The sequence below is a fragment of the Streptomyces sp. CNH189 genome (genome assembly GCF_000527195.1).
Genome location: NZ_AZUS01000009.1, coordinates 114,396 through 227,353, shown reverse-complemented (window position 1 = coordinate 227,353; position 112,958 = coordinate 114,396). Strand labels below are relative to the sequence as shown.

107 protein-coding genes and 1 tRNA gene (2 of these 108 cut by a window edge) are annotated in these 112,958 nt (G+C 72.8%); 59 read left to right on the top strand and 49 right to left on the bottom strand.

Going from position 1 to position 112,958, the window contains the following annotated elements; translation table 11 throughout:
* Positions 1-234, top strand: the end of a protein-coding gene (locus B100_RS0115145) for a DNA polymerase beta superfamily protein (protein WP_024885290.1). Its footprint begins 519 nt before the window's first position; the window shows 234 of its 753 coding nt (coding positions 520-753); its start codon lies off the left edge, out of view; its stop codon occupies positions 232-234.
* On the opposite strand, the gene B100_RS0115140 is transcribed toward B100_RS0115145, so the two are convergent.
* Positions 160-903, bottom strand: coding sequence for a DNA polymerase beta superfamily protein (locus B100_RS0115140; protein ID WP_024885289.1), 744 nt, complete (start codon positions 901-903; stop codon positions 160-162). The genes B100_RS0115145 and B100_RS0115140 overlap by 75 nt on opposite strands.
* A 22-nt stretch (positions 904-925) precedes the next feature.
* Entirely contained in the window at positions 926-1,342 is a 417-nt protein-coding gene (locus B100_RS0115135) for a Rieske (2Fe-2S) protein (protein ID WP_024885288.1), read from the bottom strand.
* 191 nt (positions 1,343-1,533) lie between these two features.
* Here B100_RS0115135 and aroH point away from each other — a divergent pair, with 191 nt between their 5' ends.
* The 5 genes from aroH to der all read left to right on the top strand — a co-directional run bounded on the left by aroH (position 1,534) and on the right by der (position 5,999).
* Positions 1,534-1,896, top strand: coding sequence for a chorismate mutase (gene aroH, locus B100_RS0115130; protein ID WP_024885287.1), 363 nt, complete (start codon positions 1,534-1,536; stop codon positions 1,894-1,896).
* Positions 1,893-2,978 carry a prephenate dehydrogenase gene (locus B100_RS0115125; protein ID WP_024885286.1) on the top strand — a complete coding sequence of 362 codons (1,086 nt, stop codon included), beginning with the start codon at positions 1,893-1,895 and terminating at the stop codon, positions 2,976-2,978. Before aroH ends, B100_RS0115125 begins: the two co-directional genes overlap by 4 nt.
* A gap of 126 nt (positions 2,979-3,104) precedes the next feature.
* Positions 3,105-3,791: a (d)CMP kinase gene (gene cmk / locus B100_RS0115120; protein WP_024885285.1), complete on the top strand. Its 687-nt coding sequence runs from the start codon at positions 3,105-3,107 to the stop codon at positions 3,789-3,791.
* Positions 3,788-4,435, top strand: a complete 648-nt coding sequence (locus B100_RS0115115) for a lysophospholipid acyltransferase family protein (protein WP_024885284.1) — start codon at positions 3,788-3,790, stop codon at positions 4,433-4,435. Before cmk ends, B100_RS0115115 begins: the two co-directional genes overlap by 4 nt.
* Positions 4,436-4,508: 73 nt before the next feature.
* Positions 4,509-5,999 carry a ribosome biogenesis GTPase Der gene (gene der / locus B100_RS0115110; protein WP_024885283.1) on the top strand — a complete coding sequence of 497 codons (1,491 nt, stop codon included), beginning with the start codon at positions 4,509-4,511 and terminating at the stop codon, positions 5,997-5,999.
* Positions 6,000-6,069: 70 nt separating this feature from the next.
* Here der and B100_RS0115105 read toward each other — a convergent pair whose 3' ends face one another.
* Both B100_RS0115105 and B100_RS0115100 read right to left on the bottom strand, forming a co-directional pair.
* Positions 6,070-6,441: a hypothetical protein gene (locus B100_RS0115105; RefSeq protein WP_024885282.1), complete on the bottom strand. Its 372-nt coding sequence runs from the start codon at positions 6,439-6,441 to the stop codon at positions 6,070-6,072.
* A gap of 223 nt (positions 6,442-6,664) precedes the next feature.
* Positions 6,665-7,534, bottom strand: a complete 870-nt coding sequence (locus tag B100_RS0115100; RefSeq protein ID WP_024885281.1) for a hypothetical protein — start codon at positions 7,532-7,534, stop codon at positions 6,665-6,667.
* Positions 7,535-8,304: 770 nt separating this feature from the next.
* On the opposite strand from B100_RS0115100, the gene B100_RS0115095 reads away from it, so the two are divergent.
* On the top strand, positions 8,305-8,520 hold the full coding sequence (locus tag B100_RS0115095; RefSeq protein ID WP_024885280.1) for an I78 family peptidase inhibitor: 216 nt from the start codon (positions 8,305-8,307) through the stop codon (positions 8,518-8,520).
* 60 nt (positions 8,521-8,580) lie between these two features.
* On the opposite strand, the gene B100_RS0115090 is transcribed toward B100_RS0115095, so the two are convergent.
* Positions 8,581-9,585 (bottom strand): phosphatase PAP2 family protein, encoded by a 1,005-nt coding sequence (locus B100_RS0115090; protein WP_024885279.1) that lies wholly within the window; start codon positions 9,583-9,585, stop codon positions 8,581-8,583.
* A 229-nt stretch (positions 9,586-9,814) separates the two neighbouring features.
* Entirely contained in the window at positions 9,815-11,149 is a 1,335-nt protein-coding gene (locus B100_RS0115085; protein WP_024885278.1) for a glycosyltransferase family 39 protein, read from the bottom strand.
* A 343-nt stretch (positions 11,150-11,492) separates the two neighbouring features.
* On the opposite strand from B100_RS0115085, the gene B100_RS0115080 reads away from it, so the two are divergent.
* Together B100_RS0115080 and B100_RS0115075 are read left to right on the top strand one after the other, a co-directional pair.
* A complete protein-coding gene (locus B100_RS0115080) occupies positions 11,493-13,190 on the top strand; it encodes an MFS transporter (RefSeq protein WP_024885277.1) in 1,698 nt (565 codons plus the stop codon).
* A gap of 125 nt (positions 13,191-13,315) precedes the next feature.
* The gene (locus tag B100_RS0115075) at positions 13,316-14,506 is read left to right on the top strand and encodes an acyl-CoA dehydrogenase family protein (RefSeq protein ID WP_024885276.1); all 1,191 of its coding nucleotides are present in this window, start codon (positions 13,316-13,318) and stop codon (positions 14,504-14,506) included.
* Between the two features lie 40 nt (positions 14,507-14,546).
* On the opposite strand, the gene B100_RS0115070 is transcribed toward B100_RS0115075, so the two are convergent.
* On the bottom strand, positions 14,547-14,984 hold the full coding sequence (locus B100_RS0115070; RefSeq protein WP_024885275.1) for a cell division protein SepF: 438 nt from the start codon (positions 14,982-14,984) through the stop codon (positions 14,547-14,549).
* 291 nt (positions 14,985-15,275) lie between these two features.
* Between B100_RS0115070 and B100_RS0115065 the strand changes: the two genes are divergently transcribed.
* The 3 genes from B100_RS0115065 (at position 15,276) to B100_RS0115055 (ending at position 19,213) form a co-directional block, all read left to right on the top strand.
* On the top strand, positions 15,276-16,433 hold the full coding sequence (locus tag B100_RS0115065; protein WP_024885274.1) for a DUF5685 family protein: 1,158 nt from the start codon (positions 15,276-15,278) through the stop codon (positions 16,431-16,433).
* Between the two features lie 319 nt (positions 16,434-16,752).
* Entirely contained in the window at positions 16,753-17,658 is a 906-nt protein-coding gene (locus tag B100_RS0115060) for a S1 family peptidase (RefSeq protein WP_024885273.1), read from the top strand.
* 472 nt (positions 17,659-18,130) lie between these two features.
* Positions 18,131-19,213 (top strand): S1 family peptidase, encoded by a 1,083-nt coding sequence (locus B100_RS0115055; protein ID WP_106967003.1) that lies wholly within the window; start codon positions 18,131-18,133, stop codon positions 19,211-19,213.
* Between the two features lie 80 nt (positions 19,214-19,293).
* Here the strand turns inward: B100_RS0115055 and B100_RS0115050 are convergent, their stop codons facing one another.
* Entirely contained in the window at positions 19,294-20,352 is a 1,059-nt protein-coding gene (locus B100_RS0115050) for a membrane protein (RefSeq protein ID WP_024885271.1), read from the bottom strand.
* A 153-nt stretch (positions 20,353-20,505) separates the two neighbouring features.
* Here B100_RS0115050 and B100_RS0115045 point away from each other — a divergent pair, with 153 nt between their 5' ends.
* Positions 20,506-24,069 (top strand): DNA polymerase III subunit alpha, encoded by a 3,564-nt coding sequence (locus B100_RS0115045; protein ID WP_024885270.1) that lies wholly within the window; start codon positions 20,506-20,508, stop codon positions 24,067-24,069.
* Positions 24,066-25,034 carry a DinB/UmuC family translesion DNA polymerase gene (locus B100_RS0115040; protein WP_024885269.1) on the top strand — a complete coding sequence of 323 codons (969 nt, stop codon included), beginning with the start codon at positions 24,066-24,068 and terminating at the stop codon, positions 25,032-25,034. The genes B100_RS0115045 and B100_RS0115040 overlap by 4 nt, the downstream gene beginning before the upstream one ends.
* Positions 25,035-25,064: 30 nt before the next feature.
* Here the strand turns inward: B100_RS0115040 and B100_RS0115035 are convergent, their stop codons facing one another.
* The gene (locus B100_RS0115035) at positions 25,065-25,439 is read right to left on the bottom strand and encodes a cupin domain-containing protein (protein WP_024885268.1); all 375 of its coding nucleotides are present in this window, start codon (positions 25,437-25,439) and stop codon (positions 25,065-25,067) included.
* Positions 25,440-25,523: 84 nt separating this feature from the next.
* Between B100_RS0115035 and B100_RS0115030 the strand changes: the two genes are divergently transcribed.
* On the top strand, positions 25,524-25,970 hold the full coding sequence (locus tag B100_RS0115030; RefSeq protein WP_024885267.1) for a MarR family transcriptional regulator: 447 nt from the start codon (positions 25,524-25,526) through the stop codon (positions 25,968-25,970).
* Between the two features lie 174 nt (positions 25,971-26,144).
* Positions 26,145-27,008, top strand: coding sequence for an alpha/beta fold hydrolase (locus B100_RS0115025; protein WP_024885266.1), 864 nt, complete (start codon positions 26,145-26,147; stop codon positions 27,006-27,008).
* 74 nt (positions 27,009-27,082) lie between these two features.
* Here the strand turns inward: B100_RS0115025 and B100_RS0115020 are convergent, their stop codons facing one another.
* A complete protein-coding gene (locus B100_RS0115020; RefSeq protein WP_024885265.1) occupies positions 27,083-28,108 on the bottom strand; it encodes a lytic polysaccharide monooxygenase in 1,026 nt (341 codons plus the stop codon).
* A gap of 187 nt (positions 28,109-28,295) precedes the next feature.
* On the opposite strand from B100_RS0115020, the gene B100_RS0115015 reads away from it, so the two are divergent.
* Positions 28,296-28,772 carry a GNAT family N-acetyltransferase gene (locus B100_RS0115015; RefSeq protein WP_024885264.1) on the top strand — a complete coding sequence of 159 codons (477 nt, stop codon included), beginning with the start codon at positions 28,296-28,298 and terminating at the stop codon, positions 28,770-28,772.
* 17 nt (positions 28,773-28,789) lie between these two features.
* Here the strand turns inward: B100_RS0115015 and B100_RS37590 are convergent, their stop codons facing one another.
* Entirely contained in the window at positions 28,790-28,924 is a 135-nt protein-coding gene (locus B100_RS37590) for a hypothetical protein (protein WP_106967002.1), read from the bottom strand.
* A 138-nt stretch (positions 28,925-29,062) separates the two neighbouring features.
* On the opposite strand from B100_RS37590, the gene B100_RS0115005 reads away from it, so the two are divergent.
* A complete protein-coding gene (locus tag B100_RS0115005) occupies positions 29,063-29,683 on the top strand; it encodes a class I SAM-dependent methyltransferase (protein WP_024885263.1) in 621 nt (206 codons plus the stop codon).
* Positions 29,684-29,700: 17 nt separating this feature from the next.
* Here the strand turns inward: B100_RS0115005 and B100_RS0115000 are convergent, their stop codons facing one another.
* A complete protein-coding gene (locus B100_RS0115000; RefSeq protein ID WP_024885262.1) occupies positions 29,701-30,219 on the bottom strand; it encodes a ribonuclease FAU-1 family protein in 519 nt (172 codons plus the stop codon).
* Positions 30,200-31,132 carry a GNAT family N-acetyltransferase gene (locus B100_RS0114995; protein WP_024885261.1) on the bottom strand — a complete coding sequence of 311 codons (933 nt, stop codon included), beginning with the start codon at positions 31,130-31,132 and terminating at the stop codon, positions 30,200-30,202. The genes B100_RS0115000 and B100_RS0114995 overlap by 20 nt, the downstream gene beginning before the upstream one ends.
* A gap of 71 nt (positions 31,133-31,203) precedes the next feature.
* Here B100_RS0114995 and B100_RS0114990 point away from each other — a divergent pair, with 71 nt between their 5' ends.
* A complete protein-coding gene (locus B100_RS0114990; protein WP_024885260.1) occupies positions 31,204-31,569 on the top strand; it encodes a GntR family transcriptional regulator in 366 nt (121 codons plus the stop codon).
* A 55-nt stretch (positions 31,570-31,624) separates the two neighbouring features.
* Here the strand turns inward: B100_RS0114990 and B100_RS0114985 are convergent, their stop codons facing one another.
* Together B100_RS0114985 and B100_RS0114980 are read right to left on the bottom strand one after the other, a co-directional pair.
* Positions 31,625-32,389 carry a DUF72 domain-containing protein gene (locus tag B100_RS0114985; protein ID WP_024885259.1) on the bottom strand — a complete coding sequence of 255 codons (765 nt, stop codon included), beginning with the start codon at positions 32,387-32,389 and terminating at the stop codon, positions 31,625-31,627.
* A 16-nt stretch (positions 32,390-32,405) separates the two neighbouring features.
* Positions 32,406-33,500 (bottom strand): DUF5925 domain-containing protein, encoded by a 1,095-nt coding sequence (locus tag B100_RS0114980; protein WP_024885258.1) that lies wholly within the window; start codon positions 33,498-33,500, stop codon positions 32,406-32,408.
* Between the two features lie 169 nt (positions 33,501-33,669).
* Between B100_RS0114980 and B100_RS0114975 the strand changes: the two genes are divergently transcribed.
* Positions 33,670-34,476 carry an SGNH/GDSL hydrolase family protein gene (locus tag B100_RS0114975; RefSeq protein ID WP_024885257.1) on the top strand — a complete coding sequence of 269 codons (807 nt, stop codon included), beginning with the start codon at positions 33,670-33,672 and terminating at the stop codon, positions 34,474-34,476.
* On the opposite strand, the gene B100_RS0114970 is transcribed toward B100_RS0114975, so the two are convergent.
* The 4 genes from B100_RS0114970 to B100_RS0114955 all read right to left on the bottom strand — a co-directional run bounded on the left by B100_RS0114970 (position 34,460) and on the right by B100_RS0114955 (position 41,295).
* Positions 34,460-36,142 carry a serine/threonine-protein kinase gene (locus B100_RS0114970; protein ID WP_051489998.1) on the bottom strand — a complete coding sequence of 561 codons (1,683 nt, stop codon included), beginning with the start codon at positions 36,140-36,142 and terminating at the stop codon, positions 34,460-34,462. The genes B100_RS0114975 and B100_RS0114970 overlap by 17 nt on opposite strands.
* 78 nt (positions 36,143-36,220) lie before the next feature.
* The gene (locus tag B100_RS0114965; RefSeq protein ID WP_024885255.1) at positions 36,221-37,789 is read right to left on the bottom strand and encodes a HoxN/HupN/NixA family nickel/cobalt transporter; all 1,569 of its coding nucleotides are present in this window, start codon (positions 37,787-37,789) and stop codon (positions 36,221-36,223) included.
* Entirely contained in the window at positions 37,786-39,204 is a 1,419-nt protein-coding gene (locus tag B100_RS0114960) for a tetratricopeptide repeat protein (protein WP_037722831.1), read from the bottom strand. The genes B100_RS0114965 and B100_RS0114960 overlap by 4 nt, the downstream gene beginning before the upstream one ends.
* A 558-nt stretch (positions 39,205-39,762) precedes the next feature.
* Positions 39,763-41,295 carry a DUF4331 domain-containing protein gene (locus B100_RS0114955; RefSeq protein ID WP_078540925.1) on the bottom strand — a complete coding sequence of 511 codons (1,533 nt, stop codon included), beginning with the start codon at positions 41,293-41,295 and terminating at the stop codon, positions 39,763-39,765.
* Positions 41,296-41,538: 243 nt separating this feature from the next.
* Between B100_RS0114955 and B100_RS0114950 the strand changes: the two genes are divergently transcribed.
* The 3 genes from B100_RS0114950 to B100_RS0114940 all read left to right on the top strand — a co-directional run bounded on the left by B100_RS0114950 (position 41,539) and on the right by B100_RS0114940 (position 43,289).
* The gene (locus tag B100_RS0114950; RefSeq protein ID WP_024885252.1) at positions 41,539-42,081 is read left to right on the top strand and encodes a sigma-70 family RNA polymerase sigma factor; all 543 of its coding nucleotides are present in this window, start codon (positions 41,539-41,541) and stop codon (positions 42,079-42,081) included.
* Positions 42,078-42,890: an anti-sigma factor gene (locus B100_RS0114945; RefSeq protein WP_024885251.1), complete on the top strand. Its 813-nt coding sequence runs from the start codon at positions 42,078-42,080 to the stop codon at positions 42,888-42,890. The genes B100_RS0114950 and B100_RS0114945 overlap by 4 nt, the downstream gene beginning before the upstream one ends.
* Before the next feature lie 126 nt (positions 42,891-43,016).
* Positions 43,017-43,289 (top strand): hypothetical protein, encoded by a 273-nt coding sequence (locus B100_RS0114940; RefSeq protein WP_024885250.1) that lies wholly within the window; start codon positions 43,017-43,019, stop codon positions 43,287-43,289.
* Positions 43,290-43,570: 281 nt separating this feature from the next.
* Here B100_RS0114940 and B100_RS0114935 read toward each other — a convergent pair whose 3' ends face one another.
* On the bottom strand, positions 43,571-44,353 hold the full coding sequence (locus B100_RS0114935; RefSeq protein ID WP_024885249.1) for an ABC transporter permease: 783 nt from the start codon (positions 44,351-44,353) through the stop codon (positions 43,571-43,573).
* Positions 44,350-45,327, bottom strand: a complete 978-nt coding sequence (locus tag B100_RS0114930) for a daunorubicin resistance protein DrrA family ABC transporter ATP-binding protein (RefSeq protein ID WP_024885248.1) — start codon at positions 45,325-45,327, stop codon at positions 44,350-44,352. Before B100_RS0114930 ends, B100_RS0114935 begins: the two co-directional genes overlap by 4 nt.
* A 63-nt stretch (positions 45,328-45,390) precedes the next feature.
* Here B100_RS0114930 and B100_RS0114925 point away from each other — a divergent pair, with 63 nt between their 5' ends.
* Complete coding sequence (locus B100_RS0114925) at positions 45,391-46,104, top strand: TetR/AcrR family transcriptional regulator (protein WP_024885247.1); 714 nt, start codon at positions 45,391-45,393, stop codon at positions 46,102-46,104.
* A gap of 19 nt (positions 46,105-46,123) precedes the next feature.
* Here B100_RS0114925 and B100_RS0114920 read toward each other — a convergent pair whose 3' ends face one another.
* From B100_RS0114920 to hmgA, 4 genes are all read right to left on the bottom strand, one after another.
* Positions 46,124-47,656, bottom strand: a complete 1,533-nt coding sequence (locus B100_RS0114920) for a discoidin domain-containing protein (RefSeq protein WP_024885246.1) — start codon at positions 47,654-47,656, stop codon at positions 46,124-46,126.
* Between the two features lie 178 nt (positions 47,657-47,834).
* Positions 47,835-49,034 carry a type ISP restriction/modification enzyme gene (locus tag B100_RS0114915; protein WP_024885245.1) on the bottom strand — a complete coding sequence of 400 codons (1,200 nt, stop codon included), beginning with the start codon at positions 49,032-49,034 and terminating at the stop codon, positions 47,835-47,837.
* A gap of 26 nt (positions 49,035-49,060) precedes the next feature.
* Entirely contained in the window at positions 49,061-49,810 is a 750-nt protein-coding gene (locus B100_RS0114910) for a GntR family transcriptional regulator (protein WP_024885244.1), read from the bottom strand.
* A gap of 27 nt (positions 49,811-49,837) precedes the next feature.
* Entirely contained in the window at positions 49,838-51,190 is a 1,353-nt protein-coding gene (gene hmgA / locus B100_RS0114905; RefSeq protein WP_024885243.1) for a homogentisate 1,2-dioxygenase, read from the bottom strand.
* Positions 51,191-51,379: 189 nt separating this feature from the next.
* Between hmgA and B100_RS0114900 the strand changes: the two genes are divergently transcribed.
* The 9 genes from B100_RS0114900 (at position 51,380) to B100_RS35505 (ending at position 62,349) form a co-directional block, all read left to right on the top strand.
* On the top strand, positions 51,380-51,952 hold the full coding sequence (locus B100_RS0114900; RefSeq protein WP_024885242.1) for a hypothetical protein: 573 nt from the start codon (positions 51,380-51,382) through the stop codon (positions 51,950-51,952).
* A complete protein-coding gene (locus B100_RS0114895; protein WP_024885241.1) occupies positions 51,952-52,572 on the top strand; it encodes a TetR family transcriptional regulator in 621 nt (206 codons plus the stop codon). Before B100_RS0114900 ends, B100_RS0114895 begins: the two co-directional genes overlap by 1 nt.
* A 103-nt stretch (positions 52,573-52,675) precedes the next feature.
* Positions 52,676-54,940 (top strand): molybdopterin oxidoreductase family protein, encoded by a 2,265-nt coding sequence (locus B100_RS0114890; RefSeq protein ID WP_024885240.1) that lies wholly within the window; start codon positions 52,676-52,678, stop codon positions 54,938-54,940.
* A gap of 133 nt (positions 54,941-55,073) precedes the next feature.
* Positions 55,074-56,540, top strand: a complete 1,467-nt coding sequence (locus B100_RS0114885; RefSeq protein ID WP_024885239.1) for a citrate:proton symporter — start codon at positions 55,074-55,076, stop codon at positions 56,538-56,540.
* A 44-nt stretch (positions 56,541-56,584) separates the two neighbouring features.
* Positions 56,585-57,823 (top strand): MFS transporter, encoded by a 1,239-nt coding sequence (locus B100_RS0114880; RefSeq protein ID WP_024885238.1) that lies wholly within the window; start codon positions 56,585-56,587, stop codon positions 57,821-57,823.
* A 374-nt stretch (positions 57,824-58,197) separates the two neighbouring features.
* Entirely contained in the window at positions 58,198-59,553 is a 1,356-nt protein-coding gene (locus B100_RS0114875; RefSeq protein WP_024885237.1) for an ABC transporter ATP-binding protein, read from the top strand.
* Positions 59,554-59,645: 92 nt separating this feature from the next.
* Positions 59,646-61,034 (top strand): aldehyde dehydrogenase family protein, encoded by a 1,389-nt coding sequence (locus B100_RS0114870; protein WP_024885236.1) that lies wholly within the window; start codon positions 59,646-59,648, stop codon positions 61,032-61,034.
* Between the two features lie 14 nt (positions 61,035-61,048).
* Positions 61,049-62,134: a Zn-dependent alcohol dehydrogenase gene (locus tag B100_RS0114865; RefSeq protein ID WP_024885235.1), complete on the top strand. Its 1,086-nt coding sequence runs from the start codon at positions 61,049-61,051 to the stop codon at positions 62,132-62,134.
* An 80-nt stretch (positions 62,135-62,214) separates the two neighbouring features.
* Entirely contained in the window at positions 62,215-62,349 is a 135-nt protein-coding gene (locus B100_RS35505; protein WP_486585646.1) for a hypothetical protein, read from the top strand.
* Between the two features lie 219 nt (positions 62,350-62,568).
* Here the strand turns inward: B100_RS35505 and B100_RS0114855 are convergent, their stop codons facing one another.
* Both B100_RS0114855 and B100_RS0114850 read right to left on the bottom strand, forming a co-directional pair.
* On the bottom strand, positions 62,569-63,279 hold the full coding sequence (locus tag B100_RS0114855) for a helix-turn-helix domain-containing protein (RefSeq protein ID WP_037722846.1): 711 nt from the start codon (positions 63,277-63,279) through the stop codon (positions 62,569-62,571).
* 75 nt (positions 63,280-63,354) lie between these two features.
* Positions 63,355-63,996, bottom strand: a complete 642-nt coding sequence (locus B100_RS0114850; RefSeq protein ID WP_024885233.1) for a TetR/AcrR family transcriptional regulator — start codon at positions 63,994-63,996, stop codon at positions 63,355-63,357.
* A 100-nt stretch (positions 63,997-64,096) separates the two neighbouring features.
* On the opposite strand from B100_RS0114850, the gene B100_RS0114845 reads away from it, so the two are divergent.
* The 4 genes from B100_RS0114845 to B100_RS0114830 all read left to right on the top strand — a co-directional run bounded on the left by B100_RS0114845 (position 64,097) and on the right by B100_RS0114830 (position 67,809).
* A complete protein-coding gene (locus B100_RS0114845) occupies positions 64,097-65,248 on the top strand; it encodes an acyl-CoA dehydrogenase family protein (RefSeq protein ID WP_024885232.1) in 1,152 nt (383 codons plus the stop codon).
* A 73-nt stretch (positions 65,249-65,321) separates the two neighbouring features.
* Complete coding sequence (locus B100_RS0114840) at positions 65,322-65,609, top strand: YiaA/YiaB family inner membrane protein (protein ID WP_024885231.1); 288 nt, start codon at positions 65,322-65,324, stop codon at positions 65,607-65,609.
* Between the two features lie 199 nt (positions 65,610-65,808).
* Positions 65,809-67,152 carry a serine hydrolase domain-containing protein gene (locus tag B100_RS33955; protein WP_024885230.1) on the top strand — a complete coding sequence of 448 codons (1,344 nt, stop codon included), beginning with the start codon at positions 65,809-65,811 and terminating at the stop codon, positions 67,150-67,152.
* 12 nt (positions 67,153-67,164) lie between these two features.
* Entirely contained in the window at positions 67,165-67,809 is a 645-nt protein-coding gene (locus tag B100_RS0114830; protein ID WP_024885229.1) for a TetR-type transcription factor C-terminal domain-containing protein, read from the top strand.
* On the opposite strand, the gene B100_RS0114825 is transcribed toward B100_RS0114830, so the two are convergent.
* Positions 67,800-68,261, bottom strand: a complete 462-nt coding sequence (locus B100_RS0114825) for a MaoC/PaaZ C-terminal domain-containing protein (protein WP_024885228.1) — start codon at positions 68,259-68,261, stop codon at positions 67,800-67,802. The two genes, B100_RS0114830 and B100_RS0114825, sit on opposite strands and share 10 nt — an antisense overlap.
* 131 nt (positions 68,262-68,392) lie before the next feature.
* Here B100_RS0114825 and soxR point away from each other — a divergent pair, with 131 nt between their 5' ends.
* Positions 68,393-68,869 carry a redox-sensitive transcriptional activator SoxR gene (gene soxR, locus B100_RS0114820; protein ID WP_024885227.1) on the top strand — a complete coding sequence of 159 codons (477 nt, stop codon included), beginning with the start codon at positions 68,393-68,395 and terminating at the stop codon, positions 68,867-68,869.
* Between the two features lie 29 nt (positions 68,870-68,898).
* Here the strand turns inward: soxR and B100_RS0114815 are convergent, their stop codons facing one another.
* The 3 genes from B100_RS0114815 to B100_RS0114805 form a co-directional block, all read right to left on the bottom strand.
* Positions 68,899-69,966 (bottom strand): RNA ligase (ATP), encoded by a 1,068-nt coding sequence (locus B100_RS0114815; protein WP_024885226.1) that lies wholly within the window; start codon positions 69,964-69,966, stop codon positions 68,899-68,901.
* A 199-nt stretch (positions 69,967-70,165) separates the two neighbouring features.
* On the bottom strand, positions 70,166-70,768 hold the full coding sequence (locus B100_RS0114810; RefSeq protein ID WP_024885225.1) for a hypothetical protein: 603 nt from the start codon (positions 70,766-70,768) through the stop codon (positions 70,166-70,168).
* A 477-nt stretch (positions 70,769-71,245) separates the two neighbouring features.
* Entirely contained in the window at positions 71,246-72,502 is a 1,257-nt protein-coding gene (locus B100_RS0114805; RefSeq protein WP_024885224.1) for a DUF1343 domain-containing protein, read from the bottom strand.
* Positions 72,503-72,671: 169 nt separating this feature from the next.
* On the opposite strand from B100_RS0114805, the gene B100_RS0114800 reads away from it, so the two are divergent.
* On the top strand, positions 72,672-73,445 hold the full coding sequence (locus tag B100_RS0114800) for an SDR family oxidoreductase (protein WP_024885223.1): 774 nt from the start codon (positions 72,672-72,674) through the stop codon (positions 73,443-73,445).
* Positions 73,446-73,645: 200 nt separating this feature from the next.
* Entirely contained in the window at positions 73,646-74,239 is a 594-nt protein-coding gene (locus B100_RS0114795; protein ID WP_024885222.1) for a TetR-type transcription factor C-terminal domain-containing protein, read from the top strand.
* A 116-nt stretch (positions 74,240-74,355) separates the two neighbouring features.
* Here the strand turns inward: B100_RS0114795 and B100_RS0114790 are convergent, their stop codons facing one another.
* Both B100_RS0114790 and B100_RS0114785 read right to left on the bottom strand, forming a co-directional pair.
* Positions 74,356-75,570: an acyl-CoA dehydrogenase family protein gene (locus B100_RS0114790; protein ID WP_024885221.1), complete on the bottom strand. Its 1,215-nt coding sequence runs from the start codon at positions 75,568-75,570 to the stop codon at positions 74,356-74,358.
* 6 nt (positions 75,571-75,576) lie between these two features.
* A complete protein-coding gene (locus B100_RS0114785) occupies positions 75,577-76,599 on the bottom strand; it encodes a phosphotransferase family protein (protein ID WP_024885220.1) in 1,023 nt (340 codons plus the stop codon).
* Positions 76,600-76,807: 208 nt separating this feature from the next.
* Between B100_RS0114785 and B100_RS0114780 the strand changes: the two genes are divergently transcribed.
* Entirely contained in the window at positions 76,808-77,737 is a 930-nt protein-coding gene (locus B100_RS0114780; protein ID WP_024885219.1) for an NADP-dependent oxidoreductase, read from the top strand.
* A gap of 159 nt (positions 77,738-77,896) precedes the next feature.
* Here the strand turns inward: B100_RS0114780 and B100_RS0114775 are convergent, their stop codons facing one another.
* The 3 genes from B100_RS0114775 to B100_RS0114765 are packed head-to-tail and all read right to left on the bottom strand — an operon-like array spanning position 77,897 to position 79,230.
* Positions 77,897-78,205, bottom strand: a complete 309-nt coding sequence (locus B100_RS0114775; RefSeq protein WP_486585645.1) for a DUF202 domain-containing protein — start codon at positions 78,203-78,205, stop codon at positions 77,897-77,899.
* 29 nt (positions 78,206-78,234) lie between these two features.
* Entirely contained in the window at positions 78,235-78,627 is a 393-nt protein-coding gene (locus tag B100_RS0114770) for a DUF202 domain-containing protein (RefSeq protein WP_024885217.1), read from the bottom strand.
* 27 nt (positions 78,628-78,654) lie between these two features.
* Positions 78,655-79,230: an NUDIX domain-containing protein gene (locus B100_RS0114765; protein ID WP_024885216.1), complete on the bottom strand. Its 576-nt coding sequence runs from the start codon at positions 79,228-79,230 to the stop codon at positions 78,655-78,657.
* A 250-nt stretch (positions 79,231-79,480) separates the two neighbouring features.
* On the opposite strand from B100_RS0114765, the gene B100_RS0114760 reads away from it, so the two are divergent.
* The 4 genes from B100_RS0114760 (at position 79,481) to B100_RS0114745 (ending at position 83,490) form a co-directional block, all read left to right on the top strand.
* Positions 79,481-80,431: a hypothetical protein gene (locus B100_RS0114760; RefSeq protein ID WP_024885215.1), complete on the top strand. Its 951-nt coding sequence runs from the start codon at positions 79,481-79,483 to the stop codon at positions 80,429-80,431.
* 53 nt (positions 80,432-80,484) lie between these two features.
* Positions 80,485-82,026, top strand: a complete 1,542-nt coding sequence (locus B100_RS0114755; RefSeq protein WP_024885214.1) for an APC family permease — start codon at positions 80,485-80,487, stop codon at positions 82,024-82,026.
* An 83-nt stretch (positions 82,027-82,109) separates the two neighbouring features.
* A complete protein-coding gene (locus B100_RS0114750) occupies positions 82,110-82,883 on the top strand; it encodes a molybdopterin-dependent oxidoreductase (RefSeq protein ID WP_024885213.1) in 774 nt (257 codons plus the stop codon).
* Positions 82,867-83,490, top strand: coding sequence for a cytochrome b/b6 domain-containing protein (locus tag B100_RS0114745; protein ID WP_024885212.1), 624 nt, complete (start codon positions 82,867-82,869; stop codon positions 83,488-83,490). The genes B100_RS0114750 and B100_RS0114745 overlap by 17 nt, the downstream gene beginning before the upstream one ends.
* Positions 83,491-83,554: 64 nt before the next feature.
* On the opposite strand, the gene B100_RS0114740 is transcribed toward B100_RS0114745, so the two are convergent.
* Positions 83,555-84,952, bottom strand: a complete 1,398-nt coding sequence (locus tag B100_RS0114740; protein WP_024885211.1) for a GntT/GntP/DsdX family permease — start codon at positions 84,950-84,952, stop codon at positions 83,555-83,557.
* A 67-nt stretch (positions 84,953-85,019) separates the two neighbouring features.
* Positions 85,020-85,538 carry a gluconokinase gene (locus B100_RS0114735; protein ID WP_024885210.1) on the bottom strand — a complete coding sequence of 173 codons (519 nt, stop codon included), beginning with the start codon at positions 85,536-85,538 and terminating at the stop codon, positions 85,020-85,022.
* Between the two features lie 137 nt (positions 85,539-85,675).
* Here B100_RS0114735 and B100_RS0114730 point away from each other — a divergent pair, with 137 nt between their 5' ends.
* Positions 85,676-86,377 (top strand): FCD domain-containing protein, encoded by a 702-nt coding sequence (locus tag B100_RS0114730; RefSeq protein WP_024885209.1) that lies wholly within the window; start codon positions 85,676-85,678, stop codon positions 86,375-86,377.
* 16 nt (positions 86,378-86,393) lie between these two features.
* Here B100_RS0114730 and B100_RS0114725 read toward each other — a convergent pair whose 3' ends face one another.
* Both B100_RS0114725 and B100_RS0114720 read right to left on the bottom strand, forming a co-directional pair.
* Positions 86,394-86,771, bottom strand: coding sequence for a YchJ family metal-binding protein (locus B100_RS0114725; protein WP_024885208.1), 378 nt, complete (start codon positions 86,769-86,771; stop codon positions 86,394-86,396).
* A gap of 63 nt (positions 86,772-86,834) precedes the next feature.
* Positions 86,835-86,919 (bottom strand) — tRNA-Leu (locus B100_RS0114720).
* A 200-nt stretch (positions 86,920-87,119) separates the two neighbouring features.
* On the opposite strand from B100_RS0114720, the gene B100_RS0114715 reads away from it, so the two are divergent.
* The 3 genes from B100_RS0114715 (at position 87,120) to B100_RS33950 (ending at position 89,833) form a co-directional block, all read left to right on the top strand.
* On the top strand, positions 87,120-88,445 hold the full coding sequence (locus B100_RS0114715; protein ID WP_024885207.1) for a M20/M25/M40 family metallo-hydrolase: 1,326 nt from the start codon (positions 87,120-87,122) through the stop codon (positions 88,443-88,445).
* A 162-nt stretch (positions 88,446-88,607) separates the two neighbouring features.
* Positions 88,608-88,841 (top strand): chaplin ChpH, encoded by a 234-nt coding sequence (gene chpH, locus B100_RS0114710; RefSeq protein WP_006135972.1) that lies wholly within the window; start codon positions 88,608-88,610, stop codon positions 88,839-88,841.
* A gap of 167 nt (positions 88,842-89,008) precedes the next feature.
* Positions 89,009-89,833, top strand: a complete 825-nt coding sequence (locus B100_RS33950) for a chaplin (protein ID WP_037722822.1) — start codon at positions 89,009-89,011, stop codon at positions 89,831-89,833.
* A 78-nt stretch (positions 89,834-89,911) separates the two neighbouring features.
* Here the strand turns inward: B100_RS33950 and B100_RS0114695 are convergent, their stop codons facing one another.
* Positions 89,912-90,100 (bottom strand): DUF5703 family protein, encoded by a 189-nt coding sequence (locus B100_RS0114695; RefSeq protein ID WP_004933366.1) that lies wholly within the window; start codon positions 90,098-90,100, stop codon positions 89,912-89,914.
* A gap of 47 nt (positions 90,101-90,147) precedes the next feature.
* On the opposite strand from B100_RS0114695, the gene B100_RS0114690 reads away from it, so the two are divergent.
* Complete coding sequence (locus tag B100_RS0114690; protein WP_024885205.1) at positions 90,148-90,831, top strand: hypothetical protein; 684 nt, start codon at positions 90,148-90,150, stop codon at positions 90,829-90,831.
* 276 nt (positions 90,832-91,107) lie between these two features.
* Here B100_RS0114690 and B100_RS0114685 read toward each other — a convergent pair whose 3' ends face one another.
* Both B100_RS0114685 and B100_RS0114680 read right to left on the bottom strand, forming a co-directional pair.
* Positions 91,108-93,180 (bottom strand): helix-hairpin-helix domain-containing protein, encoded by a 2,073-nt coding sequence (locus tag B100_RS0114685; protein ID WP_024885204.1) that lies wholly within the window; start codon positions 93,178-93,180, stop codon positions 91,108-91,110.
* The gene (locus B100_RS0114680) at positions 93,177-94,163 is read right to left on the bottom strand and encodes an aldo/keto reductase (RefSeq protein WP_037722818.1); all 987 of its coding nucleotides are present in this window, start codon (positions 94,161-94,163) and stop codon (positions 93,177-93,179) included. Before B100_RS0114680 ends, B100_RS0114685 begins: the two co-directional genes overlap by 4 nt.
* A gap of 189 nt (positions 94,164-94,352) precedes the next feature.
* Between B100_RS0114680 and B100_RS0114675 the strand changes: the two genes are divergently transcribed.
* A complete protein-coding gene (locus tag B100_RS0114675) occupies positions 94,353-95,408 on the top strand; it encodes an LLM class F420-dependent oxidoreductase (protein ID WP_024885202.1) in 1,056 nt (351 codons plus the stop codon).
* Between the two features lie 373 nt (positions 95,409-95,781).
* Complete coding sequence (locus tag B100_RS0114670) at positions 95,782-96,570, top strand: ferritin-like domain-containing protein (protein WP_024885201.1); 789 nt, start codon at positions 95,782-95,784, stop codon at positions 96,568-96,570.
* Between the two features lie 6 nt (positions 96,571-96,576).
* On the opposite strand, the gene corA is transcribed toward B100_RS0114670, so the two are convergent.
* Complete coding sequence (corA, locus tag B100_RS0114665) at positions 96,577-97,572, bottom strand: magnesium/cobalt transporter CorA (protein WP_024885200.1); 996 nt, start codon at positions 97,570-97,572, stop codon at positions 96,577-96,579.
* A 122-nt stretch (positions 97,573-97,694) separates the two neighbouring features.
* Between corA and B100_RS0114660 the strand changes: the two genes are divergently transcribed.
* The 4 genes from B100_RS0114660 (at position 97,695) to mshC (ending at position 101,207) form a co-directional block, all read left to right on the top strand.
* Positions 97,695-98,381 carry a histidine phosphatase family protein gene (locus B100_RS0114660; RefSeq protein ID WP_024885199.1) on the top strand — a complete coding sequence of 229 codons (687 nt, stop codon included), beginning with the start codon at positions 97,695-97,697 and terminating at the stop codon, positions 98,379-98,381.
* A gap of 86 nt (positions 98,382-98,467) precedes the next feature.
* Positions 98,468-99,058, top strand: a complete 591-nt coding sequence (locus B100_RS0114655; protein ID WP_024885198.1) for a DUF3090 domain-containing protein — start codon at positions 98,468-98,470, stop codon at positions 99,056-99,058.
* Positions 99,022-99,855, top strand: coding sequence for an SCO1664 family protein (locus B100_RS0114650; RefSeq protein ID WP_486585644.1), 834 nt, complete (start codon positions 99,022-99,024; stop codon positions 99,853-99,855). The genes B100_RS0114655 and B100_RS0114650 overlap by 37 nt, the downstream gene beginning before the upstream one ends.
* Before the next feature lie 122 nt (positions 99,856-99,977).
* Positions 99,978-101,207: a cysteine--1-D-myo-inosityl 2-amino-2-deoxy-alpha-D-glucopyranoside ligase gene (gene mshC / locus B100_RS0114645; protein ID WP_024885196.1), complete on the top strand. Its 1,230-nt coding sequence runs from the start codon at positions 99,978-99,980 to the stop codon at positions 101,205-101,207.
* A 149-nt stretch (positions 101,208-101,356) separates the two neighbouring features.
* On the opposite strand, the gene B100_RS0114640 is transcribed toward mshC, so the two are convergent.
* The 5 genes from B100_RS0114640 to B100_RS0114620 form a co-directional block, all read right to left on the bottom strand.
* A complete protein-coding gene (locus B100_RS0114640; RefSeq protein WP_024885195.1) occupies positions 101,357-102,334 on the bottom strand; it encodes a PAC2 family protein in 978 nt (325 codons plus the stop codon).
* Positions 102,335-102,558: 224 nt separating this feature from the next.
* Entirely contained in the window at positions 102,559-104,175 is a 1,617-nt protein-coding gene (locus tag B100_RS0114635; RefSeq protein WP_024885194.1) for a glycerol-3-phosphate dehydrogenase/oxidase, read from the bottom strand.
* 7 nt (positions 104,176-104,182) lie between these two features.
* Entirely contained in the window at positions 104,183-105,721 is a 1,539-nt protein-coding gene (gene glpK, locus B100_RS0114630) for a glycerol kinase GlpK (protein ID WP_024885193.1), read from the bottom strand.
* 83 nt (positions 105,722-105,804) lie between these two features.
* On the bottom strand, positions 105,805-106,599 hold the full coding sequence (locus B100_RS0114625; RefSeq protein WP_024885192.1) for an MIP/aquaporin family protein: 795 nt from the start codon (positions 106,597-106,599) through the stop codon (positions 105,805-105,807).
* Positions 106,600-107,053: 454 nt separating this feature from the next.
* Positions 107,054-107,818 carry an IclR family transcriptional regulator gene (locus B100_RS0114620; protein ID WP_024885191.1) on the bottom strand — a complete coding sequence of 255 codons (765 nt, stop codon included), beginning with the start codon at positions 107,816-107,818 and terminating at the stop codon, positions 107,054-107,056.
* Positions 107,819-108,117: 299 nt separating this feature from the next.
* On the opposite strand from B100_RS0114620, the gene metH reads away from it, so the two are divergent.
* The 3 genes from metH to B100_RS0114605 form a co-directional block, all read left to right on the top strand.
* A complete protein-coding gene (metH, locus tag B100_RS0114615; RefSeq protein WP_024885190.1) occupies positions 108,118-111,630 on the top strand; it encodes a methionine synthase in 3,513 nt (1,170 codons plus the stop codon).
* A 129-nt stretch (positions 111,631-111,759) separates the two neighbouring features.
* Positions 111,760-112,461 carry an HAD family hydrolase gene (locus B100_RS0114610; protein WP_024885189.1) on the top strand — a complete coding sequence of 234 codons (702 nt, stop codon included), beginning with the start codon at positions 111,760-111,762 and terminating at the stop codon, positions 112,459-112,461.
* A 447-nt stretch (positions 112,462-112,908) separates the two neighbouring features.
* Positions 112,909-112,958 carry the beginning of an ABC transporter substrate-binding protein gene (locus B100_RS0114605; RefSeq protein WP_024885188.1) on the top strand. It continues 1,558 nt past the right edge of the window, so only the first 50 of its 1,608 coding nucleotides appear in the window; its start codon is at positions 112,909-112,911; its stop codon lies off the right edge, out of view.

The following is a 112,958-nucleotide window of genomic DNA, read 5'->3' as shown; positions in this document are numbered from 1 at the left end:
CCCACGCTGACCGGGGAGGTGCCGGAAGCACCGGCGTACCTGCCGGAGCTGATCGACGCCAAGTCGGAGCGGGAGCACGGGGGCGCCGACGTCGACCGGGACCGGGTGCGGCAGGACGTGGAGCGGCTGCACGGGGTGCTGGACGCGGCACAGGCCGCGTCAGGTCTGCCCGACGCGCCCAGGGGACACGACGCCCTGCACGACCTGCTCGTCCGGGTACGGCTGGAGGGCTGACGCGCGGCGGGTGCGGACGAGGAAGTCCTCCACCCGCCGGCGGTCCGGCTCCTCGGGCAGGGGACCGCGTGCGGCGGCGTCCTCGGCCTCCCGCGTCAGGCGGTTCATCCGGGCCTCCACCTCGGGCCACGGCACCTCGCCGCGCTTCACCTCGAGCAGTTCCTCGCGGCGGTCGCCCACGTCGACCGTGAGGACACCCGTGCGGAGCAGGTCGCGGGCGGTCATCAGCAGGCGGAGCAGGTGCATGGCGTGCTTCCAGCGCGGGGCGCCGTGGGTGCGGACGTCGGCGTCCAGCTTGCGACGCTGGCCGTGGGCGTACCGGACGAACGTCTCGTGGACCCTGCGGGAGAGGAACGCGTCACGCAGCGACAGCAGCTCACGGCCGGTGGCGTCGGCGTACTCCACCAGCGGGGAGTGCAGGCACTCCAGGATGTTGGGGTTGCCACGCAGCGCCAGCTCGCAGAAGCGCTCCAGCTCCCAGCTGAACTGCTCCTCGGCCGGTCCCTCGACATGCGTGGGCGGCTTCTCGAAGCCCCAGAACAGGGGAGTGGGCGCCAGGAACACGCCCCGGAGGTCGGTGTCACTGGCCTCCGTGGCCAGACCGAAGGCACGCGAGCCCATGACGCAGGCGTAGATCGTGTGGTTCGTCACCAGGCTCTCGGGGCGCATGCGGGGGAGCGTACGCGGAGGATCACGCCCGGCGGACCGTATTTCCGTCCACCGTGATCCGCTCCTCGGGCAGCGGCCGGGTCGCCGGGCCCCGCTCCACCGAGCCGTCGGCGATACGGAAGCGGCTGCCGTGACACGGGCAGTTGATCGTGCCGTCCGAGACGTCGGAGACCAGGCACCGCTGATGGGTGCAGATCGCCGAGAACGCCTTGAACTCACCCTCCTCGGGCTGGGTGACCACGATCTCCTCCGCCCCGAGGACCCTGCCCCCGCCCACCGGCACGTCCGCCACCGGCAGCAGCTCCTGCCCGGGCGTCCCCTCACCTTCCGCGGTGTCCGAGGGTGTACCGGCCCCGCCGTCCTCCGTCCCACAGCCCACGGTCAGCGCCGCCGCGCCCGATGCGAGCAGAACGGTGCGCCGCGTCGCCCGTGTCGTCATGTCGTCACTCCCCAGATCGCCTCGCCGCATCCTGACACCGAATACGGCGCAGGAGAAGCAAAAACGGCACAACGTCACCCACCGCGCATATCGCCCGTCTCAGCGGGCGGGCGCCCCGCACCGGTCCGGCCCGCTCCTGACTACGCTGGACGACCGAACAGCCTTTACGCACGTCAGCAAGGAGCATCGTCGTGGCGGTACGCGCGGTCCGGGGGGCCGTCCAGTTGGAGCGGGACGAGGCCGGACACATGGAGGAGCAGGTCGGCGCCCTGCTCACCGCCGTGCTGGAGCGCAACGAGCTGCACACGGACGACCTGATCAGCATCTGGTTCACGGCCACGCCCGACCTGCACTGCGACTTCCCGGCCGCCGCCGCCCGCAAGCTGGGCATCGCCGACGTCCCTCTGATCTGCGCCCAGGAACTCGACATCGAGGGCGCCATGCCCCGCGTCGTCCGCCTCCTCGCGCACATCGAGTCCGACCGGCCCCGCGCCGACATCGCCCACGTGTACCTCGGTGCCGCGGCCGCCCTGCGCAAGGACATCGCCCAGTGAGAACCGCCCTCGTCATCGGCACCGGACTGATCGGCACGTCCGCCGCCCTCGCCCTGTCCCAGCGGGGCGTCGCCGTCCACCTCGCCGACCACGACCCCGAGCAGGCCCGCACCGCCGCCGCCCTCGGCGCCGGCACCGACGAGGCGCCCGACGGCCCCGTGGACCTCGCGATCGTCGCCGCCCCGCCCGCGCACGTCGCCGACGTGCTCGCGGACGTCATGCGGCGCGGTCTGGCGCGCGGTTACATCGACGTCGCCAGCGTCAAGGGCGGTCCGCGCCGCGAGCTCCAGGCACGCGGACTCGACCTGACCCCGTACCTCGGCACCCACCCCATGTCCGGCCGGGAGAAGTCCGGCCCGCTGGCCGCCACCGGCGACCTCTTCGAGGGCCGCCCCTGGGTGCTCACCCCCACCCGTGACACCGACACGGAGGTCCTCAACCTCGCCCTGGAGCTGGTCTCCCACTGCCGTGCCGTGCCGGTCGTCATGGACGCCGACGCCCACGACCGCGCCGTGGCCCTCGTCTCCCACATGCCGCACCTGGTGTCCAGCATGGTCGCCGCCCGCCTGGAGCACGCCGACGAGGCCGCCGTACGACTGTGCGGCCAGGGCATCCGGGACGTGACCCGGATCGCCGCCTCCGACCCGCGGATGTGGATCGACATCCTCTCCGCCAACCCCGGCCCGGTCGCCGACCTGCTCACCGACGTCGCCGCCGACCTGGAGGAGACCGTCCGCGCCCTGCGCGCCCTGGAGTCCTCCGACGAGGACAAGCGCCACGAGGGCACCACGGGCATCGAGCACATGCTGCGCCGCGGCAACGCCGGCCAGGTCCGCGTCCCCGGCAAGCACGGCTCCGCGCCGCGCGTCTACGAGATCGTCGCCGTGCTCATCGACGACCAGCCGGGCCAGCTCGCCCGCATCTTCGCCGACGCCGAGCGCGCCGGCGTCAACATCGAGGACGTCCGCATCGAGCACGCCACCGGACAGCAGGCCGGTCTCATCCAGCTCATGGTGGAGCCCAAGGCGGCCCCGGTCCTCAGCGCCGCCCTGCGGGAGCGGGGCTGGGCGATCCGGCAGTGACCACCGCCTCCCCGGGCAGGGGAGGACGTCCGCATGTCGGAGGGGTTCCCGGGAGCCAGTAATCTGGTGCGGGGCGTGTCCACGCCCCGCACACCCCACCCCAGCGCACCAGGAAGGTGTTCCTCCGTGGAAAACGGCGCCGCCAAGCCCGTGATCGTCGCCATCGACGGTCCCTCCGGCACGGGCAAGTCGAGCACGTCGAAGGCCGTGGCGGCGCAGCTCGGGCTGAGCTACCTGGACACCGGCGCCCAGTACCGGGCGATCACCTGGTGGATGGTGACCAACGGCATCGACATAGCGGACCCGTCCGCGATCGCCGCCACGGCCGGCAAGCCCGAGATCCTCTCCGGCACCGACCCCACGGGCCCGACGATCACGGTCGACGGGGTGGACGTGGCCGGCCCGATCCGCGAGCAGGACGTCACCTCCAAGGTCAGCGCGGTCAGCGCGGTGCCCGAGGTGCGCGCCCGGATCACCGAGCTGCAGCGTGCCATCGCCGCCTCCGCCGTCACCGGCATCGTCGTCGAGGGCCGCGACATCGGCACCACGGTGCTGCCCGACGCCGACCTGAAGATCTTCCTGACCGCCTCGGCGGAGGCCCGCGCCGCCCGCCGCAGCGGCGAGCTCAAGGGCGCCGACCTGCACACCACCCGTGAGGCCCTGATCAAGCGGGACGCGGCCGACTCCAGCCGCAAGACCTCCCCGCTCGCCAAGGCCGACGACGCCGTCGAGGTGGACACCACCGACCTGACCCTGCAGCAGGTCATCGAGTGTGTCGTCACCCTCGTCGAGGAGAAGCGGGCCGGAAAGTGACCGACGTTCCCTCGATGCGGGGCGCCGAGGTCGGGCGGCGCATCGGCGTCGGCCTGATGTTCGGGCTGTGGAAGCCGCGTGTGCTGGGCTCCTGGCGGGTCCCCGCGTCCGGCCCGGTGATCTTCGCCGTGAACCACTCGCACAACATCGACGGCCCCATGGTCATGGGCGTGGCGCCCCGGCCGACGCACTTCCTGATCAAGAAGGAGGCGTTCGTCGGCCCGCTCGACCCGTTCCTGACCGGCATCGGCCAGCTGAAGGTCGACCGGCACTCCACCGACCGCACGGCCATCGCCCGGGCGCTGGGCGTGCTGGAGCAGGGCGGCGTCCTCGGCATCTTCCCCGAGGGCACCCGCGGCGAGGGCGACTTCGCCTCGATACGCGCCGGCCTCGCGTACTTCGCGGTGCGCAGCGGGGCGCCGATCGTGCCGGTCGCCGTCCTGGGAAGTTCCGACCGGCCCGGCCGGTTGATAAAGGCGCTGCCCCCGCTGCGCTCCCGCGTCGACGTCGTCTTCGGCGACCCGTTCGAGGCGGGCGACAGCAGCGGGAGGCGCACGCGCAAGGCACTGGACGAGGCCACCGCACGCATCCAGAAGCAGCTCACGGCCCACCTGGAAAACGCCAGGCGTCTCACCGGCCGCTGAGCGACACTTGAGTAGTGGATCTCCGTCACCACGGGGTTCCACCGATCACCACGATGAACGAGGTACCGACTTCATGAACGACCACATCGAGCCCGGCGGCTCGGACGCGCACGACGCTGCGCACGAGCACGATCACGGGGCGCTGGGCGATGCCGAGTTCGCGGAGTTCATGGAGCTCGCCGCGGAGGAGGGCTTCGACCTCGAGGACGTCGAGGGCGCCATCGAGGAGGCGGGCCACGGCCCGCTGCCGGTGCTCGCCGTCGTCGGCCGCCCCAACGTCGGCAAGTCGACCCTGGTGAACCGCATCATCGGCCGCCGCGAGGCGGTCGTCGAGGACAAGCCGGGCGTCACCCGCGACCGCGTCACCTACGAGGCCGAGTGGGCGGGCCGCCGCTTCAAGGTCGTCGACACCGGCGGCTGGGAGCAGGACGTCCTCGGCATCGACGCCTCCGTCGCCGCCCAGGCCGAGTACGCCATCGAGGCGGCCGACGCGGTCGTCTTCGTGGTGGACGCCAAGGTCGGCGCCACCGACACCGACGAGGCCGTGGTCCGCCTGCTGCGCAAGGCGGGCAAGCCGGTCGTGCTGTGCGCCAACAAGGTGGACGGCCCGAGCGGCGAGGCGGACGCGTCCTACCTGTGGTCGCTGGGCCTCGGCGAGCCGCACCCCGTCTCCGCCCTGCACGGCCGCGGCACCGGCGACATGCTGGACAAGGTCCTGGAGGCGCTGCCGGAGGCCCCGGCGCAGAGGTTCGGCGCCGCCCTCGGCGGTCCGCGCCGGATCGCCCTGATCGGCCGGCCCAACGTCGGCAAGTCCTCGCTGCTGAACAAGGTCGCGGGCGAGGAGCGGGTCGTCGTCAACGAACTCGCCGGCACCACCCGTGACCCGGTCGACGAGATCATCGAACTCGGCGGCAAGACCTGGAAGTTCGTCGACACGGCGGGCATCCGCAAGCGGGTCCACCTCCAGCAGGGCGCCGACTACTACGCCTCGCTGCGCACCGCCGCCGCCGTCGAGAAGGCCGAGGTGGCGGTCGTCCTGATCGACGGCTCCGAGTCCATCTCGGTGCAGGACCAGCGCATCGTCACCATGGCCGTCGAGGCGGGCCGCGCGCTCGTCCTGGCGTACAACAAGTGGGACACCCTCGACGAGGAGCGCCGCTACTACCTGGAGCGGGAGATCGAGACCGAGCTCGGCCAGGTCGCCTGGGCGCCCCGGGTGAACGTCTCGGCCCTCACCGGCCGCCACATGGAGAAGCTCGTCCCGGCGATCGAGACGGCCCTGGCGGGCTGGGAGACCCGGGTCCCGACGGGCCGCCTCAACGCCTTCCTGGGCGAGCTGGTCGCCGCCCACCCGCACCCGGTGCGAGGCGGCAAGCAGCCGCGCATCCTGTTCGGAACCCAGGCGGGCACCAAGCCGCCGCGGTTCGTGCTGTTCGCCTCCGGCTTCATCGAGGCGGGGTACCGGCGCTTCATCGAACGCCGGCTGCGCGAGGAGTTCGGCTTCGAGGGCACCCCGATCCACATCTCGGTGCGGGTGCGCGAGAAGCGCGGCAAGAAGAAGTAGCCCTCGGCCGGGCACGGCGAAGGGGCGGTCCCGATAACGGGACCGCCCCTTCGTCCGTCTGCTGTGCTCCTCAGACGCCGCTGCGGGGGGCCGGGGGCAGTCCGGCCGGCACGTGGTGCATCTCGGAGCCGCCCCGGCCGACCGCGCCCACGCGCTGCCACTGCGGGGGCTCGGCGGCGTGCCGGGCGAGGGACGCGGTGAAGGACCCGGGACTGTGATCCCGGTACCCGCCCGTACTCGGGATGTTCCCGAAGGCGGTGAACCCCCAGTCCTCCTCGCCGCTGCGGTCGCCCGGCAGCGTACGGAAGGACTTGACGTACTCGGTGTAGAGAGCGTCGTAGATCGGCGTGGCCGAGTGGCCGCTCCGGGAGTCCCGCGCCGGGCGCACGGGGGCGGGAACCGAGGCGAGGGACTGGCGGCGGGGAGCGTCATATGCGTGCACGTATGTCCAAACGACCCCGTGCCACAAGGGATGCGGCCCCCCACAAGTTTTCGCAGGCTGCGCCCCTGAGGGGCGCGGGGAACCGCGCGCCCAGCCCTCACCGTCGGGCCACCCGAGACCGCACCCCAGCCACCCCTCAGGGGCGCGGGGAACTGCGCGCCCAGCCTCCACCGGCCGCCGGCCGAAGAAACACGCCCCCGCGCCGGGCCCACGCTCGCCGGGATCAGATCCCGGCGAGCGGCAGCGCGGACGCCACCAGCTTCCCGTTGGCCGCGGCCTTGTCCAGCGCGTCCCGCAGTAGATCCTCCCGCGGCTGACGCCCGATGGAGCCGACCGGAGCGGCGAACATCAGCACCTGCTGGTGCTTGTTCGCGGCCGCCCGCCACCCGTCGGTGACCTGGAGCGGCTGGTGGGCCTGCCACCAGGCCACCGGACGCCCGCCGTTGGGGCTCGGCTGGAGCACGGCGTGCAGCTGTCCCGCGGCGAGCAGCACCGACCAGCCGTGCAGCACCGGCGGTACGCCCGCCAGCTCGGTCAGCGGCATGAACCCCTGCTCGATCAGCAGCGGCAGGAAGTCGTCGCCGGAGCCGAGCGACCCGGGCCGGGCGACCGGAGCGGTCGGCTCGACCACCAGGGCCGGGTGCAACTCGCCCTGGAGCAGCACCAGTCCGCTGGTCACCCCGAGAACGGCCTGCTCGGGCACGAGGTTCGCGGCCGGCTGCTGCTGCGGCGGCTGCTGCACAGCCTCGTACTGCTGCTGCTGCAGCGGCGGCTGCTGAGGCTGTGGCGACTGGTACTGCTGCTGCGGCTCCGCCCCCGTGCCGCCGATGGCCCGCACAGCGCCCTGGAGCTGCTCCTCGGTGACCTGGACGACCTGCGAGGGCAGGCAGGTGGCGTGGGCGAAGGCGAGCACGGCGGTCTCGTCCCCGATGAACAGGACGGTGCTGGTGCGCTCCTGCGCCGAGTCGCCCTGAGTGCGGCAGGAGGTGCAGTCGTAACTGCCCGGGGCGGACTCTCCGGCGAGCAGACGGGCTGCTTCTTCGTCGCCGATCTCGGCGCGTACCTCGTCGCTGACGTCGAGCATGCGCGGCACGGGTGGCTCCTCGGGATGCGGTGCGTGGCGAGGCCGGGTGGCTCCCGGCCCGTGGTCCGGGTGGGTCCCCGGCTCATGAAGAAGACAACGGGCGATCTGTGGCGGGAGTAACGCCCTACGGCGAACGGAATCGAACCATCCAGCGCACGGGTTCACGGTCGGTGCGGAATGCGGCACTTACCGTCAACCCCCCTTACGTGCGCGGGCGTTGAAGGGGTGGAGTGGCTCTCGGCGGAAGCGGGCTCCTGGTCGACAAATCCGGAAATCAGCGAATGAAGGGGGTGGCTGAAAATCGCCGCTGCTCCCGGGTGTCGCCGTCGTGTGCACCGAGCGCCGCTCGGGTGCGTCCCGCCCGGGGGGAGCCCGGGCCCTCGGGACGGACCCCCTCGCCCGGGTGTACGGACCTCACCGGCCTGCCGGAGGGGCCCGTGGATGTCCGCGCCCTCGACCCGGGCAGGCCATGTGACGGAATTGCGCATGTCTTGTGCGCATCGGTTGTGCGAGCCGGCCGGGTGCGACGGCGAATTCATCCCGAGGTGCACGCAATACCGTCGCGTCGCTTTCCTTACGGAGTTTGCCGGGGTGATGGCACGGCGCGCGGGAATTACACCCGAATGGTTCCGGGAGTGGCAGGGAACCGCTCATTCGAGTGACGGCCGTCCGTACGCCGCTGTCGTGATCCTGTGACACAAGTGTGACCGCGCGCCCTCCGGCCCCTCGGCTTCCGGTGCGGACTTCCGTGCTCGCGGAGCAGGGCATAGCGTGGCCGCATGGCACCCATTCCGACACCCCCCGCGGAACCTCAGGACAGTCCGGACGCCTATGTCGGCCTCACCGCCGACCGGGCCGAACATCTCGCGCGCGAGCGCGGCTGGTCCGCGGTGCGGGCACTGGCGCCGGGAACTGTGATCACCATGGAGTACCGCGTGGGCCGGCTGAACTTCGAGGTGAAGGACGGCCGGGTGGCGCGGGCCTGGAAGGGCTGAGAGACGGCGAAGGCCCCGGTCCGTGAGGGGACCGAGGCCTTCGCCGTGCTCGTCGGACCGTCAGGGGCGCGGTGCCGGTGTCGTACCGCGCGGGTGCCGCTCCGTGTGCTGTGGGCGCCGGCTGCCCGCGGGCGTCACCGGGGAGCGCTCGGCGCGACTGGTGTGCGGACCGGGCGCCAGGTAGACGGGCGACCGGGCCGCGCGGCCGGCCGGGACCGTCTCGTGCGCCGTCGTCCCGGCGCGCTCGGCGAGCGGCCTGAGCACGACGGGCCGGCCCGCGGGGGCGGGCACCTTGGCCGGGGTGCGGCGGCGGTCACGCAGACGGTCGCGCACGGCGAGGATGCGGGCCTCGGCCCAGGTGATCACCGGCTCGAACCACGGCAGCGCCAGCAGGATCAGCAGGCCCGCCGCCCAGCCCAGTACCACGTCGCTCAGCCAGTGGGTCCCGATGTAGACGGTGGACATGCCGACGCCGAGGGAGGTCACCGCGGACAGCGCGGACAGCCAGCGGCGGGCCCGCGGAGTCGAGGCCAGATAGGCCAGAATGCCCCAGGTCACCACGGCGTTCGCAGTGTGACCGCTGGGAAATATATCGCCGCCGAGCCACATCTCGTTCGAGCCGATCTCGGTCGCGTAGTGCGGTCCGAGTCTTCCCATGCCGTACTTGGCGGCACCCACGGTGATGTTGAGCAGCAGCAGGGAGACGCCGAGGGCGAGCAGCGGGCGCAGCGTGTGCTGCCGCCAGGAGCGCCAGCCCAGCCAGGCGGCGACCATCACGGCGGTGGGGCCGCGCTGGCCGAGCACCACGTAGTAGTCGACGAAGGCGTGCAGCTCCGGCCACTGCTGGTAGGGGCGGAAGAACATCACCTGCCAGTCCAGGCGGACCAGCCAGGAGGTGACCACCACGGCCCACACGATCGCCCCGTAGAAGGCCAGGGTGGCGCCGAGGAGCACCATCCGGTGCCGGCTCATTCGCGGCATGCCGACGTGAGCCGGTCGCTCCGGCTCACGGTCCAGCCTCGCGAACACCCGGTCCAGACGGGTGTGACTCCGTTCGGTACGCACCCAATCGACGTTACAGCGAGTGAGTGCGGAACCCTGACGAATCAGCGGCTTTGTGATGACGATGTGATGTGGCATTCCTCTCAGCCGCGCCTTTATTTCAGGCGAATCCGAACCCCCGCACGTAATTGTTTTGCTCATGTCGTGCGCCCGGATTATCGGGCTTATGAATTGGTTCACCGGGGGCTCGTGCGGAATTTCCGTGGTGCTCACCGCCCGGCCGCACGGCGGGTCAGGGCGGCCCGGACCCGTTCAGCCAGAAGGCGCCGTACACCGCCGAGGCCGCCGCGACCGCCCCCACGACCCGCACCAGGCGGGGCGTGCGCGCCCGCGCCAGGAGCAGGGCGAGCGGCAGCAGCAGGGGGAAGGCGGGCATCAGCAGCCGCGGTTTGGAGCCGAAGTAGCTCGACGCGCACAGGGCCAGCGCGGTGACCACACCGGCGTACACCAGCAGCGGGAGCGGCTGCCGCTGCCGCACGCAGAGCACGTAGAGCCACACCACCAGGCCCACGCCGGCCAGCAGTGCCACACCGGCGAGCGCCGACGGGAAGGACGTGAACCGGGCGGCGACGAAGTGGGCGAAGGCGTAGCCGCCGTCGAAGCCGTTGCGCCAGCCCGCCTGCACGTCGAGATAGCCCAGGGGGCCGTTCCCGGTCCGGTGGCCGACCCACAGGACGTAACCGGCGGCTCCGAGGGGCGCGAGCAGCATCCCGGTCCCCCGGCGCAGGCGGACACCGGGGGCGCCCGGCCCGTCCGGCGCGCCGCCGGAAGCGCCCGTGCGCGGGCCGGCCGTCGGCGTACCGGCGCGACCGCCCTCGCGCGCGCCGTCCCCCGGCAGCGCACTGCCACCCCCCACGAAGGAGGTGCCGTCCGACGCCGGCCCGCCGCGCTCCCGTACGAAGACGCCGTCCGACTCCGGCCCGCCGCGCTCCCGTACGAACGCGACGACGCCCGCCGCCCACACCGCCGCGACCACCGCGAGTCCCACCGGCCGGGTCAGCCCCGCCAGCCCCGCCAGCACACCCGCCGTCACCCAGCGCCCGGTCAGCACCGCGTACAGCGCCCAGGCCGCGAGCGCCGTGAACAGGGACTCGCTGTACGCCATCGACTGCACGATCCCGACCGGCAGCACCGCCCACAGCAACACCGCGCACACCCCGGCCCGCCGCCCGTACACGTGGTCGGCCACCGCGAAGATCCCCCACGCCGCGGCCAGTGAGGCGAGCAGGCTCACCACGAAGCCGCCGTCGGCGTACGACAGCGGGGACACCGCCGCCGCCAGCCGCTCCAGCCACGGCAGCAGCGGGAAGAACGCCAGGTTGGAGTGCACGTCGCCGCCTGGGAGCCGCACCTCGTAGCCGTACCCCAGTTCGGCGACCCGGGTGTACCAGAGGGAGTCCCAGCGGGCGGTCAGCAAGGTGTACGCGCTCTTGCCGCGCGCCTCGCTCCACACGGCCAGGACGACCAGGCCCAGGGCGCGCACGGCGGCGTACCCGAGGAGAGCCGGGGCGGCCCGGCGCAGTGCTCCGCGGCGGGCCACGGCGGCGCGCGTCTCGAGATCGTTCACGCGCCGATTATCGACCCGGCCCGCAACCGGACCGCCCACGGCGGCGTGCGGACCGGACGAGCGGTGTGCGGACCGGACGAGCGGTGTGCGGACCGGACGAGCGGTGTGCGGACCGGACGAGCGGTGTGCGGACCGGACGAGAGGAGTGGTGTACGCCACACCGATCCGCCACGAGGTTGAGAGGCTCACCACTCGACCTCAGCGTTCCCTCGCGTACTCTGACGTGTCACTCGCCGTTCGCTGCGCGGGCCGGGGACGACCGCTCCTCTCCGGCCGCGTCACGGGGGAGTCCCCCACCCCGTGAGCCCGCCGTACCGCGAGGGAACATCTGGGAGGTACGTACATGTCCGGGACGACCACGGCCGCCGCGCTGCGCCGTAGGGCGGCCGGGGCCGGTGCCAACCGCTGGGTGGTGCTCGTCGTCCTCTGCGTCAGCCTGCTGCTGGTCGCCGTCGACGCCACCGTGCTGCACGTGGCGGTCCCCGCCGTCACGGAGGACCTCAAGCCCGGCGCCGTGGAACTGCTCTGGATCGTCGACGCCTATCCGCTGGTCTGCGCCTCGCTGCTGATCCTGTTCGGCACCCTGGGCGACCGGGTCGGCCGCAGACGCGTCCTCCTCCTCGGCTACACCCTGTTCGGCGTGGCCTCGGCCCTGGCGGCCTTCGCGGGCAACGCCGAGCTGCTGATCGCCGCGCGGGCGCTGCTCGGTGTCGGCGGCGCGATGATCATGCCGGCCACGCTGTCGATCCTGCGCCAGGTCTTCCCCGACCGACGCGAGCGGGCGCTCGCCATCGGCATCTGGAGCGCCGTCGCCGCCGTGGGCGCCGCGGTCGGTCCGCTGCTCGGCGGCTTTCTGCTGGAGCACTTCTGGTGGGGCTCGGTCTTCCTGGTCAACATCCCGCTGATGCTGGTCAGCCTCCCCGTCGGGCGGATCCTGCTGCCCGAGTCGAAGGGCGACGGCAACGGCCCCTGGGACGTGGTCGGCGCGCTCACGGCCGCCGTCGGCCTCTTCGCGGTGGTCCTCGGCGTGAAGCAGCTCGGCGGCGGTGAGACCGGCCCGGGCACCTTCCTGCCGCTGGTCGCCGGAGTGGCCCTGCTGGTGGTGTTCGTACGCCGGCAGCGCCGACGTGCGCACCCCCTGATCGACCTGCGGATGTTCGCCCGGCCCGCGTTCAGCACCTCGGTGTGCTGCATCGTCCTGGCGATGCTCGCCCTGGTCGGTCTGGAGCTGATCGCGGCGCAGTACCTCCAGCTCGTGCTGGGACTGTCCCCGCTGGAGACCGGGCTGCGGCTGCTGCCGCTCACCGTCGCAGCGATGGCGGCGGGACTGGCCGGGGCGCGGGCGCTGCGCCGGTTCGGCCCGCGCCGCATGGTCTCCTTCGGCTTCTGCCTCACGGCCGGTGCGGTGGTGATGCTGACCGCGATGGGCGGCCAGGACAACGCCCCGCTGCTGCTCGGCGGCTTCGTCCTGCTCGGCTTCGGCCTGGAGACCACCCTGTTCGGCGCCTACGAGTCGATGCTCAGCGAGGCGCCGCAGGAGCAGGCCGGCGGGGCGGCGGCGATCGGCGAGACCTCCTACCAGCTCGGCGCCGGCATCGGCATCGCGCTGCTCGGCAGCGTGATGAACGGGGCGTACGCGCCCGGCCTCGCCCAGGTCCCCGGGGTGCCCGCCCCGGCGTCCGACGCGGCGGCGCACTCGCTGGGCGAGGCGTACGAGGTGGCGGCACGGCTCGGCGGCCCCGCGGGGGAGGCGCTGCGGCTCGCGGCGCGCCACTCCTTCGTGCACGGGCTGCATGTGACGCTGCTGGTCAGTGCGGGTCTGCTGCTGGCCGGGGCGGCGATGGCACTGCGGCTGCCGCGGGTGATGCAGTGCGAGACCACACCCGGGACGACCCCCGGAGCCGTTTCCGGGACCACCCCCACGACCGGTCCCGGGGCCGCCCCGGAGACCACCGCGCAGGCCGGCCCGGGTGGCGGCCCCGCGCCGATGCCCGCACCCCGGAAGGCCGCGGAATCCCGCGGGCCCGGCCTGAAGGTGTGAGCCACGCCCGAACCGCCCGGGGTGGACGCCGGAGGGACGGCGACGTAACGTCGCCCCGAGCCTGACTAGCAGTGCTAGTCGTGCACGTCGACGTCCCGGCCGACCAGCCCTCGGAGGGTGCCCCCATGTCCGCGTCCGCGAAGCCGCCCGCGTTCGATCCTGCCGACCCCCTCGGCCTCGACGACCTGCTGGAGCCGGAGGACCTGGCGATCCGGGACACGGTGCGCGGCTGGGCGGCGGACCGCGTGCTGCCGTACGTCGCCGACTGGTACGAGAAGGGCGAACTGCCCGGCATCCGGGACCTGGCCCGGGAGCTCGGCGGGATCGGCGCGCTCGGCATGTCCCTCGACGGCTACGGGTGCGCGGGCGCGAGCGCCGTGCAGTACGGGCTGGCCTGTCTGGAGCTGGAGGCGGCCGACTCCGGGATCCGCTCCCTGGTCTCCGTGCAGGGATCGCTCGCCATGTACGCCATCCACCGCTTCGGCAGCGAGGAGCAGAAGCAGCAGTGGCTGCCCCGGATGGCGGCCGGCGAGGTCATCGGCTGCTTCGGGCTCACCGAACCCGACCACGGCTCCGACCCGGGCTCGATGCGCACCTACGCCAAGAAGGACGGCACCGACTGGGTGCTCAACGGCCGCAAGATGTGGATCACCAACGGGTCCGTCGCCGGGGTCGCCGTGGTGTGGGCGCAGACCGACGACGGCATCCGCGGCTTCGCCGTGCCGACCGACGCCCCGGGCTTCTCGGCCCCGGAGATCAAGCACAAGTGGTCCCTGCGCGCCTCCGTCACCAGCGAACTCGTCATGGACGACGTACGGCTGCCCGCCGACGCGGTGCTGCCGGAGGTGACCGGGCTGAAGGGGCCGCTGAGCTGTCTGTCGCACGCCCGGTACGGGATCGTGTGGGGCTCGATGGGCGCCGCGCGGAGCTCCTTCGAGGCGGCGGTCGACTACGCCAAGTCACGGGAGCAGTTCGGGCGGCCCATCGGCGGTTTCCAGCTCACCCAGGCCAAGCTCGCCGACATGGCGGTGGAACTGCACAAGGGGATCCTGCTCGCCCACCATCTGGGGCGGCGGATGGACGCCGGCCGCCTGCGTCCCGAGCAGATCAGCTTCGGCAAGCTCAACAATGTGCGTGAGGCCATCGACATCTGCCGCACGGCCCGGACGATCCTCGGGGCCAACGGGATCTCGCTCGAATACCCGGTGATGCGGCACGCGACGAACCTGGAGTCGGTGCTCACCTACGAGGGCACCGTCGAGATGCACCAGCTCGTGCTGGGCAAGGCGCTCACCGGAATCGACGCGTTCCGGTAGGACCACGCCTGCGGGGGCGGGGCCGGCGAGCGGCCCCGCCTCAGCTCTGGTTGAAGAAACCGTCGGTGCGGTGCGCGGCCGGTTCGCCGCTGACCACCTCGGTGTCGGCCGGGCTGAGCAGGAAGACCCGGTTGGAGACCCGCTCGATCGAGCCGCGCAGACCGAAGATCAGGCCCGCCGCGAAGTCGACGACGCGCTTGGCGTCGGTGGCGTCCATGGCCGTGAGGTTCATGATGACCGGCACGCCCTCGCGGAACAGCTCACCGATGGCGCGGGCGTCCCGGAAGCTGTCCGGGGTGATCGTGCCGATCCGGCGGCCCCGCTCCTCGGCGGCGTCCGCGGCCACCTTGACCCGCGGATCGGTGACCCATGCCTCCCCGGGCTCGGTCCCGTCGGAGTAGTCGTCGTCGTAGTAACGCTCGTCTTCGTTGTCGTCGACGAGGCCAAGCCAGGCACTCGCCTTGCGTACCGATCCCATGGACGCCTCCTCTCACAGCGGTCTTTCGTGCTTTCCGCATCCCTATGGTCGTCCATGATGCGGAGGGTGCGCCAAGTGGATAGACGCCGCGCGGGGGGTTTGTGACGGTACTGGTGCACAGCGAATCCGTCGAGAGTCCTGGTTTCCCAAGGGCCCTGACGTAAACGGCTGCTGACTGTGAGTGAAATATGATTCTACGCGGCGTACGGGTGATGAAGGGCGCATACGGGTGAACGCCGTGACCGATACGATGCCGCCGCTGAACGTCGCACGCATGCACGGGGGAACGTCGTGTTCGGAATCGTCAGGCCCTGCCGTCACCGGCTGGGCGAGAAGCTCACCGCCCAGTGGACGGCCCATCTCTGCGGTCTGTGTCTGGCACTGCGCGGGGACCACGGACAGCTCGCGCGGATCGTCACCAACTACGACGGACTGCTGGTCTCCGTCCTGACGGAGGCTCAGTCGGACGCCGGTGGCGCGAAACGGCGCACCGCGGGCCCCTGTCCGCTGCGCGGCATGCGCACCGCGTCCGTCGCCCACGGTGAGGGCGCGCGGCTGGCCGCGGCCGTCTCCCTCGTCCTGGCTTCCGCCAAGGTGCGCGACCATGTCGCCGACGGGGACGGGCTGCTGGCCCGCCGTCCGGTGGCGGTCGCCGCCCGCCGGCTCGCGGCGAGCTGGGACCGGGCCGGCGCCCGGACCGGCTCCGACCTCGGCTTCGACACCGCGGTCCTCGTCGACGCGGTGGACCGGCAGACCGGCATCGAGACCCTGGCCGGATTCGGCACCCCGATCCTCACCGTCACCGAGCCGACCGAGACCGCGACCGCGGCGGCCTTCGCGCACACCGCGGTGCTGGCCGGACGGTCCGGCAACGCGGCGCCGCTCGCGGAGGCGGGGCGGCTCTTCGGGCGCCTCGCACATCTGCTGGACGCCGTGGAGGACCGGGAGGCCGACGCCGCCTCCGGCGCCTGGAACCCGCTCACCGCCACCGGCACCCCGCTGGAGGAGGCCCGGCGGCTCGCCGACGACGCGGTGCACGGCATCCGTCTCGCCCTGCGCGAGGTCGAGTTCACGGACGGGGGTCTCGCCCACCGGCTTCTCGTGCATGAACTCCCCGACTCCGTCCGACGTGCCTTCGGTACGCCCTCCTGTGCCCACGGTTCGCACCCTTACGCCCCTCCTGGTGCTCCTGGTGCTCCGGGCGCCCCGACGCCCCCCGAGCCGCCGCGCCGCGACCGGCGCGGGCTGCTGGCGGGGTGCGCCGTGTGGCTGGGACTCGCCTGTACGTGCCAGATGTGCTGCGGGACCTACGAGGATCCGTGGACGCGGGAGCGCAAGGAAGGCTGTGCCAACAACTGCGACTGTGACTGCTGCGAGTGCTGTGACTGCTGCAGCTGCTGTGGGGAGGACGGCGGGTGCGGCGGGTGCGACTGCGGGTGCGACTGCTGAGCGGGAGGCGGGTGTCGCCGGGCGGGTGCCGTGCGGCACTGAGCGGAATCCAGCCATCCTGTTCCTTGTTCGACCGGTCGACACCGGGGTGTGACGACCGGTAACGCGATGTCGGGCGGGGAGCAACTCGACTACTCGTCCCTAAAGCACAGGCCAAAAGGCACCCTTGCGCCGAACGGTCGGGCGGCCGAATACTCGCCGCAGCGCTTGTCAGGGGCACGTCGGGTTCGGAATCCGAACGCGTCGGGTCTCCTGACTGCGCCTCACGGGCCCACAAACCCCACGAGGGCCCCCTACTTCCTTTGTGGAGGAACGAAAAGTGAGGATCAAGCGCACCACCCCTCGCAGCGGCATCACGAGACGGACTCGGCTGATCGCCGTCTCCACCGGCCTCGTGGCCGCCGCCGCAATCGCGATCCCCAGCGCGAACGCGGCCGACACCCCCACCACCTTCAGCTCCTCCGCGCTCAAGAGCGCGAGCAGCTCGGTGCTGAAGGCCGACATCCCGGGCACCGCCTGGGCCGTCGACAGCAAGACCAACCGGGTCGTCGTGACCGTCGACAGCACCGTCTCCCAGGCCGAGATCAACAAGATCAAGCAGCAGGCCGGGGACAACGCCGAGGCGATCACCGTCAAGCGCACCCCGGGTCAGTTCACCAAGCTCATCCAGGGCGGCGACGCCATCTACGCGAGCAGCTGGCGCTGCTCCCTCGGCTTCAACGTCCGCAGCAGCAGCGGGGTCGAGTACTTCCTGACCGCCGGTCACTGCACCGACGGTGCGGGCACCTGGTACTCCAACTCCGCGCGCACCACGGCCATCGGTACGACGGCCGGATCCAGCTTCCCGGGCAACGACTACGGCATCGTCCGGTACACCGGCTCCGTCAGCCGGCCCGGCACCGCGAACGGCGTGGACATCACCCGCGCGGCCACCCCGAGCGTGGGCACCACGGTCATCCGTGACGGCTCCACCACCGGTACGCACAGCGGCCGGGTCACCGCGCTCAACGCGACCGTCAACTACGGCGGCGGCGACATCGTCTCCGGTCTCATCCAGACCACGGTCTGCGCCGAGCCCGGCGACTCCGGCGGCGCGCTCTACGGCAGCAACGGCACCGCGTACGGTCTGACCTCTGGCGGCAGCGGCAACTGCTCCTCCGGCGGTACGACCTTCTTCCAGCCGGTGACCGAGGCCCTGAGCGCCTACGGGGTCAGCGTCTACTAGGACGCCCACCGGCGACGCCGGTCCCCGAGGCTCCGTCAGGAGCCGGCAGCCCGACGAGCCCCCGCACGCGATCCGCGTGCGGGGGCTCGTCCCTGTCCGGGGCCGGCGTCGCAACCGGTGCGGACGCAACGCCCGCTCGCCACGCCCCGGCCGGATCCCGACCGCGAGGGGGGTGATTTTCGGCCACACCACGAACGGGTGTACCGTACCGGGAGTTACGCCGGTGTGTCGTTTGCAGTGCGAACCGCCGCCCGTGTCCATGAACTGTCAGGACATAGAGGGCGCACGCCTCTTGTCGTACGCGCGTCCTGAAGTCGACCTTGTGTGCTCCCTGTGAGGTTCGGAAGAGTAGGCGCCGTTCAACCGGCACGGGCGTGGCTTTTGTTGTGCGTCACCCCCGTGGCCGTACGCCTTCCGGTCCGGTGGGGTCCCCACAACCACCCCGGGCCGTCCCCCCACAGGAGGACGTAAGTTGAAGCACCGACGCATACCCAGGCGCCGTGCCGTCATGGCGGGTGCGGGCATCGCCGCACTGGCCGCGGGCGCGGTCACCTTCCAGACTGCGAACGCCAGCGAGGTCCCGGCCGGCGCCGCGCCCCGCACCCTCTCGGTCCAGGCGGCCGGAAATCTCGCCTCGACGCTGCTCCAGGACCTGGGCACCGACGCGGCGGGAACGTACTACGACGCGAAGACCAAGAGCCTCGTGGTGAACGTGCTCGACGAGACCGCGGCCGAGGCCGTCACGTCGGCCGGGGCGCAGGCGAGAGTCGTGGCGAACTCCCTCGCCGATCTCAAGAGCGCGCGCACCACCCTCCAGCAGGACGCCACGATCCCGGGCACCTCCTGGGTGACCGACCCGGTCTCCAACAGGGTCGTCGTCACGGCGGACCGCACGGTCTCCAAGGCCGAGTGGGCCAAGCTCACCCAGGTCGTCGAAGGGCTCGGCGCCAAGGCCGAACTCAAGCGCACCAAGGGCGAGTACAAGCCCTTCATCGCGGGCGGCGACGCCATCACCGGCAACGGCGGGCGCTGCTCGCTCGGCTTCAACGTGACCAAGGGCGGCGAGCCGCACTTCCTCACCGCGGGCCACTGCACCGAGGGAATCTCGACGTGGTCGGACTCCTCGGGCAACGTGATCGGTGAGAACGCCGCGTCCAGCTTCCCGGGCGACGACTACGGCCTGGTCAAGTACACGGCCGACGTGGCCCACCCGAGCGAGGTGAACCTCTACAACGGCTCCTCGCAGTCCATCGGCGGCGCCGCCGAGGCCACCGTCGGCATGCAGGTGACCCGCAGCGGCTCCACCACCCAGGTGCACTCCGGCACGATCACCGGCCTGGACGCCACCGTGAACTACGGCAACGGCGACATCGTCAACGGTCTGATCCAGACCGACGTCTGCGCCGAGCCCGGCGACAGCGGCGGCTCGCTCTTCTCGGGCAACAGCGCGGTCGGCCTCACCTCCGGAGGCAGCGGCGACTGCTCCTCGGGCGGCGAGACCTTCTTCCAGCCCGTGACGGAGGCGCTGTCGGCCACCGGTACGCAGATCGGCTGAGCCCGCTCCGGCAGTACGACGTCCCGTCCCTCCACCGCGGAGGGGCGGGACGTCGGCGTGCGCGGCGGACGCCGTCTGCCTCAGTGTGCGGCCGGACGTCCTGGTTCCGGTGCCGGCCGTCTCCGCATGGCCGACATCAGCAGGGTGACGGCGGTTCCCGCCACCGCCCAGGCGGACAGCACCAGCAGCGAGACGGTCACGTCGTTGCCCCGGAAGTACACGATCGAGCGGGCGGCCCAGGTGCCGGCGCCCGGGGGCAGCGCCGGTCCGATGGCCGCCCAGAACGGCGGCAGCAGCGGTGGCGGCAGCGCGCCGCCCGAGCTGGGGTTGCCCAGGATCACCACGATCAGGATCGCCACGCCGATCCCGAGGACCCCGAAGACGGCCTGGAACGCGAGCGTGGCGGCGCCCACCGCGAAGATGATCAGCGCGCCCAGCCCCCACAGCCCCGCGAAACCGTCCGGCAGCGCGTCCAGGGCGGGCCCGACGATGAGGGCGCCGCCGAGTCCGCCGACGACCGCGACCAGCGCCATGGTGCCGAGCCGGATCGTCGCCCGGCGCAGGGTGGACGCCCGGGCGCCCGCGCTGATCGCCAGGATCGACGCGCACAGGTAGCCGCCCACGCACCAGCCCACCACCACGTAGAAGGACGAGAGCCCGTTGGCGTCCTGGGCGGACGCCGGGGCGACGTCCTCGACCCGCAGGGTGCGCCGCTCGTCCTGCTCCACCTCGGCGAAGAGCCGTTCCAGGGCGGTGGCCAGTGAGGTGCCGCCGCCGGTGGCGACCAGCAGGGTGTCGGTGGTCCCCTCCGGGTCGACGAGCAGCGCGCCGTCGATGTCCCGGTCCTCGATCCGCTCGCGGGCGGTGCCCGCGTCGGCCACCGTCCGCGGGTCCAGCGGTGAGCCGGGCAGCTCCTTCAGTCGGGTGACCGTCTGCTCGGCCACGGACGCCGGCGCCACGACCCCGAAGGGCGTCTCCCGCAGCTTCGGGTGGTGCAGGGCGCCCACGTACGAGGTGACGAACAGCAGCATGAGCGCGATCACGCCGAGCATGAGCAGGGTGGCCCGGGGGGTGACGGCGTCGCGCACCTCGCCGAGGAACGAGCGTGGGCGGGTCCCGGGGCCGGTGCTCTGTGTCATGTCCCCACGGTCCTGGGAAGCGGGTGTTTGCGCAGGTGGGACGGGGCCGGACGGATGTCGCACACTCATTCGAAAATTGGTCTATGGTGGGGGTGAGGTGACTGGGAACAGTTGTTCGATAGGCGGTCGGGACTCAGAGTGCGGGAGGTGCGTGTGCCGGGTTTCACGCATCTGCACACCGTCTCCGGGTTCTCCCTGCGCTACGGCGCCTCGCACCCGGAGCGGCTGGCCGAGCGGGCCTCGGAGCGGGGCATGGACGCCCTCGCCCTCACCGATCGCGACACCCTCGCCGGGTCCGTCCGCTTCGCCAAGGCCTGCGCGAAGGCCGGCGTCCGTCCGCTGTTCGGCGCGGAGCTGGCGGTGACCGCCCCGACGGCCGCCCCCGCCCCCGGGGACGTCTCCGTCCGGCGGGACCGGCGCCGCACCCCGGTACGCGGCGGTGCCTTCATCGACGAGTCGACACCGCGCGTCACCTTCCTCGCCCGGGACGGCGCCCGAGGCTGGGCCGACCTGTGCCGGCTGGTCTCCGCCGCCCACACGGCGGACGGCCTCCCGCGGCTGTCGTGGGAGGACAACCACGCCGACGGCCTGACCGTCCTGCTCGGCCCCGACTCCGACGTCGGCCGCGCCCTCGCCGCCGGCCGCCCCGACCGTGCCGCCCGGCTTCTCGCCCCCTGGCGGGAGGTGTACGGCGACGCCCTGCGCCTGGAGACCGTCTGGCACGGCCGTACCGGCACCGGGCCCGGCTCGCTGCGGCTGGCCGCCCGCACCCTGGGCTTCGCCGCCGAGCAGCACGTACGGCCCGTGCTCAGCAACGCCGTCCGTTACGCCGACCCCGGCCTCGGTCCGGTCGCCGACGTGCTGGACGCCGCCCGCCGGCTGGTCCCCGTCGACCCGGACCAAGGGCTGGACCCGGGGGAGGCCTGGCTCAAGGACGAGGGCGCCATGCTGCGGGCCGCCGAGCGGATCGTCGAGGCCGCCGGCTTCCGGCGCGAGGCCGCCCTGCGGCTGCTCGACCAGACCCAGGCGACGGCCGCCGCGTGCCTGGTCGACCCCGAGGACGACCTCGGCATGGGCAGCGTCCACTTCCCCGAGCCGCACCTGGTCGGCGCGGGCCGCCGCACCGCCCAGCGGGCGCTGGCCTCCCGCGCGAGCGCGGGCATGGTGCTGCGCGGCTACGACGGCCGCCGGGAGTACTGGGAGCGGATGCACCGTGAGCTGGACATCATCGCCCACCACGGCTTCGCCTCCTACTTCCTCACCGTCTCCCAGGTCGTCGACGACGTACGGGACATGGGGATCCGGGTCGCCGCGCGGGGCTCCGGCGCCGGCTCCCTGGTCAACCACCTGCTCGGCATCGCGCACGCCGACCCGGTCGAGCACGGGCTGCTGATGGAGCGCTTCCTGTCCAAGGAACGGGTGGTGCTGCCGGACATCGACATCGACGTGGAGTCGGCGCGGCGGCTGGAGGTCTACCGCGCGATCATCGGCCGGTTCGGCACCGAGCGGGTCGCCACGGTCGCCATGCCGGAGACCTACCGCGTACGCCACGCCATCCGGGACGTCGGCGCCGCGCTGTCCATGGACCCGGCCGAGATCGACCGGGTGGCCAAGTCCTTCCCGCACATCCGCGCCCGGGACGCCCGCGCGGCGCTCGAGGAACTGCCCGAACTGAGGCAGCTGGCGGGGGAGAAGGAGAAGTACGGCAGGCTGTGGGAGCTGGTCGAGGCCCTCGACGCGCTCCCGCGCGGCATCGCCATGCACCCCTGCGGGGTGCTGCTGTCCGACGCCTCCCTGCTGTCCCGCACACCGGTCATGCCGACCAGCGGCGAGGGCTTCCCGATGGCCCAGTTCGACAAGGACGACGTGGAGGACCTCGGGCTGCTCAAGCTGGACGTGCTGGGCGTGCGGATGCAGTCGGCGATGGCGCACGCGGTCACCGAGGTGGAGCGGGCGACGGGGGAGCGGATCGACCTGGACGCGGTGCCGGAGGACGATCCGGCGACGTACGGGCTGATCCGGTCCACCGAGACACTCGGCTGCTTCCAGATCGAGTCCCCCGGACAGCGGGACCTGGTCGGGCGGCTCCAGCCGTCCACCTTCCACGACCTGGTCGTGGACATCTCGCTGTTCCGGCCCGGGCCGGTCGCCGCCGACATGGTGCGGCCGTTCATCGAGGCGCGGCACGGGCGGGCCCCGGTGCGCTACCCGCACCCGGACCTGGAGGAGGCGCTGAAGGGGACGTACGGCGTCGTGGTCTTCCACGAGCAGGTCATCGACATCGTCTCGGTGCTGACCGGCTGCGGGCGCGGCGAGGCGGACCGGGTACGGCGCGGGCTGTCCGACCCGGAGTCGCAGGGGCGGATCAAGGTGTGGTTCGCGCAGCACGCGGCGGCCCGCGGCTACGACGCGGAAACGATTCAGCGCACCTGGGAGATCGTCGAGGCCTTCGGCTCCTACGGCTTCTGCAAGGCGCACGCGGTCGCCTTCGCCGTGCCGACGTACCAGTCGACGTGGCTGAAAGCGCACCATCCGGCCGCCTTCTACGCCGGGCTGCTCACCCATGACCCCGGGATGTACCCCAAGCGGCTGCTGCTGGCGGACGCGCGGAGGCGGGGGGTGCCGGTGCTGCCGCTGGACGTGAACAAGTCAGGGGTCACCCATAGGATCGAACTGGTGTCTGAATCGGGGGATGTGAAGGGGGCGTCGAAGGGCGACCCGAAGGGCGGGAAGCGGGTCTGGGGGCTGCGTCTGGCGCTCTCCGACGTGCACGGCATCAGCGAGGCCGAGGCGGAGCGGATCGCCGAGGGACAGCCGTACGCCTCACTGCTCGACTTCTGGGAGCGGGCCCGGCCCAGCCGCCCGCTCGCCGGGCGGCTCGCCCAGGTCGGCGCGCTGGACGCGTTCGGCGCCAACCGCCGCGACCTGCAACTGCACCTGACCGAACTGCACCGCGGCGCCCGCGGCGGACGTGGCGACCAGCTCCCGCTGTCCGGCGGCCGGCGGACCGCCTCCGCCGGGCTGCCCGACCTCACCGAGCCGGAGAAGCTCAGCGCCGAACTCGGCGTGCTGTCCATGGACGCCTCCCGCCATCTGATGGACGACCACGGCACCTTCCTCAAGGAGCTGGGCGTGGTCTCCGCGCGGCGGCTGCGCGAGCTGCGGCACGGGGAGACGGTGCTGGTCGCGGGCGCCAAGGCGGCCACCCAGACCCCGCCCGTCCGCTCCGGGCGGCGGGTCATCTTCTCCACCCTGGACGACGGCACGGGCCTGGTCGACCTCGCCTTCTTCGACGACTCGCACGACGCCTGCGCCCACACCGTCTTCCACTCCTGGCTGCTGCTGGTGCGCGGGGTGGTGCAGCGGCGCGGCCCGCGCAGCTTCAGCGTGGTCGGCTCCGCCGCCTGGAACCTCGCCGACCTGCTGGAGATCCGCCGGGAGGAGGGACTGGAAGGGGTCGCCGCGCGGCTCGCCGCCCCGGCCGGCAACGGCTCCGGGGCCGCCGACGACGAGGGCGCCCCGGCCCGCAGGCGGCTGGCCGGTTCGGACGGACTGCCCGCGCCGGCCGGTTCGGCGGCCCGGGATCCGATGGAGGAGCGGACGATCCGCATGCCCACGGGGTACGAGATGCACCCCTGGGCCGATCTGCGCCCCGCGGGCGAAGGGCCCGCGGTGGGAAGGAAGTTGTGGCACCAGAGTCCGGGGAGTGCGGGATGACCATTCTCTGCGTACGTTTCCAGCTGCCGCCGGTGGACGAGGCGGCCCTGCCGGGGCTGCTCGGCCTGCTGGAGGAGTTCACCCCCGTCGTGCAGGCCCTGCCGCCGGACGGCGCGCTGGCCGATCTGCGCGGCGCCGAACGGTACTTCGGGCGCACCGCGGTGGAACTGGCCTCGGTGATCCGGGTGCGAGCCCTCGCCCTGCACGGCGTCGACTGCGTGATCGGCGCCGGTCCCGGCCCGATGCTGGCCCGCATGGCGCTGCGGGAGGCCCGGCCGGGGCTGACCCGCGCGGTGGCCGAGGACGAGGTGCGGGAGTTCCTCGCCGGGCAGCCCGTCGTGGCGCTGCCCGGCGTCGGCACCAAGACCGCCCGCACCCTGTGCGAGTACGGCCTGGACAGCCTGGGCCGGGTCGCCGCCGCCCCGCTGTCCACGCTCCAGCGGCTGGTGGGCGCCCGCGCCGGACGCGAGCTGCACGAGAAGGCGAACGGCGTCGACCGCGGCCGGGTCGTGCCCGACGCCGTCTCCCGGTCACTGGCCACCGAACGCCCCTTCACCCGCGACGAACTGGACCCCGGCCGGCACCGCCGCGCCCTGCTCTCGGCCGCCGAGGAGCTGGGCGCCCGGCTGCGCGCGCTGGACCAGGTCTGCCGCGGCCTCACCCTCACCGTCCGCTACGCCGACCGGTCGGCGACCACCCGCACCCGCACGCTCCCCGAGCCGACCGCGCACTCGCCCGCGCTCACCAGGGCGGCGTACGGCCTGTACGAGGCGCTCGGTCTGCAGCGCGCCCGGGTGCGCGCGGTGGTGCTGCGCGCGGAGGGTCTCGACTCCGCCGAACAGGCCTCCCACCAGCTCACCTTCGATCCGGTGGACGAGAAGGTGCGCAGGATCGAGGAGGTCGCGGACCGGGTCCGGGCGAAGTTCGGCCCCCACGCGGTGATCCCGGGCACGCTGGCCGCCTGACCTGACCTGACCTGACCTGACGGGGCGGGCTCAGTTGGCCCACGGCGGCGCGATGCGTGTGCCGTCGGTCAGCGTCGCCTCCAGTCCCTGGGAGGTGGTCACCCAGGAGACGGCGGCCTCGGTGGCAGGGTTCTCCACGGCGAGCGTCGCGCCGGCGTTGACGATCACGGTGTCGCCGGCGGTGATCCGGTGCGGGGTGCCGTCGAGGGTGATCAGCAGTTCGCCGGCGAGCAGATGGAAGATCTCCTCGCGGCTGACGGTGTGCGCGGGCGCCCGGGTGCCGGCGGGGATCTCGCCCCGCCAGGCGCACAGCTCCCTGCTGCCGGTCGCGGGGGTGGCGTACGAGACGAAGCGGGCGCCGTGCATCTCGTGGACGACGGCATCGGACGGGCGGACGACAGGCATGCGGAACCTCCTGATAATGGTCAAGGAGCTTGACTATATGGTCAAGCACCTTGACTGTTTCGTCAAGGTGCTTGAATGTTCCCCGTGCAGAACTCCGAGGCCATGGCCCTGTCCGCCACCCTGCTCGCCGTCGCCGGAGACCTCACCCGGCGCATCCATGACGGCGTGGTCGCGCGCGGGTTCGAGGGCCTGCGGCCCGCCCACGGGTTCGCCTTCGCCCGGCTCGCCCCGGACGGCGCGACGGTCACCGATCTCGCGGTCCACCTCGGGGTGACCAAGCAGGCCGCGAGTCAGCTCGTCGACGAGCTGGTGCGCAAGGGGTACGCCGAGCGCCGCCCTCATCCCGTGGACGCGCGGGCGCGGCTGGTGGTGCTGACCGAGGCGGGGCGGGCCTGCACCCGGGCGGCCGAGGAGGCGGCGGCGGAGGTGGTGCGAGCCTGGAGCGAGGTGCTGGGGGAGCCGGAACTGTCCACTCTCTGCATGCAGTTGACGCGTATCGCACCCGACGGGGCGATTCGTCCCGCTTGGTGACGCCTTATCAGGCGGTGGCGGGTGATCGTGCGGTGACGGGGAGAGTTTTTACCGACCCGTAACTTCCCGGTCTTCCTACTCGCCCGTAACTTGATGAGTGAACAGCATCCCGTGATCCGGATCACAGGGCGTAGGACCCCACCCTTCCCCCTTGAGCCGCAAGGAGATCACACGATGCTGCCCTGGAAGCGGGTGATCAGACCGCTGGCCGCGTTCCTGCTGGCCGCGGCCGCCGTCACCGTCCCCACCGCGGCGAGCGCACAGGCCGCCGCCGCGCCCAGCTCCGGCTGGAACGACTTCACGTGCAAGCCCTCCGCCGCCCACCCCCGTCCCGTCGTCCTGGTCCACGGCACCTTCGGCAACTCCGTCGACAACTGGCTGGGCCTCGCGCCCTATCTGAAGAACCGTGGCTACTGCGTCTTCTCCCTCGACTACGGCCAGCTCCCCGGCGTCCCCTTCTTCCACGGCCTCGGCCCCGTCGAGAAGTCCGCCGAACAGCTCGACGCCTACGTCGACCGGGTGCTCGCCGCGACCGGCGCCGCGAAGGCCGACATCGTGGGCCACTCCCAGGGCGGCATGATGCCCCGCCACTACCTCAAGTTCCTCGGCGGCGCCGCCGAGGTGAACGCCCTCGTCGGCATCGCGCCCAGCAACCACGGCACCACCCTCGGCGGCCTCACCGCGCTCCTGCCGTACTTCCCCGGCGCCGAGGACCTGCTGAGCGAGGCCACCCCCGCCCTCGCCGACCAGGTCGCCGGCTCCGCCTTCCTCACCAAGCTCAACGCCGGCGGCGACACCGTGCCCGGCGTCCGCTACACCGTCATCGCCACCAGGTACGACCAGGTCGTCACCCCGTACCGCAGTGCCTTCCTGACCGGGCCGAACGTGCGGAACGTGGTGCTTCAGGACCTCTGTCCGGTCGACCTGTCCGAGCATCTGGCGATCGGGCTGCTCGACCGGATCGCCTTCCACGAGGTGGCGAACGCCCTCGACCCGGCCCACGCGAAACGGACCACCTGCGCCTCCGTGTTCAGCTGACACGTGTCATCGGTACGTCACGAACGGCGGGTCCCTGTCCGGCCTGAGCCGCCGGACAGGGACCCGCCGCCGGTTCAGCGGCCGTGCCGCCCGGTCGCCGTGCGCCGCCGCGCCGAGGCGAACAGCGCAGCCGAGCCGAGCGCCAGCGCCGCGGCCCCGCCGATCATCAGATACGGCGTCCCCGCGTCACCGCCGGTCTCCGCCAGGTTCTGCCCGCCGCCGGCCGCCTTCAGCTCGTTGCCCGTGCCGGCGTCCGCCGCGACCGGGTCGGCCGTGGTGGCGGGGTCGTCGTCACCGTGCCCGTGGTTCTCGACCGTCGACTTCTCCGCACCGGCCTCGATCTGCTCCTCGGACGGGGCGGAGGCCGCCGGTGCCGGGGCGGGCGCCTCCTTCGGAGTGTCCGCCTCCGCGGGCGCCTCTCCGCCGTCCGCCTCACCGCCGCCGGTCCCGCCCCCACCGGCCTGCGCGCCGCCGAAGGTGACGTCGGAGCAGGAGTAGAACGCCTCCGGGCTGTCCGAGCGCTGCCACACCGCGTACAGCAGCTGCTTGCCGGAGCGCTCGGGCAAGGTGCCGGAGAAGGTGTAGAAGCCGCCCGACGCGGCCGGGTCGGTGGACGTCGCCACCGGGTTCGCCAGGTCCAGGTCGTCCCAGGCCAGCGGCTGCGACGGGTCGTAACCGGGCTTGGTGACGTACACCGTGAAGGTCCCCTTGTGCGGGGCCGTCACCCGGTACTTGAAGGTGTACGGGCCGCTGGACACGCTCGTCGCAGGCCACTCGGCGCGGGTCAGATCGAGCCCCTTGAACGCCTCGTTGCCGGCGCTGCACAGCTTGCCGTCCGGGATGAGCTCCTGGTGGCGTCCGCCCGCGTCGCCGATGCGGACGCCGTTCCAGTCGTACAGCGCCTGGGTGCCGCCGGCCGTGACGGCCGCCTTGCATGCCTCGGACGTCGGACTCTCCGGCCCCTCGCCGAAGCACTGGAAGACCCGGCTGGCCGGGTCGCCCATCGAACCGTGGGCGGCGGCCGGCGCGGCGGCCAGGCCGGTGAGGGCGAGCGGGGCGAGACCGACGGCGGCGACAGCGGCCTTGCGGCGTGCGGACATGGGGCAGCAACTCCTCGACACGACGAACGACGGATCTCTGGGGGTGAACCCCGGGGGATCCCGTGGGGGTGGCTCAGAACGTAGCCCCGCGGAACCCGGAAATCGCCCGGTGAGGGCGGTGCGCGGAGATCCTTAATGTCGCTTTAAGGGAGCGTTCGGACTGGGATCAGGTAGGTACGGTGCGGGCATGACGAACGCGCGGATCCGGCCGGCCGTCGCCGCCGACGTACCGGCCGTGCGGGCGGTGGTCGACGCGGCCTTCCGGCCCTACATCGCCCGGATCGGAGTCGTACCGGTGCCCATGGAGGCGGACCACGCGGCGAACGTGGCCGCGGGGCGGGTGTTCGTCGCGGAGATCCCGGACGAGGGTGGGGGCGGGCCCGTACGGGTGGCTGGGCTGGTCGTCCTGGAGCCGCGCCCGGACCACCTGTACCTGGACGTCGTCGCCGTCCGCCCCGACGCCCGGGGTACCGGGCTGGGGCGGCTGCTGCTGGAGTTCGCGGAGGACCGGGCACGGGCGCTCGGACTGCCCGAGATCAGGCTCTTCACGAACGCCATGATGTGGGAGAACCAGAGGATCTACCCGAGATTCGGCTACGAGGCCGTCGAGCGCGGGACGACCGGGCCGTACGACCGGATCCACTACCGCAAGCGGCTGCGCTGAACCCCGCGGCGGCGCGCTCAGCCGTCGGGCCACCAGGTGCGGGCGACGTCCTCGCGGACCTCGGGCCGTCCCGTGGGACGCTCCTCGGTCTCCTCGCGGACCCGGCGGCTGTCCGTCTTCCTCGGGGGCTTCTGCACGGTGACTCGGCGCATGGCTGCCTCCTCGCGGGTCCACCGGGTTCCGTGTTCTCACGGCGGCGAACCTTTCGGGGGAGAGTTCCTCATCCGTCCCGTCGTGTCTGTGGCACCGGTCACGAATCGAGTGTCAGTGGCAGGTGTCACGCTGATGCCATGACCTTGCATCACGGTGACGGTACGGACGCGGACGGTGTCGACTGGGACGCGCGGGCGGCCTCATTCGACGAGGAGCCGGACCACGGGCTGCGCGACCCGGGGGTGCGTGCCGCCTGGGCCGCGCGGCTGAAGGACTGGCTGCCGGGCCGGCCCGGCGACGTCCTCGACCTCGGCTGCGGCACCGGCAGCCTCTCCCTCCTCGCGGCCGAACAGGGACACCGCGTCACCGGCGTGGACCGGTCCCCGGCGATGGTCGAGCTGGCCCGGCAGAAGCTCGCCGGGCGGCACGCGGTGTTCCTCACCGGCGACGCGGCAGCCCCTCCCGTCGACGACGAGCGGTACGACGCCGTCCTCGTCCGGCACGTGCTGTGGACGCTGCCCGAGCCGGACCGGGCCCTGCGGCGCTGGCACGACCTGCTGCGGCCGGGCGGACGGCTCGTGCTGGTCGAGGGGGTGTGGGGGACCGTGAGCCCGGTCGGGATACCCGCGGACCGGCTCACCGCCCTCCTCGCCCCGCTCGCCGCGCGGGCGCGCGTGGAGCGGCTGTCCGGGGACCCGGCGCTGTGGGGGCGCGCGGTCGACGACGAGCGGTACGCGGTGGTCGCCCTGCGGGACTGAACCGGCCCGGCGGTCTCTCAGCCGATCAGGGTCGCGAGGCCCGCCCCCCGGGCCAGGGCGTCCAGCTCGTCGAGGGCGGCCACCGCCGCCGCCGCGGCGGCCGGGTCCGTCGTGGACAGACCGCTCGCCGCGAACTCGTCCTCGTCCAGCCGCCGTACGTCCGTGCCGTCCGCGGACACCCACAGGTCCAGGTCGAGGTCCTCGACGACCAGGCGCCCGGCGGACACCTCGGCGGGACGGGTGACGTCGCAGTAGTGGCCCTTGAGGGTCCCCGCGGAGGTGCGCACCTCCTTCACGGAGTACCAGCGGTCGCGCCAGTAGTGCTCCGTGAAGACGTCCCCGGGCTCGAACCGGACGAAGCCGAAGTCGCGCACACCCTCGCCCGCCCACGGGGCGCGCACACTGACCCGGGTGCCGTCGTCGGCGAGCAGGGCCGCCGGGTACCGGATCTTCGTGCGGCCCGCCTTGACGAGGACCACCTCCACCGTGGCCGGACCGTCGGCCGAGAGGGCCGGGTCAGCCGAGTTCGCGGACATACCGCACCTCCGTGGCGCAGACTTCGTAGCCGAACCACTTGTTGATCGCGATCATCGGGCCGTTCCCGGTGTCGTTGCCGGTGAAGGCCTCCGTGAGCCCGGCGGCGCGGGCGCGGTGCAGCGAGTCGTTCTTGGCGAGCTTGGCCAGGCCCTGACCGCGGTGGGCGCGGGCCGTCCCCGTCATGACCGTGCCGTACCGGGTGCCGCCGTCCGTGCGGGCCGCGGAGAACGCGGCGGGACGGCCGTCGACCAGGGCCACCGTGGTCAGCTCGGGGCTGAACAGCGGGTGCTGCCAGGTCTCCCTGAGCCACGCCTCGTAGTCGGTGAACTCGGTGTCCACGTCGCTCGGTTCGTCCGCCGTGGTCTCCGCGTCCAGTGCGAACAGCGGGCGGGGGTCGTCGGCGTAGTCCGAGCCCGGACGCAGCTCCACGCCGGGCGGCGGGTCCTGGAGCGGGGGCAGCGTGCCGTGTGCGAGGTCCAGACGCAGGAAGTGCGCGGCGCGGCTCGCCCGGTAGCCGTGCGTCTCGGCGAACGCGCGGTTGCCGGGCTCGTCCAGCACCCAGGCGAACAGCTTGGCCGCCCCGTGCGCGGCCAGGTGCTCCTCGGCGGCGCGCACCAGCACCGTCCCCGCGCCCCGGCGGGTGTGCCGGGGGTGCACGTAGACGTTGAGGTTGGCCTGGCCCCGCACGGTGCTGTCGTGGGTCAGGTGCACCTGGGCCGTGCCGATCACCTCACCCTCGTCGTCCACGGCCACGAGGGGGCGGTAGTGGGCGTCGGGGTGCAGATGGGTGAGGTCGTGGGCGAGGGACTCCGGGGTGACGAGGACGAACGGCAGGGCGGCCTGCCGTACGCGGGCGAAGCCCTCCAGGTCTGCCCGGGCTTCGGGGCGGAGATCGCGGACGGTCACAGTCATGTGGGGGGACGCTACGAGGAAGTGAGGTGGGGGTGCCTCCCATTTTTCCGGGGGTGCGCGAGAATCGCGGCGTGAGTGTGCAGATCCATATCGAAGACGGGGCGCCGCCGTACGAGCAGGTGCGGGCGCAGATCTCCGAGCAGGCACGGTCGGGGGCGCTGCCCGTGGGGTACCGGCTGCCGACGGTGCGGGGGCTGGCCGAGACGCTCGGCCTCGCGGCGAACACGGTGGCGAAGGCGTACCGGGCGCTCGAGGCGGACGGGGTGATCGAGACGCGGGGGCGTAACGGGACGGTGATCGCTGCGGCGGGGCCGGCGGCGGAGCGGGAGGTTGCCGCCGCGGCGGAGGTTTTCGCCGAGCGGGTGCGGCGGTTGGGGGTGGGGGAGGAGGTGGCGCTGGCCGCTGTGAGGGATGCGTTGCGGGCGGTTTCTGAGTGAGGTCGCGCGCCGGCTGCGGGTGCGTTGGGCGTGAGCGCGCAGTTCCCCGCGCCCCTTAGGGGGGCGGGGGTTGAGTGCGCCGTTGCCCGAGGGCCTTCGAGGGCGTCATGTCGATCAACGTTCTGGCGTTGTGGACCGCTGCCGCGTTGGGGTCGTTGTTGAAGTAGGTGTGGACGTCCGCGGTCGCGGGCCAGGTGGTGGTGATGCGGTCCAGCCAGGTGCGCAGGGCCTGGCGGCCGTAGTGGGGCCAGGGGTGGGCGCGGCCCTGGTGGAAGCGCACGTAACCCCAGTCCGTGGTGCGCCAGAGCGGGGTGACGGGGCGGGACAGCACGTCGGCCCAGCACAGCGCGGCGCCCCGGGATTCCAGCACCGCCCGCACCTGCGGTGCCCACCACGACGGATGGCGCGGCTCGACCGCCACCCGCGTCGACGCGGGGAAACGGCGCAGGCAGGCGTCCAGCAGCGCGGGGTCGGCCTGGAGCGTCGGCGGGAGCTGGAGGAGGACGGGGCCCAGCCGGTCGCCGAGGCCGGCGGCCCGGTCCATCAGGCGCTCCACCGGCTCCTCGGGGTCCCGCAGCCGCTTGATGTGCGTCAGGTAGCGGCTGGCCTTGAGGGCGACGACGAAGCCCGGCGGGGTGCGCTCCCGCCAGGACTCGAAGGTCTCCCGGGACGGCAGCCGGTAGAAGGCGTTGTTGACCTCGACGGTGGCGAAGGCGGCCGCGTACTCCTCCAGCCACAGCCGTACCGGCAGACCGGGCGGGTACAGCACCCCGCGCCAGTCCTTGTACTGCCATCCCGAGGTCCCGACCAGCAGCGGCATGCGGCCCTCCCGGCTGCTACAGGTACAGGCCCGCGTCCGCGTCGCCGCGCGGTTCCGGCAGGGAGGTCGGGGAGGTGCCCCGGCGCAGGGCGTACAGCTCGGCGAGGCTCGCCCCCTCGCGTCCGACGCCCTCCTCGCGGCCCAGCCAGTCCACCGCCTCCGTGCGGGTCAGTTGGCCCACCTCGATCCGCGCCAGGCAGCGGCCCGGACGCACCACGGCCGGGTGCAGGCGCTCCAGGTCCTCGTTGGTGGTGACGCCCACCAGCACGTTGCGGCCCTGGCCGAGCAGACCGTCGGTCAGGTTCAGCAGCCGGGACAGCGCCTGACCCGCCGTGTGCTTGGCCTCGCCCCGGATCAGCTCGTCGCAGTCCTCCAGGAGCAGCAGCCGCCAGCGGTTCTTGCCGGACGCGTCCTCCTCGCCGATCGCGATGTCCATGAGGTAGCCGACGTCGGAGAAGAGCCGCTCGGGGTCCAGGACGCAGTCCACCTGGCACCAGTCCCGCCAGGACCGGGCCAGGGTGCGCAGCGCGGAGGTCTTGCCGGTGCCCGGCGGACCGTGCAGCAGGAGCAGCCGGCCCGAGATGTCCTCGGGGGTGGTCTTCATCAGACGGTCCATCGCGTCCGCGACCGGAGCCGTGTAGTTGGGCCGGATCTCCTCCCAGGTGCCGGCCGCGATCTGCCGGGTGGTGCGGTGCGGGCCGCGGCGCGGGGAGACGTACCAGAACCCCATGGTGACGTTCTCCGGCTGCGGTTCGGGTTCGTCCGCCGCGCCCTCGGTCGCCTCGTCCAGGACCTTGGCCGCCAGTTCGGCGCTGGTCGCGGTCACCGTGACGTCGGCGCCCCGGCTCCAGCGGGAGATCAGCAGCGTCCAGCCGTCCCCCTCGGCCAGGGTGGCGCTGCGGTCGTCGTCCTTGGCGAGCCGCAGCACCCGGGCGTGCGGGGGCAGCAGGGTCGCCCCGGAGCGCACCCGGTCGATGGAGACGGCGTGCGAGAAGGGCTGCTCGCCCGTCGCGAAACGGCCGAGGAACAGCGCGTCGACGACGTCGGACGGGGAGTCGTTGTCGTCGACGTTGAGCCGGATCGGCAGTGCGTCGTGCGGGTGGGAGGACATGTCGCCATGATCGGTCACGCGCGGGCCCCGTGCACCCGATTTGCCGGGTGCGCCGGTGCGCGGGTGTTCGTCCGGTACTCAACGGTAATAGTTTTGGCATGAACACTTCCACTCAACACGCGTAGGCGGTACGACGGTTGAGGCAGAGATCCTGCTAAAGGGAGGTTCCATGAGACGTTCCCGACTTGTTCTCTTCCTCGGCACTCTCCTCCTCGCCGTCACCACCGCCCTCACAGGGGCGGCCGCGGCGCACGCGTCACCACAGACGGCCCCCGGGCCGTACGTGGCCCTCGGCGACTCCTACTCCTCCGGTGTCGGCGCCGGCAGCTACATCTCCTCCAGCGGCGACTGCAAGCGCAGCACGAAGGCCCACCCCTACCTCTGGGCGGCCGCCAACTCACCCTCGTCCTTCTCCTTCACCGCCTGCTCGGGCGCCCGAACGGGTGATGTCCTCTCCGGGCAGCTCGGCCCGCTCTCCGCGAGCACCGCCCTCGTCTCGATCAGCATCGGCGGCAACGACGCCGGTTTCGCCGACGTCATGACGACCTGTGTGCTCCAGTCCGACAGCTCCTGCCTCTCCCGCATCGCCACCGCCCGTGCCTTCGTCGACTCGACGCTGCCCGGCAGGCTCGACGGCGTCTACACGGCCATCCGCGACCGCGCACCCAACGCCCACGTCGTGGTGCTCGGTTACCCCCGCTTCTACCGGCTCGGCGCCACCTGCATCGGCCTCTCCGAGACCAAGCGGAAGGCGATCAACGACGCCTCCGACCACCTCAACACCGCCATCGCCCAGCGCTCCCGGGCGTACGGCTTCACCTTCGGTGACGTCCGCACCACGTTCACCGGCCACGAGATCTGCTCCGGCGACTCCTGGCTGCACAGCGTGGACTGGCTGAACATCGGCAACTCGTACCACCCGAAGGCCTCCGGACAGTCCGGCGGCTACCTCCCCGTGCTCAACTCGGCGGCCTGACCCCGCGGGCCCAATACCCGCCGCCGTCCGCACCGGACGCCGAGGCGGAGGCCCCGTCCGGCGGGGTCTCCGTCTCGCACACCACCGAGAACGGCACGGTCTTCGACGTCGCCCGCACCGGCTGGCGCACCTCGACCCCGATCCGGCTGTGGAACGTGCCGCTCTCCGCGTACGTCCGCACCACCACGGTGTCCTGCCGCGTCCTCCCGCCGTCCGCGGGGAACGACAGGGTCCGCCAGCCGTGGTCCACCACCGAACCGTCCTCGGCCGCCCAGCGGTAGGAGACCTCGGCGGGCAGCCGGTTCACCGTGAACGTCGCCGTGAACGCGGGCGCCCCGTCCTCCGGTGGCGGACAGGCCCCGGAGTACTCCGTGTGCGCGCCGGTCACCGTGACGGACACGGTGAGCGCCGAGGGAGTGGTCTCCCCTTCGTGCCCCTCGCCGCCACCGTCCCCGTCGTCCCCGTCGTCCCCGTCGTCCGCCGAGGACGAGTTGGTGGCCGGGTCATCCGTGCGCCCCGTCCCGCCGGCGCCCTCGTCGTCGGTGCCGCCGCTCCGGGCGGGCGAACTGGCCCCGCCGGCGCCGGCCTCCGGTCCACCGTCGTCCCGGTTCAGCAGCGCGTACGACAGCCCCGCCAGCGCGAGCGCCAGCAGCACCACTCCCGCGACCAGCAGCACGGCACTCCGGCGACCGCGCCCGGGCGGGGCGGCGGGCGCCGTGGCGGTCGTCGGCGTCCCCGTCACGGGCGTCCCCGCGACCGGCGCCGCGGAGGCCGACGCCGCTGCCCCGGAGTACGGCGGCAGCGGAAGCGCCGCCACCGTCGGGGCGTACGACGAGGCCGTACGCCCCGTGTCCGCGTCCGGCGAGCCCCCGGCGCCGACGACCCGCAGATCCCGCAACGCCTGGTCGGCCGGCAGCCGTCCGGCGGGATCCTTGCGCAGCAGTCCCTCGATCACCGGCCCGAGCGGACCCGCCCGGCGCGGCGGCGGCAGCTCCTCGTCGACGATCGCCCGCAGCGTGCTCAGCGGGGTGTCCTGCCGGAACGGGGACTGGCCCTCGACCGCCGCGTACAACAGCACACCGAGCGACCACAGGTCCGACTCCGGGCCCGGGGTGCGGCCCAACGCCCGCTCCGGCGCCAGGAACTCCGGCGACCCGACGACCTCGCCGGTCATCGTCAGCGCGGAGCTGCCCTCGACCATGGCGATCCCGAAGTCGGTGAGCACCACCCGGCCGTCGTTCGCGATCAGCACGTTGGCGGGCTTCACGTCCCGGTGCAGCACTCCCGCCGCGTGCGCGGCGCGCAGCGCGGCCAGCACCTCCGCGCCGATGTGCGCCGCCCGCCGAGGCGACAGCGGGCCCTCGGCGTCCAGCACCTCCGCCAGCGACAGACCGCGCACCAGCTCCATGACGATCCACGGCCGTCCGTCCTCCGTCGCCACGTCGTACACGGTGACCACGTTGCGGTCGGTGATCCGGGCCGCCGCCCACGCCTCCCGTTCCAGACGCGCGTACATCCGCTCCACGTCGGACGCCGGCAACCCGGCCGGGGCGCGCACCTCCTTCACCGCGACCTCGCGGTGCAGCACCTCGTCGCGGGCCCGCCACACGGTGCCCATGCCGCCCTCGCCCAGCGGCGACAGCAGCCGGTAGCGGCCGGCGATCATCCGCTCACTGCCCGGTTCTTCGGACACGGCGCCCCCATTCGCGTCCGGGCGAATTCACCCTTTCCTCATGAAAGTAGCTCAGCCGAGTGCGGATGCCGCCCCCCTGAACACCAATCCGGCCCCCAGGACGAGGACGACGCACGCCGAAGCGAGGGGCGCGCTCCGGCGCACCAGCGCCGCCCACGGCGCGCTCGTCCAGCGCGGGCGCCGGGCCAGCAGCCGGGACACGCCCCCGCCCGCCCGCACCACCACGTAGCCGGCGGCGGTGAGGGTGAGGGCCAGGCCGACGCCGTACGCGACGACGAGCAGCAGCCCGAACCAGGCGTGGCCGAGGGCGGCGGCGCCGACCAGCACGACGACGGCGGACGGGCTCGGCACCAGCCCGCCGGCGAAGCCGAGCAGGATCGTGCCGCGGAGGGTGGGCGCGGTGGGGTGGGTGTGCGTCCGGCCGCCGTGGGTGTGCGTGAGGGGGGTGTGGGCGTGCGCGTCGCCGTGGGGGAGGTCGTGGCCGTGGGGGTGGTCGTGTGCGTGGGCGCTGTCGTGCCCGTGCCCGTGCCCGTGCCCGTGGGTATGCGTGTGCCCGTGGGCCTGGTTCCGGTGGTGGCGCAGGGCGCGGCGTACCAACTGGGCGCCGGCCAGGGTGACCAGGGTGCCGCTGGCGACGCCCAGCCAGGCGACCACCGAGGGCGCGGCGGCGGAGCCGGCCGTCACCAGCAGGCCCAGGGCGACCACACCGAGGGTGTGGGTGACCGTCACGGAGGCGGCCATCGGCAGCACGTCACGGAGCCGGGCCCCGCTCCCGCGGGCCGCCGCGGTCGCGGCCATCAGGGTCTTGCCGTGGCCCGGGGCGAGCGCGTGCATCGCGCCGAGGACCACCGCGAGCAGCAGGGCCAGCGCCGCGAGGCCGGCGGTCAGGTCGCGCCGGGCGACGAGGCCGTCCAGCGCACGGGTCCAGCGGTCGGCGCCCCGGGGCAGCACGGCGGCTGCCGGCGCGTCCGCCTCGCTCGTCCCGCCGGTCCCGTCCGCCGCCGGTGCCGGGCCGCCCGGCCGGACGCGCAGGGTCGCGGTCCGGGTGTCGGGCGGGGACGTGAGCCGCCGATCCGGGTAGCGGGTCAGCCGGGCGGAGAGGGAGTCCTCGGGTACGTCCGAGGCGGTGAGCGTCGTACGGTCGCCCCGCGCCGTGATCTCCCGCCAGCCGGGGCCGGACTCCCCGCCCGCCGCGCGGAAGCCGACGGCCACCGTGCGGTCCCGGGGGAGGGGCGCGGTCAGCCGGCACTCCACGCGCAGGGTGTCCAGGCCCGCCTGACCGGGGTTCACCCGCACGTGGGCGGAGCGCACCGTGAGCTCTGCAGGACGCCCGTCGGCGCGTACCGCGCTGTCCCGCGCGGCCGTCGCGCACCGCTGCCGGGCCCAGGCGTCCCGGCCCAGCCGGGTGAGGTCAGGACCGGCCTGGGTGGCGGGGATCTCGGCGAGGTCCTCGACGTGGTGCACGCGCAGTTCGGCGGGCGCCGCCACCAGTCCGTCGTAGCGGTTGACGGTGAAGTTGCCGAGCGGGTGCGCGCTCGCCTCGGCGGCCGGGAGCAGGGCGAGCGCCCCGGCGGCGGTGAGGACCGCGGCGCCGGCGGCGGCGGAGCGGAGCGGGGTCACCGGGCCGCCTCCCGTTCCGTCAGTTCCCTCAGTTCGTTCAGCGCGGTGCGCGCCGCACGGGCGCCGAGCGGGGAGAAGCCCGGGTTCAGCTCCAGGGCGGCGGTGAGGGAGGTGCGGGCGGCGCGGTGGTGGCCGGCGGCCCGCTCGATCATGCCCCGGTGGTAGAGGAAGGCGGCGTCGCGGTAGCCGGTGGCGGTGGCGCGACGGGTGAGGGGAAGGGCCTGTGCGGAGCGGCCGGACCGGTGCAGGGCCCAGGCGAGTGCGTCCGCCGTGTGCACGGTGTGCCGGCGGCCCCACTCGGCGCGGGCCGCGCGCAGCGCCTCGGCGGTGTCCCCGTGGTCGGCGGCGGCGAGCGCGGTGTCCAGGTCGGCGTCGACGCCCCCGGCCCGGGCCAGCGCGGTCCAGGCGTCGACCAGGGCGTACTGCTCGCGCGCCCTCGCGCGGTCACCGGGGCCGCCGCGGGCCTCGTACAGCTCACCGAGGGCGACCAGCGGTCCGGGCAGCGGGGAGCGGGCGACGACCTGCTCCAGCGTGCGGACGGCGCTCGCGCGGTCGCCGCCCGCCGCCTGGGCGCGCGCCCGGCCCTCCAGGGCGGGGAGGTGGGTGTCGTCCGCCGCGAGGGCCCGCGCGTAGTGGTGAAGGGCCGCCGGGTACCGGCCCTGGCCGCGTTCCAGGTTGCCCAGCGCGGTCGCGACGTACGCCACGTCCGCGGCGGAGGCGGCGCCGTCGAGCGCGCGGTGCAGCACCCGCCGGGCGGTGGTCACGTCACCGCGCAGCTCCCGCACGTAGGCGTACCGCGTGAACACGGGTACGCCCGGACGCCTGCGGTCGGCGACCCGCGCGGCCCGCTCGGCCTCCTCGTACCGGCCGAGTTCCACCAGGGCGTCGATCCGGGAGCACAGGGCGCGCTCGCTGTACGGGTTTCGTGCCAGGGCGCGGTCGGCGTGCTCCAGGGCGCCGGGGAAGTCGTGGCGTGCGGCGGCGAGGGCGGCCAGACCGGCGAGCGCCTGGTCGTTGCCGGGACGCTGGGCGAGGGAACGGTCGAGGGCCTCTTCGGCGCGGGCGTAGTGGGTGGGGTCCCCGTCGGTGCGCGCCCGCTCGACCTGGGCGAGGCCCAGGGTGGCCCAGGCGCCGAAGTCCCTGGGCTGGACGCGCAGATGGACCCGCAACGAGCGGATCGCCGCGTCGAGGTCACCCCCGGCGAGCGTCCCGGCGGTCACCGTGCCGGCCGCCGGCGCCGCCGCCCGGGCCGTGTCCCGCCCCTCGTCCCCCACGGCGACGGCTCCGGCGGTCATCGCCACCGCGAGCAGCACGGCACACGAGATCAGATGCAGCCCCCGCCCCCGCCGCGCGGCAGCGGCGAACCGCCGCAAGGCGACCACCCGCTCGCCCCCACCACCGCCCGCGGCCGACACCTCCGCTTCGCCACCGGGTCGCGGCGCGGCGGCAGCGGCCCGACGCCGCCCCGCGAGTGCGCGACCGGCCCCCGGCGCCTGTCGGAACGCGGTCGCCCGGCCCTTCACGGTCGGATCCAGGCTGTCCGGTGCGCTGGCACCTCCGGTGGGCGAGGGACTGCCGCTCGGCGTCCTGCCGCTCCCGTCGGCCGGTCGCGGGACAGCGGGGTGTCCGTGGACGTCCGACGGCACGCCCTCGGCGGGCGGGCACGACGCGGGCCGGTGCTCCACTGCCGGGCGTGGACTGTCCGGCTCGCCCTCGCCCCCGGCACCCGGGTGCGGACCGTCCGGTGCTCCCATGCCCCCCACGCCCGGGCGTGGAACGTCCTGCGCCGGTTCGCCCCGGGGGGCCGGGGCGGCGGCGGGTCGGCCGCTTTCGCGGGCCGGGTCGTTCGTGCGCGGGGGCATGGCTCTCCTCGGTGGTCGGCGGCGCGGCCCTGACGTGGGGGGACGGGAGGGCCGCGCCTGTCGGTGGGGGCGGCCGGAAGTGCCGGCCGCCCGGGGGATCCGGGGCGGCGGTCAGTACGCCCGGCGGCGCATCCGGCGCCACCACATCAGCGCCACGCCGATCAGCAGCAGTCCGCCCGCTCCCGCGCCCGCGGAGGCGGCGACGAGGGCGGTGTCGCTCGTGCCGTCCGTCCCGGCGGGCCGCAGCGCGTCACCCAGCTGGTTGCGCACGTCGTTGCCGCTGTCGACGCCCTTGGCGAGCGGGCCGCGCGACCCCTCCGTGGGGTTCGCCAGGTAGGGGAAGGACGTGCCGAACTCCTTGTCGTTGGCGTCGACCGCGTCCCCCAGGTCGTTCTTCGCCCCGACCAGTTCCCCCTCGACGACCTGGAGCGCGGCGTCGACGACGTCGTCCGTCAGCCGGCGCCCGTTGGGGAAGCCGGCGGTGTCGCCGTCCAGGACGCCCAGCCGCTTCGGCTCGGCGGCCGGTTCGATCGACGTGTTGAGGCGCAGCATCTCCGAAGGGCGCACGTGCGGTGGCTGGTTGAGGCCCTCGACGCCCTTGAGGAACACGTCGACCAGATCCTCGCGCGGCTCCTTCGGTGCCGGGATCTTGTAGATCGCCTCGATCAGCTTCGGCAGCTCCGGCTCGGTGACGTTCTTCAGGAACCGTGCGTCGTCCCACGGCGCGGACGCGTTGAAGGTGTCCTTGTCCCCGATCGGGTTGACGACCTCGTTCACCAGTGGGCTGCCCAGCCGGGACACCTGCACGAAGTGCCCCTCGGCGTTCTCCCGCTGGGTGGTGGACCAGATGCCGACCACCGGTTGGTCCGCCGACTCGGTGATCAGGTGCGTCGGCACCTGCAGCGCGACCGAGTTGACGTTGTAGCCCTTGAGGGTGTCGTTGCCGACCTCGGAGAGGTTCCCGCCGTACAGCAGGTCGAAGACCCGCAGGTCCAGGAAGAACGGGTCGTCGGCCTGCCCGGCGAACGTGGTGGTGCCGCCCGCCAGTTCACGCACCGCCTGCTCGCGCAGGGTGTCGTAGTCCGGCATGGACGCCTTGCCGACGTTCGACGGCGCCACCGGCACGTCGTGCGCGATCGTCGTGCGGGACACGGCGTGCTGGTTCTTCAGCTTCAGCAGCTCGACGTCGTAGGTCTGGGTGATGTTGAGGTCCGGGTCGTCCAGGGCGGTGACCGGCCCGGTGTTGTAGAGGAACGTCTTCCCGTTCTTCACGTGGGTCTTGAAGGTGTAGCGGAACAGCAGCTCGCCCTGGGCGTCACCGTTGTTGTCGATGTGGATGTCGTACTGCGCGTCCTCCGCGAACGTGAAGAAGTTCGGCCCCCCGGCCGGCTCCTCGAACGGGATCCAGTTCGCGATGATCGTCGTCGTGTCCGGCTTGTCGGGACTGACGAACGCGTACAGGTCCGTGTTGTCGTACTGCGGGGTGCCCGAGATCAGCGGGGCCTCCCGGTGGGAGGAGGCGGAGGCCGCCTCGGGTTCCAGCGCGGACACGCCGGCGGCCGCGAGCCCCCCGGCGGCCAGCGCACCACAGATCAGGGTCGCGAGGCCCCTGCGCCCCGCAGCGGTCCTGGAGTTAGGTGTCATGCCGTCCGTCCTCAGTGCCGACTTGCCTTGACGCACTGGGATTCGGAGCCCCGGGCGGCCCGGATTGGCCGGACCGTGAACTTGTTCCCGCACCCCTCCCCGACGGCCGCCGCGCCCGTAGCATTTCTCCCCGCCGACCCGCGTTTTCGGCCCCGTGATCCGTACTTCCCATCCGGAGGCGCGCTCGCTGCGTATGCCTTGTGCGACCGGACGGTCCGACGGGCCGGGAGAGGGGGAGGGGCGTTGGAGGCGGATCAGCTGCTGATCCAGGTGGCCGGCGGCGACCAGAAGGCGTTCGAGGATCTCTACGGGCTGGTCTCCGGACCGGTGTACGGGCTGGTGCGGCGCGTGGTGCGCGACCCGGCCCAGTCCGAGGAGGTGGCCCAGGAGGTGCTGCTCGAACTCTGGCGCTCCGCCGCGCGGTTCGACCCCGGCCGGGGCAGCGCGCTGTCCTGGGTGCTCACCCTGGCCCACCGCCGCGCCGTCGACCGGGTGCGCAGCGTCCGCGCGGCGGGCGAGCGCGAGCAGCGCGAGGCCCGGCGTGGCCACGGACCCGCCTTCGACCAGGTCGCCGAGGAGGTCGAGGCCGGACTCGAACGCGAGTGGGTGCGCCGCTGTCTGGACCGGCTCACCGCACTGCAGCGCCAGTCGGTGACCCTCGCCTACTACGACGGCTACACCTACCGGGAGGTGGCCGAGCGGCTCAAACTGCCGCTGGGCACCGTCAAGACCCGTATGCGGGACGGGCTCGCCCGCCTGCGGAACTGCCTGGGAGGCGCGGCATGAGTCCGTTCGGCCGGCTGTTCTCCCGGGAGGACCTGCACTCGCTCGCCGCCCCCTACGCCCTCGACGCCCTGGAACCCGCCGAGCGGGTCCGCTTCGAGAAGCACCTGAAGTCCTGCGCCCGGTGCGCCGCCGAGGTGCGCGACCTTGCCGAGGACGCCGTCAGGCTGGCCTGGTCCACGGCCGCGCCCGCGCCGCCCGCCCTGCGGGACCGGGTCCTCGCCGCCGTGCGCACCACCGCCCAGGAACCCGCGCCGCAGGGGAAGCCGCGCGCGCGTGAACCGCAGCTGCCGCCCCACGTCTGGGGCGCGGCACCCCCGCCGCGCGTCCGGGAACGCCGGCCGCTGTTCGTGCCGTTCGCCACGGCCACCGCCGCCGCGGCACTTGTCGTCGCCGCGCTGTTCGGAGTGCAGGCGAACCGCACCCAGGACGAACTGAACGCCGCACGCGACCGGACACGTGAGATCGCCCACGTTCTCGCGGCCCCCGATGCCCGCGCGAGCAGCGGCCGGGACGCACGCGGCCGCACGATCGGAGTGATCGCTTCCGTATCGGCTCGCGGTGCCGTCGTCACTCTGGGCGGATACGGCGACCCTCCGAACGGACGTGTGCGCCAGCTCTGGCTCATGGACCAGGACGGCCGGCCCCGCTCCCTGGGCCTCTTCGAGGGCGACACGCCCTTGGTCGCGTCCGGTCTCGACACCTCGGCGACGTCACTCGCGGTAACCGTCGAACCGGACGGCGGCTCTCCGCAACCCACCGGCCAGCCCATCGTCCAACTCGCCCTGAAAACGGTCGGATTCGGAGAGTAATCGTCGAGTGTTCGTCAACACCCTTACGGGGAAGGTGAATCCTGTGGCCTCGATACACGGGTGCCCGTATGGGGCGATAGGGTTACCCTGCCCGGGCCGGGTGGAGTCGTACGGGTGGGGAGTGACATGGAACAGATAACAGTGCGCAGCAGGGCCAGGGTCCCTGCGATCACCTGCGGCAGCAGCGCGAGCAGTTCGCGCCTCGACCGCCATCTCTCGGTCCTCGCGGGGCCGGCGGTCCCGCAGCGGGAGACGGCCGAGGCGACGTCGCTCATGCGTGAGCTGACCGCGCGTGACAGCGCGCACCACGGCACCAGGGGCGCGCGGGCCCGCACAAGCCGCGTCTCGCTCTTCGCCCCGCTGCGCCGACTGCGCCGCTCCCTGTTCGGCAGCCGGTAGCGTCCGCGCCGGACGGTCCAGCCGTCCCGGCGCGGCGCGCCCGCCCGCTCGCCGTCCCCACGGCACACGGCCCCCACTCCGCCGGTCCACACACCCCCGGCACCTCACCCTGCCGACGCCACCGATCCCACCCGGCCGCGACCGCAGGGCCCCATTTCAGTGACCCTCCCGCCCGCACACCCACCGCGGACCCTGGGGCTGCCGTCGCCCCCACGCGCGCACCCGGCGTGACCAAGGGCCCCCTGTCGCCCCTCCCACGCGCGCACCCGGCGCCTCTTCCGTCACCGCTCCCCGTGCGCGTACCGCCGTACCGCGAGCGGAACGAACACCGCGAGCAGCACCGCACACCAGGCCAGTGACCCCGCGACCGGGTGCGCCATCGGCCAGGCCGAGTCCTGAGGTACCGGCGCGTTGCCGAACAGATCCCGCAGCGCCGTCGCCACCGCGCTGATCGGATTCCACTCCGCCACCGTGCGTAGTCCGTCCGGCAGCCCCGCCGTCGGGATGTAGGCGCTCGACAGCAGCGGCAGCAGGAAGGTCGCGCCACCCAGCTGACCGGCCGCCTCCTCGTTCCGCGTCAGCAGGCCCAGGTAGATCCCGGCCCACACGCACGCGAACCGGAACAGCAGCAGCAGACCGATGGCGCCCGCCGCCTCCGGCGCGCCGCCCTCCACCCGCCAGCCCACCGCGAGCCCCACCAGCAGGAACGGCACCGTCCCGGCCGCCGTGACGAGGACGTCGGCGACCGCCTGGCCCGCCGGCACGGCCGCCCGGCTCATCGGCAGCGTCCGGAACCGGTCCGTCACCCCGCGATGGACGTCCTGCGCCGACTGGAACATGCCGGTCATCACACCGCCCGCCGCCGTCGCGACCAGCAGCCCCGGCACCAGGAAGGACCGGTACCCGGCGCCCGGCACGGCGAGCGCGCTGCCGAAGACGTAGCCGAAGAACAGCAGCATGCTCACCGGCATCGTCTGGGTGAGGATCAGCAGTCCCGGGTTGTTCCGCATCCGCCGCAGCTGCCGGCCGAGCATCGCGGTGCCGTCGTACGCCAACGTGCTCATGCGGCACGCTCCTTGTCGCCACAGGGGAGGTCCGCCGGGTCGGCCGGCGGCTCGGTCAGCCGCAGGAACACGTCGTCGAGGGTCGGCGGTCTGAGGCTCGCGTCGACCAGCGGCACGCCGGCCGCGTCCAGCGTGCGCACCAGGTGCGGCAGGGTGAGCGTGGGGTCCCGGGTGACCGCGCCGACCGCGTGCCGTTCGCGGTCCAGCGAGGGCCGCGACCCGGTGAGCCGGTCCAGCACCCCGGCCGCCGCCTCCAGTGTGTGGCCGTCCGCCACCACCACCTCGGCATGCGTCCCCACCAGGGCCTTCAGTTCGGCCGGTGAGCCGGTGTGCGCGACCCGGCCCCGGTCGACGAGCGCGATGTCGTCGGCCAGCTGGTCGGCCTCCTCCAGGTACTGGGTGGTCAGCAGCACCGTCGTCCCCGCGCCGGTCAGCTCCCGGACCACCTCCCAGATCAGGTTGCGGCCGGCCGGGTCGAGCCCGGTCGTCGGCTCGTCCAGGAACAGCACCTCGGGCCGCCGGACCAGGCTCACCGCGAGGTCCAGCCGCCGCCGCATGCCCCCCGACCAGGTGGAGGCGGGACGGTCGGCCGCCTCCGTCAGCCCGAAGCGGGCGAGCAGTTCGTCGGCGCGGGCGGCCGCGCCCCGCGCCCGGTGCAGCCGTGCGAACAGCCGCAGGTTCTGGCGGCCGGTGAGGTCCCCGTCGATCGATGTGTCCTGCCCGGTGACGCCGATCCGGCGCCGTACGGCGGCCGCCTCGCGCAGCAGGTCGTGGCCGGCGACCCGCGCGGACCCCGCGTCGGGGCGCAGCAGCGTGGTCAGCAGCCGGACCGCCGTCGTCTTGCCCGCGCCGTTGGGGCCGAGCAGCCCGCACACCGTGCCCTCGGCCACCGCCAGATCCAGCCCGCGCAGGGCACGCACGGCACCGAAGCGCTTCTCCAACCCCTCACTAAGTACAGCGTACGTAGTAGTCATGGGGTGACCATAGCGCACTACGTACGGTGTACGTAACTACGATGGTGAGCGAGGTGATGACCGATGGCGGGCCGAGCGGCCGAACCCGAAGTGATCTGGGCGCGCCCCGAGCGCAGCGGCCGTGGGCCCCGGCCGGCGTACAGCCGCGCCGACATCGCGGCTGCCGCTGTGCGGGTCGCCGACGCCGAGGGCCTGGACGCGGTGTCCATGCGCCGCGTCGCCGCCGAGCTGGGCTGCGGCACCATGTCGCTGTACAACTACGTCCCCCGCAAGGAGGACCTGCACGAGCTGATGGTCGACGCGGTCGCCGGCGAGCATGAACTGTGGGAGCCGAGCGGTGACTGGCGTGCCGACATGGTGCGGGTCGCCCACCAGAGCCGCGCGCTGATGCACCGCCACCCGTGGCTGCCGCGGCTGATGTCACCGGTGTACGGCTTCAGCCCCAACTCACTGCGCTACCTGGAGCACTGCCTGGCGTGCCTGGACCCGATGCCCGGCCCGCAGGGCACCAAGCTGGAGCTGATCGCGATGCTGAACGGCGTCGTGACGACGTACGTCTCCAACGAGCTGGCCACCGCCGAACGCACCCGCTCGCTGCCCTGGTCGCAGGAGCGGGAGGACGCGGTCCGCAGCGCCTATCTGATGTCCCGCGTCGCGAGCGGCGCGTATCCGAGGATGGCGGCGGCCTTCGCCGAGGACCCGGGCCCGATCGACCTGGAGGCGGTCTTCGAACGCGCCCTCACCCGAGTCCTGGACGGCTTCGACCCCCGCCACTGAGCCCCGCGCGGGCTCGGTGTCAGTGCTTGCGCAGTCGTGCCGCCAGGGCGGCGAGCGTCTGTGCCGTCTCGGCGAGGCTCGCCACGGCGCTCTCCAGGTCCGAGGCGACGAGGGACGCGGCGGCGGGGAGATCGGTGGGGGACGGGACGGCGACGACGGGGGTGCCGCGGTAGCCGATGGGGCCCTCGTTGTGGCGTTGGTAGTAGCCGGTGAAGCCCTGACCGGCGGGACCCTCGAGGAAGCGGACCTGGGCGAGCTGGGTCTCGTGCGCGCCGCCGTTGCGGGTGATCTCCAGACGGAGGTGGCGGTGGGCCTTGGGCGCGCCGCGCAGGGAGAACTCCCGTGCCTTATACCGCCGGTCGAACGTCTCACCCGTGCGGGAGTCCAGCGGTGTCCAGGTGTGGCCGTCGTCGGAGCCGTGGAGGGTCCAGTCCTGGGGGTCGCGGTCGGGGAAGTCGTTCGCCGACACGAGGACGTACGAGGTGACGGTGGCCGGGCGGGCCAGTGCGAAGTCGAGCAGCGCGGTGTCGTCGCCCGCCAGCCACTTGCCGCGGGAGTCGTCGAGGAGGTTGTGGGCGACCTCGCCCGCCGCGACGTGCTCGTCGCTCGTCTCGACCTCGGTCACCTCGGCCTCGTCCTCCAGGGTGTGCAGCACGACCACACCGGAGTTGCCCCGCTGGTCCCGCCAGGTCATCCGCTCCGGGGCGGCCCCGCCGTCGTCCACCAGCAGCCGCAGTTCGTGGGAGCGGTGCCAGCCGCCGCCCCACCCCTCCTCGGTGCGGAAGCGGTGCAGGGACTCGGCCGGTACCTGGTCGACGCCCTCCGGGTAGGCCCAGCGGCCGACGACGCGTCCCCGGTACTCGTGGACCGCGCCGTCCGCGTCACGGCGGCAGCCGTGGAAGTCGGACATGTTCGACTGGAAGCTGATGGCGGTCTCGGCGCCGTCGGTGCCGCGCCAGCCGAGCTGTGCCGGCAGCGCGTGCTCGCCCCGGTCGACGTGGAACAGCAGCCGGGGCGCCGACTGCCAGTGCGCGGAGGAGGAGTGGGCGGGCCGCAGTTCCGTACGGTAGGCGAACACCGAGTCGCGAGCGGCCGCCTCCGTCCGGGCACGCTCCGAACGGCCGCGCTCCCCTACGGGGTCGAGCGTGACCCGGTAGAGCCAGAGCATGGTGCGCGCCTCGGCCGAGGAGCGTATCTCCAGGGTGTTGGTGCCCCGCTTCAGCAGATGCCCGGGTACGGCGAAGACGTTGTCCTGCGGAAGGTCCCCGCCCCCGGGCACGGTCAGGTTCACGGCCACCGGCTCACCCTGCAGTACCACGTCCATCGGGGCGTACCCCAGCGACCTGCCGGCCTTGGACACCAGCGCGGTGACGGTCAGGGTCACCTGCGGAACGTCCTCCGGGTCCGCCACCTCGAACTCCAAGGTCACGCTCCCGCCCGCGCCCAGCGTCAGGTGCGACCCGGCGAACCGGGCCCCGCGCAGCCTGACGTCGGCGTTGGCCAGTCGGGCCGGGTCGGCGGAGAAGTCCGCGTAGGTCGCCTCGAATCCCATGGGTGCAGCAGCTCCTGATGTCCGGTCGGCAGGGCGGCCGTCCGTGCGACGACCGTGATCGGACCCTAGTGCGCCGAACTGACAACGCCGTCGGAGAGCGCCGCGACCGTACGGGGCACCGACGGTCACCAGGCCCTCGCCCCGGTGCCGCGCGTCGCCGCCGTGCACCGGCGCCCTCTCAGATCAGCGCGAGCTGTCCCTCTGGACCCTCTTCGCGGGCGTCCAGGACCGAGGCGGGGCGGCGGGCGGCGGGCGGTACGGGAAGGACGCCCGCCGTGCGCAGGTCGGCCGCGGTGACCGGGGAGGTGACGGGGTGACCCGTCAACTCCTCGCGTAGCGGCCGGAGTTCGGCGAGAAGGGCGAGGACCGTGACCAGTTCCAGCAGCTCCGACGTCCAGCCCTGCGGCCAGTCGGCAGGCCGGATCGCCGCCAGGGTGCCCGGCTCGGCAGGCAGGGTGCGGACCGCGAACCACTCCTCCAGCACCCGCACGCCTCCGGCCGCGAAGTCCCAGGCCTCCCGCGGCACGGGGGAGATCCTGCCCTCGCCCAGGAGCAGCGCCTCCTCGTCCCCGTCGTAGGCGAGAGCGGTCGGCCGGACCGGCAGCGGGGCGCGCACGTACGGGCGGCGGCCGCCCGGCAGCTTGGGGCGCTCCCCGTCGCGGCGCATCAGCCACAGCAGCCGGCGGCCCAGTGACACCCCGCGCCGCCAGGTGTCCGGGTCGGCGGTGAGCGGCACGGCGAGACCGTTCGGGGCCGGGCGGGACACCGCCGTCGCCCAGGCGAGGACGTCGACGGGGGAGACCTCCAGCCCCAGCCGCCCGGCGAGGTGCTCCGTCAGCTCCGGCGCCAGATTGGGCTCGGCGGCGCCCGGCCGGCGGTACAGCGGACGGATCCGGCCCGTGCGCGGGACCGGGAGGAGGGACGTGGCGAGCAGCGGAGGGCCGCCGGGCGTGCCCGGGCCCGAGGCGCGGGGGGCGGCCGTCTCGACGGCGAACACCTGATGCGCGTCCGCCACCCGCCACAGCTCGGGGCGGGGCGCGTCGATCAGCCGCTGGTCCGGGATCAGCCACTGCTCGTCGAACGGGCCGCGCAGCACCCGCACCGGCTCCGGGCACGGTCCCGTGGCACGGGCCAGCCGCTCCGTGCCGCCGTCCTGCCCGGGCAGTTGGCCGACCGCCGTGTGCGGGGTGCGGGAGCGCGTCGGCTGGAACAGGGCCTCTTGGTCCGGTCCCGCGGCCTTCACCAGGGCGTCCCAGCGGGCCTTCAGGGACGCCGCGTCGGGGGCCGCCGGCCACCCCCGGCCGAGCCGCGGCGGTGCGACGGACCACGGCATGAGGTCCGCCAGCAGCGGAGCGTCGTCGTGCGTCACGCTGGGCATCGTACGACCTGACGGCGCCGGGCGGATCAGGTGGCGTCCAGGGTCACCGTGAAGGAGAAGCGGTCGCCCCGGTAGTGGATGACGGCGACGTCCAGGGGCCGTCCGCCGGAGTCGTAGGTGACGCCGGTGTAGTGCAGGATCGGGCTGAGCAGCGGGACCCGCAGCAGCCGGGCCGTCTCCGGGTCCGCGAGCCGCGCCTCCACCGTGTCCGTGATGCGGCCGATGTCCGCGCCGACGGTGTCCCGCAGCACCTTCGTCATCGGCCACCGGACCAGATCCTGCGGATCGATCCGCGCGGCCAGTTCGGGACGCACGTAGTTGCGGGCGTGGTTGGTCGGCTCGCCGGTCTTCTCGTCGCAGCGCAGCCGGTGGTAGCGGGCCGTCTCCGACAGGCCCGGGAAGTGCTCGGCGAACTCCGCCGGCACCGGCGCAGGACCGTGCTCCAGCAGCTCGGTCGTCATGCCGGACTGCTGGGCCACGATCGCGTCGACCGAGCCCAGCAGCCGCACCGGCGCGCCCCGCAGGGCGTCCGGCTCGATGAACGTGCCGCGCCGGCGGTGGCGCGTGATCAGTCCCTCGTCCTCCAGCTCCTTCAGTGCCTGCCGCATGGTCAGCACGCTCACCCCGTAGTGCCCGGCCAGCTGTTCCTCGGTGGGCAGGCGCAGCGGGTCGTGGGGCGAGCGGCCGAGGATCGAGGCGCGCAGCGACTGCGACACCTGATACCAGAGCGGCAACTTGCGGTTCAGGACGATCGAGTCCGGGGCGAAGGAGGTCACGCGCTATCCGTACCGGTCGGAGAACGGTCAGTGCAATGGCCGGAAGTGACGCTCCAGGCCCTGCCACACGTCGTCGTAACCCTGCTGCAGGTGCTCCGCCCGCGCCGCCTGGGGGGTGAGGGACACCGGCCAGCGGGTCTCGAACATGAAGGCGAGACCGTCGTCGATCTTCTGCGGACGCAGCTCCGCCGCGCTCGCGCGGTCGAACGTCTCCCGGTCGGGGCCGTGCGCCGACATCATGTTGTGCAGCGAGCCGCCGCCCGGCACGAACCCCTCCGCCTTCGCGTCGTACGCGCCCTCGATCAGGCCCATGTACTCGCTCATCACGTTCCGGTGGAAGTACGGCGGACGGAAGGTGTCCTCGCCGACCAGCCAGCGCGGGGCGAACACCACGAAGTCCACCCCGGCCAGTCCGGGGGTGTCGCTCGGGGACGTCAGCACGGTGAAGATCGACGGGTCCGGATGGTCGTACGAGATGGTGCCCATCACATTGAAACGGCGCAGGTCGTAGGCGTACGGCACATGGTTGCCGTGCCAGGCGACGACATCCAGCGGGGAGTGGTCGTACGTGGCCGTCCAGAGGTTGCCGCAGTACTTGTTCACCACCTCCACCGGGCCCTCGACGTCCTCGTACGCGGCCACCGGTGCCCGGAAGTCCCGGGCGTTGGCGAGCCCGTTGGCGCCGATCGGGCCGAGGTCGGGCAGTCGGAACGGCGCCCCATAGTTCTCGCATACATAACCGCGCGCGGACTCGTCCAGCAGCTCCACACGGAACCGCACTCCACGAGGGATCAGCGCGATGTGTCCGGGCTCCACATGCAGCAGCCCGAACTCCGTGCGCAGCAGCAGTCCGCCGTGCTCCGGGACGATCAGCAGCTCACCGTCGGCGTCGCTGAACACCCGCTCCATCGAGGCGTTGGCGTGGTACAGGTGCACCGCCATGCCGCTGCGCTGGGTGACGTCGCCGTTGCCGCCCAGCGTCCACAGGCCGGCCAGGAAGTCCGTGCCCCCCGCCGGCTCGGGCAGCGGGTTCCAGCGCAGGCGATTGGGGTCGGGCACCGTCTGGGTGAAGGGCGCCGTGCGCAGGCCGCCGTTGGCGGTGCGGGTGAACGCCGGGTGGGCGGCCGACGGACGGATCCGGTACAGCCAGGAGCGGCGGTTCTCCGCCCGCGGCTCGGTGAAGGCCGAACCGCTCAACTGCTCCGCGTACAGCCCGAGCGGCGCGCGCTGCGGGGAGTTGCGCCCCACGGGCAGGGCGCCCGGGACCGCCTCCGAGCTGTGCTCGTTGCCGAAGCCGGAGAGATGCTCCAGCCCTTCGGCGATCTTGCGCGCCTCCTCGCGATCCGCTGTGCTCACGCGGGCGGTGGCCCCGTCGCTCATGTCCGCTGCTCCCTTGCCGAGCCGATTCCTATGGAACACCGTAGGATTGCGGTTTCACCGGCGCAAGGGTGCCGCGCGATCTCGGCCCCCGGGCCCGCCCTCCCCTCCGACCCGTCCCCTCCACGGAGTACACGGAACCCGACTCCAGGGGGATTCGCGCGTTCGGACCGCTGTTCTACGCTCCCGGACATGACGTGGACGCGGAAGCCGATCATCCTCGCGCTCGCGGTCTGTGTCGCGCTGCTGGCCGGGACCGCGGGCTGCGACACCGGGGCCGGCCAGGGGCCGGACGAGGTGTCGCCCTCACCCGTGGGCCGGCTCCTCGACGAGCGTGACACGGACGGCCGCCCCTACCGCGAGGTGGACGAGGAGGGCGCGCCCCGGGTCACCGTGGAGGTCGCCCCCGACGCCGAGGGCGGCTGGGACGTCCGGCTGCGGGTGCGCAACTTCCGCTTCTCGCCCGACGGGACCGGCCGGCGCGCGGAGGCCGGCCGGGGCCTGGCGCACCTGGAGGTGAACGGCCGCCGCGTCGCCCTGCTGCGCACCCCCGAGTACCACCTCGCCCCCGGCACCGTGTCGCGCGGCACCCACCACGTCACCGCCCGGCTGTACGCCGACGACGGCTCGGTGTGGGCCGTCGACGGCGAGCCGGTGGAGAGCACCGCCGACATCACGGTGTCGGGGCAGGAACCGACCGTGGAACCGAGCGTGGAACCGATCGCCGCGGGCCCCGGTTCACCCGGCGGCCCCGGGCAGGCATGATGACACCCGTGTCCCACCCGACATCGCTCCGCCGGGCGCCCGTGCAGCGGCGCAGCGCCGAACGGCTGGCCAGGATCCTCGACGCCTGCGCAAGCCTCCTCGACGCGGTCGGATACGACGACCTGAGCACCCGCGCGGTCGCCGAGCGCGCCGGGGTGCCCATCGGCTCCGTCTACCGCTTCTTCGGCAACAAACGCCAGATGGCCGACGCGCTCGCCCAGCGCAACCTGGAGCGCTTCACCGAGCGCGTCACCGAGCGGCTCTCCGTCACCGGCGACCGCGGCTGGCGGCACGCCACGGACGTCGTGCTCGACACCTACCTGGACATGAAGCGCACCGCCCCCGGCTTCTCCCTCGTCGACTTCGGCAACCAGATCCCGGTCGGCGCGCGCGGTGCCGAACCCAACCACCGGGTCGCCGGCCGGCTCGCCGCGCTGCTCGCCGGCTACCTGGGCCGCGCCGCCGACGACGAGGACTTGCGCCGCACCTTCCTGGTCGCCGTCGAGACCGCCGACGCCCTGGTCGACCTGGCCTTCCGGGTGGCGCCCGAAGGGGACGAGAAGGTGATCGGCGAGCTGCGCGCGATGCTCCGGGCGTATCTGGCCCGGGTGCTCGACTGACGCGGATCCAGCCCCGTTCCCCGCGCGCCCTCCCCTCCATGCGTACCGGTCGGTATGCTCGGCCCGTCCGTGCGTCACCGACGCCGCCGTACCGGGAGGACCCGTGTCCCGCACCGCCCTTCGTATCTGCCCCCTGTGCGAGGCCACCTGCGGCCTGGTCCTCACCGTCGACGACGGCAAGGTCACCGGCGCCCGCGGGGACCGCGACGACGTGTTCAGCAAGGGGTTCATCTGCCCCAAGGGCGCCGCCTTCGGCGAGGTGGACTCCGACCCCGACCGGCTGCGCACCCCGCTCGTCCGCGTCGACGGCGAACTGCGCGAGGCCACCTGGGAGGAGGCGTTCGACGCCGTCGCCGCCGGACTGCGCGGGGTCGTCGAGCGGCACGGACCGCACGCCGTCGGCGTCGTCCTCGGCAACCCCAACGTCCACACCATGGCCGGCGCCCTCTACCCGCCGCTGCTCATCGGCGGACTCGGCACCCACAGCGTGTTCACCGCCTCCACCGTCGACCAGATGCCCAAGCACGTCTCCAGCGGGCTCCTCTTCGGCGACGCCAACCGCATCCCCGTGCCCGACCTCGACCGCACCGACCACCTGCTGCTCATCGGCGCCAACCCGCTGGAGTCCAACGGCAGTCTGTGCACAGCCCCCGACTTCCCGGGCCGCCTCAAGGCGCTCAAGGCGCGCGGCGGCACCCTCACCGTCGTCGACCCGCGCCGCACCCGCACCGCCCGCCTCGCCGACCGGCACCTCGCGGTCCGCCCCGGCACCGACGCGCTGCTCCTCGCCGCGATCGCCCACATTCTGTTCGACGAGGACCTCGTCGATCTCGGCGCCGCCGCGCCGCACCTCGACGGCGTCGACGAACTGGCCCCCGCACTCGCGGACTTCACCCCCGAAGCGGTCGCCGGCGCCTGTGACGTCGACGCCGCCACCATCCGCGTCCTCGCCCGGGAACTCGCCGCCGCCCCCACCGCCGCCGTCTACGCCCGCATCGGCAGCTGCACCGTCCCGCACGGCACCCTCGCCAGCTGGCTCGTCGACGTCCTCAACGTCCTCACCGGCAACCTGGACCGGCCGGGCGGCGCGCTCTTCCCGCAGGCCGCCACCGACAGGGCCCCGCGCCCCGCCGGCCCCGGTCACGGCTTCGCCCTCGGCCGCTGGCACTCCCGGGTGAGCCGCCACCCCGAGGCCAAGGGCGAACTGCCGCTGTCCGCCCTCGCCGAGGAGATCGACACCCCCACCGACAAGGGCGCGCCGGTCCGCGCCGTCGTCGCCGTCGGCGCCAACCCCGTGCTCTCCGCCCCCGACGGCGACCGGCTCGACAAGGCGCTCGCCGCCCTCGACTTCATGGTGAGCGTCGACCCGTACCTCAACGAGACCTCCCGCCACGCGCACGTCGTGCTGCCGCCGCCCCCGCCGGCCCAGAGCCCGCACCACGACTTCGCGTTCAACACCCTCGCCGTGCGCAACCAGGTCCGCTACACCCGCCCCGCCGTCCCCCTCGAACCCGGCCGCATGGCCGAGACCGAGATCCTCGCCCGGCTCGTCCTCGCCGCGACCGGCATGCACGGCGCCGACCCCTCCGCCGTGGACGACCTGGTGATCCGGCAGACCCTCGGCAAGACCGTCGGCGAACCGCACTCCCCGGTGCACGGCCGCGACCCGAAGGAACTCACCGGCCTGCTCACCGGCGTCAACGGCCCCGAACGGCGGCTTGACATGATGCTCCGTCTCGGCCCCTACGGTGACGGCTTCGGCGCCGACCCGGACGGGCTGACCCTGGAGAAGCTGCTCGCGCACCCGCACGGCATCGACCTCGGACCGCTGCGCCCCCGGCTGCCGCAGCCGCTGAAGACCCGCAGCGGCAAGGTCGAACTGCTGCCCGCACCGATCGCCGCCGACCTTCCCCGGCTGCGGGCCGCCCTGCGTGAACGCCCCGCCGGTCTCGTCCTCGTCGGGCGCCGCCATCTGCGCTCCAACAACAGCTGGCTGCACAACGTGCCCGCCCTCACCGGCGGCTCCAACCGCTGCACCCTGCACCTCCACCCCGACGACGCCGAACGCCTCGGCGTACGGGACGGACAGCCGGTGCGGATCAAGGGGGCCGGGGGAGAGGTGACCGCCCCCGCCGAGGTCACCGACGCCGTGCGCCGGGGCGTGGTGAGCCTGCCGCACGGCTGGGGCCACGACCGGCCCGGCACCCGTACCCGCCACGCCTCCGTGAGCCCCGGCGTCAACGTCAACCAGCTGCTCGACGGCAGCCTCCTGGACCCGCTGTCGGGCAACGCCGTGCTCAACGGCATCCCCGTCGAGGTGGCCCCCGAGACCGCTGACGCACCCGCGGCGCTCACCGCCCTGACCTGAGCAAAGGCGTGACCTGGGGTTTTGCGCTTATTGCTCGCGGTCCCACGTCTTGTTGACGCCGCTTCGCGGTACCTAACGTCGTCACACCGCCGGCCCTGGCGGGAGTTCAAGGGCGAACGTTAGGTGTCCATTCATGCTGACCATCCTCGGCTTCGTCATGATCGCGACCTTCCTGGTCCTGATCATGACGAAGAAGATGTCGCCGATCGCGGCGCTCGTGCTGATCCCCGCACTGTTCTGTGTGGCCGTCGGCAAGGGCGCCCACCTCGGTGACTACGTCATCGACGGGGTGTCGAGCCTCGCCCCGACCGCGGCGATGCTGATGTTCGCGATCGTCTACTTCGGCGTGATGATCGACGTCGGGCTCTTCGACCCGGTGGTCCGCGCGATCCTCCGCTTCTGCAAGGCGGACCCGATGCGGATCGTGGTGGGCACGGCCGTGCTCGCCGCGATCGTGTCGCTCGACGGCGACGGCTCCACCACCTTCATGATCACCGTCTCGGCGATGTACCCCCTGTACAAGCGGCTGGGGATGAGCCTGGTCGTGATGACCGGCGTCGCCGCCATGGCCAACGGCGTGATGAACACCGTCCCCTGGGGCGGCCCCACGGCCCGCGCGGCCACCGCGCTGAAGCTCGACGCCGCCGACATCTTCGTCCCGATGATCCCCGCGCTGCTGGTGGGACTGCTGGGCGTCCTCGGCCTCGCGTACGTGCTGGGACTGCGGGAGCGGCGGCGTCTGGGGGCGCTGCTGCCCGACGAGGTGCTCGTCGACACGAAGGAGACCGTCCTGGTGGGCGCGGGCGGCGGCGACGGGGCCGGCCGTCCGGTGCGGCCGGGCGGCACGGCGGGCGGCGGCACGGACGCGGGTGCCGGGGACCACGCCGGGGACGGCGCCGAGGACGACGACCTCAAGAGGGCCGAGGACGACGACCTCAAGAGGGCCGAGGACGACGACCTCAAGGGGCTCGACCCGGACCGCCCCACCCTGCGGCCGCGCCTGTACTGGTTCAACGCGCTGCTCACGGGCGTCCTCGTCACCGCCATGATCATGGAGTGGCTGCCCATCCCCGTGCTGTTCCTGCTCGGCGCCGCGCTCGCGCTCTCCGTCAACTACCCCCGCCTGCCCGACCAGAAGGCCCGCATCGCCGCCCACGCCGACAACGTCCTCAACGTCTCCGGCATGGTCTTCGCCGCCGCCGTGTTCACCGGCGTCCTCCAGGGCACCGGGATGGTCGACCACATGGCCGGGTGGCTGGTGGACACCGTCCCCGACGGGCTGGGCCCGCACATGGCCCTGGTCACCGGGGTGCTGAGCCTGCCGCTCACCTACTTCATGTCCAACGACGGCTTCTACTTCGGCGTCCTGCCCGTGCTCACCGAGGCCGGGGCGGCGCACGGCGTCACCCCGCTGGAGATGGCCCGCGCCTCCCTCGTCGGCCAGCCGCTGCACATGTCCAGCCCGCTCGTCCCGGCCGTCTACGTCCTCGTCGGCATGGCCAAGGTGGAGTTCGGCGACCACACCCGGTTCGTCGTCAAGTGGGCCGCCCTCACCTGCCTGTTGATCCTCGCGGCCGGAATCCTCTTCGGCACGGTCTGACCGCCTGACCTCGGATTCCCCCTGTCTCAGGAAGGACTTTCGTCATGACGCCCGGTGGGAACCGCGGCTGGCTGCTCCGGCTCGTGATCGCCTTCTCCTTCGCGCAGGGGGCGGTGTCCATGGCCCGGCCCGCCGTCTCCTACCGGGCGCTGGCCCTCGGCGCGGACGAGCGGGCGGTCGGCGTGATCGCCGGCGTCTACGCGCTGCTGCCGCTGTTCGCCGCCGTACCGCTCGGCCGGCGCACCGACCACGGGCGCTGCGCCCCGCTGCTGCCGATCGGCGTGGTCCTGATCTCCGCCGGGTGCGCGCTGAGCGGCGTCGCCGGGTCGCTGTGGGCGATGGCCCTGTGGGGCGGGGTGATGGGCCTCGGGCACCTGTGCTTCGTGATCGGCGCGCAGTCGCTCGTCGCCCGCCGGTCGGCGCCGCACGAACAGGACCGTAACTTCGGCCACTTCACCATCGGCGCGTCACTGGGCCAACTGGCCGGACCGGTCGCAGCGGGGGCGCTGATCGGCGCGGACATGGCCCGCACCAGCGCACTCGCCCTGATCGCGGCGGGAGCGGGCGGCGCCGTCGCGCTCACCTCGCTGTGGCGCATCGAGCAACCGGGGGCGGTGCGACCCCGTACGGCACCGGGCGAGCGGGTGCCGGTGCGAGGCATCCTGCGTGCCCGGGGCGTCCCCGCGGGCATGCTGATCAGCCTGGCGGTGCTCTCGGCGACCGACATCCTCACCGCCTACCTCCCGGTGGTCGGCGAGCACCGGGGGATCGACCCGGTCGTCGTCGGCCTGCTGCTCAGCCTGCGCGCGGCGGCCACGATCGCCTGCCGACTGGTCCTCACCCCACTGCTCCGGCTGCTCGGCCGTACGACGCTGCTCACGGTCACCTGCCTGCTCGCGGCGCTGCTGTGCGCGGCCGTCGCGCTGCCGGTGCCGGTGGGGGTGCTGGCGCCGGTCCTCGCCGCCCTCGGCTTCTGCCTGGGCGTCGGCCAGCCGCTGTCCATGACGACGGTCGTCCAGGCAGCGCCCGCCGCCGCCCGCTCCACCGCGCTCGCCCTGCGCCTGACCGGCAACCGGCTGGGCCAGGTCGCCGCCCCCGCGGCGGCGGGCCTGGTCGCCGGGGTCGCGGGCGTGGCCGCGCCGTTCGTGATGCTGGGCGCCCTGCTGCTGGCGTCCGCGGGGGTCGCCCTCCGCACCCCGTCCGGTCCCGCACCGGACCCCGCCTCGACGGCCCGGCGCGACAGGGACGAACGGGGGCGCCGCACGGCTCGCCGGTCCCCGTGACCCGGATGCCGTGACCTCGAACCGACGGCCTACGGACCCGAACCGACGGCCTACGGACCCGAACCGACGGCCCACGGGACCCGACCGACGGCCCACGGACCCGAACCGACGGCCCACGGACCCGTACCGACGGCCCACGGACCGGGACGCCCGGCACCCGGACCCGCCGCACCGGCACGGCATCCGCGGAGGCCACACCCCGCATACATGCGTCCGCTTTCTCAGTCGGCGGACAGAGCTCCCCGATCGCGTCCGCCGTCTTCCCCGGCCGCCTACTTTCCGTTAGCTTCCGTGACTCACACGCCCCGTACGACCCGCACGAGGCGTCCGACCGCGGAGCAGCAGCGCCCTGATGAGCCCCCGGGGGCACCTTCATGACACGCGCCATCACCCTGCACGACGTGAGCAAGTCCTACGCGCGAGGTGTGCGCGTGGTCGACCGGCTGTCCCTGGCCATCACCCCCGGCGAGTTCCTCGTGCTGCTCGGCCCGTCCGGCTGCGGCAAGTCCACCGTGCTCAGGATGATCGCGGGCCTGGAGGAGATCGACGAGGGCGCCCTCTTCCTCGACGGCGAGTACGCCAACGAACTGCCCCCCTCCGACCGGGACATGGCGATGGTGTTCCAGAACTTCGCCCTGTACCCGAGCATGACCAGCCGGGACAACATCGGCTTCCCCCTGCGCATCGAGGCGCCCGGCGACGACCCGGCGCCCAAGGTGGACGCCACCGCCCGCATGCTGGGCATCCAGGACCTCCTCGACCGCTTCCCCGCCCAGCTCTCCGGCGGTGAACGCCAACGGGTCGCGATGGGCCGGGCCATCGCCCGCCGCCCCTCGGCGTTCCTCATGGACGAGCCGCTGTCCAACCTCGACGCCAAGCTCCGCAACCATGTGCGGGCCGAGATCGCCCAGCTCACCCGGCAGTTGGGGGTCACCACCGTCTACGTCACCCACGACCAGTCCGAGGCGATGTCGCTCGGTGACCGGGTCGCCGTCCTGCGCGGCGGAGTCCTCCAGCAGGTCGGCACGCCGCGCGCGGTGTACTCCCTGCCCGACAACGTCTTCGTCGCCGCGTTCATCGGCACCCCGCGGATCAACCTGCTGCGCGGGCTGATCCGCGCCCCGCTGGGCGGGGCGATGACGATCAGCCTCGGCAAGCAGTTCCTGCGACTGCCCGAACCACTGTCCCTGGACCATCAGTTGCTACGGGTGCAGCAGGGCCGCGAGGTGATCGTGGGCCTCAGGTCCGAGGCCGTGCGGATCGCCAAGCCGTCCGTCGCGCGCCCCGGTGAGGTGGCCCTCACCGGCCTGGTGGAACACCTGGAATTCCAGGGTCACGAGGTGCTGGTGCACTTCAACACCGGCTCCCGCCCCGCCGTCGTCCCCGAACTGGAGGCCCCGCGGCCGGGCCCCGACCGCCCGGCCCGGCGTCGCCGGCGCCAGGGCGGCACGGTGCTGGAACGCCTGCGGGAGCGTGCGGGCGCCCTGCGCACCGGAGCCGTGGCCACCCTGGACGGGAACGAGCGCCCGGAGTCCGCCGGCGACCCCGCCCCCGCCCCCGCCGAACCGCGCGTGCCCGGTGACCTCATCGTCCGCACCACCCCCGACATCAGGCTGCGGTACGGCATGCAGGTCCCGCTGCTGGTCGATCTCGCCCACCTCTTCGTCTTCGACCAGCACGGTCAGCGGATCTGCCCGAACCCGGACCGGCTGCCCGATCTGGAGGAGTGAGCGGAGGCACGCGGCCGACCCCCTGGCGCGGAAAAACTAACATCGCTAGTTTAGGTGTCCGCACAGGACGCCCCCGCCCCGGAGGAAGCGCGATGAAGGCATACGACGGCATGTACATCGACGGCGCCTGGCGCCCCGCCGCCGGCCCGGACGTGATCGAGGTGGTGAACCCGGCCGACGAGCAGGTGATCGCCACCGTCCCGGCGGGCACCGTGGAGGACGTCGACGCCGCCGTACGCGCCGCCCGCGCCGCTCTCCCCGGCTGGGCCGCCACCCCGCCCGCCGAGCGCGCGGCCCGCCTCACCGCCCTGCGGGACCAGCTCCACGCCCGCCGCGACGAGATCGCCGCGACGGTCACCGCGGAACTCGGCGCGCCCGAGAAGGTGTCGCAGGCCGTCCACGCCGGTGTGCCCGTCGCGGTCGCCGGCTCGTACGCCGAGCTGGCCTCGACGTACTCCTTCGAGGAGAAGATCGGCAACTCGACCGTGTTCCATGAACCCGTCGGCGTGGTCGGCGCCATCACCCCGTGGAACTACCCGCTGCACCAGATCGTCGCCAAGGCCGCGCCCGCCCTCGCCGCCGGCTGCACCCTGGTCGTCAAGCCCGCCGAGGACACCCCGCTGGTCGCCCGCGTCTTCGCCGAGTGCGTCCACGAGGCCGGCGTCCCGGCGGGAGTGTTCAACCTGGTCACCGGCCTGGGCCCGGTGGCAGGCCAGGCGCTCGCCGAGCACCCGGGCGTCGACCTGCTCTCCTTCACCGGCTCGACCGCCGTCGGCCGCCGGATCGGCGCGATCGCCACCGGCATGGTGAAGAAGGTCGCCCTGGAACTCGGCGGCAAGTCCGCCAACGTCATCCTGCCCGGCGCCGACCTGGCCCGCGCCGTCAACGTCGGCGTCGCCAACGTGATGTCCAACTCCGGGCAGACGTGCAGCGCCTGGACCCGCATGCTGGTTCACCGCGACCGGTACGACGAGGCCGTGGAGCTCGCCGCGGCCGCCGCCGCCAAGTACGCCGACCGCATCGGCCCTCTGGTCAGCGCCCGGCAGCGGGACCGGGTGCGCGGCTACATCGAGAAGGGCGTCGCCGAGGGCGCCCGCCTGGTCGCGGGCGGCCCCGAGTCCCCGCACCCGCACGGCTTCCACGTCAGCCCCACGGTCTTCGCCGACGTCACCCCGGAGATGACCATCGCCCAGGAGGAGATCTTCGGCCCCGTGCTGTCGGTGCTGCGCTACGAGGACGAGGAGGACGCCCTGCGCATCGCCAACGGCACCGTGTACGGCCTGGCCGGCGCCGTCTGGGCCGGTGACGAGTCCGAGGCGGTGGCCTTCGCCCGCCGCATGGACACCGGACAGGTGGACATCAACGGCGGCCGCTTCAACCCGCTCGCGCCGTTCGGCGGTTACAAGCAGTCCGGCGTGGGGCGTGAACTCGGTCCCCACGGCCTGGCCGAGTACCTGCAGACCAAGTCCCTCCAGTTCTAGGAGTCGAGACCATCATGGCCGTACGTGCCGCCGTCCTGCCCGCCGTCGGTGCCCCGCTGGAGGTCACCGGCATCGACCTGCCCGAACCCGGACCCGGCGAGGTCCGTGTCCGGCTCGCCGCCGCCGGGGTCTGCCACTCCGACCTGTCCCTGTCCGACGGCACCATGCGCGTGCCCGTCCCGGCCGTCCTCGGCCACGAGGGCGCCGGCACGGTCGTCGCCGTCGGCGAGGACGTCACCCATGTCACCCCCGGCGACGCGGTCGTCCTCAACTGGGCGCCCTCCTGCGGCAGCTGCCCCGCCTGCGCCCGCGGCGAGGTCTGGCTCTGCGCCCACGCCCTGGACGGCGCCGCCCGGGTACACGCCCGCCGTGCCGACGACGGCACCGAACTGCACCCCGGCCTCAACGTGGCCGCGTTCGCCGAGGAGACCGTGGTGCCCGGGGCCTGTGTGCTGCCCGCCCCGGACGGCGTCCCCCTCGCCGACGCGGCCCTGCTGGGCTGCGCCGTGCTCACCGGCTACGGCGCGGTCCACCACTCCGCCCGCGTCCGCGCCGGTGAGACCGTCGCCGTGTTCGGCGTCGGGGGAGTGGGCCTCGCCGCGCTCCAGTCGGCGAGGATCGCGGGCGCTTCCACGATCGTCGCCGTGGACGTCTCCCCGGAGAAGGACGAGCTGGCCCGCGCCGCGGGCGCCACCGAGTACGTGGTCGCCTCCGACACCACCGCCCGGGAGATCCGCGCCCTCACCGGCAAGCAGGGTGTGGACGTGGCCGTGGAGTGCGTCGGCCGGGCCCGTACCATCCGCACCGCCTGGGAGTCCACCCGGCGCGGCGGACGCACCACGGTCGTCGGCATCGGCGGCAAGGACGAGCAGGTCACCTTCAACGCCCTGGAGATCTTCCACTGGGGCCGCACCCTCTCCGGGTGCGTCTACGGCAACTCCGACCCCGCCCGCGATCTCCCGGTCCTCGCGGGGCACATCCGCTCCGGTGCCTTCGACCTGGGCGCCCTGGTCACCGAACGGATCACCCTGGACGGCATCCCGGCGGCCTTCGACACCATGCTCGCCGGCAAGGGGGGCCGCGCCCTCGTCGTCTTCTGAGCCACGCTGCTTCCCGCACCCCGAGGGGCGCGGGGAACTGCGCGATCAACCACGAGGGCGCCGCACCCGCCCTCGCACCGATGGCCGTCGCGCCCGGCCGGCAGCTGCTCAGCCGGATGGCCGGCGCGATGGTGCCGGCGCGGGCCGTGCGGCGCGTCGAGCCGGAGCTGTCCGACGAGTTTGCGCGGATCTGCCGGGTTCACGCCCTGGACTGACCGGGGCGCGCGGCTCGGGGCGCGGTGTTGGCTGGGGGCGTGGTGCCGCTCGGGCGGCGGTGCTGCTCGGTCGTGGTGCTGTCCTCCGGGTCGTGGGGTACTGCGCCGCTCCGGGGCGTGGTGCCCCTCCGAGTCGTGGGGTGCCGCTGCGGGGCGTGGTGCCCCTCCGGCGCGTGGGTGTCGCTTCGGGTGCGGCGCCGCGGCGTGGAGGCGGATCGCTCAGCGGAGCGTGGTCCCGTCGAGTCCCAGGTGGGTGGCGAGGGCGTGTTCGCCGGTGGTGGTCAGCTTCACCGCGCGCTCGGAGCCGATGCGTACGCACCAGCCCTCGTCCAGGGCGTGCCGGCACAGGGCCGCGCCCGCCGTTCCGGCGAGGTGGGGGCGGCGTTCGGTCCAGTCCAGGCAGGCGCGGGCCAGCGGGCGCCGGCCCCGGTGGTCGAGGCCGATGCCCAGTGCGCCGAACCAGCTCAGCCCCGCGTCGGTGAGGGCGAAGCCGGTGTCCTGGCGCAGCAGGCCCCGCGCGGTGAGGGCGTCGGTGACGGCGATGCCGAGCCGCCCGGCGAGGTGGTCGTAGCAGGTGCGGCCGCGCGCCATCGCGGAGCCGGCGCCCGACTGCCGCAGCCCGCGCGGGGGTTCGGCGGCGCCCGGCGCGATCTGCGCGGTCAGGTCCTCCAGGAGCTGCGCGACCCGGGCGTCCGCGAGCCGCACGTACCGGTGCCGCCCCTGCCGTTCCTCGGCCAGCAGCCCGCCGCCGACCAGCTTGCCCAAATGCTCGCTGAGCGTGGACGCGGCGACCTCGCAGTGCCGGGCCAGTTCGCCCGCCGTCCAGGCCCGCCCGTCCAGCAGCGCCAGCAGGCACGCGGCGCGGGTCTCGTCGGCGATCAGCGCGGCGAGGCGGGCCAGCGCGGCTGCCCGGGGATCCTTCGAAGTCATGCCCACCAGCATGCGGCAGGAACAGTTCGGTGCGCACCGAAGTGTCCGGGCGGCCGGTGACGCCGTCGCGCGCGCTCAGGTGTGCTGCCGTACCTGCTCGTACTGCAGGGCCAGGCCGTCCAGCAGGGCGGTGAGGCCGGTCTCGAAGGCCCGTTCGTCGATCTTCTCCTGCTGCTCGGCCAGCAGGTGCGCCTGACCGAGGTGCGGGTAGTCGGCGGGGTCGTAGGCGCTCGCGTCGTCCACGAAGCCGCCGGCGAACGAACCGAGCGCCGAGCCCATGATGAAGTACCGCATCAGCGCGCCGATGGAGGTCGCCTGGGCGGGCGGCCAGCCCGCCTCGACCATCGCGCCGTAGGCCGCGTCGGCCAGCCTCAGCGCCGCGGGACGCCGCCCGGGGCCACGGGCCAGTACGGGGACGATGTTCGGGTGGTCGCGCAGCGCCCCGCGGTAGGAGACCGCCCAGTCGTGCAGCGCCGTCCGCCAGTCCCGGCCGTCCTCGAACATCGACAGGTCGACCTGCGCGCTCACCGAGTCGGCCACCGCCTCCAGGATCTCGTCCTTGGTGCGGAAGTGGTTGTACAGCGACGGCCCGCTCACCCCTAGCTCGGCGGCCAGCCGGCGGGTGGACACCGCGGCCAGCCCCTCCGTGTCCACCAGCGCACGCGCCGTCTCGACGATCCGGTCGGTGCTGAGCAAGGGCTTGCGCGGTCGGGCCATGGCGCACATAGTAGGGCTGCGGCACTAAACTAGCAGTGCTAATTTATTCGTGCACGAACCACGACCACGACCACGCGCGTCTCACATGGGGTGACTCGGGATGAACCTGGAGCTGAGTGACGAGCAGGAGGCCGTACGCCGGCTCGCCCAGGACTTCGTGCGGCGCGAGGTCGTGCCGCACGCCACCGCCTGGGACCGTGCGGAGGAGGTCGACCGGGGCATCGTGAAGAAGCTCGGCGAGGTCGGCTTCCTCGGGCTGACGATCGACGAGGAGTACGGCGGCTCGGGCGGCGACCACCTCGCGTACTGCCTGGTCACCGAGGAGCTGGGGCGCGGGGACTCCTCCGTGCGCGGCATCGTGTCCGTCTCCCTCGGCCTGGTGGCCAAGACGATCGCGGCGTACGGCGACGAGGAGCAGAAGCGGACCTGGCTGCCGGGGCTGACCTCCGGTGAGTACGTCGGCTGCTTCGGTCTGACCGAGCCGGGCACCGGTTCCGACGCGGGGAATCTCGCCACGCGTGCGGTGCGGGACGGCGACGAGTACGTCATCGACGGCGCCAAGATGTTCATCACCAACGGGACGTGGGCGGACGTGGTGCTGCTGTTCGCGCGGTCCACCGACGCGCCGGGGCACAAGGGCGTGTCCGCGTTCCTGGTGCCCACGGACAGCCCTGGGCTGAGTCGTCGTTCCGTGCACGGGAAGCTGGGGCTGCGGGGGCAGGCCACGGCCGAGTTGGTGTTCGACGGGGTGCGGGTGCCCGCGTCCGCGATGCTCGGTGAGGAGGGGCGCGGTTTCTCGGTCGCCATGTCCGCCCTGGCCAAGGGGCGGATGTCGGTCGCGGCCGGGTGTGTCGGCATCGCGCAGGCCGCGCTGGACGCGGCGGTGGGATACGCGGGGGAGCGGGAGCAGTTCGGCAAGCCGATCGCCGGGCACCAGCTGGTGCAGGAGCTGATCAGTGACATCGCCGTCGACGTGGACGCGGCGCGGCTGCTGACCTGGCGGGTCGCCGATCTGATCGACCGGGGGAAGCCGTTCGCCGTGGAGTCCTCCAAGGCGAAGCTGTTCGCGTCGGAGGCGGCTGTGCGTGCCGCGAACAACGCGCTGCAGGTGTTCGGCGGTTACGGCTACATCGACGAGTACCCGGCGGGCAAACTGCTGCGGGACGCGCGGGTGATGACGCTGTACGAGGGCACCAGTCAGATCCAGAAGCTGGTCATCGGGCGCGCGTTGACGGGGGTTTCGGCGTTCTGAGGAGCGGAGGATGAGTACCGGCTGAGTATCCGTGCGGATGTGGCCGGCGCCGCGTCGGCCGATTCTGTTCCCCATGAGTGACACACCGGTCAAGCAGCAGAGTACGGCGGCCTTCTACGGTCAGGCCGTGGCGTCCTTCGGAGTGGCCATCGGGGCCACCGCGGTCGGCATCTTCAACCTGGAGACCGACGCCTGGGTCCGCGCGTTCCTCGGAATCGCGGTCCTGTACCTCGTCACCTCCGCCTTCACACTGGCCAAGGTCATCCGTGACCGGCAGGAGGCGGGGCAGATCGTGAACCGGGTCGACCAGGCACGCCTGGAGAAGATGCTGGCCGACTACGACCCGCTGCAGAAGCTCTGAAGTGCGCGTGGCGTGGGGTGGGGGCCTGGACAGCAAGCACCTCTGCGTGACGGACCGGCGTCGGCTTCGCCGGGGCCGTTCGCCACTCCGATGGGCGTGACCTGGATGCGCACCTCCGTCCCACCCGTGACGCTGGCGAGAAGCCCGGACTTCTCGCTCGCCGGGGACCGGGGAGATCAACACACGGAGCCGTGGACCCATGGGCCGGTACAGAGGACGCTCGCTCGGTGCCCTGATCCTGCTCGGAGTCCTGGCAGTGCCGGCCTGCCAGTCGCCGCACGCCGGCACTGCGGTGTCGAACGGCGGGGTCAGTGACGGGGCCGCCCTCGACGCTCCGACCGAAGCCAAGGTCAAGCAGATCGTCCGCCGGTTCAAGGACACGAACCGAACTCCGGGGGTCCTGGTCGGCGTCTGGAGCCCGCAGGGAAACTTCGTCAGTGCCACTGGCGTCGCCGACCTCGCGACGGGGGCGCCGCTCCGTACGGACATGCAGTTCAAGATCGCGAGTCAGACCAAGACGTTCACGGCCAACCTCGTCCTGCAGCTGGTGGGCGAGGGGAAAGTCGCCTTGGAGGACCACATCTCCAAGTGGGTGGCAGGAGTCCCCAACGGGGACCGGATCACGATCCGCCAGCTCCTCAACCACACCAGCGGCCTCGCCGACGGGTTCACCTCGCCCACCGTCCAGGGGAAGATCCCCGTCGGCTGCACCGTCGAGGAGCTCCTCGACGTGGAGGCGAAGGTCCCGCCCGTCGCGGCTCCCGGCGCCAAGTGGTCGTACAGCAACTACGGTTACAACCTGCTCGGCCGCGTCGTGGAGCTGGCCGGCGGCCAGGATCTGAGCACCGCGGTACAGCAGCGCATCGCCCGGCCGCTCGGACTCCACCGCACCCTGCTCCCGACGTCGGGCAATGGCCTCACCCCACCCTTCACCCACGGCTACGGACTGGGCGACGTGGGCCCCACCCAGGCACCCACCGCCGCCGACGACGCGACGGCCGTCCCGGCGTCGTGCCTCTGGGCCCACGGAGCCATGGTCTCGACGCTCTCGGACATGCGGATCTGGTCCCGTGCCCTGGCGACCGGTGCACTGCTCAAGCCGGCGGTCTGGGCCGAAGCGACCAGGAACACGGTCCCCTTCGTCTTCACAGGGAACTACAACGGGCCCGGCACGTGGCGCTACGGACTGGGTTTCGTCGAGTCCGGCGGGTTCATCGGCGGAGAAGGCAGCTTCGCCGGCTACGAGTCCACCACCATGTACTCACCCACGCTCCAGACATCGATCGAGGTCGTCTCCACCAAGAACCCCAACGGCATCACGCCGCCCCCGATGTTCCAGGCCCTCGCCATGGCGGTCCACGGCACCAGTCTCGACTTCGGCCTTACGCCCGAACAGGCACTCACGCCCTCGTTCGCGGGAGCGGCGGGTCAGCCGGACGCCGCAGGTCCACGGTGCCGGCACACCCCCCGGAAGGACACGTCCGCCGGACGTGCCCTAAGCGCTCGCTCACCCTTGCCGGTAGGATGTCGTCCCTGCCAGTGAATGGGGTGAGCGATGAGTACGGCGGAGGAGACGGCCGGCGGTGAGGCGCAGCCGTGGGGTGAGGTCACGCCCGACGCGGCCCGGCGGCTGCTGCTCGCCGCCGTGGAGGCCTTCGCGGAGCGCGGCTACCACGCCACGACGACCCGCGACATCGCGGGCCGCGTCGGCATGAGCCCGGCCGCGCTCTACATCCACTACAAGACCAAGGAAGAGCTGCTCCACCGCATCAGCCGGATCGGGCACGAGAAGGCGCTGGACATCCTGCGCACCGCCGCCCGTGGGGAGGGCACCGCGACCGAGCGGCTCGCCGAGGCGGTCAGTTCCTTCGTCCGCTGGCACGCACGCGGGCGCACCACCGCCCGCGTGGTGCAGTACGAACTCGACTCGCTCGGCCCCGACGCCCGCGCCGAGATCGTGGGCCTGCGCCGCCAGGTCGACGCCGAGGTGCGCGGCATCATCGAGGACGGGGTGCGCTCCGGCGAGTTCGACGTCCCCGACGTGCCGGGCACCACCCTCGCCGCGCTCTCCCTGTGCATCGACGTGGCCCGCTGGTTCAACGTCAACGGGCCCCGCACCCCCGAGGAGGTCGGCGCGCTCTACGCCGACCTCGTGCTCCGGATGGTGGGGGCCAAGGGCACCGGGTCCGCTCAGAGGTAGTAGCGGGCCACCGACTCGGCGACGCACACCGGCTTGTCGCCGCCCTCGCGCTCGACGGTGAAGGCGGTGGCCACCTGGACGCCCCCCGGCACCTCGTCGACCGCGCTGATCCTCGCCGTGGCGCGCAGCCGCGAGCCGACCGGCACGGGGGCGGGGAAGCGCACCTTGTTGGTGCCGTAGTTGACGCCCATCTTCACGCCCTCGACGGACAGCAGCTGCGGGCCGAACAGCGGCAGCAGCGACAGCGTCAGGTAGCCGTGCGCGATGGTCGTGCCGAACGGCCCCGCGGCGGCCTTCTCCGGGTCGACGTGGATCCACTGGTGGTCCCCGGTGGCCTCGGCGAACAGGTCGATCCGCTTCTGGTCGACCTCCAGCCAGTCGGTGTACCCCAGCTGCTCGCCCACCGCCGCCTTCAGGTCGTCGACGGACGTGAAGATCCTCGGCTCTGCCATGTCCCGGCCTCTCGCGTCACGAAGTCGCAGGCGCATCCGCGTGCGCATGCCTAAGCAACTGCTTAGCATGGTCGGCCGAAGGGCCCCTGTCAACGGACCGTCCGCCGTACGGGGTCGGTAGGCTTCGGGGAGTGCACCGGATTCCAGAGAAGATCCACGAGCTCACGGTCGGGCAGCTGTCCGCCCGCAGCGGCGCCGCCGTGTCGGCCCTGCACTTCTACGAGTCCAAGGGGCTGATCAGCAGTCGGCGCACCTCCGGGAACCAGCGCCGGTACACCCGCGACACCCTGCGCCGGGTCGCCTTCATCCGCGCCGCGCAGCGCGTCGGCATCCCGCTCGCCACGATCCGCGAGGCGCTCGCCGAACTGCCCGAGGAGCGCACCCCGACCCGTGACGACTGGGCGCGGCTCTCCGAGGCCTGGCGCTCCGAGTTGGACGAACGCATCCGGCAGCTGAACCGGCTGCGCGACCACCTCACCGACTGCATCGGCTGCGGCTGCCTGTCGCTGGAGGGCTGCGTGCTGTCCAACCCCGACGACGTCTTCGGCGAGCGTCTCACCGGCTCCAGCCTGCTGACGGAGAGCCGCAGGAAGGGGTCCGGCGGCTGAGGGCGGATTCCGCCCCCGGCCGCCGTCGCTCACTCGTACTCCGTGCCGCCCTTACGGGTCAGGTACGCCGGGCTCACGGCCTTGGCTATGGCGCGGCCGCCCGTCACCGGGCTGTGGCGCTCGACCGCCGGCCGGATGACCACGCCCTCCCGCAGGTGCAGCCGCCGGCCGGACACCGTCTCGCGGCCACTGGCGAACTCCAGCACCCGCTCGCTGTCGTACGGGCCGGTGTACAGCCGGGGCACCAGCGGCAGGCGGCCGTCGAGCAGGTCCGCCGCGTCCAGCCAGCGCACCTCGCCGTCGATCTCCGCCGAGACGTCGAACACGGCGTACCCGAGCGTGTCGCGCCGCCCGTCGGCCCCGTACGACAGGTCCTGCACGCCCTCGCCGTACACCTCGCCGAAGATGCCGACCCGCTTGGCGCCCAGCCGGCCGGCGAGGTCGGCTGCGGCCTCGGCGACGCCGTGACCGCGCATCGCGCGCCAGTACAGGTTGCGCGGGTCCTCCTTCAGCGCGAGGGACTTGGCGCCGAATCCCTTGGAGGAGACGTACACCCGGTCCTGCTCCACGCAGTAGGTCAGCAGGCAGGCCGTGCCGTGCAGCTTCTCGGTGAGCACCACGGGCTCGCCGGGGGCGAAGATGCCGGGGTAACGCTGCACGTTCTCGATGTCGACCCACGGCAGCAGGTCCGGCGCCGGCTCCACCTCGCCGCTCATCGTCGGAGGGACCGGCGGCACCCACTTGGTGACGCCGAGCAGCTCCGCGAAGTCGGTGCCGTCCGCGGCGGCCCGCACCAGGTCGACGTCCGCGAGCGCCTTCGGCCGGCACACGATGCCCTGCGACAGCTCACCGCGCAGCCGGACCGCCTTGACCCGGTCATGGTTGCCGCCCGCCAGGCGACCGGTCAGTCCCAGCTCCTCGATCAGCGCGGTGGGCAGCACGGACTGCTCGGGGATGTACACCGCGGCGTCGCCCGTGCGGTAGGCGCCCTTGGCGACGACGGCCCGGTACAGGCCCACCTGCGCCAGTTCGAGGGCGTCGGCGTTCGGGTGTTCGTGGACGGTCAGGATCTCGGCGGTGACGCGCAGCGTCGACATGGGACAGCTCCTAGGGCCATCGGGTGCGATTCATCGCCCCAACTGTCCGCGGAACAAAACCATGGAACGAACGAATTACCAGCTGCTACCGTCCCCGGAGCCCAGGGGGTGCGGCATCCCCGGCGCACCCCCGTGACCCCGACGCCTCCGTCGTCCTCGCTGTCCCCCGTCGCTCATCTCGCTTCCGCCGCCCCGGCTCTCAGGCCGAGACCAGCAGCCTCGCCCGGCGGGCCTCCGCCAGTGCCGCCGTGGTCAGCACGGGGCGCGGCACCAGGATCCCGCAGTCCGTGCACACCGGGCCCGTCGAGGGTTCGTGGTCCAGGTCGTGCCGCCACATGAGCCGTTCCCCCTGGCACACGGGGCAGGACGCGCCCGGCTCACGCTCCAGGGCGTCGATCAGCCGCCGCAGCACCTCCGCCAGGGGCTCGCGTGGGTGCACCCGCGGGTCGTCGCACCAGGCCACCCCGAAACCGCCCCAGGTCATCCGGTGCCAGTCGTCCACACTGCCCGGCCTGCGCAGACCGTCGTGCTTCTCCTTCCTGCGGCGCTCGGCGAACTCCACCTCGTAGGCCAGCCAGACCGCCCGGGCCTCCTCCAGTTCGTCCAGTGCGGCCACGAGCCGCGCCGGGTCGACGGAGCGGTCCTCGGGATCGAACCCGGCCCGCGAGCACAGATGGTCCCAGGTCGCCCGGTGCCCGTACGGGGCGAACCGCTCCAGGCACTTGCGCAGCGAGTAGCGCCGCAGCGCCAGATCGCACCGGGGATCTCGGACCTGTCTCGCCAGACTCCGGAAACCGGCCATCGTCCTGCACCTCCGTCACACCTGCACCTGTAATCCGGTCACTTCGGCGTCGTCGAACGGACGTCGCCGAATAGACGCGCCGGCACGCGATTCGGCTCCATCCTTCTTCCGATGGCCCCCCTCAGCCGGCCGCGGGGGCGTCTCGCCAACTCCCTTGGCCCATGCTTCAGTTGTCGTCGTCCGCGGGGATACCGGCGGTAACGAACTCCGCGCCCTCCCGGCGGGGGAGGAACACTCCCCGACGCTCTGAGAACTCCCCGCGACTTCCACGGGTTCCTGAACACCCCGCCGATATGCACGCCGATCACGGGCCGGCCGGACGAGGGGTCCTGCGTGATACCGGGTGCGGCTGCGAAACCGCAGGTCAAGGCGATGGCGAGGCGGGTTCCGTGAGTGCGGACGGGATGGCGGCGGGCGCGAACGGGACGGCGGCGGGTCGCCGCCCGCGACCCGCCGCCGTCCTGTGCCCGTCCGCGCTCAGCGGTACAGCAGGTGATTCCGCCGCTTCCGGCGGAACGCCGCCAGCTCCTGCTGCCAGCCGCCCACCACCTCGTCCGTGTCCGCGCCCGCGTCGATCATCGTGCGCACCTGGGTGGAGCCGGTGAGCTTGTCGATCCAGTTGTCCGAGCGCCAGGCGAAGCCGCTCCACGACCGCTTCGCCGTGATCAGCAGGCCGATGCCCGTGCGCACCGGGTCGAACGCCTCCCGGCCGTGCACATGCAGCTGCACGCCCCCGATGGTCTTCCCCTGGAACTTGGAGAAGGTCGGCGCGAAGTACGCCTCACGGAAGCGCACGCCCGCCAGACCCAGCTCGTTCGCCGCGGCCGCCCAACGCCCGTCGACGCCCTCCGCGCCCAGCAGCTCGAACGGCCGGGTGGTGCCGCGTCCCTCGGAGAGGTTCGTACCCTCGAACAGGCAGGTGCCCGAGTACACCAGTGCCGTCTCCGGCGTCGGCATGTTCGGGCTCGGCGGCACCCACGGCATTCCGGACGCGTCGTAGAAGTCCGACCGCTTCCACCCCGACATCTTCACGGTCTCCAGGGCGACGGGCGCCGTCAGGAACTCCTCGTTGAACAGCAGCGCCAGCTCCGCCACCGTCATCCCGTGCGCCTGTGAGATCGGCTGCCGTCCGACGAAGGTCGCGAACTCCTTGTGCAGCACCGGACCCAGCGCCGCCCGCCCGGTCACCGGGTTCGGCCGGTCCAGGACCACGAACGACAGACCCGCGAGCTGCGCCGCCTCCATGCAGTCGAACAGCGTCCAGATGTACGTGTAGAAACGGGCGCCGGCGTCCTGGATGTCGAAGACGACCGTGTCCACGCCGGACGCGGTGAAGATGTCGGCGAGCTCCTGACCGCTCTTCAGGTACGTGTCGTACACGGGCAGGCCGGTCGCCGGGTCGTCGTACCGGCCCTCCGAGCCGCCCGCCTGCGCGGTGCCCCGGAAGCCGTGCTCGGGGCCGAAGACCGCGGCCAGGTCCACCCGGCCGTCGGCGTGCATGACGTCCACGATGTGCCGCACGTCGCGGGTGATGCCGGTGGGGTTGGTGACCACGCCGACGCGGCGGCCGTCGAGCAGCGCGTAACCGTCCGCCGCGAGCCGTTCGAACCCGGTGCGCAGTGTCCGGCCGCCGCCGTGTCCTGGCCCCGGCCCGGGAGCGGCGACGGCCGGAGCGGCGGAGGCCGCGACCGCGGCCGTGGTGGTGGCGAGCAGGCTCCGTCGGGACAGCCTCATGCGGTGACCTCCGTGATCGCGGTACATGTCATGCCCACGCACGCTAGCGTGCCGGACCGCCCCGGGGAACGCGTCGGACCCGCGCCACGCGGAAGGCCCCTTCCACCCGGCATACCGACCGGTTAGTCTGACGCGGACAACCGTTGGGGAGCCGCGTCGAAGGAGACCGATGGTGCAAGCCGTGCAGGGTGCGAAGGTGGTCGTCACGGGAGCCGGGGGTGGCATCGGGGCGGCGCTGGCCCGCCGGTTCGCCGAGCAGGGGGCGCGGGTCGTGGTCAACGACCTGGACGCCGGCCGCGCCAAGTCCGTGGCCGAGGAGATCGGTGGTCTGGCGGTGGCGGGTGACGCCTCCGCGATCGTCGCGGAGGCCCGGGACGCGCTCGGCGGGACGATCGACGTCTGGTGTGCCAACGCCGGGGTCGGCCGTGACGGCGGGGAGCCGGGTGACTCCCTGCGCGAGGAGGACTGGGCCCTGTCCTGGGACGTCAACGTGATGGCCCACGTCCGCGCGGCCCACGCGCTGCTCCCCGAGTGGCTGGAGCGGGGCAGCGGGCGTTTCGTCTCCACCGTCTCCGCCGCCGGGCTGCTCACCATGATCGGCACCGCCCCGTACAGCGTCACCAAGCACGGCGCCTACGCCTTCGCCGAGTGGCTGTCACTGACGTACCGGCACCGCGGGGTGAAAGTGCACGCGATCTGCCCGCAGGGCGTGCGCACCGACATGCTCGACGCGAGCGGCAGCGCCGGCGAGCTGGTGCTGAAGCCGACCGCGATCGAGCCGGAGGACGTGGCCGACGCCCTGTTCGAGGGCATCGAGCGGGACCGTTTCCTGATCCTGCCGCACCCGGAGGTCGCCGACTACTACCGCGCCCGCGCCACCGACCCCGACCGCTGGCTCTCCGGCATGAACCGCGTCCAGCAGCAGTGGGAAGCCACCCGCTGACCCGCTCCGCGACAGCCGCCCGCCCGCACCGGGCGGGCTCCCGCACGGACCCGCCCGCACCCGTCGCCGCGCCGGGGGAGAAACTGGGCGGGGAGGTGTGCCTCCGGAGGCGGATCCGTGAAGTGGGAAGATCCTCCGTCGGGGATGGCGTTTCCTGACGCACGACGACCGACAGCAACACGGAAAGGCGGGTGGCGGCAGTGCCCAGAACGACGGACGGTGACGGGACCCCCGTGCCGCAGCGGCTCCTGGCCGCCGCCACCCGGCTCTTCGCCGAGCAGGGCTACGACCGCACCTCGGTGCAGGAGATCGTCGAGGCGGCCGGCGTCACCAAGGGGGCGCTCTACCACTACTTCGGGTCCAAGGACGACCTGCTGCACGAGGTGTACGCGCGCGTGCTGCGCCTCCAGCAGGAGCGCCTGGACCAGTTCGCCGACGCCGACGAGCCCATCGAGAAGCGGCTGCGCGGCGCCGCGGCCGACGTGGTCGTCACCACCATCGAGAACCTCGACGACGCGTCGATCTTCTTCCGCTCCATGCACCACCTCAGCCCGGAGAAGAACAAGCAGGTCCGCTCCGAGCGCCGCCGCTACCACGAGCGGTTCCGCGCGCTGATCGAGGAGGGCCAGCGCGCGGGCGTGTTCTCCACGGCGACCCCGGCCGACCTCGTGGTCGACTACCACTTCGGCTCGGTGCACCACCTGTCCACCTGGTACCGCCCCGACGGCCCGCTCAGCCCCCAGGAGGTCGCCGACCACCTGGCCGACCTGCTGCTGCGCGCGCTGCGCGCCTGAGCCGCCCCGGCACTCTGGCGCCGCCCCCCGGGCGCCGACCGCCCCGCCGGTGCCGACCACCCCGCCGGTGCCGACCGCCCCGCCGGTGCCGACCGCCCCGGCGGGGCGGCCCGTGCCTAGAGGTGCTTCTTGATCTCCCGGCGGGCCAGCGACCGCTGGTGCACCTCGTCCGGGCCGTCCGCGATCATCAGCGTGCGCGCGCCCGCGTACAGCTCGGCCAGCGGGAAGTCCTGGCTCACCCCGCCCGCGCCGTAGAGCTGGATCGCCCGGTCGAGGATGCCGACGACCGTGCGCGGCGTGGCGATCTTGATGGCCTGGATCTCGGTGTGGGCGTCCCGGTTGCCGACGGTGTCCATCATCCAGGCCGTCTTCAGCACCAGCAGCCGCAGCTGCTCGACCGCGACGCGCGCGTCCGCGATCCAGTTCTGCACCACGCCCTGCTGGGCGAGCGCCTTGCCGAAGGCGTCCCGGGACACCGCGCGCCGGCACATCAGCTCGATGGCCCGCTCGGCCATGCCGATCAGCCGCATGCAGTGGTGGATCCGGCCCGGACCGAGCCGCGCCTGGGCGATGGCGAAGCCGCCGCCCTCCTCACCGATCAGGTTCGACACCGGCACCCGCGCCTCGTCGAAGACCACCTCGGCGTGACCGCCGTGGTAGTGGTCCTCGTAGCCGAAGACCCGCATCGCCCGCTTCACGGTGACACCCGGGGTGTCCCGCGGGACCAGGACCATGGACTGCTGGCGGCGGATGTCCGCCCCGTCCGGGTCGGTCTTGCCCATCACGATGAAGATCTTGCAGTCCGGGTGCATCGCCCCGGAGATGTACCACTTGCGCCCCGAGACGACGTACTCGTCGCCCTCCCGCCGGATGTGCGTGGTGATGTTGGTGGCGTCGGAGGAGGCCACGTCCGGCTCGGTCATCGCGAACGCCGAGCGGATCTCGCCCGAGAGCAGCGGTTCCAGCCACTGCTTCTTCTGCCGCTCGTCGCCGAACTGCGCCAGCACCTCCATGTTCCCGGTGTCGGGCGCCGCGCAGTTGGTCGCGGTCGGGGCGAGCTGCGGGGACCGGCCGGTGATCTCGGCGAGCGGGGCGTACTGCAGGTTGGTGAGTCCCGCGCCGTGCTCGGCGTCGGGCAGGAACAGGTTCCACAGGCCCTGCCTGCGGGCCTCCGCCTTCAGCTCCTCCACCACCGGCGGGTTCTCCCACGGCGAGGCCAGCCGCTCGCGCTGCTCGTGCGCGACCTGCTCGGCGGGGTACACGTGCTCGTCCATGAAGGCGAGGAGCCGGGCACGCAGTTCCTCGGTGCGCGCGTCGAACGCGAAGTCCATGTCGGGTCAGCCTTCCTGAAGGGTGGTCAGACCGTGCTCGATGAAGACCGGGACCAGATCGCCGATCCGGTCGAAACCGGCCCCGACGGTCTGGCCCAGCGTGTACCGGTAGTGGATGCCCTCCAGGATCACCGCGAGCTTGAACCAGGCGAACGCGGTGTACCAGGACACCGCCGACACGTCCCGGCCGGACCGCGCGGCGTAGCGCTCGATCAGCTCGGCGGGCGTGGGGTGGCCGGGGGCCTCGGCGGTCGTGGAGACGGGGGAGTCCGGCATGCCCAGCGGCATGCTGTACATCACCAGCAGCCCCAGGTCGGTCAGCGGGTCGCCCAGGGTGGACATCTCCCAGTCCAGGACGGCGCGGACCGACTCGTCGTCGCTGATCAGCGCGTTGTCGAGGCGGTAGTCGCCGTGCACCACGGTGGGCGAGGGGGACGAGGGCAGCTCACCGCCGAGCGCGGCGTGCAGCTCGTCGATGCCGGCCAGCTCCCGGTTGCGGGAGGCGTCCAGCTGCTTGCCCCAGCGCCTCAGCTGCCGGTCCAGGAACCCCTCGGGGCGGCCGAAGTCCGCGAGCCCGGCCTCGGCGGGATCGACCGCGTGCAGCTCGACGAGCGTGTCCACCAGGTTCAGTACGGCCGTGCGGGTGCGCTCGGGGCCCAGCGGCGCCAGCTGGTCGGCGGTGCGGTAGGGGGTGCCCTCGACGTACTCCATGACGTAGAACGGCGCGCCCAGCACCTCCTCGTCCTCGCACAGCAGCACCGGACGCGGCACCGGCACCTTCGTCGGGTGCAGCGCGCTGATCACCCGGTGCTCGCGCTTCATGTCGTGCGCGGTGGCCAGGACATGGCCGAGCGGCGGCCGCCGCACCACCCAGGTCCCGGAGCCGTCGGTGACCGTGTAGGTCAGGTTCGACCTGCCGCCCTCGATCAGCCGGCCGGTGAGCGGGCCGGCCAGCAGTCCGGGCCGTTCCCGTTCGAGCAGCTCGCGCAGCCGGTCGAGATCCAGTCCGGGCGGGTGATCGGGGCTCATCGTCGCTCCTGTGGGCAGGCGGACACGTACCCACCCATGATGCCGACCGGTCGGTATGCCGTCCAGACCGGGGGGCCAACGTGATCGGGCCCACGATAGGCGGATCACGTGCCCGGCGTCGGCCCTGCCGAGGCCCGCCGGTGACGCGAATGGCGTACATCGGGCCATTCGGCTTGCACGGCGTGGGCGGACCCCGGAGGGTCGACGCATGAAGGCGATCAGCTACGCACGGTACGGCGGCCCCGAGGTCCTCGAGTACGGCGACGTGGACGACCCCAAGGTCGGCCCCGACACGGTGCTCGTCAGGGTGCGGGCGGCGTCCGTCAACCCGGTCGACTGGAAGGCCCGCCAGGGCCACCTCGACGCGATCCTCCCGACCGTCTTCCCGGTCGTCCCCGGCTGGGACGTCGCGGGCGTGGTCGTCCGGCCCGGACCCGCCGTCCCGGAGTTCGCCGAAGGCGACGAGGTGATCGGCTACGTGCGCCAGGACGTCCTCTCGGGAGGCACCTTCGCCGAGTACGTGGCGGCCCCCGTGCGCACCCTCGCGCCCAAGCCGCGCGCCCTCACCTTCGAGCAGGCGGCCGGCATCCCCCTCGCCGGACTCACCGCGTACCAGGTGCTGCACCGCGTCCTCGGGGTGCGCCGGGGCGAGACCGTCCTGGTGCACGCGGCGGCCGGCGGGGTCGGATCCGTCGCCGTCCAGCTCGCCGCCCATGTCGGTGCCCGGGTCATCGGCACGGCGAGCGAACGCAACCACGACTTCGTGCGCGGCCTCGGCGCCGAGCCGGTGAGCTACGGCGAGGGTCTGGCCGAACGGGTCCGGGGGCTCGCACCCGAGGGTGTGGACGCGGTGTTCGACACGGTCGGCGGGGACGCCCTGAAGACCTCCGCGAACCTCCTCGTGCCGGAAGGCCGCCTGGCGTCGATCATCGACCCCGGCGTGGTCGAGTACGGCGGCGACTACTGGTTCGTCCGGCCGGACCCGCAGGACCTGCGCAAGCTGTCGGAACTGGCGGATCAGGGGGTCCTGGCCATCCACGTCGAGGAGACCTTCCCCCTGGAGCGCGCGGCGGACGCCCACCGCCGCAGCGAGGAAGGCCACGTACGCGGCAAGATCGCGATCACGGTGCCCGAGTGACACCCCCCGGGGCTCCGCCCCGGGCCCCGCTCCTCATGCGCCGGAGGGGGCTGATTCGCAGCCCGTCCGGCGTTTGAGGACAGGCCCGAAGGGCCGAAAGGGGGTCTGGGGCGCGGCCCCAGGATCGGGAAGCGAAAGGGCGGCGGGGGCGAGAAACCCCTACCACAGCACGACCCCCACCCCACCCCCCACCGTCGCCAGCACGCACACCACAATCCTTACCGCATAGCGAAGCGAGAGCCGCTCAGGCTCCCCACCCCCCGCCAACCCCCGAATCCGCCGATGGGCGACCACCAACACCCCCGCCCACCCCGCACAGCACACGGCCCCCGCAGCGAGCACACCCGCCGACGCCCCGCCCGCCAGCCCCGCCTTCCCCGCCAGCACGGCCACCACCGTGGCCGCGAGCGTCGTCCGCCGCCACGCCAGCCGCGTCCGCTCGGGCTGCAGCCCCGGATCCCGGTCCACCCGCCCCGCCCCCGCAGCCGCCCCGGGCGTCACTGCTCCCACCCCACCAGCACCACCACGACCATCACCACGGCGACCCCCGCCACCACCACCCCCAGCAGCGCCGGGAACCGCGACACGGGCAGGTCCTCCCCGCGCCGCATGGCCCGCTCGCACCGCACCCAGTGGTTGACCGCCCGGAACGCGCACAGCGCACCGGCCGCCAGCAGCGCGAGGGCCAGCCCGACCCGCCAGCCCCAGCGCAGGTCGGGCAGGAACTGGTCCACCGCGAACCCGCCGCCGATGAGCGCGAGCGCGGTCCGCAGCCAGGCGAGGAACGTCCGCTCGTTCGCCAGGGAGAAGCGGTAGTCGGGCGTCTCCCCGTCCTCCCGCACCTCGGCGGGGGAGAACCACAACCGGACGTTCCGTACAAACTCGATCACGTCGGCGACCCTACCGGTCGCCTCCGATCAGCCGGTCCCGTGCCCGCGTGCGCCCGCCCGGTACGCCCGCAGCCGTTCGTACGCCGCCAGCCCGTCCGGCACCCACTCCCACTCGCCGAGCCGCCGCTCGACCTCCTCCTCCGGCAGGAAGTCGTACCAGGCCACCTCCTCGGCCTGCGGCCGCACCGGCAGGTCGCAGCGCACCTCGTACACCGCCGACCACCAGGTCCGGTCCGCGCCGTCGTCGTACAGGAAGGTGAAGAGGTGCGAGGGGCGCGGAAGGCCGCTCACGCCGAGTTCCTCCTCGGCCTCCCGCAGGGCCGCCTCGTCGTACTCCTCGCCCGCGCCGACGACCCCGCCGACGAACATGTCGTACAGCGAGGGGAAGACCAGCTTGTCCGGCGTGCGGCGGTGGACGAAGACCCGGCCCGCGCCGTCCCTGGCCAGGACGAAGACGCACCGGTGGCGCAGCCCCCGCGCGTACGCCTCCCCGCGCCGGACCTGCCCCACCACCCGGTCCCGCTCGTCGACGACGTCGATGATCTCGTCCGCACTCCGACCGCTCCCGCTCGTTCCACTGCCACACGTGCCGCTCTCACTCATACCGCCATCAAAGCAGCGAGCCCGCCTCACGTCCCGCACGGCACCCGCGGTGCGCGCCCGCCTCTCGACGCCACAAGTTGCCCGTTCGTGACCGCAGTTGACGCGTGTAACACCCTCTGCGCCCTTGACGTGATCCGTTGGCGGACGGTTTGCTGTCCGTGATCAGCTCATGGCAGGCGGCAGCCGACCACTGCCACCGACCACCCGCCGTGAGCCGTATGACAAGAGAAGCGCGTGAGGAAGTTCCGCGGTGTCCCCACCCCCGCCTCCCCTCGGCCGTGCCCGCAAACGAGCGGCACAGGCCCATGACGAGGCCCTCGACGACGCCGAACTCGTCGCCGCGCGGGCCGCACTGGCACAGGGGCGGTGGCAGAGCACCCGCTCGCTGCTGGTCCGGACGGGGGACGACTGGGACCGCCGCGGGCACCGGATCGCGGTGCTCGCCGGCGAGCCGTACTGCGCCCCGTGGGCCCGTGAGTGGCTGCTCGCCGAGCCCGACTCCGGCGACGCGACCGTGCTGCTCGCCCTGGCCCAGGTGCGGCGCGGGCTGCGCGGCAAGGAAAAGCCCGCCCGGGTCCGCGACGCCTGCCAGAAGGCCGCCACGCTGCTGCCGGACGACCCGACGCCCTGGCTCGGGTCACTGATGCTGGAGTGCTCGCTGGGCGCGGAGGGCGACGTGGTCCGCGTCTTCGAGCAGGTCCGCACCCGCTACGCCGACCACCACCACGCCCACCACCTGGTGGTCGGCTGGCTCGCGGAGCGCCGCGTGGAGGCGGGCCCGGACCCGCTGCACGAGGTGTACGACTTCGCCAACTGGGCCGCCGAACAGGCCCCCGCCGACTCGCCGCTCGCCATCCTGCCGGTCATCGCGCACGCCGAGCGCTACCGCACCCTGGCCGCCGCCGGACACGAACCCCCCGACCCGGTCGCCTCCGGGCACTGGGTCGGACGCCGCGCCCGGCAGGTGATGAAGGCGGCCTTCGACTGGTGGCTGGAGTGGGAGCACGAGGACCACCCCCGCCGCCTGGTCGACCTGAACTTCCTCGCCCACGCCAAGGTCTGCGAGGGCCGGGGCGCCGAGGCCGCCGCGCTGTTCCACCGCATCGGCGAGCACGCCACCCCCGCCCCCTGGTCCTATCCCGACCGGGACGGCGTCACCGCCTTCCGTACCGCCCGCGCCGCCGCCCTGGGCACGGCCTGACCCCCACCCCGACGCCCCCCCGCACCCACCACCGACCCAAGGACGGTCTCGAGATGACGACGGACAGTTCGAGCACCAACAGAGCCCCGGCCGAAGGGATCAGCACCTTCAAGGGGCAGGACCGCGCCCTGCGGGCCGACCGCCTCGGCACGGGGGGCCTGCTGCTCTCCGTCCTGGCCGCGACCGCCCCCCTCATGGTGGTCGCCGGTGTCATGCCCACCACATTCGCGGTGATGGGGATCGTCGGCCAGCCTCTGCTCTTCGTGGTCCTGGGTGCCGTACTGGTGCTGTTCAGCCTCGGATACGCGGAGATGAGCCGGCACGTCCACAACGCCGGTGCCTTCTACGCCTACATCTCCCGCGGGCTCGGCGGCACCGCCGGCGCGGGCGCCGCCCTGGTCGCTCTGGTCGCCTACAACGCCCTCCAGGTCGGCATCTACGGCATCTTCGGCTTCGAGGTCTCCGGCCTCTTCGCCACCTACGCCGACCTCGAGGTCGCCTGGTGGATACCCTCCCTCGTCGCCGTGCTGGCCGTCGGCGCGCTGGGCTGGCTGAAGATCGACGTCAACGCGAAGGTGCTCGGCGTCCTGCTGGTCATCGAGGTGGTCCTGGTCGTCGTCTTCGACATCGCCGCCGTCGCCGACCCCGGCAAGGAGGGCCTGTCGCTGCACGCCTTCAACCCGGACACCCTCACCGGCGCAGGCGTCGGCACCGCCCTGTGCTTCTGCATCGCGGCCTTCCTCGGCTTCGAGCAGGCCCCGGTGTACGCCGAGGAGACCAGCAGGCCGCACGTGCTGGTGCCGCGCGTGATGTTCCTCGCCGTCACCGGCGTCGCCGTCTTCTTCGCCATCAGCAGCTGGGCGCTCACCGTCGCCACCGGCCCCTCCGCCATCGTCGGCACCTCCCAGGAGCAGAGTGCGGGCCTGCTGTTCTTCCTCACCGAGGACCGGCTCGGCTCCACCTTCACGGACGTCCTGCACATCCTGTTCGTGACCGGCATGTTCGCGGCCATGCTCAGCTTCCACAACGTCGTCGCCCGCTACGCCTTCGCCATGGGCCGCGAGGGCCTGCTGCCCGCCACCTTCGGCCGCACCACCGGCACCAGCGGCGCCCCCGGCACCGGCTCCCTGCTGCAGACCGGCATCGCGGCGGTGCTGGTGCTGACCTTCGCGCTCACCGACGACAAGCCGGCCGGCGACCCGACCGCGCCCGTCCTGCACCTGTTCACCTGGGGCGGCAACATCGGCGCGCTCGGCGTGATCGTGCTGATGGCCATCGCCTCGCTGTCCGTCGTCGTCTTCTTCGTACGGCGCGGCGCCGCGAGCGCGCAGGCCTGGCGGCTGGTCACCTCGACCGTCGCCGGCCTCGCCCTGGTGGTGATCGCGGTCTACACGGTGAAGGACTTCGACGTGCTGGTCGGCACCGGCCCGGACTCCGCGCTGCGCTGGATCCTGCCGGGCGTCATCGGCCTCGCCCTCGTGATCGGGCTGGTCCAGGGCGCGATCCTGCGCGCCCGCGCCCCCGAGACACACGCCCGCATCGGCCTGGGCAACGAGGCCTTCCAGCTGGAGAAGGAGGCCGAGCGCACCCCGTAGGACACCCGCACCCGTCTTACGGAAGTCTGACGAGCACCCGCGTTCCCTGGCCCGGCCCGGGGCGCGGGTGCTCGAATGTCGGGGTGAACCCCGAACAGCCCCCGCGCGACCCGGACGCCCCCCGCACGAGAGCCGAGGCGGACGACCCGGACGCGCGCGGCAAGCCCGTCGGCCGCCGCGTCCTGCTCGGCACCCTCGGCCTCGGCGCGCTCGGCCTGGCTGCCGCGCCCGCCCTCCAGCGCGGCCTGGAATCCTTCCTCGCCGGCGCCTCCGAACGCGACCCCACCGGCCTGACCGGACTGCTCCCGAACGGCGGCGGCTTCCGCTACTACTCGGTCACCGCGTCCGTCCCCCGCAAGGACGAACGCACCTACCGCCTCACCGTCGACGGCCTCGTCGACCGCCCCGCCACCTACACGCTCGCCGACCTGAAGGCCCTGCCGCAGACCCGTACGGTCCGCGACGTCCAGTGCGTCACCGGCTGGCGGGTGCCGCACACGCCGTTCGAAGGGGTGCCGCTGTCCCGGCTCCTCGACGCGGCCGGCGTGCGCCCCACCGCCCGCGCGGTGCGCTTCACCTGCTTCGACGGCGCCTACTCCGAGAGCCTCACCCTCGACCAAGCCCGCCGCTCCGACGTCCTGGTCGCCCTGCGCATGCGGGACGAGGACATCGGCCACGGCCACGGCGGCCCGGTACGCCTCTACGTGGCACCCATGTACTTCTACAAGTCCGCCAAGTGGCTCTCCGGCATCACCGTCACCGAGGACGTCGAACCGGGCTACTGGGAGGTGCGCGGCTACGACGTCGACGCCTGGGTCGGCCGCTCGAACGGACGCGACGATGCACCCACGACCTGACGCCCCGCCCGCCGCCACGACCGTACGGCGCTTCGGTCCCGCCCAGCGGCGGGCGCACCGCGCCACGGCCGTACTGATGGGCGTCTGCGTGGCCACCGCCGCCTGCCTCTACGTCCCCCAGCTCGCCCAGCTGGTGGGCCGCCGCGCCCTGGTCGTCACGCTCCACCAGTGGTCGGGCCTGCTGGTGCCCGTCCCCGCGCTCGCCGCCCTCGTCTCCCGCGCGTTCCGCGCCGACCTCGGCCGGCTCAACCGCTTCGGCCCGCACGACCGGGCCTGGCTGCGGGCCGCCCTGCGCCGCGACCGCCGCCCCGCCTCCCGCCCGGCCGGGAAGTTCAACGCCGGACAGAAGCTCTACGCGGCCTGGATCGCCGGGGCCACCCTGGTGATGCTCGGCACCGGGCTGCTGATGTGGTTCACCCACCTCACCCCGCTGGTCTGGCGGACCGCCGCGACCTTCGTCCACGACTGGCTGGCGCTGACCCTCGGCATCGTCCTCGCCGGGCACATCGGCATGGCCCTCGCCGACCCGGAGGCCCGCCGGGGCCTGCGCACCGGCTCGGTCGGCCGGGAATGGGCGGAGCGCGAACACCCCCTGTGGCGCCCCTGACACGACGGAGGCCCGTCCGCCCTCCTGGTGAAGGGCGGACGGGCCTCCGTGAGCCCGGACCCGGCTAGATGATCAAGGACAGCAGGAGCACCAGCGCCCCCGCGACCACCGAGATGATCGTCTCCATCACCGACCAGGTCTTGATCGTCTGGCCGACGTTCAGACCGAAGTACTCCTTCACCAGCCAGAAGCCGGCGTCGTTCACGTGACTGAAGAACAGCGAGCCGGCGCCGATGGCCAGCACCAGCAGCGCGGTGTGCGCGGTCGACATGTCGGCCGCGAGCGGCGCGACCAGACCGGCCGCCGAGACGGTCGCCACGGTCGCCGAACCCGTCGCCAGCCGGATCGCCACCGCGATCAGCCAGGCCAGCAGCAGCGCCGGGATGGACCAGTCCTCGGAAATGTCCAGGATCATCCGGCCCACACCGGTGTCGATCAGCGTCTGCTTGAAGCCGCCGCCCGCGCCGACGATCAGCAGGATGCCCGCGATCGGCGCCAGGCCCTTGTCCACCAGGGAGGAGATCCGCTCCCGGCTGAAGCCGGCGGGCCTGCCGAGCGTGAAGATGCCGACCAGCACGGCCGCGAGCAGCGCGATCAGCGGGGAGCCGATCACGTCGAAGACGCGCTGCACCTGGTGCTCGGGGTCGTCGATCACGATGTCGACCAGAGCCTTGGCGAGCATCAGCACGACCGGCAGCAGGATCGTGGCCAGCGTCGCGCCGAACCCGGGGCGCCGCTCCAGATCCTCCGACGGCCGCTGCGGGACCATCCGCTCCGGGGCCGGGACGTCCACCCAGCGGGCGGCGTACCTGGAGAACAGCGGACCGGCGATGACCACGGTCGGGATCGCGACCAGCACACCGAGCGCCAGCGTCACGCCCAGGTTGGCGTCGACCGCGTCGATGGCGACCAGCGGGCCGGGGTGCGGCGGGACCAGACCGTGCATCACGGACAGACCGGCCAGCGCGGGGATGCCGATGCGCATGAGCGAGTAGTTGCCGCGCTTGGCGACCATCAGCACCACCGGGATCAGCAGCACCACGCCGACCTCGAAGAACAGCGGCAGGCCGATCACCGAGGCGATCAGCACCATCGCCCACGGCATGGAACGGCCGCTCGCCCTGGCGAGGATGGTGTCGACGATCTGGTCCGCGCCGCCGGAGTCGGCGAGCATCTTGCCGAGGATCGCGCCGAGGGCGATCAGCACGCCCACACCGGCGACGGTGGAGCCCAGTCCGGCGGTGAAGCTGGTGATCACCTTGTCCAGCGGCGCCCCGGCGAAGGCACCGAGGGCCAGTGACCCGATGGTCAGCGACAGGAAGGCGTGAAGTTTGAACTTGGTGATGAGCAGGACGATGACGGCTATGCCCGCCAGGACGGCGATGCCCAGCTGAGCGTGGCCGGCCGAGGTGATCGGCTCGGGTGCGTCCGCTGCCAGCATCTCGACGCTGAGTCTGGTCACGGTGGATCCCTAGGGTGTACGGGGGTTGAGGGGGGAGTGGCCGGCCCCGGGGGGGCCGGTGGGGGACCTACGGGGTGGGCTCGGGGAGCGCCGTCAGGGCGGTGGCCGCCCGTTCGGTGATCTCCTCGGGGCTGCCCGTCACGTCCACGGCGACCCCGGCCTCGTCCTGCCCCAGCGGCTGGAGCGTGGCGAACTGGGAGTCGAGCAGTGCCGTGGGCATGAAGTGCCCCTTACGGTGCGACATCCGGTCCTCCACGAGCGCGCGGTCACCGGTGAGGTGCACGAAGACCACGCCCGGTGCGGCGGCCCGCAGCCGGTCACGGTACGACCGCTTCAGCGCCGAGCAGCTCACCACGCCGCCCAGACCCGCACGCTGCTGCGCCCAGTCGCCGATGGCGTCCAGCCAGGGCCACCGGTCGTCGTCGGTGAGCGGGGTGCCGGCCGACATCTTGGCGATGTTGCTCTGCGGGTGGAAGTCGTCGCCCTCGGCGTACGGAACGCCGAAGCGGGCCGCGAGCAGAGGACCGATGGTGGTCTTGCCCGTCCCGGCGACGCCCATGACCACGACGACGTGGGGGGTGTTCATCGCTGCCTCACTGTCTGCTGTCTTCGTCGACACCTGATGTCGACGGCAACTGAAACTCATAAGTACGACGACTTCAAGAGTCTGTGACGAATAAGTCTGACCTTTTCTTCGGGTGACCCGACCCGTACTCTGAGTGCATGAGCACCATGGGCCGGGGGCTGCACGGCCGCGTACTGGACACCCTCGGCCCCGAGATCACCGCCGGCGAGTACCCGCCCGGCAGTGTCCTGCGTACCGACGAGCTCGCCCAGCGTTTCGACGTGTCGCGCTCCGTGATGCGCGAGGTGGTCCGCGTCCTGGAGTCCATGCACCTGGTGGAGTCGCGGCGCCGCGTCGGCGTGACCGTCCTGCCGGCCCGCGAATGGAACGTGTACGACCCCCAGGTCATCCGCTGGCGCCTGGCCGGCGCCGACCGCCCCCGCCAGCTGCGCTCCCTCACCGTGCTGCGTTCCGCGATCGAACCGGTCGCGGCGGGGCTGGCCGCGCGCAACGCCACGGCCGAGCAGTGCGCCGAACTCACCGAGTGCGCCCTCGGAATGGTCGCCCACTCACGCGGACACAAGCTGGAGGGCTACCTCTTCCACGACGTGGCGTTCCACCGCGTGATCCTGACCGCCTCCGGCAACGAGATGTTCGCCCGCCTCGGCGACGTCGTCGCGGAGGTGCTGGCCGGACGCACCCACCACGACGTCATGTTCGAGGACCCCGACCCTGCGGCGGTCACCCTCCACGTCCAGCTCGCGGAGGCCGTCCGCGCCCGCGACGCGGCCCGCGCGGAGGAACTCACCCGGGAGATCACCGAGGGCGCCCTCCAGGAACTGGACGTCCTGGCGCCGTAGCGCCGCCAAATCCGGACTACTCCAGGAAGTCGCCGTCGACGTACGCCCAGGCGCCGTCGACGCGTTCGAAGCGGCTGCGTTCGTGCAGGGAGCCGCCTCGGTAGGAGGCACGGAAGGTCACCGTGCCGGTGGTGTGGAAGGCGGAGCCGGCCTCCGTCGCCAGGATCTCCAGCCCGGTCCAGCGCATCCCCGGGTCGAGGTCCAGCCGGGCAGGCCGCGTCCGCGGGTGCCAGGTCCGCAGCAGATACGCCCCGTCCTGCCGCACGAACGCGCAGTACCGCGACCGCATCAGCCGCTCGGCGGTGGGCGCGGCGGCGGCTCCGCCGTGGAAGCGGCCGCAGCACTCCTCGTAGGTCTCGGGGAGGCCGCAGGGGCAGGGCGTGCGAGACGTCATGAGGCACCTTCCGTACAACGACCGAGGGCCGCGACCTCGCGGTCGCGGCCCTCGTGTTCCAAGTGTCCGAGGGGGGACTTGAACCCCCACGCCCGATAAAGGGCACTAGCACCTCAAGCTAGCGCGTCTGCCATTCCGCCACCCGGACAAGGTGTCTGTCGCGCGGGTTTCCCCCCGCGGCGACGACGTAAACATTACCAGGTGTTCAGGGGTGGCCGATCACCCCCGCCCGCCGCGCCGTCGCGTGAACGGCGCGTGGCGGGCCGGGCCTGGTCTTGGGGCGGGCCCGCCGGCGAGGGAGGATGAGGGGGACCCACCAGCGGGAACACCAGCAGCGGGAGGAAGCACGTGAGCCAGACGGACCCGGCCAAGGGCGTCACCGGTGAGGACGAGGTCGTGGACCTCTGCCGCGAGCTGATCCGGATCGACACCAGCAACTACGGCGACCACTCCGGCCCCGGCGAGCGCAAGGCGGCCGAGTACGTCGCCGAGAAGCTCGCCGAAGTGGGCCTGGAGCCGCAGATCTTCGAGTCCCACCCGGGACGCGCCTCCACGGTCGCCCGGATCGAGGGCGAGGACCCGTCGCGGCCCGCCCTGCTCATCCACGGCCACACCGACGTCGTCCCCGCCAACGCGGACGACTGGACCCACCACCCCTTCTCCGGCGAGATCGCCGACGGATGCGTGTGGGGACGCGGGGCCGTCGACATGAAGGACATGGACGCGATGACCCTCGCGGTCGTCCGCGAGCGCATGCGCAGCGGCCGCAAGCCTCCGCGGGACGTCGTCCTCGCCTTCCTCGCCGACGAGGAGGCCGGCGGCACCTACGGCGCCAAGCACCTGGTGCACAAGCACCCCGAGCTGTTCGACGGCGTCAGCGAGGCGATCGGCGAGGTCGGCGGCTTCTCCTTCACCGTCAACGAGAAGCTGCGCCTCTACCTCGTGGAGACCGCCGAGAAGGGCATGCACTGGATGCGGCTCACCGTCGACGGCACGGCCGGCCACGGCTCGATGACCAACGACGACAACGCCATCACCGAGCTGTGCGAGGCCGTGGCGCGGCTCGGCCGCCACAAGTGGCCGGTCAGGGTCACCAAGACCGTCCGCGCCTTCCTGGACGAGCTCTCCGACGCGCTCGGCACCGAGCTCGACCCGGAGAACATGGACGAGACCCTCGCCAAGCTCGGCGGCATCGCCCGCATGATCGGCACGACGCTGCGCAACTCGGCGGCGCCCACCCAGCTCGGCGCCGGCTACAAGGTCAACGTCATCCCCGGCCAGGCCACCGCGCACGTCGACGGCCGCTTCCTGCCCGGCTACGAGGAGGAGTTCCTCGCCGACCTCGACCGGATCCTCGGCCCGCGCGTGCGGCGCGAGGACGTGCACTCCGACAAGGCCCTGGAGACCGACTTCGACGGCCGGCTGGTCGACGCCATGCAGATCGCGCTCAGCGCCGAGGACCCCATCGCGCGCGCCGTGCCGTACATGCTCTCCGGCGGCACCGACGCCAAGTCCTTCGACGACCTGGGCATCCGCTGCTTCGGCTTCGCGCCGCTGAAGCTGCCCCCGGAGCTGGACTTCGCGGGCATGTTCCACGGTGTCGACGAGCGGGTGCCGGTGGACGGCCTCACGTTCGGCGTCCGTGTGCTCGACCGATTCCTCGACGCGTCCTGAGGTGTGTTCCGGCGAGCGCCGGTGATCCCAAGAATCGGGCAGACGTACGGAGTTGACCGGGAAGAGTGAATGCGACCATAAGCTCGTAGCCTCATTACTTCCTCCTCGTTACCCGTGATGTGATCCGCGACTTTGGATCACATTGCCAACTAGGAGGAATACATGCTGAAGAAGGTCGTCGCCGTCGCGGCCGCCACCGGTGGTCTGGTTCTCGCGGGCGCGGGCATGGCCGCTGCCGACTCGGGTGCCCAGGGTGCCGCCGTGCACTCCCCGGGCGTCCTGTCCGGCAACGTCGTGCAGGTGCCGGTTCACGTCCCCGTGAACGTCTGCGGCAACACGATCTCCGTGATCGGGCTGCTGAACCCCGCCTTCGGCAACACCTGCGTCAACGCGTGATGTCGTGTCTCGCCCTCTAGGGAACACCCGCTGAGGGTTCGAGCCCGTCGGCCCCGGAGCGCGCGCCATGCGCTCCGGGGCCGACCGGTTCCCCCCATACGTCGAGAATCCGGGACGCGGCGGACGCCGCCTCCCGGCAGCAGGTCCGAGGACAGGGAATTCAGCAAATGCGACAGGTCACCCGCAAGGGCTTGATGACCATGGCCGCCGCCACCGGTGTGCTCGCCGCCGCGGGCGGGGCCGCCGCCCACGCCGACTCCGGGGCGACCGGCGGGGCCAGCGGCTCGCCGGGCGTGCTCTCCGGCAACGTGGTGCAGGCCCCGGTGCACGTGCCGGTGAACGTCTGCGGCAACACGGTCAACGTCGTCGGGATCCTCAACCCGGCGGTGGGCAACGCCTGCGCCAACACGGGCGGCTCCGGCGGCCACGGCGGCTCGCACGCCCACGGCAAGGCGAAGGGTTCGCCCGGCGTGGCCTCGGGCAACGTGGTGCAGGTTCCGGTGCACGTGCCGGTGAACGTCTGCGGCAACAGCGTCGACATCATCGGTGTGGGCAACGGCACGGGCGACAACGGCTGCGCCAACACGGGGCACGACGGCGGGGAGCCGGGGGAGCCGGGGGAGCCGGGTAATCCGGGGGAGCCCGGCAACCCTGGTGAGCCGGGTAACCCGGGGGAGCCCGGTGAGCCTGGCAATCCCGGTGAGCCTGGCAACCCGGGTGAGCCTGGCAACCCAGGTGAGCCCGGTAACCCCGGCAACCCTGGAGAGCCGGGCAACCCCGGTGAGCCCGGTAACCCGGGTGAGCCCGGGACCCCCGGCACCCCGGGCGGCCCCTCGTCCGGCAACCAGCCGGGCGCCCAGTCCGGCCCGCAGGGCGACGCGGAACTCGCCCAGACCGGCAGCGAGCTGCCGATGGGCCTCGTGCTGCCCGTCGGCGCGGGTGCGCTGCTCGCCGGCGCGGTCCTCTACCGCAAGGCGCGCGCCGCGGCGTGATCTCGGACACACGGAGCGGACCCCGCGACAGAACGCGGGGTCCGCTCCACCTGTTGACTCCGGTCGGGCGCGCTCAGCTCACCAGGTGGCGCGCACCTGGCGGATGATCCGCCGCCGCAGCCGCACCCTGCGGCTGCCGTCACGCATCAGCGTCAGGCGGTACAACTCCCAGTGACCGTACTCGGCATGGTCCGTCAGCAGACGCGCCGTCTCCTTGCGGGACACCCCGCGCGGCACGTACACGTCGACAAATTCGTATTCCGGCATCGCATCTATTGTGCGGGCCGGCCCCCGGTACGGATAGCGTCTGCACTATGTCTGATGCTGCGCAGCCCACCGCTGCCGAGGTACGTGCCGCCGCCGAGGCGGTGAAGACCGCGATCGACCGCCACCTGGCCGCGGTCGAGAGCCGGTCGGGGGACGACGACCCGGCCGTCTACGAGGCCTTCAACCAGCTGGCCGCGGCCGCGGAGACGTACGACGAACTGCTCTACGACCGCTACGACGAGGTCACCCCCTTCGAGATCCCGAGTGCGGAGGAAGCCCTTCCGCCGTACGCCGGGCCCGAGGAACCGAACGCCGTCAGCGTGCTGATCCGTCGCGACTACGCCGTCGCCGAACCGCAGCGGCTGCTGGCCCACGCCCAGCGGATCGAGGAGGCGGACGACGAGAGTCCGGAGGCCTCCGGCACCGTTCACGGGGCGCTCGGCCTGCTGTTCGGCGAGTACGAACCGGACGAGATCGCCTCCCGGCACAAGGAGTTCGGCCTGGAGGAGGGCGACTCCACGCTCTGGGTCACGGCATCGGACGAGATCCCGGACCCGGGGGAGTGGCTCGAGGCGCCCTTCGAGCAGGTGGACCCGGAGACGGTGGTCTGCCGCTTCGACGTCAGCGCGGTCTTCGACGACGACGATGACGGCGACGACGAGAGCGACGACGACATCGAGGCGGTCCTGGCCCCGGACGAGGAGCTGGAACCACTCGACGCGGACCGCTGACCCCATTCGCGGTACAGCGCCGACGGCGGCGGCACTCCGGTGCCGCCGCCGTCCTGCGTCTCCGGCCGGCGCGGACCCGCGCCGGGCGCCTGCGTCGTCCCGGTGGCCCGCCGACCGTCAACGGCTGGCAGCTTGCCCAGCCGACCGCCGGTCCCCTGGCCTCCCGGCCGGCGGCAGCCGGCTCAGCCACATCCGGGGCCCCCGGCAGGCGCGGGCCCGCGTCGGGCGGCTGCGCCGTCGAGGTGCGTTGCCGGCTCCAGGTCGGCAACGGCTCGCTCAGGCGGGCGGCGTCGGCAGTTGTGGGGCCAGCAGCACCGGCAGCCGGGTCGTCCGCGGCTTCGCCGTAACCTCGGCCACGGCGCGGGGCAGGGCCTGGTCGACGCCGTGGACCACCGACAGGTGGCGGTCGGCGCGGCTGAACGCCGTGTAGATCCAAGGGCGGCTCAGCGCGGGCACCGCGTCGCCGGGCAGCACCACGACGGCCGCCGGCCACCGGGAGCCCACCGCCTGGTGCGCGGTCAGCGCCCAGCCGTGCCGTACCGACTGCTCCACGCGCTCCCTCGGCACCACGATCCGCTCGCCCCCGCAGTCCAGGCGCAGGCCCTCGCCGTCCGCCCCGACCACGCGGCCCGGCAGCGTGCGCCCCGGGGCGGGGGAGTACGCCACCCGGTCGCCGGGGTCGAAGCCGCCGAAGCGGCCCGGTCCCGGGTTGAGCCGCTCCTTCAGTGCCGCGTTCAGCACGCGCGTCCCGACCGCGCCGCCGTGCCCCGGCGTGATGACCTGCGTCTCCTCCGCGGGAACCCCGATGGCCCGCGGCACCGAGTCCACCACCAGCTGCACGGTCCGGTGCACCGCCTCGCCCGCGTCCCGCACGGGCACGATGACGACCTCCTTGCCGGGCGCCTCCACCTGGAGCAGCTCACCGACGCCGATGCCCGAGACCAGCTCGCCGAGCGGCCCCGGGTCCGGCCGCCGGGAGGCGATCTGCGGACAGGCCCGCACCGCCAGCAGGTCCGCGAACACCCGCCCGGGGCCCACCGACCACAGCACCCCGGGGTCACCGGACAGCACGAGGCGCGCCCCGTCCGGCAGCGACTCCGTGAGCAGCGCGCCCGTCTCCACGTCCAGCTGCGGTGCGTCCAGCACCACCAGCAGGTCCAGGGCCAGCGCGCCCTCCGGGTCCCGCCCGGGCCCCTCGGCGCCGGACAGCGTCCCGGCGACCGTGGCGACGCCGGGGCCGTCCACCCGGTCGGCGAACCGGGCCCGCCCGACCGGGCCGTGCGTGGCGGCCCAGGCGCGCAGCCCCATGGCGTGCGCCGCGTCCAGGAGGGCGGCCGGCTCGGCCAGCGCCGCCTCCCCGCCGGTGTGCAGCACCAGCCCGTGCCCCGCGACCGCGCGGATCAGCTCGCCCGCGGAGCCCTCCGCCGCGGCGGCCGCGCGCTCCCAGTCCTCGCCCGCCCCGTCCTGCTTGGGCACCGAGTTGATCAGCCGGGCCAGGCCGTCGGTGAGGCTCTCCTCGGCCAGTGCGCAGCGCTCCAGACCCACCAGGACCTGGACCGGCTGTTCCTCGGCCTCGCCCTCCGCGGCCTCGCCCTCGCCCCCGTCCTCCGCGGCGTCGTCGACCAGGCCGTCCTGGAAGACCAGGACGTCGCCCTCGGCGATGGCGTCGCGCACCGCGTCCTCAGGGGCGGGCACCCCCTGCCGGCCCAGCGCCTCGGTGAGCGCGGCCATCTCCAGCACCGTGTGCCCGGCCGGGGCGGCCTGCTCCAGCAGCCAGACGGTGACGGCCCGCCCCCGCCGCTCGTCGGCGGGCCCGGCCTCCCCGCCGAGCAGTGCCCGCGCGAACCCGTCCGCCTGCTCCGGCCGCACCCCCGGCACCCGCAGCAACTGCCAGGGATCGTCACGCAGCACGCGCGCGGCACCTTCCCCGAGCACGGAGGCGGCCGGGGCGGCGAGAGCGGCGGGCGCACCGCCCTGCGCCAGCACCTCCCGGACCTCCCCGACGGTGCCCTCGGCGGGGGCCGCGGGCCCCTGGCTCACCACCGGAGCCCGCCGCACCGGCTCGGGCGCGGGACGCCGGGGCGCCGGCCCTGCCTCCTCGAACACGGTGGCGGGCGGCTTCTCGCCGCTCTCCACGGCCCGTACGGCGGCGAGCAGGTCCGCGGCCGTGCCGCTCAGCGCGGTCCCGGCGGCGATCGGGCCCTGACGCTCCGCCTTCCGCCGCTCGATCCGCTCCCGCTCCAGGCGCTGCGCGGCCAGCTCGGCCTCGGCCTCGGACACCTGCGCGCCCTCGGCGGGCGCGTCGTCCGCCGAGCTCTTCGGCTCCTCCGGGGTCTCGGGCGTGCTCACAGCGTGCTCCAGTCGTGATCGGGATAGCGGTGCACGGGAGCCGACACGTCGTCGAGCGCCCGGCAGATCTCGTCAGGAAGACTAAGCGCCTCCACTGACAACGCAGCCGACAGCTGCTGCGCCGTGCGGGCGCCCACGACGGGCGCGGTCACCCCGGGCCGGTCGCGGACCCAGGCGAGCGCCACCTGCAGCGCGGTCACGGCGAGCCCGTCGGCCGCGGTCGTCACGGCGTCCACGATCCGGCTCGCCGTGTCGTCCAGGTAGGGGGCGACGAACGGCGCGAGGTGCTCCGAGGCGCCGCGCGAGTCCACCGGGGTGGCGTCGTTGCGGTACTTGCCGGTGAGCACGCCCCGTCCGAGCGGGGAGGAGGGCAGCATGCCGATGCCCAGGTCGATCGCGGCGGGCAGCACCTCCCGCTCCACCCCGCGCTGCAGCAGGGAGTACTCCATCTGGGTGCTCGCCAGGCGGGTGTGTGCGCCGGGCGCGGCCAGCTGCCAGGTCGCCGCCTTGGCGAGCTGCCAGCCGCAGTAGTTGGAGACGCCCGCGTAGCGCGCCCGGCCGCTGGAGACGGCGATGTCCAGCGCCTGGAGCGTCTCCTCCAGCGGGGTGGCGGGGTCGTAGGCGTGGACGTGCCACACGTCGACGTAGTCGGTACCGAGGCGGGCCAGGGAGGCGTCCAGGGCGGACAGGAGATGCCCGCGTGAGCCGTCGAACCGGCGGTCGGGGTCGGGCACGCTGCCGGCCTTCGTGGAGATCACCAGGTCCCGGCGCGGCACCAGCCCGTCCATCAGCCGTCCGAGCAGGTACTCGGCGTCCCCGTCGCCGTACACGTCGGCCGTGTCGACCAGCGTCCCGCCGGCGTCCCAGAACGTCTTCAAGAGCTCTGCCGCGTCGTGCTCGTCGGTGTCACGGCCCCAGGTGAGCGTACCGAGCCCGATACGGGACACACGCAGGCCGGTACGGCCGAGATGCCTCTGCTCCATGAACGCCGAGATTACTGGCCAGAGCGTTGCGTGTGGGGGCCTGTGGACAACCGTTTTCCGGGCGCCCCGCGACGGCGGCGGCCGCCGGTCGGGACCGCGTCGGCGGCCCCGCGGGAACCCCACCCGCGACCACCGGAGGTATAAGGTCGGCGCACACATCACGTTACTGATCGGTAAGGGGAGACGGCCATGCAGCTAGGGATCAACCTCGGCTACTGGGGCGCCGGAATGGACGCGGACAACCTCGCCGTGGCCCAGGAGGCCGACCGGCTCGGCTACGCGGTCTGCTGGGCCGCCGAGGCCTACGGCTCCGACGCCGCCACCGTCCTCGCCTTTGTCGCCGCCCGCACCGAGCGCATCGACGTCGGCTCCGCCATCTTCCAGATCCCGGCCCGCCAGCCGGCCATGACCGCGATGACCGCGGCCACGCTGGACTCCCTCTCCGGCGGCCGCTTCCGCCTCGGCCTCGGCGTCTCCGGCCCGCAGGTCTCCGAGGGCTGGTACGGCGTCACGTTCGACAAGCCGCTCGCCCGCACCCGCGAGTACGTCGAGATCATCCGCAGGGCGATGACCCGCGAGCGCCTCTCCTTCGACGGCGAGCACTGGACCCTGCCCCTCCCCGGCGGCCCGGGCAAGCCCCTGAAGCTCACCGTGCACCCGCAGCGCGAGCACATCCCGCTGTACATCGCCGCGATCGGCCCGAAGAACCTGGAGCAGACCGGCGAGATCGCCGACGGCGCCCTGCTGATCTTCCCGTCCGCCGAGCACCTGGAGGACACCGCCGTCCGCCACCTGCGCGCAGGCCGCGAGAAGGCCGGCAAGACCCTCGACGGCTTCGACATCTGCCCCACGCTCCCGCTCGCCGTGGGCGACGACAAGGACCTCGCCACGCTCGCCGACACCTTCCGCCCCTACACGGCGCTGTACGTCGGCGGCATGGGCAGCCGCAAGCAGAACTTCTACAACCAGCTCGCCCGGCGCATGGGCTACGAGCAGGAGGCCGCCGAGATCCAGGACAAGTACCTGTCCGGCGACAAGCAGGGCGCTGCCGCCGCCGTCCCGCACGACCTGATCGACGGCACCACCCTGCTCGGCTCGGTCGACCGCATCGCCGACCGCATGAAGGCCTATGCCGCCGCCGGGGTCACCACCCTCACCCTCGCCCCGGCCGGCTTCACCCTCGACGAGCGGCTCTCCTCGCTGCGCGCCGGCGTCGAGGCGCTGGAGCGCGCGGGCCTCGCCTGACCCGGCCGTACGGCCGCCGCCGCCGCGTCCCGCGCGGCGGCGGCCGGGGTTCCGCGGCCGTGGTGGGGGCTCGGGGGTCGACCCCGCCACGGCCGTCATCCACCTCAACGCCCGCCGGCCCCCGGGGTTACGCGCCCCCGCACCTCCACGTACCACCCCCGCGCCCCTCACCGCCTCCCGTCCGCCCGCGCGTACGCGTCCGCACACCCCTCCCGCGCTTCGGTTCGCCCCCTCTTCACCCCGCACGTACTCCAATTGGCGGAGTTGTCCGCCGCACCTGTTGCCGCACCCCCACCGGCGCACTTGACTCCAACTTTGCGGAACTGTGGACGTGCGGACCGCGGACCTGCGGACGCCGTGGAGAGGTGGCCTCATGCTGTCGGCGAAGAGCCTGTTCCAGGAGATCCTCGACAACGACGAGTCGTTCGCGCTGTTCTGTTCGATCGCCGCGAGCGGCGAATCCCAGGGCGGCTGGGAGAACGCCCGTATCGCCGCGCTCGTGCCCGAGACCCAGCGGGGCCTCGCCCCCAAGATCACCCGGCACGGCGCCGACGAGGACAAGCACGGCCGGATCTTCAACGCCCTGCTCAAGAAGCGCGGCCTGGAGCCCGTCCCGGTCCCGCCGGAGACCGACTACACGATGCTGCTGGAGCGCAACGGCATCGGCCTGGCGCACGACCAGCTCAACCGTGACGAGCCGCTCACCGTGCAGGACATCGTCACCTACCTCGCCCACAGCCGGGTCACCGAGCAGCGCGCCTCCGAGCAGATGGAACTGCTCCGCAAGCACTTCGCCGACCACCCCGACCTCGGCCGCGCGGTGCGGATGATCTCCAACGACGAGGACAACCACCTGGCCTACTGCCACGAGGAACTGCTGCGCTTCGCCTACGCGGGACACGGCCGCGCCATCCAGCGCACCCTGCGTGAGTGCGCGCTCGCCGAGATCCGCGTCTACCGCGACGTCAGCCTCGCGGTGATGGCGCACATGGGCCGCGTCCTGGGCTGGCCGAAGCCCAAGGCGGCGCTCCTCGCCTTCGGTATCCACGCCATGTATCTGTACGAACGCCTGGGCGGCTGGCGTCGCATGGTCTCGCTGCGGATGCCCGAACGCCGCGACGCGCTGGGCGGCCCGGCGACCCCGGAACCGGAAGCGGCCTGACCGGCCCTACAGCCACCCCCGGCGCTTGAAGGTGCGGAACAACAGCACCTCCAGGGCGGCCATCGCCGCGATCACCACGGGATACGACCACCTCCAGTGCAGCTCGGGCATGTGCTCGAAGTTCATCCCGTAGATCCCCGCGATCATCGTGGGGACCACGGCCATGGCCGCCCACGCGGAGATCTTCCGCATGTCGTCGTTCTGCTGCACACCCACCTGCGCCAGGTGCGCCGACAGGACGTCCGACACCAGCCGGTCCAGGCCCTCCACCGACTCGTTCACCCGCGTGAGGTGGTCGTGGACGTCACGGAAGTACGGCCGCGCCCCGTCCTCCACGAACGGCACCCGCGCACCGGACGTGCCGGCCCCCGCGAGCCGGGCCATGGGCGCCGTGAGCGGCACGGTGGCACGGCGGAACTCCAGGATCTGCCGCTTGAAGCCGTAGATCCGGGACGCGGTCTTGCGCGAACCGCCCGCGTCGGGCGTGAAGACCTCCGTCTCCAGCTCCTCCAGGTCGGTCTGCAGCTCGGTCGCCACCTCCAGGTAGTGGTCGACCACGGCGTCGGCGACCGCGTACAGCACCGCCGTCGCACCCTCGCCCAGCAGCTCCGGCTCCCGCTCCAGCCGGTCCCGCACCGCGTCCAGAGGGGCACCCTCCCCGTGCCGTACGCTCACCGCGAACGAATCGCCCAGGAACATCATGATCTCGCCGGAGGAGACGGTGTCCCCGTCCGGCTCGTACACCACCGGCTTGAGGACCACGAACACCGAGTCGTCGTAGACCTCCAGCTTGGGCCGCTGGTGCGCCTTGAGGGCGTCCTCCACCGCCAGCGGATGCAGCCCGAACTCCCGTGCGACCAGGTCGAACTCCTCCGCCGTCGGCTCGTGCAGCCCGATCCAGACGAAACCTCCCGCCGACCGTGCCTCGTCCAGCGCGTCGGAGAAGTCCTTGGGGCCCTCCGACCGGTGCCCCTCCCGGTAGACGCCACAGTCGACGATCACGAAACGTGTCCTCCCTTCCCGGCAGGTCCCCTGCCGTCCTGTCCTGCTCCCATGCCCGGCGGCCGCCCGGTTCCCCTCCCGCGCCGAACCCCGCGCGCGCCGGTGCGCCTACCCTGGGCCGCATGCCCACGTTGCTCCTGGTCCGGCACGGACGATCCACCGCCAACACCGAGGGACTGCTCGCCGGCTGGACGCCCGGCGTCCACCTCGACGACCGCGGCACCGCGCAGGCCGCCGCACTGCCCGGACGGCTCGCCCCGGTGCCCCTGGCCGAGGTCGTCACCAGCCCGCTCGACCGGTGCCGGGAGACCGTCGGCCCGCTGCTCGAGGCCCGTCCCGGCCTCACCCACCACACCGACGACCGCATCGGCGAGTGCCACTACGGCGACTGGACGGGCCGCAAACTCGCCGAACTCAAGGACGAACCGCTGATGGACGTGGTGCAGGCGCACCCGTCGGCCGCGGCCTTCCCCGGCGGGGAGTCCATGCGCGCGATGCAGACGCGCGCCGCCGAGGCGGTGCGCGAGTGGAACGCGCGCGTGGAGCGCGACCACGGCGCCGACGCCGTGTATCTGATGTGCTCGCACGGCGACATCATCAAGTCTCTGGTGGCGGACGCCCTCGGACTTCATCTCGACCTCTTCCAGCGGATCTCCGTCGAACCGTGTTCCATCACCGCGATCCGTTACACCCGGCTGCGGCCGTTCCTCCTGCGCCTCGGTGACACCGGCGACTTCGCGTCCCTGGCGCCGCGCGAGGAGCCGCCGGCCGGCGACGCCACCGTGGGGGGCGACGCGGGCGCACCGTGATCGTTCCCCGCAGTAGGGTGAAGCGACCGCAGAGTTGCGTACCGATCCACCCTCGCCCGTTCCCCGACTTTCAATGGAGACAGGACGTGTCCCGTCAGGTGTTCCTCTACGACCAACCGGAACGTTTCGTGGCCGGCACGGTCGGACTGCCAGGGCGCCGTACGTTCTTCCTCCAGGCCATCGCCGGCTCCCGGGTGACCAGCGTGGCCCTGGAGAAGACGCAGGTCGCGGCGCTCGCCGAGCGGATGGACGAACTGCTCGACGAGGTCGTACGGCGCAGCGGCGGCAGCGCGTCGGTGCCCGCCATGGCACCGACCGAGATCACCGACACAGCCCCGCTGGACACCCCCGTCGAGGAGGAGTTCCGCGTCGGCACCATGGCGCTCGCCTGGGACGGCGAGGAGCAGCGGATGATCGTGGAGGCGCAGGCCCTCGTCGAACTGGACGCCGAATCCGAGGAGGACCTCGCCGAGGCGGAGGAGCGGCTGCTCCAGGACGAGGAGAACGGCCCCCCGATGCTCCGCGTCCGCCTCACCGGGGCGCAGGCGCGGGCCTTCGCCAAGCGCGCCCTGGACGTCGTCAACGCGGGCCGTCCGCCGTGCCCTCTGTGCAGTCTCCCGCTCGACCCGGAAGGACACGTATGTCCGCGCCAGAACGGATACCGCCGCGGAGCGTGACCGCCACCGACCCGGCCGCGGCCGAGCTGCTCGCCCGCGGCGAGCTGACCGTGCGCGGACGCATCCGTGAGGCGTCGAACGCCGCGCTGTACTGCACCGTCACCCACGGGGGCCGCGAGGCCGCCTGCGTCTACAAGCCGGTCGCGGGGGAGCGGCCGCTGTGGGACTTCCCCGACGGCACCCTCGCCGGGCGCGAGGTCGCCGCGTACGAGGTCTCCCGGGCGACCGGCTGGGACCTGGTGCCGCCCACCGTGCTGCGCGACGGCCCGTACGGCGAGGGCATGTGCCAGCTGTGGATCGAGACCGCGCCGGGCGACGAGCTGCTCGCCCTGGTCGACGGCGAGGAACCGGGACCGGGCTGGAAGGCGGTCGGCCTCGCCGAGGTCGGCGAGGGCCGCACCGCGCTGCTCGTGCACGCCGACGACGACCGGCTGCGCCGTCTCTCCGTGCTCGACGCGGTGATCAACAACGCCGACCGCAAGGGCGGGCACCTGCTGCCCACGGCGGAGGGCCCGCTGTACGGCATCGACCACGGGGTCACCTTCAACACCGGGAACAAGCTGCGCACGCTGCTGTGGGGCTGGGCGGGGGAGCCGCTGACCGAGGAGGCCCTGGACGTCCTCAAGGCCCTGAGGGAGGCCCTCGCCGCCTCCGGCCCCCTCACCACCGTCCTGACCTCGCTGATCACCCCCGCGGAGATCGAGGCGACCCGCGTCCGCGTCGAGGCCCTGCTCACCACCGGGACCCATCCGGAACCGGGCACCGAGTGGCCGGCCATCCCCTGGCCCCCGGTCTGACGGCCCCGCCGCCGTCCCCGGCCGGGCCAGGCACGGCGCGCGGTGCCGCGCAAGACCGCCTTCCCGGCCATACAGCCCGTTCCGGTTCGTATCTGGAACTCGGGTCCGGTTAGGCTCATGACATGCATGCCTGGCCCGCTTCCGAAGTCCCCGCCCTGCCCGGTCAGGGCCGCGACCTGAGGATCCACGACACCGCGACCGGCGGTCCGGTCGCCCTCGACCCCGGTCCCGTCGCCCGTCTCTACGTCTGCGGCATCACGCCCTACGACGCCACGCACATCGGACACGCGGCTACGTACAACGCGTTCGACCTCGTGCAGCGCGTGTGGCTCGACAACAAGCGGCAGGTCCACTACGTCCAGAACGTCACCGACGTCGACGACCCGCTGCTGGAGCGGGCCGAGCGCGACGGCGTCGACTGGACCGCGCTCGCCGAGCAGGAGACCGCCCTGTTCCGCGAGGACATGACGGCCCTGCGGATGCTGCCGCCCCGGCAGTACATAGGCGCGGTCGAGGCCATACCCGGCATCGTCCCGATCGTCGAGCGGCTCCGTGAGCTCGGCGCGACCTACGAGATCGACGGCGACACCTACTTCTCCGTCGAGTCCGACCGGCACTTCGGCCAGGTCTCGCACCTGGACGCCGCCGCCATGCGGCTGCTGTCCGCCGAACGCGGCGGCGACCCGGACCGCCCGGGCAAGAAGAACCCCGTCGACCCGATGCTCTGGATGGCCGCCCGCGAGGGCGAGCCGAGCTGGGACGGCGGCTCGCTCGGCCGGGGCCGCCCCGGCTGGCACATCGAGTGCGTGGCCATCGCCCTCGACCACCTGGGCATGACCTTCGACATCCAGGGCGGCGGCTCCGACCTGGTCTTCCCGCATCACGAGATGGGCGCCTCGCACGCCCAGGTGCTCACCGGCGAGTACCCCATGGCCAAGGCGTACGTGCACGCCGGCATGGTCGCCCTGCACGGCGAGAAGATGTCCAAGTCCAAGGGCAACCTGGTCTTCGTCTCCCGGCTGCGGCGCGAGGGCGTGGACCCGGCGGCGATCCGGCTGGCGCTGCTCGCCCACCACTACCGCTCCGACTGGGAGTGGACCGACCAGGTCCTCCAGGACGCCCTGACCCGGCTCGACCACTGGCGGGCCGCCGTCTCCCGTCCCGACGGACCGCCCGCCGAGGCGCTCGTCGAGGAGATCCGCGACGCCCTCGCGGACGACCTGAACGCACCGGCCGCGCTCGCCGCCGTCGACCGCTGGACCGTGCTCCAGGAAGAGAGCGGCGGCACCGACCCCGGCGCCCCCGGCGTCGTCTCCCGCGCCGTGGACGCCCTCCTCGGCGTCGCCCTGTAGGAAAGCGCGCCTCAAGGGGCGCGGGGAACTGCGCGAGCGACCACGGCCGGTCCGCGCCCCGCGTACAACCGTGCCCGGCACGGCGCCGGCGAGACACGCGAAGGGGGCGCCCCGATCCTCGATCGGGGCGCCCCCTTCGCGCTGTCTCCTCAGTCCTCCGGCGACTCGTCGCCGTCCTCCTGCCGGGGCGACTTCGGCGGACGCGACCGGCCGCCCGGCCCGTCCCGCCGGTACGACGGCCCCTCCGATCCCTCGGCGGTGGCGTGCCCGCCGGGCGGACCCGACGCCCCGTCACGGCGACGCAGATACCGTTCGAACTCGCGCGCGATGGCCTCACCGGACGCCTCCGGCAGCTCGGCGGTGTCCCGGGCCTCCTCCAGCGTCTGGACGTACTCGGCGACCTCGCTGTCCTCCGCGGCCAGTTGGTCCACGCCCACCTGCCAGGCACGCGCGTCCTCGGGCAGTTCGCCCAGCGGGATGCGCACGTCGATCAGGTCCTCGAGCCGGTTCAGCAGAGCCAGCGTGGCCTTCGGGTTGGGCGGCTGCGACACGTAGTGCGGGACCGCCGCCCACAGCGACACCGCGGGCACGCCCGCGTGCGTGCACGCCTCCTGCAGGATGCCGACGATGCCCGTCGGCCCCTCGTACTTGGTCTCCTCGAGATCCATACGGCGCGCCAGGTCCGGGTCGGACGTGGTCCCGCTGATCGGGACCGGACGGGTGTGCGGGGTGTCACCGAGCAGCGCGCCCAGCACCACCACCAGCTCCACACCCAGCTCGTGCGCGAAGCCGAGGATCTCGTTGCAGAACGAACGCCACCGCATGGACGGTTCGATGCCGCGTACCAGTACAAGGTCGCGCGGTTTCTCGCCGCCCACCCGGACCACCGACAGCCGCGTCGTGGGCCAGGTGATCTTCCGCACGCCGTTCTCCATGAACACCGTGGGGCGGTTCACCTGGAAGTCGTAGTAGTCCTCGGCGTCCAGCGCCGCGAACACCTCGCCCTTCCATTCCCTGTCCAGATGCGCGACCGCGGTGGAGGCGGCGTCACCGGCATCGTTCCAGCCCTCGAACGCGGCCACCATGACCGGGTCGATCAGCTCGGGAACCCCCTCGAGCTCGATCACCCAGCGCCTCCTTCCGACGTGCCCTCGTGTACGCACCAACCTTACGGCGTGTCCGCGGGGGCGCCCGCAGCCCCGTACAAGGGGAGTGCCCCATCACTGCCCCGCACAGCACCGGGAAAACGGAGCGTCACCCCGCCCGTCCGACTGCCGCCCCGGCGCACCCGGTCGGGACGTGGACGGCCGCCGCCCCCGGCTCCCGGGAGGGGAGACGGGGGGCGGTCCGGTCACTTCTTGCCGAGCAGTTCCTGCACGTCCGCCCGGACCTCGTCCGTGGCCAGGCCGCGGATCATCAGGGTGGTACGGCGGCGCAGCACGTCGTCGGCCGTCTCGGCCCACTCGTGGTCCCGTGCCCACACGACCTGCGCCCAGATCTCCGGCGCGTCCGGGTGGACACGGCGGGCGAGCGCCGGGTCCTCGTTCGCCAGCCGGGCGATGTCGAACGCCAGCGACCCGTAGTGGGTGGCCAGGTGCCGGGCCGTGTCCGCGGCCATGCGCGGGCCGGGCGCCGGGCCGTCCACCAGCAGGCGGTGCGCCACGGCACGCGGGTTGGCCACGCCCGGCAGCGGGAGCTTCTTCGGCAGCGCGCCGATCGGCTCGAAGTCCTCGCCCAGCGGGTGGCCGGGCAGCTCCTGGAGCTTGCGCATCACCGTGCGGCCGATGTGGCGGAACGTGGTCCACTTGCCGCCCGCGACGGACAGCATCCCGCCGCGGCCCTCGGTGACGACCGTCTCCCGCTTGGCCTTGGCCGTGTCGCCGGGACCGCCCGGCAGCACCCGCAGACCGGCGAAGGAGTACGTGATCAGGTCACGGTCGAGCTGCTGGTCGCGGATGGAGAACGCGGCCTCGTCGAGTATCTGTGCGATGTCCTTCTCGTTGACCGCGACGTCCGCCGGGTCGCCCTCGTACTCCTCGTCGGTGGTGCCGAGCAGCAGCATGTCCTCCCAGGGGAGGGCGAAGGTGATCCGGTACTTGTCGATCGGCGTGGCCAGCGCGGCCTTCCACGGGGCGGTGCGCTTCAGCACCAGGTGCGCGCCCTTCGACAGCCGGATGGACGGAGCGGCGTCCGGGTCCTCCATGCGCCGCAGGTGGTCCACCCACGGGCCGGTGGCGTTCAGCACCAGGCGGGCGTTGACGCCGAACTCGTCGCCGGAGAGACGGTCGCGCAGCTCGGCGCCGGTGACCCGGCCCTTGGTGAAGCGCAGGCCCGTCACCTCGGCGTGGTTCAGGACGACCGCGCCCGACTCGGCGGCCGCGCGGACCGTCATCAGCGCCATACGCGCGTCGTTCATCTGGTCGTCGCCGTACACGGCCACGGCCTTGAGGTTGTCGGTGCGCAGCTCCGGCACGTCCTGCGCGGCCTTCGCCGGCGACAGCAGGTGGCCGACACCGTCACCGAAGGCCGACAGCGCCGAGTAGGCGAAGACGCCGGCCCCGAGCTTCGCCGCGCCGTGCGGCCCGCCCTTGTACACGGGGAGGTAGAACGTGAGCGGGTTCGCCAGGTGGGGGGCCACCTGACGGGAGACCGCACGGCGCTCGAAGTGGTTCTCCGCCACCAGCTTCACCGCTCCGGTCTGCAGGTAGCGCAGACCGCCGTGCAGCAGCTTGGACGAGGCGGAGGAGGTGGCTCCGGCGAAGTCACCGGCGTCCACCAGAGCCACCCTGAGACCGGACTGCGCGGCGTGCCAGGCGGTGGAGATGCCCAGGATGCCGCCGCCGATGACGAGAAGGTCGTACGACGCCTTGGAGAGCTGCTCCCGGGTCTCGGCGCGGCTCGGGTTCGAGCCGGACGCCGGGTGCGTCCCCAGGGCAGGTACGGACTGTGGGGTGGCTTCGGTGGTCATGGCGGTTCTACTCCTCGTCCTCGAGCCAGCCCATGGTCCGCTCGACGGCCTTGAGCCAGCTCTTGTACTCACGGTCGCGGGTGTCCGCGTCCATGCGGGGGGTCCACTCGGCGGCCCGCCGCCAGTTGGCGCGCAGGTCGTCGGTGCTGTTCCAGAAGCCGACGGCGAGGCCGGCGGCGTAGGCGGCGCCGAGGCAGGTGGTCTCGGCGACCATCGGGCGCACCACGGGGGCGTCCACGAAGTCCGCGAGGGTCTGCATCAGCAGGTTGTTGGAGGTCATGCCGCCGTCGACCTTGAGGGCGGCGAGCTCCACGCCGGAGTCCTTCGTCATGGCGTCCGCGATCTCCCGCGTCTGCCAGGCGGTGGCCTCCAGGACGGCGCGCGCGAGGTGCGCCTTGGTGACGTACCGGGTGAGGCCGGCGATCACTCCGCGGGCGTCGGAGCGCCAGTACGGGGCGAACAGGCCGGAGAAGGCCGGTACGAAGTAGGCGCCGCCGTTGTCCTCGACGGACAGCGCCAGGGTCTCGATCTCCGCGGCGGTGGAGATCAGGCCCATCTGGTCGCGCATCCACTGCACCAGCGAACCGGTGACGGCGATCGAGCCCTCCAGGGCGTAGACCGGCTTCTGGTCGCCGATCTGGTAGCCGACCGTGGTCAGCAGGCCGCTGTAGGAGTTGATGAGCTTGTCGCCGGTGTTCATCACCATGAAGGTGCCGGTGCCGTAGGTCGACTTGGTCTCGCCCTCGGCGAAGCAGGTCTGGCCGAACAGGGCCGCCTGCTGGTCGCCCAGCGCGGAGGCCACCGGGATACCGCCGAGCAGGTCGCCCAGCTTGCCGCCCTTGATCTCGCCGTACACCTCGGCGGAGGAGCGGATCTCGGGCAGCATCGGCATCGGGACGCCGATCGACTCGGCGATCCGCTCGTCCCACTGCATGGTGTGGAGGTTCATGAGCATGGTGCGGGAGGCGTTGGTCACGTCGGTGACGTGCCGGCCGCCGTCCACTCCGCCCGTGAGGTTCCAAATGACCCATGTGTCCATGGTGCCGAAAAGAATGTCGCCCGCCTCCGCACGCTCCTTGAGGCCGTCGACGTTGTCGAGCAGCCACCGGGCCTTGGGACCGGCGAAGTAGGAGGCGAGGGGAAGGCCGGTCTCGCGGCGGAAGCGGTCCTGGCCGACGTTGCGGCCGAGCTCCTTGCACAGGGCGTCGGTGCGGGTGTCCTGCCAGACGATCGCGTTGTGGACGGGCTCACCCGTGTGGCGGTCCCACAGCACGGTGGTCTCGCGCTGGTTGGTGATGCCGATGGCCTTGATGTCGTCGCGGGTGATGCCGGCCTTGGCGACGGCGCCGGTGACGACCTCCTGGACGTTGGTCCAGATCTCGGTGGCGTCGTGCTCGACCCAGCCGGGCTTGGGGAAGATCTGCTCGTGCTCCTTCTGGTCGACGGAGACGATGCGCCCGTCGCGGTCGAAGACGATGCAGCGGGAGGACGTGGTGCCCTGGTCGATGGCGGCGATGAAGGGGCCGGCGGTGTGGGCGTCGGTCACGGTGTGCTCCTGGAAGTTCCTTGGTTACGGGGCAGTGGGTACGGCGCTTCTACAACGATCGCGGTGAGAGGCGATGCGGTCATCTACGCGAAGGCGACGTTGTAGACGCCAGCCGCGATGGCGCCGCCGATCAGCGGACCGACCACCGGGACCCAGGCGTACGACCAGTCGGAGCCGCCCTTGTTGGGCAGCGGCAGCAGGGCGTGGACGATGCGGGGGCCGAGGTCACGAGCGGGGTTGATGGCGTAACCGGTCGGACCGCCGAGCGACAGACCGATCGAGACGACCACGAGCGCCGTGATCAGACCGCCCAGCACGCCGAGGCCGTTGCCCGCGTCGTTCAGGCCCTGCGTGAGGATGGCGAGCAGCAGCACGAAGGTGCCGATGATCTCCGTGGCGAGGTTCTGCACCGTGTGCCGGATCTCCGGGCCGGTGGCGAAGACGCCGAGCACCGGGCCCGCGCCCTTCTCCTGCGCCTCGACGGCCTTGGCGGCGGTCGTCTGGGCACCCGGTCCGCCCACGATCTCCTTGTCGGTGAGGTGGGCGTGGAACTGGCCGTAGTAGGCGAGCCACACCAGCGTCGCGCCGATCATCGCGCCGAGGATCTGCGCGGCGAAGTACGTCGGAACGTTGGCCCACCCGCCGTCCTTGATGGCGAGCGCGAGGGTCACGGCCGGGTTGAGGTGGGCACCGGAGAGCGGCCCGGCTATGTAGGCGCCCGTCAGGACGGCGAAGCCCCAGCCGAGGGCGATGGCGAGCCAGCCGGCGTTACGGGCCTTGGAGGCCTTGAGCGTCACGGCGGCACACACACCGCCGCCGAGCAGGATGAGTATGGCGGTACCGATGGTCTCGCCGATGAAGATGTCGGAGCTGGACACCCGCGACTCCTTTGTCCTTCGTCCAGGGAAGCCGACCCCCGGGTCCCTCCGGGGATTGGCGCCCTCAGGGATGAGAGCGTTGCCGGCCCTTGGCGTTGTCCCACTCTAGCGCGTATTGCCGGTAGGTGTTCGACAATGCCGACCGATGGACGGGAGTCTTGTCCCGCGCCAGGGATGCGTCAAGGGTCTCGGTTGTCGAAGTGCGATCGTTATTGATCGTCGAGACCCGCGGTGAGCGGTCGCGATCCGCCAAGGCCGGTCGGGTTCCGTCGGGTTCCGTCGCAAGGCCGGTCGTGATCCGCCGAGGCCGGTCGGGCTCGATCGTGAGGCGCCGCGCGCGGGCGAGCCGGCGCCCGCCGCCGCCCTCGTCGTCGCCCACCCACGACTGCGACCCGGCCCGCCCATGAGGCGTCCGGGTCCCGTGTGATCCGTGAGGGGTGCGGGGGCCGCCCGCTCAGAAGCGTCCGGCGCCCAGGTCCCGCGACACCGCGCGGGCGCAGTCCCGTACCGCGGCGATCAGCTCGGACCGCAGCTCGCCGTCCCGGCGCAGCCGCTCCACCGCCCCCGTGATGCCGACCGCCCCCACCGGCATCCGCCGCCGGTCGTGGATCGGCGCGGCAAGGGAGGCCACACCCTCCCAGGTCTCCTCCACGTCCGCCGCGTAGCCCCGCGCGCGGGTGAGGTCGAGGAGGTGCTCGAAGGCGTCCGGGTCGCACACGGTGCGGTCGGTGAACGCCTTGCGGTCGACCTCCAGGGCCTCGCTGTGCGCGACCGGGTCGTACGCCGACAGGACCTTGCCGAGGGCCGTGGAGTGCAGCGGCTGCATCGCCCCGATCTCCAGCACCTGCCGGCTGTCGTCGGGCCGGAAGACGTGGTGCACGATCAGCACGCCCTGCTGGTGCAGCACCCCGAGGTAGACGCTCTCGCCGCTGGAGCGGGCCAGGTCGTCCGTCCAGACCAGGGCGCGGGCCCGCAGCTCGTGCACGTCAAGGTAGGTGGTGCCCAGGCGCAGCAGCTCGGCGCCCAGCTGGTAGCGGCCGGAGGCCTCGTCCTGCTCGACGAACCCTTCCTGCTGGAGGGTGCGCAGGATGCCGTGCGCGGTCCCCTTGGCGAGGCCCAGCGAGGAGGCGATGTCCGACAGGCCGAGCCGTCGCTCGCCGCCCCCGAGCAGGCGCAGCATCGCCGCCGCCCGTTCGAGCGACTGGATGTTCCGTGCCATCGCCGTACTGCCTCCGTCCCCTTCGAGCGTCGACGCGCGACGTCCGCTGCCGGTGTTCGGCAATGCCGAACACTACCGGTCCATGCCGACCTCTCGCTAATGGTCGGTCATGATCGGTCGGGTCACCCCGCGCCGACCGTCGCCCCCCGGCCATCTTCGTCCGCCCCGTGGACGCCCCCGACGCGAGGGGGCGGTCCCGGATACCCTGACGGCGTGCGCCCTGCCGGGGAAGCTCGAACAGGTGACTTTTCCGGGCAGCCGCAAAGCCGACAGCCGTCGCACCTGAGGGAGCCCTTTTCATGGCCTCGTTGCCGCTGACCCCTTCCACCGACAGCCGGACCCGTGTGTCCGCGCTCCGAGAGGCGCTCGCCACCCGTGTGGTGGTCGCCGACGGGGCCATGGGCACCATGCTGCAGGCACAGGACCCGACTCTCGAGGACTTCCAGGACCTCGAGGGCTGCAACGAGATCCTGAACGTGACCCGGCCGGACATCGTCCGTTCGGTCCACTCCGAGTACTTCGGCGCGGGCGTCGACTGCGTCGAGACCAACACGTTCGGCGCCAACCTCACCGCTTTGGGCGAGTACGACATCCCCGAGCGCGTTCTGGAGCTGTCCGAGGCGGGCGCCCGCATCGCCCGCGAGACGGCGGACGAGTTCACCGGCCGCGACGGCCGGCCCCGTTGGGTCCTCGGATCCATGGGGCCGGGCACCAAGCTGCCCACCCTCGGCCACACCACCTTCGGCGCCATCCGCGACGCCTACCAGCAGAACGCGGAGGGCCTGCTCGCGGGCGGCGCGGACGCCCTGCTGGTGGAGACGACCCAGGACCTGCTGCAGACCAAGGCCTCCGTCGTCGCCGCCCGCCGGGCCATGGAGGCCGTCGGCCTCGAGGTACCGCTGATCGTGTCGGTGACGGTGGAGACGACCGGCACCATGCTGCTCGGGTCGGAGATCGGCGCGGCGCTGACCGCGCTGGAGCCGCTGGGCATCGACATGGTCGGCCTGAACTGCGCGACCGGTCCCGCCGAGATGAGCGAGCACCTGCGCTACCTGGCGCGCCACTCCCGCGTCCCGCTGTCGTGCATGCCGAACGCGGGCCTGCCGGAGCTGACCAAGGACGGCGCCCACTACCCGCTGACCGCGCCCGAGCTGGCGGACGCGCAGGAGACGTTCGTACGGGAGTACGGGCTGTCACTGGTGGGCGGCTGCTGCGGTACGACTCCGGAGCATCTGCGCCGGCTGGTGGAGCGGGTGCGGGACATGGCGCCGACGCAGCGGCGGCCGCAGCCCGAGCCGGGGGCGGCGTCGCTGTACCAGAGCGTGCCGTTCCGGCAGGACACCTCGTACCTGGCGATCGGTGAGCGGACGAACGCCAACGGGTCGAAGAAGTTCCGTGAGGCCATGCTGGAGGGCCGCTGGGACGACTGCGTGGAGATGGCGCGGGAGCAGATCCGCGAGGGCGCGCACATGCTGGACCTGTGTGTGGACTACGTCGGCCGGGACGGCGTGGCCGACATGCGGGAGCTGGCGGGCCGTTTCGCGACCGCCTCCACGCTGCCGCTCGTGCTGGACTCCACCGAGGTGGACGTGCTCCGGGCCGGGCTGGAGAAGCTCGGCGGCCGCGCGGTGATCAACTCGGTGAACTACGAGGACGGCGACGGCCCCGAGTCCCGGTTCGCGCGGGTGACGGAGCTGGCGCGGGAGCACGGTGCGGCGCTGATCGCGCTGACCATCGACGAGGAGGGCCAGGCCCGGACGGCGGAGAAGAAGGTCGAGATCGCCGAGCGGCTGATCGACGATCTGACGGGGAACTGGGGGATCCGCGAGGAGGACATCCTCGTCGACTGTCTGACCTTCACGATCTGCACGGGTCAGGAGGAGTCCCGCAAGGACGGCGTCGCCACCCTCGACGGCATCCGGGAGCTGAAGCGCCGCCACCCGGACGTGCAGACCACCCTGGGCCTGTCGAACATCTCCTTCGGCCTGAACCCGGCCGCCCGCATCCTGCTGAACTCGGTCTTCCTGGACGAGTGCGTGAAGGCGGGCCTGGACTCGGCGATCGTGCACGCGAGCAAGATCCTGCCGATCGCCCGGTTCAGCGAGGAGGAGGTGCAGACTGCCCTCGACCTGATCTACGACCGGCGTGCGGAGGGTTACGACCCGCTGCAGAAGCTCATGCAGCTGTTCGAGGGCGCCACCGCCAAGTCGCTGAAGGCGGGCAAGGCGGAGGAGCTGGCCGCGCTGCCGCTGGACGAGCGCCTCAAGCGCCGCATCATCGACGGTGAGCGCAACGGCCTGGAGGCCGACCTGGACGAGGCGCTGACCGAGCGCCCGGCACTGGACATCGTCAACGACACCCTGCTGGACGGCATGAAGGTGGTCGGCGAGCTGTTCGGCTCGGGGCAGATGCAGCTGCCGTTCGTGCTGCAGTCGGCCGAGGTGATGAAGACCGCGGTGGCCCATCTCGAGCCGCACATGGAGAAGACCGACGAGGCGGGCAAGGGCACGATCGTGCTGGCCACGGTGCGCGGCGACGTCCACGACATCGGCAAGAACCTCGTCGACATCATCCTGTCGAACAACGGCTACAACGTGATCAACCTGGGCATCAAGCAGCCGGTCTCCGCGATCCTGGAGGCCGCCGACGAGCACAAGGCCGACGTGATCGGCATGTCAGGTCTGCTGGTGAAGTCCACGGTGATCATGAAGGAGAACCTGGAGGAGCTCAACCAGCGCGGTCTGGCCGCCGACTACCCGGTCATCCTCGGCGGCGCCGCCCTCACCCGCGCCTACGTCGAACAGGACCTGCACGAGATCTACCAGGGCGAGGTCCGCTACGCCCGCGACGCCTTCGAGGGCCTGCGCCTGATGGACGCCCTGATCGGCATCAAGCGCGGCGTCCCCGGTGCCACACTCCCCGAGCTGAAGCAGCGCCGGGTCCGCGCGGCCACCGTGGAGATCGAGGAGCGCCCCGAGGAGGGCAGCGTCCGCTCCGACGTCGCCGTGGACAACCCTGTCCCCGAGCCGCCGTTCCGGGGCACCCGTGTGATCAAGGGCATCCAGCTCAAGGAGTACGCCGGCTGGCTCGACGAGGGCGCGCTGTTCAAGGGCCAGTGGGGCCTGAAGCAGGCCCGCACCGGAGACGGCCCCACCTACGAGGAGCTGGTGGAGACCGAGGGCCGGCCGCGGCTGCGCGGCCTGCTGGACCGGCTTCAGACGGACAACCTGCTGGAGGCGGCCGTGGTCTACGGCTACTTCCCGTGCGTCTCCAAGGACGACGACCTGATCATCCTGGACGAGCAGGGCAACGAGCGCACCCGGTTCACCTTCCCGCGCCAGCGCCGGGGCCGCAGGCTCTGCCTGGCGGACTTCTTCCGCCCGGAGGAGTCCGGCGAGACCGACGTCGTCGGCCTCCAGGTGGTCACCGTCGGCTCCCGCATCGGCGAGGAGACCGCCCGGATGTTCGAGGCGAACGCCTACCGTGACTACCTGGAGCTGCACGGTCTGTCCGTGCAGCTGGCCGAGGCGCTCGCCGAGTACTGGCACGCCCGGGTGCGTTCCGAGCTCGGCTTCGCGGGCGAGGACCCGGCCGTGATGGAGGACATGTTCGCCCTGAAGTACCGCGGTGCGCGCTTCTCCCTCGGCTACGGCGCCTGCCCGGACCTGGAGGACCGCGCGAAGATCGCCGACCTGCTCCAGCCGGAGCGCATCGGCGTGCGGCTCTCCGAGGAGTTCCAACTGCACCCCGAGCAGTCCACCGACGCCATCGTGATCCACCACCCCGAGGCGAAGTACTTCAACGCCCGCTGACCGGCCCCCGCCGGCGCCCCAGCGGTCACACCAGGCATTTCCGACGCGCACGACGTACACTGGTCGGTCCACCGCAGGCCGGTTCCCTTCGTGGGGACCGGCCTGATCGTCCCTCAAGGAGGTATGTGGATGACCAGTACGGTCCCCGCGCTCGGAACACTCACGACCGAAGGCTCGGCACTCCAGGCGGTGCTCCTCGACATGGACGGCACCCTGGTGGACACCGAGGGCTTCTGGTGGGACGTCGAGGTGGAGGTCTTCGCCTCCCTCGGTCACACCCTCGACGAGGCCTGGCGGCACGTCGTGGTCGGCGGTCCCATGACCCGCAGCGCGGGCTTTCTCATCGAGGCGACCGGTGCCGACATCAAGCTCGACGAGCTCACGGTGCTGCTCAACGACGGCTTCGAGAGCCGTATCGACCACGCCCTGCCGCTGATGCCGGGCGCCGCGCGGCTGCTCGCCGAGCTGGCCGAGCACGAGATCCCGACGGCGCTCGTCTCCGCCTCGCACCGGCGCATCATCGACCGGGTGCTGCCCGTCCTGGGCGGTGAGTACTTCGCCCTGTCCGTCGCCGGCGACGAGGTGCCGCGCACCAAGCCGCACCCCGACCCCTACCTCGCGGCCGCCGCCGGACTGGGCGCCGACCCGGTGCGGTGCGCCGTGATCGAGGACACGGTCACCGGTGTCACCTCCGCCGAGGCCGCCGGGTGCCAGGTCGTCGCGGTGCCGTCGGTGGGTCCCATCACCCCGGCCGACCGGCGCGCGGTGGTCCCCTCGCTCGACGCCGTGGATCTGGCCTTCCTGCGCGGACTGATGACGGATCTGCGCTAGCCGTCCACCTGGCGTGCCAAAGGCGCCGGGACCGGCATGCGCGGCGTCCCGTCCCCGGGGCCGTACGCCCGAGCCGCACGCATGCGTTCCGGTCGCCGGCGGTCGTCGGCGAGGAGCGCCGAGCCTCTTTTCACATGTGATCTTCACCACAAGTACCCGCATTGGCAACGATGTCCGGGTGTGCATCCCACCCGATTTCGGAGATCACCGGCGGGACACTGTGTCCCGATTGGTGGGAAGCTGCACCAATCCTTCCCCGGTCATCCCTGTCGGTCCGTTCACACCTGGTTCCCCTGCGTGATGAGCACCCAACTCCGGGCGCCGCGAACCCTCCAGCGGGCGCGGACTAATGTCGTCGCGACAAGCTCACCCCTCCCTGCGATCCGCTGCGTCACCCCCCTGCATGCCGGATCACTCGGAGTCGACACGTCCTGGAGAAACTCGAGCATGAACCGCAAGACTTTGGTGCTGGCGGCCGCGATGGGCCTGCTCGCGCC

Coding starts and splice junctions, on each gene's coding strand:
- B100_RS0115000 (WP_024885262.1), bottom strand. CDS start 30,219: ATGTCCGCGAACTCGGCTGACCCGGCCCTCTCGGCCGACGGTCCGGCC.
- B100_RS35505 (WP_486585646.1), top strand. CDS start 62,215: ATGGCCGTCGCGCCCGGCCGGCAGCTGCTCAGCCGGATGGCCGGCGCG.
- B100_RS0114925 (WP_024885247.1), top strand. CDS start 45,391: ATGGCGGGCCGAGCGGCCGAACCCGAAGTGATCTGGGCGCGCCCCGAG.
- B100_RS0114725 (WP_024885208.1), bottom strand. CDS start 86,771: ATGACGTCTCGCACGCCCTGCCCCTGCGGCCTCCCCGAGACCTACGAG.
- B100_RS0114995 (WP_024885261.1), bottom strand. CDS start 31,132: ATGACTGTGACCGTCCGCGATCTCCGCCCCGAAGCCCGGGCAGACCTG.
- B100_RS33950 (WP_037722822.1), top strand. CDS start 89,009: ATGCGACAGGTCACCCGCAAGGGCTTGATGACCATGGCCGCCGCCACC.
- B100_RS0114900 (WP_024885242.1), top strand. CDS start 51,380: ATGACGTGGACGCGGAAGCCGATCATCCTCGCGCTCGCGGTCTGTGTC.
- B100_RS0114730 (WP_024885209.1), top strand. CDS start 85,676: ATGAGCACCATGGGCCGGGGGCTGCACGGCCGCGTACTGGACACCCTC.
- B100_RS33955 (WP_024885230.1), top strand. CDS start 65,809: ATGGGCCGGTACAGAGGACGCTCGCTCGGTGCCCTGATCCTGCTCGGA.
- B100_RS0114875 (WP_024885237.1), top strand. CDS start 58,198: ATGACACGCGCCATCACCCTGCACGACGTGAGCAAGTCCTACGCGCGA.
- B100_RS0114985 (WP_024885259.1), bottom strand. CDS start 32,389: ATGCCGCTGCTGGTCGGGACCTCGGGATGGCAGTACAAGGACTGGCGC.
- B100_RS0114755 (WP_024885214.1), top strand. CDS start 80,485: ATGACGACGGACAGTTCGAGCACCAACAGAGCCCCGGCCGAAGGGATC.
- B100_RS0115075 (WP_024885276.1), top strand. CDS start 13,316: ATGTCCGCGTCCGCGAAGCCGCCCGCGTTCGATCCTGCCGACCCCCTC.
- B100_RS0114815 (WP_024885226.1), bottom strand. CDS start 69,966: ATGTCGACGCTGCGCGTCACCGCCGAGATCCTGACCGTCCACGAACAC.
- B100_RS0114870 (WP_024885236.1), top strand. CDS start 59,646: ATGAAGGCATACGACGGCATGTACATCGACGGCGCCTGGCGCCCCGCC.
- B100_RS0115070 (WP_024885275.1), bottom strand. CDS start 14,984: ATGGGATCGGTACGCAAGGCGAGTGCCTGGCTTGGCCTCGTCGACGAC.
- B100_RS0114955 (WP_078540925.1), bottom strand. CDS start 41,295: ATGACACCTAACTCCAGGACCGCTGCGGGGCGCAGGGGCCTCGCGACC.
- B100_RS0114880 (WP_024885238.1), top strand. CDS start 56,585: ATGACGCCCGGTGGGAACCGCGGCTGGCTGCTCCGGCTCGTGATCGCC.
- B100_RS0114935 (WP_024885249.1), bottom strand. CDS start 44,353: ATGAGCACGTTGGCGTACGACGGCACCGCGATGCTCGGCCGGCAGCTG.
- metH (WP_024885190.1), top strand. CDS start 108,118: ATGGCCTCGTTGCCGCTGACCCCTTCCACCGACAGCCGGACCCGTGTG.
- B100_RS0114830 (WP_024885229.1), top strand. CDS start 67,165: ATGAGTACGGCGGAGGAGACGGCCGGCGGTGAGGCGCAGCCGTGGGGT.
- B100_RS0115140 (WP_024885289.1), bottom strand. CDS start 903: ATGCGCCCCGAGAGCCTGGTGACGAACCACACGATCTACGCCTGCGTC.
- B100_RS0114810 (WP_024885225.1), bottom strand. CDS start 70,768: ATGGCCGGTTTCCGGAGTCTGGCGAGACAGGTCCGAGATCCCCGGTGC.
- B100_RS0115005 (WP_024885263.1), top strand. CDS start 29,063: ATGACCTTGCATCACGGTGACGGTACGGACGCGGACGGTGTCGACTGG.
- B100_RS0114610 (WP_024885189.1), top strand. CDS start 111,760: ATGACCAGTACGGTCCCCGCGCTCGGAACACTCACGACCGAAGGCTCG.
- B100_RS0114980 (WP_024885258.1), bottom strand. CDS start 33,500: ATGTCCTCCCACCCGCACGACGCACTGCCGATCCGGCTCAACGTCGAC.
- B100_RS0114885 (WP_024885239.1), top strand. CDS start 55,074: ATGCTGACCATCCTCGGCTTCGTCATGATCGCGACCTTCCTGGTCCTG.
- B100_RS0114790 (WP_024885221.1), bottom strand. CDS start 75,570: ATGGACTTCGCGTTCGACGCGCGCACCGAGGAACTGCGTGCCCGGCTC.
- B100_RS0114735 (WP_024885210.1), bottom strand. CDS start 85,538: ATGAACACCCCCCACGTCGTCGTGGTCATGGGCGTCGCCGGGACGGGC.
- B100_RS0115080 (WP_024885277.1), top strand. CDS start 11,493: ATGTCCGGGACGACCACGGCCGCCGCGCTGCGCCGTAGGGCGGCCGGG.
- B100_RS0114825 (WP_024885228.1), bottom strand. CDS start 68,261: ATGGCAGAGCCGAGGATCTTCACGTCCGTCGACGACCTGAAGGCGGCG.
- B100_RS0115035 (WP_024885268.1), bottom strand. CDS start 25,439: ATGCCTGTCGTCCGCCCGTCCGATGCCGTCGTCCACGAGATGCACGGC.
- B100_RS0114620 (WP_024885191.1), bottom strand. CDS start 107,818: ATGGCACGGAACATCCAGTCGCTCGAACGGGCGGCGGCGATGCTGCGC.
- hmgA (WP_024885243.1), bottom strand. CDS start 51,190: ATGAGCGACGGGGCCACCGCCCGCGTGAGCACAGCGGATCGCGAGGAG.
- B100_RS0114850 (WP_024885233.1), bottom strand. CDS start 63,996: ATGGCCCGACCGCGCAAGCCCTTGCTCAGCACCGACCGGATCGTCGAG.
- B100_RS0114670 (WP_024885201.1), top strand. CDS start 95,782: ATGCTGTCGGCGAAGAGCCTGTTCCAGGAGATCCTCGACAACGACGAG.
- B100_RS0114845 (WP_024885232.1), top strand. CDS start 64,097: ATGAACCTGGAGCTGAGTGACGAGCAGGAGGCCGTACGCCGGCTCGCC.
- B100_RS0114745 (WP_024885212.1), top strand. CDS start 82,867: ATGCACCCACGACCTGACGCCCCGCCCGCCGCCACGACCGTACGGCGC.
- B100_RS0114695 (WP_004933366.1), bottom strand. CDS start 90,100: ATGCCGGAATACGAATTTGTCGACGTGTACGTGCCGCGCGGGGTGTCC.
- chpH (WP_006135972.1), top strand. CDS start 88,608: ATGCTGAAGAAGGTCGTCGCCGTCGCGGCCGCCACCGGTGGTCTGGTT.
- B100_RS0114690 (WP_024885205.1), top strand. CDS start 90,148: ATGTCTGATGCTGCGCAGCCCACCGCTGCCGAGGTACGTGCCGCCGCC.
- der (WP_024885283.1), top strand. CDS start 4,509: ATGAACGACCACATCGAGCCCGGCGGCTCGGACGCGCACGACGCTGCG.
- B100_RS0114895 (WP_024885241.1), top strand. CDS start 51,952: ATGACACCCGTGTCCCACCCGACATCGCTCCGCCGGGCGCCCGTGCAG.
- B100_RS0114920 (WP_024885246.1), bottom strand. CDS start 47,656: ATGGGATTCGAGGCGACCTACGCGGACTTCTCCGCCGACCCGGCCCGA.
- mshC (WP_024885196.1), top strand. CDS start 99,978: ATGCATGCCTGGCCCGCTTCCGAAGTCCCCGCCCTGCCCGGTCAGGGC.
- B100_RS0115025 (WP_024885266.1), top strand. CDS start 26,145: ATGCTGCCCTGGAAGCGGGTGATCAGACCGCTGGCCGCGTTCCTGCTG.
- B100_RS0114660 (WP_024885199.1), top strand. CDS start 97,695: ATGCCCACGTTGCTCCTGGTCCGGCACGGACGATCCACCGCCAACACC.
- B100_RS0114970 (WP_051489998.1), bottom strand. CDS start 36,142: ATGATCGCCGGCCGCTACCGGCTGCTGTCGCCGCTGGGCGAGGGCGGC.
- B100_RS0114865 (WP_024885235.1), top strand. CDS start 61,049: ATGGCCGTACGTGCCGCCGTCCTGCCCGCCGTCGGTGCCCCGCTGGAG.
- B100_RS0114940 (WP_024885250.1), top strand. CDS start 43,017: ATGGAACAGATAACAGTGCGCAGCAGGGCCAGGGTCCCTGCGATCACC.
- B100_RS0114930 (WP_024885248.1), bottom strand. CDS start 45,327: ATGACTACTACGTACGCTGTACTTAGTGAGGGGTTGGAGAAGCGCTTC.
- B100_RS0114805 (WP_024885224.1), bottom strand. CDS start 72,502: ATGAGGCTGTCCCGACGGAGCCTGCTCGCCACCACCACGGCCGCGGTC.
- B100_RS0115015 (WP_024885264.1), top strand. CDS start 28,296: ATGACGAACGCGCGGATCCGGCCGGCCGTCGCCGCCGACGTACCGGCC.
- B100_RS0114675 (WP_024885202.1), top strand. CDS start 94,353: ATGCAGCTAGGGATCAACCTCGGCTACTGGGGCGCCGGAATGGACGCG.
- B100_RS0115095 (WP_024885280.1), top strand. CDS start 8,305: ATGGCACCCATTCCGACACCCCCCGCGGAACCTCAGGACAGTCCGGAC.
- B100_RS0114800 (WP_024885223.1), top strand. CDS start 72,672: ATGGTGCAAGCCGTGCAGGGTGCGAAGGTGGTCGTCACGGGAGCCGGG.
- B100_RS0114840 (WP_024885231.1), top strand. CDS start 65,322: ATGAGTGACACACCGGTCAAGCAGCAGAGTACGGCGGCCTTCTACGGT.
- B100_RS0115040 (WP_024885269.1), top strand. CDS start 24,066: ATGACCATTCTCTGCGTACGTTTCCAGCTGCCGCCGGTGGACGAGGCG.
- B100_RS0115020 (WP_024885265.1), bottom strand. CDS start 28,108: ATGTCCGCACGCCGCAAGGCCGCTGTCGCCGCCGTCGGTCTCGCCCCG.
- B100_RS0114765 (WP_024885216.1), bottom strand. CDS start 79,230: ATGAGTGAGAGCGGCACGTGTGGCAGTGGAACGAGCGGGAGCGGTCGG.
- B100_RS0114945 (WP_024885251.1), top strand. CDS start 42,078: ATGAGTCCGTTCGGCCGGCTGTTCTCCCGGGAGGACCTGCACTCGCTC.
- B100_RS37590 (WP_106967002.1), bottom strand. CDS start 28,924: ATGCGCCGAGTCACCGTGCAGAAGCCCCCGAGGAAGACGGACAGCCGC.
- B100_RS0114780 (WP_024885219.1), top strand. CDS start 76,808: ATGAAGGCGATCAGCTACGCACGGTACGGCGGCCCCGAGGTCCTCGAG.
- B100_RS0114915 (WP_024885245.1), bottom strand. CDS start 49,034: ATGCCCAGCGTGACGCACGACGACGCTCCGCTGCTGGCGGACCTCATG.
- B100_RS0114975 (WP_024885257.1), top strand. CDS start 33,670: ATGAGACGTTCCCGACTTGTTCTCTTCCTCGGCACTCTCCTCCTCGCC.
- B100_RS0114635 (WP_024885194.1), bottom strand. CDS start 104,175: ATGACCACCGAAGCCACCCCACAGTCCGTACCTGCCCTGGGGACGCAC.
- B100_RS0115050 (WP_024885271.1), bottom strand. CDS start 20,352: ATGACACAGAGCACCGGCCCCGGGACCCGCCCACGCTCGTTCCTCGGC.
- B100_RS0114680 (WP_037722818.1), bottom strand. CDS start 94,163: ATGGAGCAGAGGCATCTCGGCCGTACCGGCCTGCGTGTGTCCCGTATC.
- B100_RS0114785 (WP_024885220.1), bottom strand. CDS start 76,599: ATGAGCCCCGATCACCCGCCCGGACTGGATCTCGACCGGCTGCGCGAG.
- B100_RS0115135 (WP_024885288.1), bottom strand. CDS start 1,342: ATGACGACACGGGCGACGCGGCGCACCGTTCTGCTCGCATCGGGCGCG.
- B100_RS0114650 (WP_486585644.1), top strand. CDS start 99,022: ATGTCCGCGCCAGAACGGATACCGCCGCGGAGCGTGACCGCCACCGAC.
- B100_RS0114855 (WP_037722846.1), bottom strand. CDS start 63,279: ATGACTTCGAAGGATCCCCGGGCAGCCGCGCTGGCCCGCCTCGCCGCG.